The organism is Rhodococcus sp. 06-462-5, assembly GCF_002258315.1.
In the GTDB taxonomy this organism is placed as follows: Bacteria; Actinomycetota; Actinomycetes; order Mycobacteriales; family Mycobacteriaceae; genus Rhodococcoides.
In genome coordinates this window covers 57,672-173,014 of sequence record NZ_NOYD01000050.1, presented here as the reverse complement: position 1 = coordinate 173,014, position 115,343 = coordinate 57,672, and the positions used below count along the sequence as shown (strand labels likewise).

Annotated in this window: 79 protein-coding genes and 1 tRNA gene (2 of these 80 cut by a window edge); 44 read left to right on the top strand and 36 right to left on the bottom strand. The window is 65.5% G+C overall.

Annotation, left to right across the window (positions count from 1 at the left end):
- Both CH251_RS22465 and CH251_RS22460 read right to left on the bottom strand, forming a co-directional pair.
- Positions 1–259, bottom strand: partial view of a nucleoside hydrolase gene (locus tag CH251_RS22465; RefSeq protein ID WP_094615142.1) — the 5' end (the start) only. It extends 818 nt beyond the left edge of the window; the window shows 259 of its 1,077 coding nt (coding positions 1–259); the start codon lies at positions 257–259; its stop codon lies off the left edge, out of view.
- Positions 256–726, bottom strand: coding sequence for an OsmC family protein (locus CH251_RS22460; RefSeq protein ID WP_094615141.1), 471 nt, complete (start codon positions 724–726; stop codon positions 256–258). Before CH251_RS22460 ends, CH251_RS22465 begins: the two co-directional genes overlap by 4 nt.
- Positions 727–930: 204 nt before the next feature.
- On the opposite strand from CH251_RS22460, the gene proP reads away from it, so the two are divergent.
- Complete coding sequence (gene proP / locus CH251_RS22455; RefSeq protein ID WP_094615140.1) at positions 931–2,436, top strand: glycine betaine/L-proline transporter ProP; 1,506 nt, start codon at positions 931–933, stop codon at positions 2,434–2,436.
- Positions 2,437–2,446: 10 nt separating this feature from the next.
- Here the strand turns inward: proP and CH251_RS22450 are convergent, their stop codons facing one another.
- The 4 genes from CH251_RS22450 to CH251_RS22435 form a co-directional block, all read right to left on the bottom strand.
- A complete protein-coding gene (locus CH251_RS22450; protein ID WP_094615139.1) occupies positions 2,447–3,712 on the bottom strand; it encodes a trans-acting enoyl reductase family protein in 1,266 nt (421 codons plus the stop codon).
- 44 nt (positions 3,713–3,756) lie between these two features.
- Positions 3,757–5,253 carry a glutamate-cysteine ligase family protein gene (locus CH251_RS22445; protein ID WP_094615138.1) on the bottom strand — a complete coding sequence of 499 codons (1,497 nt, stop codon included), beginning with the start codon at positions 5,251–5,253 and terminating at the stop codon, positions 3,757–3,759.
- A gap of 105 nt (positions 5,254–5,358) precedes the next feature.
- Positions 5,359–6,819 carry an SDR family NAD(P)-dependent oxidoreductase gene (locus CH251_RS22440; RefSeq protein ID WP_094615137.1) on the bottom strand — a complete coding sequence of 487 codons (1,461 nt, stop codon included), beginning with the start codon at positions 6,817–6,819 and terminating at the stop codon, positions 5,359–5,361.
- A gap of 145 nt (positions 6,820–6,964) precedes the next feature.
- Positions 6,965–7,050: transfer RNA gene (locus CH251_RS22435), tRNA-Leu, on the bottom strand.
- Positions 7,051–7,254: 204 nt separating this feature from the next.
- On the opposite strand from CH251_RS22435, the gene CH251_RS22430 reads away from it, so the two are divergent.
- Complete coding sequence (locus CH251_RS22430) at positions 7,255–8,586, top strand: M20/M25/M40 family metallo-hydrolase (RefSeq protein WP_094615320.1); 1,332 nt, start codon at positions 7,255–7,257, stop codon at positions 8,584–8,586.
- Between the two features lie 16 nt (positions 8,587–8,602).
- Positions 8,603–9,130 carry a YbhB/YbcL family Raf kinase inhibitor-like protein gene (locus CH251_RS22425; RefSeq protein ID WP_032398050.1) on the top strand — a complete coding sequence of 176 codons (528 nt, stop codon included), beginning with the start codon at positions 8,603–8,605 and terminating at the stop codon, positions 9,128–9,130.
- Positions 9,131–9,176: 46 nt separating this feature from the next.
- Here the strand turns inward: CH251_RS22425 and CH251_RS22420 are convergent, their stop codons facing one another.
- The 3 genes from CH251_RS22420 to CH251_RS22405 all read right to left on the bottom strand — a co-directional run bounded on the left by CH251_RS22420 (position 9,177) and on the right by CH251_RS22405 (position 11,749).
- Positions 9,177–10,247: a quinone-dependent dihydroorotate dehydrogenase gene (locus CH251_RS22420; RefSeq protein ID WP_094615319.1), complete on the bottom strand. Its 1,071-nt coding sequence runs from the start codon at positions 10,245–10,247 to the stop codon at positions 9,177–9,179.
- 95 nt (positions 10,248–10,342) lie between these two features.
- A complete protein-coding gene (locus tag CH251_RS22415; protein ID WP_032377864.1) occupies positions 10,343–10,564 on the bottom strand; it encodes a DUF5703 family protein in 222 nt (73 codons plus the stop codon).
- 159 nt (positions 10,565–10,723) lie between these two features.
- The gene (locus tag CH251_RS22405) at positions 10,724–11,749 is read right to left on the bottom strand and encodes a YncE family protein (protein ID WP_094615135.1); all 1,026 of its coding nucleotides are present in this window, start codon (positions 11,747–11,749) and stop codon (positions 10,724–10,726) included.
- 160 nt (positions 11,750–11,909) lie between these two features.
- Here CH251_RS22405 and CH251_RS22400 point away from each other — a divergent pair, with 160 nt between their 5' ends.
- Positions 11,910–12,275: a hypothetical protein gene (locus CH251_RS22400; protein WP_094615318.1), complete on the top strand. Its 366-nt coding sequence runs from the start codon at positions 11,910–11,912 to the stop codon at positions 12,273–12,275.
- Here CH251_RS22400 and CH251_RS22395 read toward each other — a convergent pair.
- From CH251_RS22395 to CH251_RS22380, 4 genes are all read right to left on the bottom strand, one after another.
- A complete protein-coding gene (locus CH251_RS22395) occupies positions 12,250–13,092 on the bottom strand; it encodes a heme ABC transporter ATP-binding protein (RefSeq protein WP_094615134.1) in 843 nt (280 codons plus the stop codon). The genes CH251_RS22400 and CH251_RS22395 overlap by 26 nt on opposite strands.
- Complete coding sequence (locus CH251_RS22390) at positions 13,089–14,156, bottom strand: iron ABC transporter permease (protein WP_094615133.1); 1,068 nt, start codon at positions 14,154–14,156, stop codon at positions 13,089–13,091. The genes CH251_RS22395 and CH251_RS22390 overlap by 4 nt, the downstream gene beginning before the upstream one ends.
- A complete protein-coding gene (locus CH251_RS22385; protein ID WP_373454984.1) occupies positions 14,153–15,115 on the bottom strand; it encodes a hemin ABC transporter substrate-binding protein in 963 nt (320 codons plus the stop codon). Before CH251_RS22385 ends, CH251_RS22390 begins: the two co-directional genes overlap by 4 nt.
- A gap of 79 nt (positions 15,116–15,194) precedes the next feature.
- Positions 15,195–16,127 (bottom strand): aldo/keto reductase, encoded by a 933-nt coding sequence (locus CH251_RS22380; protein ID WP_094615131.1) that lies wholly within the window; start codon positions 16,125–16,127, stop codon positions 15,195–15,197.
- A gap of 211 nt (positions 16,128–16,338) precedes the next feature.
- On the opposite strand from CH251_RS22380, the gene CH251_RS22370 reads away from it, so the two are divergent.
- From CH251_RS22370 to mshC, 5 genes are all read left to right on the top strand, one after another.
- Positions 16,339–17,169, top strand: coding sequence for an undecaprenyl-diphosphate phosphatase (locus CH251_RS22370; protein ID WP_373454983.1), 831 nt, complete (start codon positions 16,339–16,341; stop codon positions 17,167–17,169).
- Between the two features lie 25 nt (positions 17,170–17,194).
- Positions 17,195–17,902, top strand: a complete 708-nt coding sequence (locus tag CH251_RS22365) for a histidine phosphatase family protein (RefSeq protein WP_094615128.1) — start codon at positions 17,195–17,197, stop codon at positions 17,900–17,902.
- A 135-nt stretch (positions 17,903–18,037) separates the two neighbouring features.
- A complete protein-coding gene (locus CH251_RS22360) occupies positions 18,038–18,628 on the top strand; it encodes a DUF3090 domain-containing protein (RefSeq protein WP_037189325.1) in 591 nt (196 codons plus the stop codon).
- Positions 18,629–18,663: 35 nt separating this feature from the next.
- A complete protein-coding gene (locus CH251_RS22355) occupies positions 18,664–19,437 on the top strand; it encodes an SCO1664 family protein (RefSeq protein ID WP_179273401.1) in 774 nt (257 codons plus the stop codon).
- Positions 19,438–19,461: 24 nt separating this feature from the next.
- A complete protein-coding gene (gene mshC, locus CH251_RS22350) occupies positions 19,462–20,703 on the top strand; it encodes a cysteine--1-D-myo-inosityl 2-amino-2-deoxy-alpha-D-glucopyranoside ligase (protein WP_094615126.1) in 1,242 nt (413 codons plus the stop codon).
- Between the two features lie 12 nt (positions 20,704–20,715).
- Here mshC and CH251_RS22345 read toward each other — a convergent pair whose 3' ends face one another.
- The 8 genes from CH251_RS22345 to CH251_RS22310 all read right to left on the bottom strand — a co-directional run bounded on the left by CH251_RS22345 (position 20,716) and on the right by CH251_RS22310 (position 33,269).
- On the bottom strand, positions 20,716–21,954 hold the full coding sequence (locus tag CH251_RS22345) for a DUF2399 domain-containing protein (protein WP_256979241.1): 1,239 nt from the start codon (positions 21,952–21,954) through the stop codon (positions 20,716–20,718).
- On the bottom strand, positions 21,944–26,128 hold the full coding sequence (locus CH251_RS22340) for a TIGR02680 family protein (RefSeq protein WP_094615125.1): 4,185 nt from the start codon (positions 26,126–26,128) through the stop codon (positions 21,944–21,946). The genes CH251_RS22345 and CH251_RS22340 overlap by 11 nt, the downstream gene beginning before the upstream one ends.
- Before the next feature lie 5 nt (positions 26,129–26,133).
- On the bottom strand, positions 26,134–27,567 hold the full coding sequence (locus CH251_RS22335; RefSeq protein ID WP_094615124.1) for a DUF2398 family protein: 1,434 nt from the start codon (positions 27,565–27,567) through the stop codon (positions 26,134–26,136).
- Positions 27,564–29,051 carry a TIGR02677 family protein gene (locus CH251_RS22330; RefSeq protein WP_373454982.1) on the bottom strand — a complete coding sequence of 496 codons (1,488 nt, stop codon included), beginning with the start codon at positions 29,049–29,051 and terminating at the stop codon, positions 27,564–27,566. The genes CH251_RS22335 and CH251_RS22330 overlap by 4 nt, the downstream gene beginning before the upstream one ends.
- Before the next feature lie 82 nt (positions 29,052–29,133).
- On the bottom strand, positions 29,134–29,433 hold the full coding sequence (locus CH251_RS22325; protein ID WP_094615122.1) for a Rieske 2Fe-2S domain-containing protein: 300 nt from the start codon (positions 29,431–29,433) through the stop codon (positions 29,134–29,136).
- On the bottom strand, positions 29,430–31,919 hold the full coding sequence (nirB, locus tag CH251_RS22320; RefSeq protein WP_094615121.1) for a nitrite reductase large subunit NirB: 2,490 nt from the start codon (positions 31,917–31,919) through the stop codon (positions 29,430–29,432). The genes CH251_RS22325 and nirB overlap by 4 nt, the downstream gene beginning before the upstream one ends.
- Positions 31,919–32,266 (bottom strand): molybdopterin oxidoreductase, encoded by a 348-nt coding sequence (locus CH251_RS22315; protein WP_094615120.1) that lies wholly within the window; start codon positions 32,264–32,266, stop codon positions 31,919–31,921. The genes nirB and CH251_RS22315 overlap by 1 nt, the downstream gene beginning before the upstream one ends.
- Positions 32,267–32,366: 100 nt before the next feature.
- A complete protein-coding gene (locus CH251_RS22310) occupies positions 32,367–33,269 on the bottom strand; it encodes a PAC2 family protein (RefSeq protein WP_094615316.1) in 903 nt (300 codons plus the stop codon).
- Between the two features lie 173 nt (positions 33,270–33,442).
- Here CH251_RS22310 and metH point away from each other — a divergent pair, with 173 nt between their 5' ends.
- From metH to hisG, 4 genes are read left to right on the top strand one after another with little or no spacing between them, the layout of a single operon-like run.
- Positions 33,443–37,012: a methionine synthase gene (gene metH / locus CH251_RS22305; protein WP_094615119.1), complete on the top strand. Its 3,570-nt coding sequence runs from the start codon at positions 33,443–33,445 to the stop codon at positions 37,010–37,012.
- Complete coding sequence (locus CH251_RS22300) at positions 37,005–37,682, top strand: HAD family phosphatase (RefSeq protein WP_094615118.1); 678 nt, start codon at positions 37,005–37,007, stop codon at positions 37,680–37,682. Before metH ends, CH251_RS22300 begins: the two co-directional genes overlap by 8 nt.
- Before the next feature lie 50 nt (positions 37,683–37,732).
- A complete protein-coding gene (locus CH251_RS22295; protein WP_032398466.1) occupies positions 37,733–37,996 on the top strand; it encodes a phosphoribosyl-ATP diphosphatase in 264 nt (87 codons plus the stop codon).
- A 47-nt stretch (positions 37,997–38,043) separates the two neighbouring features.
- The gene (gene hisG, locus CH251_RS22290; protein ID WP_094615315.1) at positions 38,044–38,895 is read left to right on the top strand and encodes an ATP phosphoribosyltransferase; all 852 of its coding nucleotides are present in this window, start codon (positions 38,044–38,046) and stop codon (positions 38,893–38,895) included.
- 69 nt (positions 38,896–38,964) lie between these two features.
- Here the strand turns inward: hisG and CH251_RS22285 are convergent, their stop codons facing one another.
- Positions 38,965–39,777, bottom strand: coding sequence for a thioesterase family protein (locus CH251_RS22285; protein ID WP_094615117.1), 813 nt, complete (start codon positions 39,775–39,777; stop codon positions 38,965–38,967).
- Complete coding sequence (locus CH251_RS22280) at positions 39,774–40,670, bottom strand: RecB family exonuclease (protein ID WP_373454981.1); 897 nt, start codon at positions 40,668–40,670, stop codon at positions 39,774–39,776. Before CH251_RS22280 ends, CH251_RS22285 begins: the two co-directional genes overlap by 4 nt.
- 296 nt (positions 40,671–40,966) lie before the next feature.
- Here CH251_RS22280 and CH251_RS22275 point away from each other — a divergent pair, with 296 nt between their 5' ends.
- The gene (locus CH251_RS22275; protein WP_094615313.1) at positions 40,967–41,833 is read left to right on the top strand and encodes a tRNA (adenine-N1)-methyltransferase; all 867 of its coding nucleotides are present in this window, start codon (positions 40,967–40,969) and stop codon (positions 41,831–41,833) included.
- 35 nt (positions 41,834–41,868) lie between these two features.
- On the opposite strand, the gene CH251_RS22270 is transcribed toward CH251_RS22275, so the two are convergent.
- Complete coding sequence (locus CH251_RS22270; protein WP_094615312.1) at positions 41,869–42,354, bottom strand: hypothetical protein; 486 nt, start codon at positions 42,352–42,354, stop codon at positions 41,869–41,871.
- Positions 42,355–42,539: 185 nt separating this feature from the next.
- Here CH251_RS22270 and arc point away from each other — a divergent pair, with 185 nt between their 5' ends.
- The 5 genes from arc to prcA all read left to right on the top strand — a co-directional run bounded on the left by arc (position 42,540) and on the right by prcA (position 47,981).
- Entirely contained in the window at positions 42,540–44,303 is a 1,764-nt protein-coding gene (gene arc, locus CH251_RS22265; RefSeq protein ID WP_094615311.1) for a proteasome ATPase, read from the top strand.
- A gap of 81 nt (positions 44,304–44,384) precedes the next feature.
- The gene (gene dop, locus CH251_RS22260) at positions 44,385–45,884 is read left to right on the top strand and encodes a depupylase/deamidase Dop (RefSeq protein WP_032398070.1); all 1,500 of its coding nucleotides are present in this window, start codon (positions 44,385–44,387) and stop codon (positions 45,882–45,884) included.
- A 194-nt stretch (positions 45,885–46,078) separates the two neighbouring features.
- A complete protein-coding gene (locus CH251_RS22255) occupies positions 46,079–46,273 on the top strand; it encodes a ubiquitin-like protein Pup (RefSeq protein ID WP_008716348.1) in 195 nt (64 codons plus the stop codon).
- Complete coding sequence (prcB, locus tag CH251_RS22250) at positions 46,270–47,211, top strand: proteasome subunit beta (RefSeq protein ID WP_094615116.1); 942 nt, start codon at positions 46,270–46,272, stop codon at positions 47,209–47,211. Before CH251_RS22255 ends, prcB begins: the two co-directional genes overlap by 4 nt.
- Positions 47,208–47,981, top strand: coding sequence for a proteasome subunit alpha (prcA, locus tag CH251_RS22245; RefSeq protein WP_094615115.1), 774 nt, complete (start codon positions 47,208–47,210; stop codon positions 47,979–47,981). The genes prcB and prcA overlap by 4 nt, the downstream gene beginning before the upstream one ends.
- Positions 47,982–48,014: 33 nt before the next feature.
- Here prcA and CH251_RS22240 read toward each other — a convergent pair whose 3' ends face one another.
- Positions 48,015–49,484: a bifunctional phosphatase PAP2/diacylglycerol kinase family protein gene (locus CH251_RS22240; RefSeq protein ID WP_094615114.1), complete on the bottom strand. Its 1,470-nt coding sequence runs from the start codon at positions 49,482–49,484 to the stop codon at positions 48,015–48,017.
- Between the two features lie 98 nt (positions 49,485–49,582).
- On the opposite strand from CH251_RS22240, the gene pafA reads away from it, so the two are divergent.
- The 7 genes from pafA to CH251_RS28165 all read left to right on the top strand — a co-directional run bounded on the left by pafA (position 49,583) and on the right by CH251_RS28165 (position 58,287).
- Positions 49,583–50,941: a Pup--protein ligase gene (gene pafA, locus CH251_RS22235; RefSeq protein WP_170944814.1), complete on the top strand. Its 1,359-nt coding sequence runs from the start codon at positions 49,583–49,585 to the stop codon at positions 50,939–50,941.
- A 61-nt stretch (positions 50,942–51,002) separates the two neighbouring features.
- Positions 51,003–51,995, top strand: coding sequence for a YafY family protein (locus CH251_RS22230; protein WP_094615113.1), 993 nt, complete (start codon positions 51,003–51,005; stop codon positions 51,993–51,995).
- Complete coding sequence (locus tag CH251_RS22225) at positions 51,992–52,987, top strand: YafY family protein (protein ID WP_094615112.1); 996 nt, start codon at positions 51,992–51,994, stop codon at positions 52,985–52,987. The genes CH251_RS22230 and CH251_RS22225 overlap by 4 nt, the downstream gene beginning before the upstream one ends.
- Positions 52,988–53,073: 86 nt before the next feature.
- A complete protein-coding gene (gene tatA / locus CH251_RS22220; RefSeq protein WP_094615111.1) occupies positions 53,074–53,340 on the top strand; it encodes a Sec-independent protein translocase subunit TatA in 267 nt (88 codons plus the stop codon).
- A 110-nt stretch (positions 53,341–53,450) separates the two neighbouring features.
- Positions 53,451–54,422, top strand: a complete 972-nt coding sequence (gene tatC / locus CH251_RS22215) for a twin-arginine translocase subunit TatC (protein ID WP_094615110.1) — start codon at positions 53,451–53,453, stop codon at positions 54,420–54,422.
- Positions 54,423–54,449: 27 nt separating this feature from the next.
- Positions 54,450–57,224, top strand: a complete 2,775-nt coding sequence (locus CH251_RS22210) for an RNA helicase (RefSeq protein WP_094615109.1) — start codon at positions 54,450–54,452, stop codon at positions 57,222–57,224.
- 94 nt (positions 57,225–57,318) lie between these two features.
- Complete coding sequence (locus tag CH251_RS28165; protein WP_094615108.1) at positions 57,319–58,287, top strand: DUF4333 domain-containing protein; 969 nt, start codon at positions 57,319–57,321, stop codon at positions 58,285–58,287.
- 19 nt (positions 58,288–58,306) lie between these two features.
- Here CH251_RS28165 and CH251_RS22200 read toward each other — a convergent pair whose 3' ends face one another.
- On the bottom strand, positions 58,307–59,284 hold the full coding sequence (locus tag CH251_RS22200) for a 5'-3' exonuclease (protein WP_094615310.1): 978 nt from the start codon (positions 59,282–59,284) through the stop codon (positions 58,307–58,309).
- Positions 59,285–59,311: 27 nt separating this feature from the next.
- Here CH251_RS22200 and CH251_RS22195 point away from each other — a divergent pair, with 27 nt between their 5' ends.
- On the top strand, positions 59,312–60,454 hold the full coding sequence (locus CH251_RS22195) for a Xaa-Pro peptidase family protein (RefSeq protein ID WP_094615107.1): 1,143 nt from the start codon (positions 59,312–59,314) through the stop codon (positions 60,452–60,454).
- The gene (locus CH251_RS22190) at positions 60,451–61,029 is read left to right on the top strand and encodes a nucleotidyltransferase family protein (protein WP_094615106.1); all 579 of its coding nucleotides are present in this window, start codon (positions 60,451–60,453) and stop codon (positions 61,027–61,029) included. The genes CH251_RS22195 and CH251_RS22190 overlap by 4 nt, the downstream gene beginning before the upstream one ends.
- Positions 61,030–61,048: 19 nt before the next feature.
- Here CH251_RS22190 and CH251_RS22185 read toward each other — a convergent pair whose 3' ends face one another.
- Positions 61,049–61,462, bottom strand: coding sequence for a TIGR03618 family F420-dependent PPOX class oxidoreductase (locus CH251_RS22185; RefSeq protein WP_094615105.1), 414 nt, complete (start codon positions 61,460–61,462; stop codon positions 61,049–61,051).
- A 45-nt stretch (positions 61,463–61,507) separates the two neighbouring features.
- Between CH251_RS22185 and CH251_RS22180 the strand changes: the two genes are divergently transcribed.
- Genes CH251_RS22180 through CH251_RS22170 form a run of 3 tightly spaced genes read left to right on the top strand, consistent with a single transcriptional unit; the run spans position 61,508 to position 64,256 of the window.
- Entirely contained in the window at positions 61,508–62,266 is a 759-nt protein-coding gene (locus CH251_RS22180) for an SDR family NAD(P)-dependent oxidoreductase (protein WP_094615308.1), read from the top strand.
- The gene (cbiE, locus tag CH251_RS22175) at positions 62,239–63,513 is read left to right on the top strand and encodes a precorrin-6y C5,15-methyltransferase (decarboxylating) subunit CbiE (protein WP_256979240.1); all 1,275 of its coding nucleotides are present in this window, start codon (positions 62,239–62,241) and stop codon (positions 63,511–63,513) included. The genes CH251_RS22180 and cbiE overlap by 28 nt, the downstream gene beginning before the upstream one ends.
- Positions 63,474–64,256, top strand: a complete 783-nt coding sequence (locus CH251_RS22170) for a cobalt-precorrin-6A reductase (protein ID WP_094615104.1) — start codon at positions 63,474–63,476, stop codon at positions 64,254–64,256. The genes cbiE and CH251_RS22170 overlap by 40 nt, the downstream gene beginning before the upstream one ends.
- Here CH251_RS22170 and CH251_RS22165 read toward each other — a convergent pair.
- From CH251_RS22165 to cobG, 3 genes are all read right to left on the bottom strand, one after another.
- A complete protein-coding gene (locus tag CH251_RS22165) occupies positions 64,239–65,732 on the bottom strand; it encodes a precorrin-2 C(20)-methyltransferase (RefSeq protein WP_094615103.1) in 1,494 nt (497 codons plus the stop codon). The genes CH251_RS22170 and CH251_RS22165 overlap by 18 nt on opposite strands.
- The gene (locus CH251_RS22160) at positions 65,729–66,355 is read right to left on the bottom strand and encodes a precorrin-8X methylmutase (RefSeq protein WP_094615102.1); all 627 of its coding nucleotides are present in this window, start codon (positions 66,353–66,355) and stop codon (positions 65,729–65,731) included. The genes CH251_RS22165 and CH251_RS22160 overlap by 4 nt, the downstream gene beginning before the upstream one ends.
- Before the next feature lie 68 nt (positions 66,356–66,423).
- Positions 66,424–67,554, bottom strand: coding sequence for a precorrin-3B synthase (cobG, locus tag CH251_RS22155; RefSeq protein WP_256979238.1), 1,131 nt, complete (start codon positions 67,552–67,554; stop codon positions 66,424–66,426).
- Positions 67,555–67,801: 247 nt separating this feature from the next.
- Here cobG and cobN point away from each other — a divergent pair, with 247 nt between their 5' ends.
- From cobN to CH251_RS22140, 3 genes are all read left to right on the top strand, one after another.
- The gene (gene cobN / locus CH251_RS22150) at positions 67,802–71,407 is read left to right on the top strand and encodes a cobaltochelatase subunit CobN (protein ID WP_094615100.1); all 3,606 of its coding nucleotides are present in this window, start codon (positions 67,802–67,804) and stop codon (positions 71,405–71,407) included.
- Between the two features lie 18 nt (positions 71,408–71,425).
- Entirely contained in the window at positions 71,426–71,806 is a 381-nt protein-coding gene (locus tag CH251_RS22145; protein WP_094615099.1) for a PPOX class F420-dependent oxidoreductase, read from the top strand.
- An 83-nt stretch (positions 71,807–71,889) separates the two neighbouring features.
- Positions 71,890–72,315: a VOC family protein gene (locus tag CH251_RS22140; protein WP_094615307.1), complete on the top strand. Its 426-nt coding sequence runs from the start codon at positions 71,890–71,892 to the stop codon at positions 72,313–72,315.
- A gap of 16 nt (positions 72,316–72,331) precedes the next feature.
- On the opposite strand, the gene CH251_RS22135 is transcribed toward CH251_RS22140, so the two are convergent.
- From CH251_RS22135 to CH251_RS22125, 3 genes are read right to left on the bottom strand one after another with little or no spacing between them, the layout of a single operon-like run.
- Entirely contained in the window at positions 72,332–73,708 is a 1,377-nt protein-coding gene (locus CH251_RS22135) for a metallopeptidase TldD-related protein (protein ID WP_094615098.1), read from the bottom strand.
- A complete protein-coding gene (locus tag CH251_RS22130; RefSeq protein ID WP_094615097.1) occupies positions 73,705–75,261 on the bottom strand; it encodes a TldD/PmbA family protein in 1,557 nt (518 codons plus the stop codon). The genes CH251_RS22135 and CH251_RS22130 overlap by 4 nt, the downstream gene beginning before the upstream one ends.
- Positions 75,243–76,010: a TSUP family transporter gene (locus CH251_RS22125; protein WP_094615096.1), complete on the bottom strand. Its 768-nt coding sequence runs from the start codon at positions 76,008–76,010 to the stop codon at positions 75,243–75,245. Before CH251_RS22125 ends, CH251_RS22130 begins: the two co-directional genes overlap by 19 nt.
- 17 nt (positions 76,011–76,027) lie before the next feature.
- On the opposite strand from CH251_RS22125, the gene CH251_RS22120 reads away from it, so the two are divergent.
- The 7 genes from CH251_RS22120 to CH251_RS22090 all read left to right on the top strand — a co-directional run bounded on the left by CH251_RS22120 (position 76,028) and on the right by CH251_RS22090 (position 109,802).
- Positions 76,028–77,191 carry a sensor histidine kinase gene (locus CH251_RS22120; RefSeq protein WP_094615306.1) on the top strand — a complete coding sequence of 388 codons (1,164 nt, stop codon included), beginning with the start codon at positions 76,028–76,030 and terminating at the stop codon, positions 77,189–77,191.
- 16 nt (positions 77,192–77,207) lie between these two features.
- On the top strand, positions 77,208–77,864 hold the full coding sequence (locus CH251_RS22115) for a response regulator transcription factor (protein WP_094615095.1): 657 nt from the start codon (positions 77,208–77,210) through the stop codon (positions 77,862–77,864).
- An 81-nt stretch (positions 77,865–77,945) separates the two neighbouring features.
- Complete coding sequence (locus CH251_RS22110; RefSeq protein ID WP_094615094.1) at positions 77,946–78,473, top strand: FxsA family protein; 528 nt, start codon at positions 77,946–77,948, stop codon at positions 78,471–78,473.
- Positions 78,474–78,532: 59 nt separating this feature from the next.
- Positions 78,533–80,086, top strand: a complete 1,554-nt coding sequence (locus CH251_RS22105; RefSeq protein ID WP_094615305.1) for an amidohydrolase — start codon at positions 78,533–78,535, stop codon at positions 80,084–80,086.
- Between the two features lie 58 nt (positions 80,087–80,144).
- Positions 80,145–81,668 carry an apolipoprotein N-acyltransferase gene (lnt, locus tag CH251_RS22100; protein WP_094615093.1) on the top strand — a complete coding sequence of 508 codons (1,524 nt, stop codon included), beginning with the start codon at positions 80,145–80,147 and terminating at the stop codon, positions 81,666–81,668.
- Between the two features lie 665 nt (positions 81,669–82,333).
- A complete protein-coding gene (locus CH251_RS22095) occupies positions 82,334–109,105 on the top strand; it encodes a non-ribosomal peptide synthetase (RefSeq protein ID WP_094615092.1) in 26,772 nt (8,923 codons plus the stop codon).
- Positions 109,106–109,205: 100 nt separating this feature from the next.
- Positions 109,206–109,802, top strand: a complete 597-nt coding sequence (locus CH251_RS22090; protein WP_094615091.1) for a hypothetical protein — start codon at positions 109,206–109,208, stop codon at positions 109,800–109,802.
- A 53-nt stretch (positions 109,803–109,855) separates the two neighbouring features.
- Here CH251_RS22090 and pabB read toward each other — a convergent pair whose 3' ends face one another.
- From pabB to CH251_RS22075, 3 genes are all read right to left on the bottom strand, one after another.
- Complete coding sequence (gene pabB, locus CH251_RS22085) at positions 109,856–111,928, bottom strand: aminodeoxychorismate synthase component I (protein ID WP_094615090.1); 2,073 nt, start codon at positions 111,926–111,928, stop codon at positions 109,856–109,858.
- A gap of 9 nt (positions 111,929–111,937) precedes the next feature.
- On the bottom strand, positions 111,938–112,333 hold the full coding sequence (locus tag CH251_RS22080; protein WP_256979236.1) for a chorismate mutase family protein: 396 nt from the start codon (positions 112,331–112,333) through the stop codon (positions 111,938–111,940).
- A gap of 281 nt (positions 112,334–112,614) precedes the next feature.
- Positions 112,615–112,953 (bottom strand): RNA polymerase-binding protein RbpA, encoded by a 339-nt coding sequence (locus CH251_RS22075; RefSeq protein ID WP_027497120.1) that lies wholly within the window; start codon positions 112,951–112,953, stop codon positions 112,615–112,617.
- A gap of 192 nt (positions 112,954–113,145) precedes the next feature.
- Between CH251_RS22075 and CH251_RS22070 the strand changes: the two genes are divergently transcribed.
- The 3 genes from CH251_RS22070 to CH251_RS22060 all read left to right on the top strand — a co-directional run.
- Positions 113,146–113,478 carry a hypothetical protein gene (locus CH251_RS22070; RefSeq protein WP_094615089.1) on the top strand — a complete coding sequence of 111 codons (333 nt, stop codon included), beginning with the start codon at positions 113,146–113,148 and terminating at the stop codon, positions 113,476–113,478.
- Between the two features lie 89 nt (positions 113,479–113,567).
- The gene (locus CH251_RS22065; RefSeq protein WP_032398482.1) at positions 113,568–114,023 is read left to right on the top strand and encodes a tellurite resistance TerB family protein; all 456 of its coding nucleotides are present in this window, start codon (positions 113,568–113,570) and stop codon (positions 114,021–114,023) included.
- 195 nt (positions 114,024–114,218) lie between these two features.
- Positions 114,219–115,343, top strand: the 5' portion of a protein-coding gene (locus tag CH251_RS22060; RefSeq protein WP_094615088.1) for a cation:proton antiporter family protein. 549 nt of this gene lie beyond the right edge of the window; only the first 1,125 of its 1,674 coding nucleotides appear in the window; it begins with the start codon at positions 114,219–114,221; its stop codon lies off the right edge, out of view.

The window sequence follows — 115,343 nt, the reverse complement described above, 5'->3', positions numbered from 1 at the left end:
TGCCCTGCGGCCCGTGGGTGTCCTCGGTGGTCATCAGTGGTGCCTCGAGGGGTACCTGCGCGCCGAGCGTGACCTCGATATCGCCCGCGCGGCACAGATCGAGCCAGGCGAGATTGTTCGCGGCAACCTGGTTCACCGGCACGTTGCCTGCGGTGGAGGCGATGCCGAGGATCTCGGCATCCTCGCTGGCCAACAGGTACAGCAGGGCGAGAGAATCGTCGATTCCGGTGTCCACGTCGACGATCAGAGGGACGGTCATGATGCCACCTCGGTCGTCGGGGTGTGGCGCACCGGGAAATTGACCGAACGCGCGATGAAGCACTTCGACGACGCGGACGCGTGCAGCTTCTCGGCGCGCGGCACCATGGACGGATCGACGACGGTCACGACCGGAGCCAGTGTGACCTCGACGAACTGACCCGAACCATCGGATTGCTCGGTCATCACTCCGGTGGGGGAGTCGGTGTAATCGGTGACGACGACGCCCGATGCAGCGGCCAGCCCGAGGTACCACAGCATGTGGCAACTCGACAGCGAGGCGACGAGCATCTCCTCGGGATTCCAGCGTTCGGGATTGCCCCGAAAGCTCGGATCGGAGCTCGCGTGGAGGTCGGGCTTTCCGGGCGCCGAGACGATGTGATCGCGGTCGTAGGCTGCGGCACCGGCGGTACCCGCGCCGCGGTTGCCCGTCCAGTTCACCGTGAGTCCGTAGTTGTGGTTCGGCACGGGTACATCGTGCCAGTTCCCGGCCGATCGGTGGCAATCCGCCGCGCAAACACCTGTCCGCATCGACCGGAATGCCTGGATTGTCAAGGCGGTGTGGCACATTCGTCGCTGCGCCTGCCCACCTGGGCATTCGTCGAGGTGTGAGCGTCGATTTCCACCTTTGCCGTTTGAATACGAATCGTTTGTCTGGCTAACGTTGACGGAATGAGATCATTGCCCAGTCTCGAACCGGACCGAGAGCAGACCGCGTGGGGACGCCGTCACGTCCAGCATCTTCGCCGCGTTGCGTTCTCGAAACGGATGCGCACGAAGCCGGCCCTCTCGGAGGAGAGCATCACCGTCGTCGATCAGCCGATGCTCAAGCGTGCCGTGTCGGCAGCTGCGCTCGGTAACACGATGGAGTGGTTCGACTTCGGTGTCTACGGCTACCTGGCGGCAACGTTGGGCAAGGTGTTCTATCCCGATGCCACGCCTGCGGTGCAGCTCATCTCGACGTTCGCCACGTTCGCGGCAGCGTTCGTGGTTCGTCCGCTCGGCGGTCTGTTCTTCGGACCTCTCGGGGACCGGATCGGTCGGCAGAAGGTCCTGGCCGCCACCATGATCATGATGGCGATCGGCACTCTGGCCGTAGGGCTCATCCCCAGCTACGCCACCATCGGGATCTGGGCACCGATTCTTCTGCTCGTTGCGCGCCTGGTCCAAGGCTTCTCCACCGGCGGCGAGTACGGCGGTGCCACGACGTTCATCGCCGAGTACTCCCCGGACAAGCGGCGTGGCTTTCTCGGGAGTTGGCTCGATTTCGGGACCTTCGTCGGGTACGCCATGGGTTCGGGCCTGGTGACGATCCTCAACGCGGTGCTGGGCGACGCCACCATGGTCGAATGGGGCTGGCGCATACCGTTCTTCATCGCCGGTCCGATGGGCCTGATCGGGTTGTATCTTCGGTTGAAACTCGAGGACACTCCGGCGTTTCGCAAGCAACTCGACGAACACGACAACAAGGTCAAGGCGCAGGAGAGCGGTCGCAGCTCGATCGGAAAGATCTTCACCGGTCATTGGCGGGCGTTGCTGATCTGCATGGGAATCGTGTTGTTGTACAACGTGACCAACTACATGGTGACGTCGTATCTACCCACGTACTTCACCGAGGTCGTCGGTCGCAGTCAGCTCAGTGCCGATCTTCTCGTGCTCTCGGCGATGGTGGTCGTCGTGTCGATCATCGTCGCCGTCGGACGACTGACGGACCGGATCGGTCGCAAACCGGTGTTCGTTTTCGGTGCCATCGGCCAGATCGTGCTGGCTGTGCCGTGCTTCCTGTTGATGCAACGCAGCGGGTGGATGGGGCCGCTGATCGCGTGCCTGCTTCTCGGCCTCGTTCTGGCCTGCTTCGCGGCACCGAGTGCATCGACCCTACCGGCCTTGTTTCCCACCCGGATTCGCTACGCGGCGCTCTCGATCGGGTTCAATCTGTCGGTGTCGATCTTCGGAGGTACGACGCCGTTGGTGACCTCGGCCCTGGTCAGCGCAACGGGTAGCCCGATGATTCCCGCGTACTACCTCGTCGTGAGCGGTCTCGTCGGCCTCGTCGCCGTCGGATTTCTGCGCGAGTCCGCGACTCAGCCTCTGGAAGGCTCACCGCCTCAGGTGGATTCGACTAAGGAAGCCGAGGAGCTCTATTCCGAGGTCTCCTCGGCCTCCGCGCGGTCGTAGCGGCCGTCGATCAGTTCCTCTTGGCCCAGATCTCCATTCCGGCGGCATTGAGACGGTCCACGAGGACGTCGCCGATCGCAGTGGCGGGAGTAAGCACTCCGCTGGCCTTGGGCAGGGCGTCGCCACCGTGCACGAGCGCGAGTGCCGACTCGGCCAACATGACCGCGGTGGCCTTGTAGCCGGGGTCTCCCGAGGCCTTGACCCGGGCCCGGTAGCGCGCGCCGGAGGTGGTGAGGGTGTACAGGTCGACCGTGAAATGTCCCTTCTCGCGGGCTTTTTCACTGGGGCCGGTGCCCGGCTTGGGCAGAATGCGGTCGAGGACCTTGGCCGGAAGCACAGTCATCGCCGACACGCCGACGAACAGCCCCGCGGACAGAGCACCGGCGAGGACGGGGCTGGCGAACGACGAGCCGACACTCATGACCTCGCTGTAGCGGAACTGCTTTCCGTAGGCCCAGTCGCGAAGTGCGTTGGTGCGCCGGACGACTCGTGTGTTGTACGAGGCCATCACGAACGGTGCTTTCCAACCGCGCAGGCTCGGGTCGATCTTCTTGCCGTCGATCAGTACGGTGTCGAGTTGGCGACCGAGCTGCGGCTCGAGACCGCGATCGGGACTGAGCGAATACGGCCGCGCGGCGATGCGTCGGGCCCGCTTGTCCTTCTTCATCGCCTCGATCTGCCCACGCAGCGAGTCGATGGTGCCGCCGCTGACCCCACCGGACATCGACGTGACCACCAGGGTCGTGTCGGTCAGCTCACCGGCGTCGTCCGCGGTCACGGCCTCGTACAGGGCGTGTACGCCGATGTCGGACGGGATGGAGTCGAAGCCGCACGAGTGGACGATGCGAGCTCCGGTGCGCTGAGCGATCTCGTGGTTGGTGTCGATGCTCTCTCGAGCGAACAGGACCTCGCCCGTGAGGTCGACGTAGTCCGTCCCGGCCTCGGCACACGCGGTCGCCAATTCCAAGCCGTACTTCGCGTACGGTCCGACGGTCGTGATGACGACCTCGGTCGATCGGGCCATGGCCTCGAGTGATGCGACGTCGGTGGCGTCGGCCTCGAGAACGGACCACTGCTGAGCCCTGGAGCCCAGATCCTTCCTCGCAGCCTCCACCCGCGACCGCGAGCGCCCTGCGAGGGCGATCCGGGTGTCGGCCGGTGCGTGCTCGGCAAGGTACTTGGCCGTCAATTTCCCGACGAAGCCGGTGACGCCGTAGACGACGATGTCGTGAGTGCGATCGGGGCCGATGGTCGAGTCGGATGCAGGCGAGTTCATACCAGCGACACTAACGCGGGTCACCCCGGCGAGTCGACGCGCCGTCAGTTCGTCCAGGTGTGCACGGGTTCTCCGGCATTCATGAGCGTGACGTAGTCACCGAGCATTCCGGCGAGTGCGCGATCGCGCTTCTCACCGGCGCGTTCACGGGCCACGACGGCGTTGCGCTGCCACACCGAGCCGGACTGCTTGGCCAGGCACCGCGCTTCGATCACCCCGAGATATCGGTCGCGGACGGTCGCGTCCACGCCGTAGGCGGCCAACCCGGCGTCGGCCAGTGGCAACAGTCGACGCAGCACCAGTTCCTGCGGACTCACCCAGCCCACCTCCGGCCAGTAGAGCATCGAATCGAACCCGCCGCGGGCGGCGGAGTGCACGTTCTCCTCGGCCGCGTCGAACGACATCTGAGACCACAGCGGGCGGTCGGCGTCGGCCAGCGCGCGGACGGTGCCGTAGTAGAACGCCGCGTCGGCGAGAGTGTCGACCACCGACGGTCCCGCCGGGAGAACGCGGTTCTCGAGCCGGATGTGGTGGCCGTCGCCGGACCGATCGTAGATCGGCCGGTTCCAGCGGTAGACGGTTCCGTTGTGCATGCGCAGTTCGGACAGCGACGGTGTCTTGCCCTCGGCCAGCGCTGCCTTGGGGTCCTCCTCGCTGCAGACGGGCAGCAACGCAGGGAAGTAGCGCGAATTCTCCTCGAACAGATCGAAGATCGAGGTGATCCACCGTTCGCCGAACCACACCCGCGGCCGGACTCCCTGATTCTTGAGCTCCTGCGGTCTGGTGTCGGTGGCCTGCTCGAACAACGGAATGCGAGTCTCGTGCCACAGCGCGCGACCGGCGAAGAACGGCGAGTTGGCGGCGAGTGCCACCTGTACGCCCGAAAGAGCCTGCGCGGCATTCCAATACGACGCGAACTCGTCCGGAGCAACTTGCAGGTGCAGCTGAACCGACGTGCAGGCTGCCTCGGGGAGAATCGTGTCGGTCACGATGTCGAGGTCCTCGGCGGCCGCGGCACCGGGCAGCCGGACTCCGCCGATCCTGAGTTCGATGTCTTCGCCGCGCGCGGCGAAGATCTGTTGGTTGAGCAGGTCGTAGCGCGGATTCGCCGAGAGCCACCGGTGCTCGAAGTGCTCCTCGTCCAGAGTCGGGAGCATGCCGATCATGGCGAGACGACTACCCGAGGTGCGGGCGCGTTCGTCCGCTGCATTGAGCGATCTGCGCAGGTCCGTCTCCAACTCGGCGATCGAGGCACCGCGCAGTGGTCGAGGGTCGACGTTGATCTCGATGTTGAACTGGCCGAGCTCGGTCTGATAGTCGGGGTCGGCGATGGCGTCGAGCACCGCCGCGTTGGCCATCGACGGCTCCATGTCGTCGTCGACGAGATTGAGCTCGATCTCCATGCCGATCTGCGGTTCGCCGACGTGGAAGGTCTCGTCGGCGAGCATGATCGCCAGCGCGTCGAGACAGTCCTGGACCTTCTGGCGAAACTCGTGCCGGTCCTGCCGGGTGAACTTACGGCGCTCGACGTCCTCGCCCATGGTGACCGCCTATCGGTGCGTGAAGAAGGGCCGTTCGCTCGCGCGCAACGACTTCGGCCTACGAGTATCGCAGTCGGCGTTCGCCGAGGGGGACGCACGCGAAAATCACCAGGGTGACGGCTGGTAATCCTTGAGGAAGGAGCCGTACAGATCCACTCCGAGTTCTCCTTGCACGATCGGGTCGTACACTCGAGCAGCACCGTCCACCAGGTCGAGTGGAGCATGGAAACCCTCGTCGGCGAGCCGCATCTTGGTGGGGTGTGGTCGTTCGTCGGTGATCCAACCGGTGTCGACGGCGGTCATCAGGATTCCGCTCTCGAGCATCTCCTTCGCGCTGGTGCGCGTGAGCATGTTCAGTGCGGCCTTGGCCATGTTGGTGTGGGGATGACCCGGTCCCTTGTAGGCGCGGCCGAACTGGCCCTCCATGGCCGAGACGTTCACGACGTACTTGCGTCGCGCGTCCGAGGCTTCCATCGCGGTGCGGAGCCGCGAGACCAGGATGAAGGGTGCAACGGAATTACAGAGCTGCACCTCGAGCAGTTCGACCGGGTCCACCTGTTCGACGGTGTGGATCCAGCTGTTGGTCTCGGCGAGATCGGGTACCAGTCCGCCGGCATCGATGGCGAGCCCGCTCTCGATCCTCTCGGCCGTCACGGAACCGGCCACCATGGCCAACGAGGCCACGTCGTCGGCACTGAGTGCAGCGGCCGGCCTGCCGCCGATCGCGGTGGCAGGCAACGAACTCGCGAGCGACGCAGGATGCGCATCGCTGGTCTTGCCGAACGTGATCCGCTGCGGTCCTGCGCCCTCGGTCAGCGCCGCAGGCAGAGGTTCGGCTTCGGCATCGGCCAGAGCACTGTAGGAACCGGGGGAGCGCTTGACGGTCTGTGCGGCGTTGTTGATCAGGATGTCCAGCGGACCCTCGGCCGCGACCGAATCGGCAAGTGCCACAACTTGAGCCGGGTCGCGAAGATCGATACCGACGACGCACAGGCGGTGCAGCCACTGGTCGCTGTCGTCCATCGCGGCGAAGCGCCGTACGGCATCGTTGGGAAAACGAGTGGTGATCGTGGTGTGCGCACCGTCGCGGAGCAGGCGAAGCGCGATGTACATGCCGATCTTGGCCCGACCACCGGTCAGCAACGCCCGCCGGCCGGACAGGTCGGTTCGAGCGTTGCGCTTGCCGCGATTGAGCGTCGCGCACTCCGGGCACAGCTGGTGATAGAACGAGTCGACGTGGGTGTATCGCTGCTTGCAGATGTAGCAGGGACGGGCCTTGATCAGCGTGCCTGCGATGTCTCCCTCGGCACGAGAGGTGAGGGACAGCCCTGCTGTCTCGTCGTCGATCCGGTCAGGCGATCCTGTTGCGGTGGCGGCGACGACGGCACGGTCGGCCGCGTTGACGGCATTGCGCGCGGCGACGCGTCGAGCACGCTTGAGGTCCTTGAACATGGCACCGGACGCGCGCTGCACAGCGATCGAATCGGGATGGTTCTTGTCCAGCTCTGCGGCCTGCTTCAGCACGCGCAGGCACGTCTCGAGATCGGTCGGGTCGATCGCGTTCATCGTCGGTCTCCTAGCATCGGCCCCTTCGAGCCGAACGAAGCGAGTGCAGAACGAAAAAGACCCCGATTCCGAAGAATCAGGGTCCGTTTCGTCTGTCTCAACTCAGATCTGTGAAAATCTCTGTCTGGCTACATCTTTCAGACGGTGTCCGAGGGGGGACTTGAACCCCCACGTCCGTTAATAGGACACTAGCACCTCAAGCTAGCGCGTCTGCCATTCCGCCACTCGGACAAGTGCGACCTCTGCCGCATATTCTTTTGTTGCTTTCACAGCCGGCCGCTGTGTGCTGCGTAAGATTATCCGACGGGTTCCCGATAACCCAAATCCCCACGTCAGTTCGTGCTCGAGGCCGTTTCTCATGGTGCCCGGAGCGGATTCTGGTGGTAGGAACGACGTGTGCCCAACGATGTGAGCAACCCCGGAAACACAACCGATATCGACGCCACCGTTGCCCTCGACGAAGTCGTGGATCTCGTCAGTTCCCTGATCCGTTTCGACACCTCGAACACGGGAGAGCTCGAGACCACGGTCCGCGAGAAGGAATGCGCCGAGTGGGTGGCGAGCAAGCTGGAGGAGGTGGGCTACGAGACGGAGTACGTCGAATCCGGTGCCCCCGGTCGAGGGAACGTGTTCGCGTGGCTGCGCGGAGCGGACTCCTCTCGCGGCGCGCTGTTGGTTCACGGACACCTGGACGTCGTGCCCGCCGAACCCGCCGACTGGAGCGTGCATCCGTTCTCCGGGGCCGTCGAGGACGGGTACGTGTGGGGCCGGGGAGCAGTGGACATGAAGGACATGGTCGGCATGGCCCTCGCGCTGGCCCGCCAGTTCAAGTCCAACGGAACCGTCCCACCCCGCGACATCCTGTTCGCGTTCCTGGCGGACGAGGAGGCGGGCGGCAAGTACGGATCGCACTGGTTGGTCGACAACCGACCGGATCTGTTCGAGGGCGTCACCGAGGCAGTAGGCGAGGTCGGCGGGTTCTCACTGACCGTCGCCCGCCCGGACGGCACCGAGAAGCGGCTCTACATGGTCGAGACGGCGGAGAAGAGCCTGGCGTGGATGCGGCTGACGGCAAAGGCGCGAGCCGGGCACGGATCGTTCCTGCACGACGACAACGCCGTGACTTACCTCGCCGAGGCAGTGGCCAAACTGGGCAATCACACGTTCCCGCTGGTGCTCACCGAATCGGTCTCGCAGTTTCTGCAGGCGGTCTCGGAGGAATCGGGGCTCGATTTCGACCCGACGTCACCGGACATCGACGGCACCCTGCTCAAGCTCGGCAGCATCGCCCGCATCGTCGGAGCGACGCTGCGTGACACCGCGAACCCGACGATGCTCTCGGCCGGCTACAAGGCCAACGTGATTCCGCAGACGGCGACGGCAGTGGTGGACTGCCGAGTGTTGCCGGGGCGGCAGGTTGCCTTCGAGAAGGAGGTCGACGAGTTGATCGGCCCGAACGTCGAACGCGAGTGGATCACGAAACTGGAACCGTACGAGACCACTTTCGACGGTGATCTCGTCGATGCGATGAACGACGCAGTGTTGGCTCACGATCCGAACGGTCGAACCGTTCCCTACATGCTCTCCGGTGGCACCGACGCAAAAGCATTCGCGCGCATCGGTATTCGCTGTTTCGGCTTCGCTCCGCTGAAGTTGCCGCCGGAACTGGATTTCGCGGCGTTGTTTCACGGCATCGACGAACGAGTACCCGTGGAATCGTTGGAGTTCGGTACACAGGTACTCGAACACTTCTTGCTGCACAGCTGATACGAAAGGAACCATCGTGGCGTACAACCCATACGACTCGCTTCCGGACCTACCGTCCTTCGAGTTGACGTCCGAGGACGTCGAGGACGGCAAGACACTGGCCGCTCAGCAGGTCAGTGGGATCATGGGAGCCGGTGGACACGACAACTCCCCGCAGCTGTCCTGGTCCGGATTCCCCGAGGGCACCAAGAGCTTCGCCGTCACCGTCTACGACCCCGACGCGCCGACGGCATCCGGCTTCTGGCACTGGGCAGTGGCGAACATCCCCGTCGAGACGACATCGCTGGTGTCCGGCGCGGGCGACGACGGCGGGACCGGGGTACCCAGCACCGCGGTGACGCTGAAGAACGATGCAGGACTGTTCCGCTACATCGGTGCTGCACCGCCCGCAGGCCACGGCCCGCACCGGTACTTCATCGTGGTTCACGCGGTGGACGTCGAACGGCTCGAAGTGGACGAGACGGCCACCCCGGCCTACCTCGGCTTCAATCTGTTCTCGCACGCCATCGGTCGTGCGGTCCTCACCGGCATCTACGAGGCCTGAGCTCGGTCGTCGGGTGTCGGAAACCCATTTCCCGACACCCGACGCTTCAGGGCTTGTTCGCCGAGCCCACCGCGTCGGCGATCGTGGCGAACCCGTGTTGCTCGAGCCGAGCGGCCAGTCCGCGGTGAATGTTCTTGATCCACAACGGGCCGCCGTAGATGAACCCGGTGTAGCCCTGCACCAGCGACGCCCCCGCGGTGATGCGTTCCCATGCCTGCGCCTCGGTCTCGATTCCGCCGACGGAGACCAGCGTCAGACGCGTACCCACTCGGCGGTAGAGGCGTCGCAGTACCTCGAGCGAGCGGTCGGCCAGCGGAGCACCGGACAGGCCGCCTGCTCCTGCTGCGGTGACCACGTCGGCGGCAGTGCGCAGACCGGTGCGAGAGATCGTGGTGTTGGTGGCCACGATCCCGTCGAGACCGAGTTCGACGGCCAGATCGGCCACGGCGTCGATGTCCTCGTCGGACAGGTCGGGGGCGATCTTGACCAGTACCGGAACCGTCACCACGGACTGCACCGCCACCAGGATCGGCCGCAGCGATTCCACGGCCTGGAGGTCACGCAGGCCAGGGGTGTTGGGGGAGCTGACGTTGACGACCACGAAGTCCGCCAACGGGCCCAGAAGCCGGGCGCTGGCCGTGTAGTCCGCGGCAGCACCGGCCGGCTCGACGATCTTGGTCTTGCCGATGTTGGCACCGATCGGGATACCGGTGCGCCTGGCACGGACACGCTGCGCGGCGTGGTCGGCACCGTGGTTGTTGAAGCCCATGCGGTTGACGATGGCGCGGTCCGCGGGCAACCGGAACAGTCGCGGAGTCGGATTGCCCGGCTGGCTCTGCGCGGTCACTGTGCCGATCTCGGCGAAACCGAATCCGATCGGCCCCCACGCATCGATTCCGTCGGCATTCTTGTCGAAGCCGGCCGCGAGACCGAGCGGGGCCGGGAAGTCGACGCCGAACACCGTCGAGCGCAGCCGGGGATCGTCGACCACGAACATCTTCTGTGCCAGGTAGCGGAGCGGAGGCACGACGGCGACCGCGCGAAGCACACCGAACGCCAGGTGGTGAATCCTCTCCGGTGGCACGAGGAACATAAGGCGCAACAGGACGCGGTACAGACGGTCTCCCACGGTCTTCTCTCCGGTCGATCTGGCTCGGTCGAACTCATGCTGTGATTCGACGATCGTGCGGTCAGAACAGTACTGCGAGACGCTCAGATTCCCGGCTCAGGGATGTGATGCGCGGTCTTCTTGCGTTTGAGCAGCACTCGCCTGCTGCCATCGGTGTAGAGGCGAACCCGCGACAGTTCCCAGCCGCCGAACTCCGCCTGAATCGCCAGACGCATCGAGGCCGTCACACGGGTCACATCCGGCGGCAACCGCAACGGCACGTACTCCCAATCATCGGACGGCGACACTTCCCATCCGACGGGCATCTTCGCGCGGCCAGGTGCCGAACCCTCGTGTGCGTTCACATGCCTCCTCAGTCCCTATCGGTCGTTCCTGCAGGCTCCGCTCCTGCCCTGACGGTCGTTCCTGCAGGCTTCACTCCTGCCCTATCGGTCGTTCCTGCAGGCTCCACTCCTGCTTCGAGCTCAGCGACCCGCAGCGGGGATGCGCTGCAGACCGTCGCCGGTTGCCGATCCCACGTACAGGTCGCCGGTGTCGGCGTCGACGGCAACCGAATTCGGCTGCCGCACAGTGGCCAACCGCCTGGCCTCGACCGGAATTCCGGTGTCGAGTGTGTACCCGACCACCTCGTTGAGAGCGGGCAGCGTCACCCATGCGACACCGGACTGCTCATCGTAGGCGATCGCCCACGGCTGCGACCCGACCGGAAACCGTTGTCGCATCAGCAGATCGTGCGAGGTGAAGACGAGCAACTCGGTCCCGGTCGAATCGGTGACCAGTAGACGGCCGAACTCGTCGCTGGTCATCTCCGCAGCACCTTCGCCTGCGCGCAGGGCCACTCCGAGGGTGCCGTCGTCCAGATCCAGGTCGGTCACCGACGTCTGACGACGATCGAGAACCGAGACCCCGTTCGGTGTGCTGGCCAGAGAATCTGCCGAGGTCACGCTGCCGCCGGAGACCGTGGCGGTGATCTGACCGCTCGCGTCGAGCACGCGGACCGCTCCGGTGCCGTCCCCGACGGCCGTCGTGCCGTCGGGCAGGTCGGCTGCGGACAGGGCGTCGGCGTCGACCGTGAGGTCGGTGCGCTGTCCATCCGCCACGGCGATTCTCGCGACGGCACCGTCCATCGGGACGAGCACGGTCGAGTCGCGTCCGGCGACGAGTTCTGCTCCCGTAGAGCCCAGGTCGACCACCTGGGTCTCGGCCGTGGCTCCGTCGCGGACCAGAGTCACCGTCGTCGATGCGTCGGTGAGCGCCACCAGGGTGCGGGTGACGGGGTCGAAGGTGAGGGCGTCCACGGGCGCGAACGGACCGACGGTTCCGGCGGGGGTGACCGTCGCCTCGGGGGACTCCGCCGGCGGTCGGGGTTCGACGGAGATGTCGTCGGCGTTCTCGTCGTCGCTGGAACACCCGCCGACCGACAGGACCGTGACGACGGCGAGCGCGGACGCGACTGCCCCTCGAATCGAACGAGCCGACGGTGTTCGCATGAGGCCGAACCTACTTCCTCGAGAAGATGCTGCCGGTGTAGGCGCTGCCACATCTGTACCAGCGTGCGGCGATCTCGGCGAAATCGACCGCGCCGGATCTGCTGCCGTCCGGTCGAGTCCGAGGACGCGGTAGCGTGATCGTCCGAGGTGAGTGCACGACATGGGAGTGGACGTGGGAACCGAGGAAACACACTTCGTCATCGAGGAAGTGAACGCGGGAACGCATCCGAACGGCTTCGGGCGCACCGACGACGGCCGGGCGTTCGCGTTTCGGGTGCACAGAAGCACCCTCTACGTGGAGATATACCGCGCCGATGTGCAATCTCCTGTACCGGACCGGTCCGAGGTCGAAGCGGTTGCCGAGCATTCGGTCACCGAGGTAGATCTGACGGACGAGCGCAGCATCGTCGGGGTGGTGCGTGATGCGGTCGCCCACGCGCAGCAGCTGTCCGATGCGTCACAGCGGGACACCACGGCAGTGCGGTCCTTCTTCAACCGGGTCAATTCCGTGCTGGAGGGTTTCTGACACGGTGGGGAACCACCAGCTGTTCGCCCGTGTCGGGATGATCGAACACGTCGACGGGGTGTCGATAGACCCGGGCCAGCCTTTCGGCGGTGAGCACTTCGCGCGGCGGACCGGTTGCGATCAGTTCACCCGAGTCCAGGATCGCGACGCGATCGGCGTACGCCGCCGCGAGGCCGAGATCGTGCAGCACGACGACCACGGCGCGGCCCGCGGCGGCGAGTGAACGCACCACGGCCATCACCGACTCCTGATGTCCCAGGTCGAGTGCTGCGGTGGGCTCGTCCAGCATGATCGTCGCGGTGTCCTGGGCGATGACGCGAGCCAGCGCGACCCGGGCCTGCTCGCCGCCGGAGAGAGATGCGAACGGTCGATGCGAGAACTCCGCTACGTCGCACGCGGCCATGGCTGCGGCGACGCGGTCGTCGTCGGTGCGTGCCGCCGGCGTACCGACCCAGGGGGCTCGGCCCATCCGGACGATCTGGCCGGCCGTGAACGCGAATCCGACGCTGTGTTGCTGGGGCAGCACAGCGCGTCGCCTGGCCACGTCCACCGTGCGGATGCGGGACAGCGGTTCGTCGCCCAGCAGCACCGATCCGGCGCTGGGCTCGGTGTCTCCCGCCAGGACCGACAGCAGCGTCGATTTGCCTGCGCCGTTGGGTCCCACCAGCGCCAGTATCTCGCCGGCCACCACGTCGAGGTGGACGTCGGACAACACCGTCGCGTCTCCACGCCGTGCGGAGACTCCGCAGGCGACGAGGGTGTTCGAACCCGGTTCAGGGATGACCGGGATGTCGCGGCGGGCTGTGCGCCCCATCATGCCCAACCGCCCTGGCGAGCACGGGTACGGCGAAGCAGCCAGAAGAAGAACGGGGCACCCGCCAGCGAGGTCACCATGCCGAGTGGCAGGTCGACGTTCGCGACGAGAGTCCGCGTCACGAGGTCGGCAGCAAGCAGCACGACCGCCCCGGCGAGGGCGCTGGCCGGAATGAGGAGTCGATGCGCGGGGCCGAGCACCATCCGCATGGCGTGCGGAACCACCAGACCCACGAACAGGATGATTCCGGTGAACGCGACCCCGGACGCAACCAGCAGGGCGACGACGACGATCGCGAACTGTCTGAGTCGTTCGACGTTCACTCCCAGATGGCGTGCCACGTTCTCACCGAGCGCAAGCAGGTCGAGTCGGCGGGCGATCGCCAGGGAGGCTCCGATTCCGAGCAGCGCGAGCGGGCCGACCACCGCCACCGACTGCCAGGTTGCGCCCGCGAGCGACCCCAGTTGCCAGAACACGATCTGATCGCGGGCGGCGGGACTGGCGACGAAGGTGAAGAACGCGATGACACCGCCGGCGAAGGCGTTGACTGCAACGCCGGTGAGGATGAGCGTCACCACTTCGGTGCGGCCTGCGTTGCGAGCGAGGAAATACACGGCGACCGTGGTGACGAGCCCGCCGACGAATGCGGCGAAAGCCACGCTCCACACTCCCGCGAAGCTGCCGCCGAGCACGATGACCGAGCTGGCCCCGACGGCAGCGCCCGAGGAGACCCCGACGACACCCGGCTCGGCCAGTGGATTGGCGAACACCCCCTGGAGCAGCGCACCCGCGCAGCCCAGACACGCGCCGACAAAAATTGCCAGCGTCAGCCGTGGGAACCGGACCTGCCACAGCGTCACCTCGCCGCTGGGATGTGAGGGCATCGGGCCGATGTCGAGTCCCACCCGATTCGCGAGGCTGCCCAGCACTTCCAGCGGAGTCGTCGGCACCTGCCCCACGACGGCCGAGATCAATGCCAGGCCCACCAGTGCAACGACCAGGGCTCCGAAGGTGGCAAGAACCCGTCCTCTGCCCGTGGCTGGTTCGGCGCGTGTGCGGTTCGTCATGACGCCGGGTCGTACACGGCCTTCGACAGTGCGCCCAACACCTTTCCCGTGTTCGGGCCGAAACTGAGGATGGTCCCGTCGTCCATGTCAACCACCCGGCGTTCTCGGCCCGCGGGTGTCTGGGCGATACCGGGGATCTGCTCGAGACCCTCGATTCCGCCGATCGATTCCAGGCCCTTGGTCATCATCAGAATGACGTCGGGTTCTGCGGCGATCAGGGCTTCGCTGGTGACCGGCACGAATTGCTCGGTCAGACCCGATTCGACACCGGCGTCCTCGGCTCCGAGAGCCTCGATCAGTGCATCCGCTCCCGAACCGGGCCCGGCGAGCATCTTGATGGCAGGCCCGCGCATGTACAGAAACGCGATCTTCAGCGGTTCGGTGGACTCGGGTGTCTCGTTCGCCGCTGCCGAAATCTCGGCGTTCGTTCGTTCGGCGAGGGCGGCACCGGCATCGGGGACACCGAGGGCGGCCGCCACGGCCTCGATCTGGGTCGCGACGCCGGCGAGAGTGCGGGTGGGATCGAAGAACACGACGGGAATGCCCGCGGCTCGGATCTGATCCTGCACAGCGCGCGGACCGATACTGGTATCGGTCAGGACGACGGTCGGCGACAGCGCCAGAATTCCTTCGGCGCTCAGAGAATGGCCGGTCGGGGTGACATCGGGCACGTTCTCGGCCGCGGGAAATGCGGCAGAGGTGTCACGCCCGACGAGGTTGTCACCGAGTCCGAGCGCGAAGACGGTCTCGGCCAGCGTGCCGTACTGATCGGCAGCGACGATGCGGCTGTTGTCGGTGACCGTGACGGCGACGCCGTCGAATCCGGTCACGGTGACGGGCAGTACCTCGGCCGGATCGTCGGCGATCGGTTCCGGATTCGGATCGTCGACGACAGCGGTGCGGGGGCCGATCGAGTCCGCGGGTCCTGCGCCGGGGGTGTTCGCCGAGCAGGCCACCAGAAGTCCGGCGACGAGGAGCACGGCGGCGAGACGGTTGACGGTCACAACGGAAGGTTAGCCTGTCCGATGTTCGTGGGGGTCAGGCGCTGACGTCGTCCAGGGCCGACGCGATCGCGGACGGCAGCTCGAGTTCCTCGGCCATCAGTGCGCCCATCAACTGAGCCAGATCGCGAGCTCCCACGATCGCGCTGCTCACGCCCGGCCTGTCCCGAGCCCATGCGAGTGCGACGACCAGGGGAGAGGTGGCCAGCCCGTCGGCGGCGGTGACCGCGGCGTCGACGATGCTGACCGCAGCATCGGTCAGGTACGTGAGCACGGACTCCGCGTGCACCTCGTCGGCACCGCGGGAGTCGGCCGGGATTCCGTTGCGGTACTTGCCTGTCAGCACGCCGCCCGCGAGGGGAATCGCGGCGAGGACACCGATGCCGTGGTGGTCTGCGGCGGGAATCAGCTCGTCCTCGATTCCGCGCGCGAGCAGTGAGTACTCCGCCTGAGTGGCCACGATGTGTCCGGTACCGGCTGCACCTGCCGCCGTCGCCAGTTGCCAGCCGAGGTATCCGCGGGCTCCGGTGTAGCGGACCCGTCCGCTGGTCACGGCATAGTCGAGCGTGGCGGCGACCTCGTCGACCGGAGTCATCGGATCCCAGGTCGCCACCTGCCACAGGTCGAGGTAGTCGGTTCCCAGTTCGCGCAGCGTGGCGTCGAGTTGGCCGAGCAGCCCGCGCCTCGAGCAGTCCACGTGATAGCGACCGTAGCGCGAACTCAGCCCCGCTGCGCTGCTGATCACCAATTCGTGCCGGGGGACCACGTCGTCGAGCAATTCGGCGAGCACTCGTTGCGCGCGTCCGTCCCCGTACGCCGGAGACGTGTCGACGAGCGTGCCGCCGGCCTCGGCGAACGCCGACAACTGTGCCGCGGCGTCGTCACCGTCGGTTCCGCTACCCCATCCGAGGGTGCCGAGGCCGAGTCTGGAGACTCGAAGTCCGCTGGTGCCGACCGATCTCTGCTTCATATGTGCCGAATGTCCTTTTACGTGTGATCGTCGGTGTCGAACTGCACTGCCGCCAGTGCACAGTAGTGCGCCGCGCCGCTCGGTGCGCACGTGCCGCGCCGGGTACGGTCGTGCCCGTGAATCGCGAATTCAGGGGGCAGGCCGGCGGCCGCGCATCGACAGTGAACAGTTCATCCACACCGATCTCGGAGGGTGACGCCGCATGATCGACATGACGTGGCTGCAGGCGATCATCCTCGGCGCGGTGCAGGGCCTGACCGAATTCCTGCCGATCTCCTCGTCCGGGCACCTGCGCATCGTGTCCAGCGTGTTCTGGAACGAGGATGCCGGTGCCTCCTTCACCGCGGTGACGCAGCTCGGCACAGAAGCCGCTGTGCTGCTGTTCTTCTGGCGAGACATCGTCAGAATCGTCAAGGCCTGGTTCGTCGGCCTCAAGCAGAAGGACGAACGCGGACTCGACTACCGCATGGGGTGGTACGTGATCATCGCCACCATTCCCATCGGCGTTCTCGGCCTGCTGTTCAAGGACCAGATCCGAACCGGTGCCCGAAACCTGTACCTCATCGCGTTCATGTTGATCGCGTTCGCCGTCGTCATCGCGATCGCGGAGAAGGTGGGTAGGAAGGAGCGTCCGATCGAGAAGTTGACCACTCGCGACGGCATCGTGATGGGTCTGGCGCAGTGTCTCGCCCTGATTCCCGGAGTGTCCCGTTCCGGTGCGACGACCAGCGCAGGCCTGTTCCTCGGGCTCGAACGCGAGGCAGCAGTGCGATTCTCGTTCCTGCTCGCCATCCCGGCGGTCACGGCCTCCGGTCTCTTCTCGCTGCCCGACGCCTTCGAGCCGGTCGGCTCGGGACTGGCGGCGTCGGGTCCGCAGCTGCTGGTGGCCACGATCGTCGCCTTCGGGCTCGGGTATGCCTCGATTGCCTGGCTGCTGAAGTTCGTCGCGAACCACTCGCTGTACTGGTTCGTGGGGTACCGCATCGTGCTGGGTGTCGTGGTGCTCGGTCTCCTGGCAGGCGGGGTCGTATCTGCAACGTAGGGACACCCTCACTAGGCTCGATGCAATGACAGTCATCTTGCTTCGACACGGCCGCTCGACGTCGAATACCGCAGGCACGCTCGCGGGTCGAAGCGCCGGCGTCGAGCTCGACGATCGCGGGCGTGAGCAGGCACAGGCGGTCGCGGATCGTCTCGGTGATCTGCCGGTCGCGGAGATCGTACGCTCGCCGCTGCTGCGGTGCGAGCAGACGGTCGAGCCGTTGGCTGCCAAGCTCGGGCTCGCGCCGGTGGTCGAGGATCGATTGGTGGAGGTCGACTACGGGCAGTGGACCGGCCGGACGATCAAGGAATTGCTGGCCGAGCCACTGTGGAAGGTGGTGCAGCAGCATCCGTCGGCCGCGGTGTTCCCGGAGGGCGAGGGCCTGGCGACGGTGCAGCAACGCGCCGTGCAGGCCGTGCGCGAGCACGACGCGCGGTTGGCCGCGCAGCACGGTCGCGACGTGTTGTGGGTGGCGTGCTCGCACGGTGACGTGATCAAGTCGGTGCTCTCGGACGCGATGGGTGCCCACCTCGATTCCTTTCAGCGCATCGTCGCCGATCCAGCATCGATCAGTGTCGTTCGCTACACCTCGACGCGTCCTTTCGTACTGCGGACCAACGACACCGGGTCCGATCTGAGCGCGTTCGTGCCGAAGGCCGAGGAGCCCACCACTTCGGAATCGGGCAACGCGGACTCTTCCGACGCGGTCGTCGGTGGTGGGGCAGGCAGCTAGAGCGCCGATTCGGCGCTACCGCCCCGATCGGTGGCAGGCTGAAGGGCAAGCAATACCGTCCATGGTCGATCTGTGGCCGATAATGAAAGTTCCGCGAATTGCTTCGCGGAGCTGTTCGAGTCGTTAGGAGGTGCAATGCCGCGCGCCATACACGTTTTTCGCACCCCTGATCGTTTCGTTGCCGGGACCGTTGGGGAACCGGGCGACCGAACGTTCTTCCTCCAGGCGGTGCACGACGCCCGCGTGGTGTCGGTAGCGCTGGAGAAGCAGCAGGTCCAGGTACTCGCCGACAGAATGGGTCTGCTGCTCGAAGAGGTGCACCGTCGCTTCGGAGCCGATGTTCCGGCGGAGGAGACCGATCCGGTCGACACCAGTCCGTTGCTGACTCCGATCGACACCGAGTTCCGCGTGGGAACGATGGGGCTCGGCTGGGATGCCGACGCCAACGCCGTCGTGGTGGAACTTCTCGCCGTCAGCGAGGTCGAGGTGGACGAATCGGTCGTTCTCGACGACACCGACGAGGGTCCCGATGCCGTTCGGGTGTTCCTCACTCCGGTGCAGGCCCGCGAGTTCGCGGTGCGGTCCGAGCGCGTCATCGCAGCGGGCCGCGCGCCGTGCCCGCTGTGCGGACAGCCACTGGCTCCCGAGGGACACGTCTGCATCAGGACCAACGGCTACCGCCGCGGTGCGACGTTCGGACCGGTGACCGAGGTCGACGAGTCTTGACCGTCGAACTGCCGCCGTTCGAGGGCCGCGAAACCATGGAGACCGGCGACCTGACCGTCGTCGGTCGGGTGGTGTCGGCCAGCAACGCCACGCTGGTGTGCGAGGCGGGCGAGGGCGAGACGGCCGTGCGGTGCGTGTACAAACCCGTTCGCGGGGAAGTGCCGCTCTGGGATTTTCCGGACGGCACTCTCGCGGGCCGCGAGGTGGCGTCGTACGAAATCTCCGAGGCCCTCGGTTGGGGAGTCATTCCGCCGACGGTGCTGCGCGACGGGCCGTTCGGTCCGGGCATGGTGCAGAAATGGATCGACACGCCGGAAGAGCGCACGGAGGGACGCGTCGACCTCGTCGACATCTGTCGTCCCGATCTCGTGCCGGCGGGATGGATTCCGGTGCTGCAGGCCTACGACGGCGAGGGCGAGGAGATCGCGCTGATCCACGCCGACGATCCGCGGCTGCAACGGATGGCAGTTCTCGACGTGATCCTCAACAATGCCGACCGCAAGGGCGGGCACGCGCTCGAAGGTCTCGACGGCTACGTGTACGGAGTCGATCACGGCATCTGTCTGCATTCCGAGAACAAGTTGCGGACGGTGCTGTGGGGGTGGGCTGGCCAGGCCGTGGACGACGCATTGATGACCGACGTGGTGCGGTTCGTCGAGACGTTCGACGCGGTCACCGCTCCACGATTGGTCGACAAGATCACCCTGGCCGAAACGGTCGCGGTTCTCGACCGGGCGCAGGAGCTGATCGCCCGTCCCGTCATGCCGGAACCTCGCTCGAGCAGACCCATACCCTGGCCCGCCTTCTGATCGGGCTCGGATAGGCTCGGCTGCATGCATTCTTGGTCGAGCCCGGAGATCCCGACAATCCCAGGACAGGGTCCAGCGCTTCGATTGTTCGACACCGCCGACCGCCAGGTCCGTCCCGTCACCCCCGGTTCGACGGCGCGGATGTACGTCTGCGGAATCACCCCGTACGACGCCACCCACCTGGGGCACGCAGCGACGTACCTGACGTTCGACCTGATCTACCGGCTGTGGTTGGACGCGGGCACGGACGTGCACTACGTGCAGAACGTCACCGATGTCGACGATCCACTGTTCGAGCGCGCCGACCGCGACGGCGAGGACTGGCGCGATCTGGGAGCACGTGAGATCGAACTCTTCCGCGCAGACATGGAAGCGCTCCGGGTGCTCCCTCCGCGCGACTACATCGGCGCCGTCGAGTCCGTCGACGAGGTCGTCGAACTGGTGGAGAAGCTGGTCGCGTCCGGTGCCGCGTACGTCGTCGACGATGCCGAATACCCGGATGTGTACTTCCGTGCCGATGCCACCGAGCAGTTCGGCTACGAGTCCGGTTACGACCGCGCCACGATGGACACGTTCTTCGCCGAACGCGGTGGCGACCCCGATCGCGTCGGTAAGCGGGATCCACTCGATGCGTTGCTCTGGCGCGCAGTGCGGCCGGGCGAGCCGTCGTGGCCGTCGCCGTGGGGTCCTGGCCGGCCCGGGTGGCACATCGAATGCGCGGCCATCGCGCTCAACCGCATCGGTACCGCCTTCGACATTCAGGGCGGCGGAAGCGATCTCATCTTTCCGCACCACGAATTCTCGGCCGCCCACGCCGAGGCCGCGACCGGTGACCCGCGCTTCGCGCGCCACTACGTGCACACCGGGATGATCGGGCTCGACGGCGAGAAGATGTCCAAGAGCCGCGGCAACCTGGTGTTCGTCTCCAAGCTCCGCGCCGAGGACGTCGATCCGGCCGCCGTGCGACTCGGTTTGCTCTCCGGCCACTACCGGCAGGATCGGCCGTGGTCCGACGAGGTTCTCGAACGGGCTCACACCCGGCTCGCACTGTGGCGCCGGGCGGCAGCGCTCGAGAGCGCCGCGTCGGCCGACGATGTGATCAATCGGTTGCGGCAGCATCTGGCCGACGATCTGGACACCCCCAAGGCCCTCGATGCTCTCGACGCGTGGGCGAGTTTCGCGGTCGAACGCGGCGGGTCGGATGCGGGCGCACCCGGTGCCTTCGCCGATGCGGTCGACGCGCTGCTCGGCGTTCCGCTGCGCTGATCGTTCCCCGAACTAGATCGAATCCCCGGTCCGCAGATCGGCCAGCAGATCCGGGATCAGTCGTTCTTCCATGACTGCTCGACCCGAGTCGCGAAGGGCCTCAGCCAGTTCCGGGTCCCATGGACTGGCCGTCGGATGGCCCTTCAGCGGCTCGGAGTTCCGCGCATCGAGCGCATGCCGGTACGAGTCGACGTCCATGCGCCACGGCAAGGCGTCGTATCGGGAGAGCGCTCGGGTCACCATGTGCACTCCGGCCCAGTCGAAGTCGGCTCGCCAGTGGATCGTGGTGCCGGGCGCGCGGGAGGCCAGCAGCCGGTGCACAGCCGCGGAGGGCTGACCGTCGGTGCAGATCAGGCTCGCGCAGTTCGAGCCGATGGTGCGGGCTGCGGCGGCGAGCACGGCCACGTTCTCGCAGACGAACACCGTGGACGAGCTGTTGGTGAGTGGCCCGCGCGAGAGCATGTCCACGGTGACGGGGAAGGGGATGCCCTCGTCTGCTGCGTCGTTGAGCCAACGAGCCACCGTGTGGGTCTCGTCGACGCGATAGCCGAGCACCAGCACCCGGCTGGACACTGCGTCGACCGACACGCCCGCGGTCTCCCACAACGCCCTGATGCCGACCGGATCGACGGGCCGAGGCACGTTCTCGCGCAACGACAACGCGTCGAGGACGAGTTTCGGGGCACCGCCGCCAGAGAGCGCCTTCGTATCACCGCAGGCCAGTTCCGCGAGTTCGGTCAGCGACATTCCGTCCACCGGAAGCAGCGCCAGGACCTGTGTCGCCACCGCGAGCGCGTCGACGGCGACGCGGCCCCCGAGTGTGCCGTCCTGATTGAGCAGCGACGCGATCCAGTGCTCGATCCACTCGCGATCGGTACCACCGCCGAGAACCTCTCTGGCCCGATCGAGTGCATCCGCGCGGACCTGTGCCTTGTCGGCAGCGATCTTCTTCTTGTCCTGCAGCGGGGCCTGCAGAGTGAGGGTGTCGATCAGTCCGAGGCCACCGTTGAGCGGATGGCTCAGCCACGCGTCGAACCGCTCGAGGTCGAGCCTGGTGCTGCGCGCCCGGGAATGCAGACTGGAGTTGGACCGAGAGATGGCGCTGCACAGACGCCACAGCTCCGGGGCGTCGCTCAAGTCGACGGTGATGTTGCCGCCGACGCGAAGCCAGTTGGACTCCAACTTCTTTCGTGCCGCATCGAGCAGTGCAGCCAATTCGACGCTGCCGCGCCATTCGCTGTTACCGGTCAAACTCCAGCCCACCTTCGGTTCGGGTCGGCACCCGGCGGGTCAAAGGTGACCCGAGTGCAGCAGCGAGGTCGGTACCGTCGTGCTCGGCGAACAGTTCGCCGTTCTCCCACACCAGAAGAGCTGCGCTGACGGTGTTCTCGGCTGTCGAATGCGCCAGGTCGTAGTGCGCGCAGCCGGGAACGTCCCTGTAGGTGATCCACAGGTCGTATCCGGTCATGAACAGATCGAGATCGAATTGCACACTCAGCCCGAGCAATTCGCTGCGGCCGTTGTCGTCGACGCCGGCGAATGCCTCGTCCAGCGCCAGTAGTCGAGGTGAATGTGGATCGGCGGACGAGAGCATCACGTGCGCAGCGGCGAACAGGGGCAGGTGCAGCGACACCGACTGCTCACCGCCCGAGAGCGCACTGTGGCGTGCGACGGTGAGACGATCCTCGTTGCCGTCGCCGCTGATGAGAGTGAAGGCGAACACGCGCCAGCGGCGATAGTCCAGTGTCGTGGAGAGGATCTCGGGGTAGGACCGTTCCGGATGCGCCGCCCGAGCGATCCTGATCTCCGACGCGAAGTGGGCTCGCATCGCGGCCAGATCGTCCTGGTTCAAGGCCGAGGCGTCGCGGTCGAGCAGTTTGGACACCGCCCGGGCACCGTCGTCGAGGTTGTCCGCGAGCACCCAGTGCACACCGATCGTGTTGCCCGAGGACATGCGGCGCTGCTTCATCTCGGCGGACATCTGCGCGATCAACTCGCGTGCGTCGACAGTGCGCTCGTGAATCTGCTGCGCCAGGCCGGTCAGCAGTGCATCCTCGAGAATTCGGCGCTCCTGCTCGGTCAGCAGCAACTCCTGATCGGCTCTCGCCGCACCGATTCGGTCGGCGAAATCTCCGACCGACGAGTACCCCTGCTCGTCCTGAACTCGGACCACGGTCAAACCGTCCGGCGCATCCCACTGCAGGCGGTAGTCCTGACCCGATGCGGCGAGCTGCGAGTCGAACTCCTGCAGCGCACTCGTCAGCGCTGTCCGGGTCGACTTTCGGCTCGAGTCACTGACTTTCACCGACGCCGTCGCTGCGTCGAGCGCCGAATGCAGAGCGCGCACGACGGGCGGAAGTACCGGAACCTCGTCGTCGGGACCCTCGGCCTGCTGCACTCGATACAGAATCTGCTCCACGCTCAACCACGCCGAGTCGCTCGCCGGCCAGGTGTACGCCTCGTGGACGCCGAGGATGCCGAGCAGGTCCTTGCGAGCGTAGGGCGCGAGCCGCACGGCGTCGCCCAGGGTTTCGGTGACGGCACCGCGCAGGCTCTCGAGCGCTGTGTTGCACGCCCCCTCGGCCTTGCCGATCGCTTCGCCCGCTTCCTTGTCCGCCTTGCGCGCGGCCCGCTGCTCGGCGCGGCACTTCTCGATGCGTTCGCGCGCGTTCTCGAGATCGGTGTCGATCTGTTCTGCGGTGGCACCGAGCTTCTCGCTCAGGAGCTCGAGGCGTTGGACCTGCTGTCGGTAGTTCTCGTCGGCTATGGCGGCTTCCTCGGCGAGCTCCTCGGCCAGGCCACTCGCTTCTTCGAGTCGGTTGGTTGCTTCGCGGGCGCGTTCTGCTTCGCGCGTGTGATCGCCGCGCTTGCGGATCACCACCGAGCCCTGGTGTTCGAAATGCCGGATCGCCGCGGCGAGGGCATCGATGTCTCGACCGATGTGTGGGGTGTGGTGCGCCACCGCGACGGTGCGTAGCTGCTTCTCCTTCGCGGACAGGTCTGCGATCGCCTGGTCGAACTCGCGGTCGGCCGCAGCAGAAGTCTCCTTCGAGGTACGCAGCGCTCCGGCGGCGGCGGTGACGGTGCGTTGCGCTTTCACGATGGCCGAGACCCGGGGGAGTTGCTTGGCGGCCGCAGCCAGTGCCTGTACCGATTCGCGGGCAGATCGCTCGTCGACCGTCGCGGCCTCCAGTGCGGCTGTTGCGGTGTCGATCGCAGCGCCGAGTTCGGCGATCCGCTGCTCTCGGCGCCGCGCACGGGCCGTCGCGCCGATGTACTCGGCATCGGTCTTGGTGTGTCGGCCCTGCTGCACCCCCTGCCAGTACCGACCGTCGATACCCACCGAGACGGCACTACCCGAGGCAGTGTGTTGATCCTGTTGCAGTGCAATCGATTTCAGCACGTCGAGGATGCGCGATTCGGATACGGCGGTACCGGGCTCGGGTTCGAGGACGGACGCCAACGTGGTCCCGGTCGGCCTCGAGGTTTCCGGCAGCGGCGACAGATACTGCTCCGAGTTCGAGTCGACGGGGAAGTCCGCGGTCGGGTGAATCCAGCCGTCGAGCAGATTCGCTGCCTGCAGTGCGGCTTCGATCCCTGCCGCGTCGGTAGAGGAGACCGAGTCGGCAAACCGAACCAGCTGCCACAGTGGCGCACCCGAGAGTTCGACGCGAGAGTCGGTTCGTGCCGCGAACGGCGGCGGCGCGTCATCGTGTTCGGCGCGCACCAGGGACAGCTCGTCACGCAGCGCGTTCAGCTCGGCCGTGCGGGTCGTCACGTCGACGCGTGCCTGGGCCTGGCGGGCACGAAGTGCGTCGACCGCGTCTGCGGTTTGGTCGGCCAGCACCGATTCCAGGCTCGGGGCATCGTCGTCGCCGATGCCCGCCAACGCGGCGTCGAGGGCCTCGAAGGCTGCGGAGGTGATGCCCGCCGCGGAGTACGACGCCGAATTGGCCGACCACCAGGCCCGCAGACCCGACGCGAACTGCGCCTTCTCCAGATCGACGGTGGCCTCGGCCTCGGTGACCGCCGCCGACGCTGCCTCGAGCATCTCGCGAGCCTTCGAAGCGGCCCTCTCCGCGCGAGCGCGCTCGGTCGATGCCTTCTCGACGGTTCCCAGCGCCTCGCGAACCGCCCGCACGTCGCCGTCGCGCTCCTCGGCATGGCCACGCAGAGCGGTGCTGATCTGATCGCTGCGCGCTGTTCCGGGCAGTGGTGTCCAGACGATTCCCGCGTCCTCGGCTGCAGTCTGCAGTTCTTCCTCGGCGCGGGTCACCCCGGCAACGGAGTCTCGGAGTGCGGAGTCGGCGCGCGCCGACTCGGTGGTGCGCTGTTCCAGTTCGGCGTGCGCCTTGCGTGCGCGGTCGGCTTGCTGGGCGGTCGAGATCTCCAGCTTCGCGGCGGATTCGGCCAAGTCGTCCAGTTGCTGCTTGCCCTCGTAGGCGCTCGAGCGCTGCAGAGTTTCGCGGTCTGCAACGGCCTGATCCAGTGCGCGTTCGGCCTCGTCGAATCGGGTTTCCGCAGCCGCTCGTTCCAGCAGACGCCGGTCCTTCAGGGCGGCGGCGGCGAAGTGCGCCGTGGTCGCGTGAGTCACCGCCTCGAGCCGGCGCGAGACCTGCTCGACGTCCGAACGGGTCTGTACTCGAAGGTATTTGGAGTACACCGAGACGAAGTTCTTGGCGGCGTGATCGGCCTGTGCCAGTCCTTCGAGTGCACGGCCTACTTCTTCCATGTCGCTGAACGAGCGCGCCGCCTCGAGCACCAGCTGCTCGTCCAACGGACGCAGACCGTCGGTCAGCGCCTGCGAGAGCCCCTTGGGGTCGAGGTTCTTGGCCAATTGCGGGCGACGAAGCGTCAGAATGAGATTGATCAGCTGGTCGTAGCGTTGCGCGCCCAGACCGAACATGCGGGCATCGATCGCGGCGCGGTAGTCCACCGGGCGATCGGTCAACGCGTCGGTACCCAGCTGCTCACCGAGCTGCTTCTTCGTCAACGGCCGGTCGTCGGAACCCAACAACGAGAAGTCCACGCCCACTCGACCGTCGGCCACGAAGTACCAGCGGGTCACCTTGTCGTTGTGTCGACTGGCCCGCATTCCGATTCCGACCGTCACCGATTCGGGGTCCTCGCGTGAACCGCGGCCGAACTCCATCCACACGTACGAATGCGCGCTTTCCTGCCCTCGGTAGAGCAGGTTGGACTTCATCGTCCGCTCTTCTCCGGCGAAGGGATTGAGTCGGCGGGGTTCGATGCGTCCGTCCAGGACGAAGGGAAACAGCACTTCCAGTGCCTTGGTCTTGCCGGATCCGTTGGGACCACGCAGCACCAGGCGACCGTCGGCGAAGGAGAACTCCTGATCGCGGTAGTCCCACAGGTTGACGATCCCTGCTCGCGTCGGCCGAAAGCGTGTCGAGTGTGCGGTCATCTACCTCAGGCCTCTACTTCGGACGATTCGTTACTGACGGACTGTGCGGTTCTGGGGGCTTGTTCGGTGCCGAACAGTGAGTCCTGCGGGGTCCGATCACGCACGCTGACCATCACGTCGCGGTAGCGCGCGATCACCGGCAGCACCAGTACGCCGCCGGACACGCTGTGTATCAGTCGAAGTCGGTGCAACAGCGCGATCGCCCGCACTCGCAGTCCGTCCCGATCGGTCTGCCACTGAGCTGCGAAGGTGCGGCCGAAGCGTTCGACGAGATCGTCGACGACCGTTGTCAGCCAACTGTCCTCGATCAACGGATACAGTTTCTTCTCGCCCGCATCGCCGAATGCCGTTGCATCGGAACCGAACCCGAACTCGGCGAGATCGCCGAAGATCCCGCCGTCGGGAATGGCGCTGTCCAACTGATCCACCAGGGCGTCACCGTCGGGAAGGGGGTAGGTCGCCAGCGCGGGTGCATCCGGATCGATCACTCGGTCCGAGATTTCGCCCGCAATCAGCAATGCGACCTGGGCGATGGTTCCGGTGCTGGGGAACCGGTAGTCCGAGAGCCGACCCGAGGTGTCGATGAGGGCGACTCCTTCGGAGCGACGCTCGGCAACGAGGCCGGTCAACAACTCGACGTCGGCAACGGTGCGCGACGCGGCCAGCGCGGTGCGGCCGTCCAGGTCGAGATCGTCGAGGTAGACGACCGGTTGCTCGACCAACGCTCGGCGTACCGCACGCAGCGTTTCCTTCGGGTCTGCCTCACGCCCGGAATCGGGCTGTCCCGGTTCGGAATCCTCGGGATCGATCGGCGCGACCGAGCCTGCCAGCAGACCGCGGATCGATCGCAGGTGCTGCACGGCGCGGGGCGGCCGGAACATGGCGACGACGACGGGACGGTCGATGTCGTAGAGCGCCTCGCCTGCGGACGGGTTGTTCGCCCAGCCGGTCGCATCACCGTCGGCCAACGCGATGGCGCCGCGGGTCGCGAGCCAGCCGATCGCGTCGACGAACGCGTCTCGGTCGCTTGCCCGGTCGGTCGTCAGCTCGACACCGTCGACCTGACTCGCCTCGGCCGCAACGTGATCGGCAAGTTCGGACAGAGTGATCTGGTTGCCCGCCCGGCCGAGAGCCGCAAGCGCCAAAGCCAGGTACGCGTATCTGCGGCGATCGAAGATTCGGTCGGTGGACGTGCGCGCCGGTTGGCTGTCGTCGAGGGCGTCGATCACCGGGAACAGACGTGCGGTGGTCTCGGTGACCTCGAGGCGATACCCGAACAGTTCGAGCAGGTCCTCGCGCAGCTCGGTCGCCCATCGACGCAGCAGTGGTAGCGCGATCCGATCGGGGTACGTCGTGGTCACCAGGTGATTCGACAGCGCGACCCGGGCGGCCCGCTGGTAGGAATCCAGTGCGAGGGTGGAGATCTCGCGAGCTCTCATCGGCGTGCTACCTCGCTGACCTCGAGCGCGAGGCGGTCCAGATGCAATCGGCCCCTGCTGGTCCGCACGATCGTCGAACGCTCGCTGTCGGTCAGTGTCAGGCGCACGCCGCTGTCCGACCCGGAAGAGTCGGAAGTGCGCCCGCTCACGCGCACCCGCGCGGTCAACGCAGCATTCAGCAAGCTCAACAGCACCTCGGTTTCCTGCTCGTCGAGAATGCGGTCGTGGATCCCGGCCGAGGCGAGCGACTGCGCTGCGGCGCTGCGTGATCGCTGCGACTCGAGTTGCTGCTCCCTCAGCCGTCGAATGCCACCGTCGTTGCGCTGCACCCGCCCCGGAACACCGGGCGTAGGGGTGCGCCCGGTCTCGGCCAAGGTGCGCGAGATCTCGACCGGCGGTGCCTCCCACCACGATCGGGACGTCGAGATGATGTCGGCGTCGGGATGCACCATCGACAGGTGCCGTGGTCTGCCGAGGCCGAACACGGCATGGAACAGGGCATGCGCGCTGTCCTCGGTGGGCGCGGCAGCGAACCAACCGGCCAGGTGGCGTAATTGGCTCTCGCGGCTGACTCCGCCCTTGCGGGTTTCCGTGACGCGGCGCAGCAGCGACAGCACGGCGGCGATCGCACTCATCGTACCCTCGCGGAGTCGCTCGGACTCGCTGAGCTCGGACTCGGCCGAGACGAACCAGTGCGAGAGGCCGGCCCATCGATCGGTCCAGTCGGCGCGGCGTTCGTCCACGGTGAGGAAGACTCGTTCGTCGCTGATCGCGGCTCGCTCGACGAGTTCCTCGATCCCGGTGCTCTCGACGAGTGCTATCGCCTCGGCGAGCTTCGGTGCGTAGCGAGTCAGATCGGAGCTGAATTCACGCATGTGTGTCAGCAGGGCGTCCTTGTGGACCAGAAACGACTCCGGCGTGATCTCGGTGGTGCGCACGAGGTCACCGAGCACCAGATAGAAGTGGGCGGCGCGGGTCGCCATTTCCGACAGCGTCGAATCGAGTCGGCTGAGCTTGCGGTAGATACGATCGCCGTCGGCCTGACGGTTCGCCTCGGCCAGCTCGTGCATATCCGCCAACAGCTCGGGCAGCACCAGCCTCGACAGCGCCGCGTCGTCCAGGCGGGCCCCGAGCACGTCCTCGACCGCGCGGTAGACCTTGTAGCCGGCTTGGCCGAACTGGTAGACGAAGTGACGGTTGCGGTACTCGGCGAGGGTTGCGGCGCGGGTGCCGTCGTAACTGCGTTCGAGCAGATTCCAGGCGTGGAGCTGATCGAGCAGAGGTGCGATGTCGAGGGTGGTCAGGGCGGCGTGCCGACCTGGGCTGCGTGCGATGAGGTCGGCCACGTCTCCGGAGTGCAGCAGGACGACGTAGTTGGCTCGTGCGGTGTCGAAGGCCCGGAGAACGGCCAGGTACTCGGACCGCTTCTCGGCAACGGCGAACGAGAACAGACCGAGACGATCTTCCTCCACGAACGCGTTCACGACTCCCTGCCGCGCGTCCTCGCCTGATTCGCTCACTGGAACAGGGTAGGGGGTAGGAGTGCCAGTCGTTCAACCGTGCCGGTCAGAGTTCGACGGTTACTTTTCCGTCCACTACTGCGGCGGGGTAGGTGCGCACCGAGTCGATGCCGCTGGGGCAGGTGCCGTCGTCGAGCGAGAACGTGTACTGGTGCAGTGGGCAGACGACGATGGACCCGTCGATCTGACCGTCGGCCAGGGGCCCGCCCTTGTGGGGGCACACGGCGTCCATCGCTCGCACCGAGCCGTCGCTGAGCAGGAACACCGCAACCTGCTTGCCGTCCACCACGTAGGCGCGTCCCTCGCCGGGTGTCAGGTCCTCCACGGCCCCGACCGGCACGCTCATCGGACCGGCACCTGCGGGAGCGGAAGCAGGGGCAGCGACGGGGTGAACTGGGCGGGTGACTTCGGTGCCGCGCGGTCCTGCCAGGGGTCGATGTACCCGTCCACCGATGCCTGCACTCGCTCGTCGAGTCCGGCGACGATGCCGTCCCGGTCGTCGATCAGCACGCTCTGCAGTTCTTCCAGGCCGACACGCGGGACCCATGCGTACGTCCGCTCGAGCCACTGAGCGTTCTCGCGGTAGTGCTGAATGAACCTGCCTGCCACGGTCAGAACCTCCTCGGCCCCCGTCACGGTGGCCAGTAGATCGCCCTTGCGGATGTGCGCGCCTGCTGCACCGCCGACGTAGATCTCCCACTTGTCTTCGCCGACCGAGACGACGCCGAAGTCCTTGCACAGTGCCTCCGAGCAGTTGCGTGGGCAGCCCGCGACCGCGAGCTTCAACTTCGCCGGAGTCTCCAGGCCCTGGAACCGTTCTTCGAGGGCGATGCCAAGAGCTGTCGAATCACCGAGGCCGAAGCGACAGAAGTCGCTGCCGACACAGGTCTTCACCGTGCGCATGCTCTTGCCGTAGGCGAAGCCGGAGGGCATGTCCAGATCGCCCCACACCTTCGGCAGATCCTCCTTCTTGATGCCGAGAAGGTCGATCCGCTGTCCGCCGGTGACCTTGACCAGCGGAACGTGGTACTTGTCCGCGACGTCGGCGATCTTGCGCAACTGATCCGGGGTGGTGACGCCACCCTTCATCTGCGGCACCACCGAGAACGTGCCGTCGCGCTGGATGTTGGCGTGGACGCGGTCGTTGATGAACAGTGCGCCGCGCTCGTCCACCCAGTCGGGGCCCCACACCGTCCGCAGCAACGATGCCAACGGCATCTTGGCGGCGGCATCCTCTGCTCCGCCGGTCGCCAGCGCCGCGAACACCGCAGACACCGCCCGAAGATCCTGCGCTCGAACGGCGTCGATCAGTTCCGGCTTGGTCATGGGAATGCAGGGGACGTACCAGTCGGCTGTGGGATCGGCCTCGACGGCACCGCCTGCCGCACACGCGATGATGTCCTTGACCAGGCCCTTACACGATCCGCACCCTTTGCCCGCTCGGGTCTTCGCGGTGACGTCACCGAGGTTCTTGGCACCCGCGTGCACGCAGGCCACGATGGCACCCTTGGTGACACCGTTGCAGTTGCACACCTGAACGTCGTCGGCCAGCTCGGCGGCTCCTGTTGCCGCAGAGGGAGTTCCCATGTCGAAGAGCATGCTGATGCGCTCCTCGGGCAACGGCACCTTTTCGTCGAACGCCTGCGTCAGGAAGTTGGCCTTGGAGATGTCGCCCAGCAAGGTGGCACCGACCAGCTTGTTGTTCCGCACGATCACCGACTTGTACGTACCACTGCGCGGTTCGTAGAACTGGACGAACTCGTCGTCGTCGCGTTCGGGAGAGGTGATCCCCATCGAGGCGACGTCGACACCGGCCACCTTGAGCTTGGTGGTCAGACGCGAACCGTGGTACGCCGCAGTGGGATCGGCTCCGGTGAGCACGTCGGCCAACACGACGGCCTGTTCCCACAGCGGCGCGACCAGGCCGTAGACCTCGCCGCGATGCTGGCAGCATTCGCCGACGGCATAGATCGAACCCTCGTCCTCGCAACGCAATTGGTCGTCGACGACAATTCCTCGTTCGATCACCAGTCCGCCGGCGCGAGCGAAATCGACACTGGGACGAATGCCCGCGGTGACCACGACCATGTCCGCGTCGAGCGAGGTGCCGTCGTTGAACCCGACGCCCGTGACGACGCCGTCCTCGGAGCGCAACACCGAGGTGGTCCGCTTGGAGGTGTGCACGCCGACGCCGAGTGACTCGATCTTGTTGCGCAGCACTCGTCCGCCGCGCTCGTCGAGCTGCTGATTCATCAGGTGTCCGGGGGAGTGCACCACGTTCACCTCCAGGCCCTGCGTGCGCAAGCCGTACGCGGCTTCGAGTCCGAGGAGTCCGCCACCGATGACGACCGCCGAGACGTCGTCACGCGACTGCGCCATCTGCAGCATCCCGTTGGTGTCGGCGATGGTGCGGAAGCCGAACACGCCGCGCGCCAGCCTGCCGTCGGACTCCCGAAGACCGTCCATGTTCGGGAAGAACGTATTGCTGCCGGTGGCGATGACGAGCACGTCGTAGTCGACGGACCGACCGCTCTCGCAGACGACGGTCTTGGAGAACCGGTCGAGCGAGATCGCGCGGTCCCCGGCGTGCAGGGTCACACCGTTCGCGCTGTACCAACTCATCGGGTTGAGAATGAGATCCTCGTCGTCGACGGTGGCCTCGCCGGACAGCACGTGCGAGAGCATGATTCGGTTGTAGTTGCCGTACGGCTCGTCGCCGATCATGGTTATCTCGAATTGCGAACTGCCGTCGCGTTTGATGATCTCCTCGACTGCCCTGGCACCGGCCATCCCGTTACCGACCACCAGCAATCGCTGCTTGCACGCGGTCATCAGATCAGCACCAGACCGAAATCGACGACGACCTCTCCGCTGGTTCCGGCAGGGGCGGCAATCACCAGTTCGAGCACCGTGTCCGGATCCACGTCCTCGACCACCCGCAGCGGAATGTTCACTCCGCTCTTGGCGCCCATCGGGAACATGCGCATCGGGCTGCCGTCGCGGAGCAAGGTCACGACCACCAACTCGTCGCTCGAGTTTCCACCGCGAAAGTACAGCGGCTGAGCCGTCGCACTCTCGGGGACGACGAAGCTCAGGCTGGGATCGATCAATTCGGGCTTGTCGAGACCGTGCCCGGTAAAGGAGAAGATGCCGTGCAGGAATCGCGGTGTGCTGGCCATACCCACGAGGTTGCGGGGTCGGGGTGACGTCACCGCTGCGGTGACGTTACGTCGGGATCAGAAAGACCTCACCGGCTCCCGGTCCCTCGTGTGCGGTCGGTCAGAGCCCGAAGTTGCCCGGACCGCGTCGACGCAGGTACTTCTCGAACTCGGCCGCGATGGCGTCGCCGTCGATCTTGGCGATCGCGTCGGACATGTCCACCTCGGCATCACCGCGTTCCTCGAGGCTGCGGACGTACTCGCTGATCTCCTCGTCTTCCTTCGTCATCTCGGTCACCGCCTCTTCCCATTCCTCGGCCTGGGTGGGCAGTTCGCCGAGCGGTACCTCGATGTCGAGCACGTCCTCGACCCGCTGCAGCAGCGCCACGGTGGCCTTGGGGTTGGGCGGCTGGGAGACGTAGTGAGGAACAGCAGCCCAGAAGGAGACCGCGGGCACCCCCGCCTTGACGCACTCGTCCTGCAGTACACCGGTGATTCCGGTCGGTCCCTCGTAGCGGGTCTGTTCGAGATTGAACTGTTCGGCCGATTCGGTGCTGTAGGCGGTGCCGGTCACCGGAACGGGCCTGGTGTGCGGGGTGTCGGCCAGCAACGCTCCCAGGATCACCACGGTCTCGACGCCGAGCTGTTCGACGAATTCGAGGAGATCGTCGCAGAAGCTGCGCCAGCGCATGTTGGGCTCGATGCCGCGCAGCAACACCACATCGCGTGAGCTGCCGGGAGGCGAACACACCGACAGCCGTGTGGACGGCCACTCGATCTCGCGAGTGACACCATCCACCTGGCGGACGGTCGGGCGGTTGACCTGGTAGTCGTAGTAGTCCTCGGAGTCCAGTTCGGCCAGCGGGCTGGCGTCCCAGATCAGCTCCAGATGTTCTATCGCGCCGCTGGCCGCATCACCTGCGTCGTTCCAGCCCTCGAAGGCAGCCACCAGGATCGGGGAGCGCAGCTCGGGAATGTCGTCGTCGAGATCGTCGAGATCGTCGAGGTCTGTGGCGTTGGCCACAGCATCGTGGACTGCCTCGATCAATGCAGCATCGAGAGGCACATCCGATCCGGATCCCGAAATGTCCGTATTTTCGTTACCGTTGTCGATCGGGGACTGGCCATCGAGGTTTCGGGGACTCACCACGACAGCCTACGACCCGACGTAACTTCGGTGCCCACTACTCTGTAGTGATGCCCGCTGAACACAAGCCCAGTCTGCTCGATGCGATTTCACGTCGCGTTGTCATCGGCGACGGCGCGATGGGCACGATGCTCCAGGACGCCGAGCTGACTCTCGACGACTTCATCGGCCTCGAAGGCTGCAACGAAATCCTCAACGACACCCGGCCGGATGTACTGCGGGAGATCCACCGCGAGTACTTCGCGGCAGGCGCGGACGCCGTCGAGACCAACACCTTCGGGTGCAACCTGCCGAACCTCGCCGACTACGACATCGAGGACCGCATCCGCGAACTTGCGGAGAAGGGCACCCGTCTCGCGCGCGAGACCGCCGACGAGATGGGTCCCGGCCGCGATGGAATGGGCCGCTACGTGCTGGGCTCGATGGGCCCGGGCACCAAGCTCCCCACTCTCGGACACGCTCCCTTCGCCCGACTGCGCGACGCGTACACCGAGGCCGCCCTCGGCATGATCGACGGCGGTGCCGACGCCATCCTGGTCGAGACCTGCCAGGATCTGCTGCAGGTCAAGGCCGCGATCATCGGTAGCCAGCACGCGATGGACAGGCTCGGCGTCCGAATCCCGATCATCACCCACGTCACCGTCGAAACCACCGGTGCGATGCTCGTCGGAAGCGAGATCGGTGCCGCACTGACCGCACTCGAACCCCTCGGTATCGACATGATCGGGCTCAACTGCGCGACCGGTCCGGCCGAGATGAGCGAGCACCTGCGCCATCTGTCCAAGCATTCGCGTCTACCGGTGTCGGTGATGCCCAACGCCGGCCTGCCGACGCTGGGTGCGAAGGGTGCCGAGTACCCACTGACCGCCCCCGAACTGGCCGAGGCTCTGAGCGGCTTCGTCAACGAGTACGGGTTGGCTCTGGTCGGCGGTTGCTGCGGCACCACGCCCGAGCACATCCGCCAGGTTGCCGACATGGTCCACGGGGCAACGAAACTCGAACGTCGGCCTGCGCCGGAGCCGGGCGTGTCCTCGCTCTACACCGCCGTTCCGTTCGAGCAGGATGCCAGCATCCTGATGATCGGTGAGCGCACCAACTCCAACGGGTCCAAGGCATTTCGCGACGCGATGCTCGCCGAGGACTACGAGAAGTGCCTCGACATCGCCAAGGATCAGACGCGCGACGGTGCGCACATGCTCGACCTCAACGTCGACTACGTCGGCCGCGACGGTGCCGCCGACATGGCCGCGTTGGCCAGCCGCCTGGCGACCGCGTCGACCCTGCCGATCATGCTCGACTCCACCGAACCTGCCGTTCTCGAAGCAGGGTTGGAGCACCTCGGTGGCCGCAGCGCGGTCAACTCGGTCAACTACGAGGACGGCGACGGGCCCGACTCGCGGTTCCAGAAGATCATGCGTCTGGTCAAGGAGCACGGCGCCGCTGTCGTCGCTCTGACCATCGACGAAGAGGGACAGGCACGTACGGCCGAGTGGAAGGTGCGAGTCGCAGACCGGTTGATAACCGACATCACCGAGAACTGGGGCTTACGCCACGAGGACATCATCGTCGACACCCTCACCTTCCCGATCTCGACGGGCCAGGAAGAGGTGCGACGCGACGGCATCGAGACCATCGAGGCGATCCGGCAGCTCAAGGAGAAGTACCCGAAGGTGCACACCACCCTCGGGCTGTCGAACATCTCGTTCGGCCTCAATCCCGCTGCACGCCAGGTACTGAACTCGGTGTTCCTGCACGAGTGCACGCAGGCCGGTCTCGATACCGCCATCGTGCACGCGTCGAAGATCCTGCCGATGAACAAGATTCCCGACGAGCAGCGCGAGACGGCTCTCGATCTGGTGTACGACCGTCGGAGCGAGGGCTACGACCCGCTGCAGAAGCTCATGCAGCTCTTCGAGGGTGTCTCCGCGGCCTCGGCGCGCGAATCCCGCGCCGAGGAACTCGGCCGATTGCCACTGTTCGAGCGACTCGAACGACGCATCGTCGACGGTGAACGCAACGGCCTCGACGCCGATCTCGACACCGCGATGACCGAGAAGCCGCCGCTCGAGATCATCAACGAGACCTTGCTCTCGGGGATGAAGACCGTGGGTGAGCTGTTCGGCTCCGGCCAGATGCAGCTGCCGTTCGTGCTCGCCTCCGCTGAGGTGATGAAAGCTGCTGTGGCGTACCTCGAGCCGCACATGGAGGCGACCGACGACGACGGCAAGGGCCGCATCGTGCTCGGTACCGTCAAGGGCGATGTGCACGACATCGGCAAGAACCTCGTCGACATCATTCTGAGCAACAACGGCTACGAGGTGGTCAATCTCGGTATCAAGCAACCGATTTCGACCATTCTGGAAGCTGCGATCGACAAGCGCGCGGATGTGATCGGCATGTCCGGGCTGTTGGTGAAATCCACCGTCGTCATGAAGGACAACCTGATCGAGCTCAACTCGCGGGGTGTCGCCGAGCAATTCCCGGTTCTGCTCGGTGGTGCGGCGCTGACGCGGTCGTATGTCGAGAACGATCTGCAGGACGTCTACGAGGGCGACGTGCACTATGCGCGTGACGCATTCGAGGGCCTTCGGTTGATGGACACCATCATGACCACCAAGCGTGGCGGCGGTCCGGCTCCGGACAGCCCCGAGGCGCTCGCCGCAAAGGCGAAGACGGCCGAGCGCAAGGAACGTCACGAGCGCTCCAAGCGAATCGCCGAGAAGCGCAAGGCCGCCGAGGCACCGGTGGTCGTGCCCGAGCGATCCGATGTCGCTGCCGATATCGACATTCCGGTGCCGCCCTTCTGGGGCACGCGCATCGTCAAGGGTGTGTCGCTGTCGGAGTACTCGGGGCTGCTCGACGAGCGGGCTCTGTTCCTGGGGCAGTGGGGTCTGCGCGGTGCTCGAAAGGGCGAAGGCGCGACGTACGAGGATCTGGTGGAATCGGAAGGCAAACCGCGCCTGCGTTATTGGCTCGATCGTTTGAGCACCGACGGCATCCTCGCGCATGCGGCGTTGGTGTACGGATACTTCCCGGCGGTCTCCGAGGGCGACGACGTGATCGTGCTCACCGAACCCGAACCCGATGCGCCCGAACGCTTTCGGTTCACGTTCCCGCGGCAGCACCGCGACCGCTTCCTCTGCATATCGGACTTCGTTCGATCGCGTACGGCTGCACGGGAATCGGGCCAGGTCGACGTTCTGCCGATGAACTTGGTGACCATGGGCCAGCCCATCGCGGACTTCGCGAACGAGCTTTTCGCCGCCGACTCGTACCGCGACTACCTCGAGGTCCACGGAATCGGCGTTCAGCTCACCGAAGCCTTGGCCGAGTACTGGCATCGCCGGGTACGCGAGGAGCTGAAGCTGTCCGACGGCAATTCCGTTGCCTCGGAGGATCCCACCGAGGCCGAGGGCTTCTTCAAACTCGAATATCGCGGTGCGCGTTACTCGTTCGGCTACGGAGCATGCCCGGATCTCGAAGACCGCATCAAGCTCGCCGCGCTCCTCGAACCCGAGCGAATCGGCGTGAAGCTCTCCGAGGAACTGCAGCTACACCCCGAACAGTCGACCGATGCATTCGTACTTCATCACCCGGAGGCCAAGTACTTCAATGTCTAGAACCCACCTGCGAGGTGTCCTGTGGGACATGGACGGCACGCTGCTCGACTCGGAGAAGATCTGGGACGTCGCCATCGGTGAGTACTCCCGCACGCTGGGAACGGAACTCAGCGCGGAGGTGCGCGAGAGCACCCTCGGCAACTCGATGTGGGATGCACTGCGCAAGGTTCTGGCGAACGCGTCGGTCGAGGTCACCGACGAGCACCTGGTTCAGGGCCGCGAATGGCTTACGGCCCGCGTCGGAGACCTGTTCGCCGAGGGCATTCCGTGGCGACCCGGTGCAAAGGACGCTCTTGCGCTCGTGCGCGAGATGGGCCTGTCCACCGGGCTGGTCACCAACACCGAGCGGGGTCTGGTCGAGCGGGCACTCGACACCCTGGGGCGCGAGTACTTCGACATCACGGTCACCGGCGACGAGGTCGAGGCAGGCAAGCCGCACCCGGCACCGTACCTGCGCGGTGCTGCGTTGCTCGGTTTCGACGCTGCCTCCTGCCTCGCGGTCGAGGATTCGCCCACCGGCTCGCTCTCTGCCCACACGGCGGGCTGTCCGGTGCTGGTGGTTCCCTCCGAGATCGCAGTGCCGGCCGCACCCGGGTACACGATTCGCGACGGTCTGCTCGGCCTGACTGCCGACGACGTCCGGCGGGCTTGGTCGGGCCTGACAGCCTGATCTCGACCGTGTTCGTGTACCCGAGTGTCGACGTGAAAGAATATCCAGTCGTGAAGACTTTCGATTCGCTGTTCGCCGAGCTCACCGATCGCTCGAAGACCCGTCCCGAGGGTTCGGGCACCGTCGCAGCGTTGGACGCGGGAGTTCATTTCCAGGGCAAGAAGGTCCTCGAAGAAGCCGGTGAAGTGTGGATCGCTGCCGAGCACGAGAGCGACGAGGCGCTCGCCGAGGAGATCTCTCAGCTCCTCTACTGGGTCCAGGTGATGATGGTGGGCAGAGGCCTCGAACTCGAGGACGTCTACAAACATCTGTGAGTTCGATCCGCATGTCGCTCACGAACTCGTCGAACAAGGAAAACTCCATGCTGCGCGTAGCCGTACCCAACAAGGGCGCTCTCTCCGAGTCCGCCGCCGAAATTCTCAGTGAAGCCGGTTACCGACGTCGAAGCGACTCGAAGGACCTGACGGTTCTCGACCCGGCGAACGGCGTCGAGTTCTTCTTTCTGCGCCCCAAGGACATCGCGATCTACGTCGGATCCGGGCAGTTGGATCTGGGTATCACCGGACGCGACCTGGCTCTCGATTCGGGTGCTGCGGTCGAGGAACGGCTGGCACTCGGATTCGGTCGTTCGACGTTCCGATACGCCGCACCTGCGGGCAAGGAATGGGCACCCGAGGACCTGGGCGGACTGCGCATCGCCACGTCCTATCCCAATCTGGTGCGTAAGGATCTGGCCTCCAGAGGACTCGAGGCCACGGTCATCCGTCTCGACGGTGCAGTCGAGATCTCCATCCAGCTCGGGGTCGCCGACGCGATCGCCGACGTCGTGGAGTCGGGACGCTCGCTGCGTCAGAACAACCTCGTGGCCTTCGGTGAATCCCTCTGCGATTCGGAGGGTGTATTGATCGAACGGGCAGGCACCCCTGGCACCGACTCCGCACGCAAGCAGCTCATCGCGCGCGTGCAGGGCGTCGTGTTCGCGCAGCAGTACCTGATGCTCGATTACGACTGCCCCAAGTCGATCCTCGACGAGGCCGTCAAGATCACCCCCGGAATCGAATCGCCGACCCTCGCCCCGATGGTCGACGACAATTGGGTTGCCGTGCGCGCCATGGTTTCTCGCAAGGTGCACAACAACGTCATGGATCAGCTCGCCGAGCTGGGTGCCAAGGCGATCCTCGCCTCCGACATCAGGTCCTGCCGAGCATTCTGAATCCGGGCAGCCGACGGGTCGCTTCGCGCGTTGCGTCCTCGCAGCGGGTGCCGCGATCGTTGTCGCTCGTCAGGTGCGACGGCGAACCAGCACCGTCTGAGCGATGCGGCCGACCGGTCCCAGTTCGTCGCTGAGTGTGCCCGCACACATGGCGATACCGTCGGGCCCGGTGGAGGTCTCGGCCGACACCCCGATCCATTCGCCCTGCGGCACTCGGAACACGTGCACGGTCAGGTCGGTGTTCAAGAACGTCCATTCGTCGATCGGGAGTTTCGCTCCGATTCCGTTCGCGATGTCCGCGATCGAGAACAGTCTTTCCAGTGATGTCATCGATTCACCCTGCACGAGAACAGGTTTGGGCCTTGCCCACACCTGGCCCGGCCCCGGCTCGCCGAGTCCGGTGAGAGTCTTGAACTCGACGGCGTCGAGATAGCCCGACGACCAGGTGCCACCGAACGTGTAGTCGACACCGTCGCTCACCGGTTGCATCACCGGATCGCCCGAGTGTGCAACGTCGTCGGTCGGCGTGGTGCGCATACGCCATGCGCTGCCGCGAGCCACCGCCCGCGCAGTTCCCGAGGTGCCGTCCGCCCAGAGTTCCGCCACGACGAGCTCGATGTTGGCACCGGGACGCTCCGTCCAGGCTCGGATCTCGATGTCCCCGACCGGAACCGGCCCGAGGATGTCGACGGCCACGCGACTGATACGGGTGTCCTCCCGAGCGTCGACGCGCTCGAGCGCACGGACCAACAGGGCGGACGGCGGTGCCCCGTGCTGCATCGTCGGTGCCCACAGGCTGACGGTGTGCTCGGTCGCGGTGACCCTCTCGTGGCCTTCACTACCGACTCCGGCTGGAACGAAGAAGGCGTTCGGAATCGTCACTGCTCGGCCACCGCCTGAGCCTGGACCGCCTGCGGCCAACCCGGATACGGCGGGGGAGTACCACCGAACTCCGGACACAGTGCCTGGTGATCGCACCACTTGCACAACGCACCCCGTTTGGCGCGGAAGTCGCCGGTCTCGCCTGCGGCCAGAATCGCTTTCCAGATGGCCGAGAGCATGCGCTCGAACCTGCGAAGTTCGCCCTCGTCGGGGGTGTAGGTCAGCTCCTGCTTGTCGGAGAGATACATCAACTTCAGTTGCGCCGGAACGACTCCACGCACCCGCATGATCATCAGGGCGTAGAACTTCATCTGGAACAGCGCCTTGGACTCGGTGAACTCCCGCGGAGCCCGGCCCGTCTTGTAATCGACGACACGGATCATCCCGTTCGGTGCCACATCGATCCGATCGATGAACCCGCGCAGCGGCGTACCGTCCTCCAGCACCACCTCCACTCGCTGTTCGCAGGATTCGGGCTCGAACCGAGTGGGGTCTTCGAGTTCGTAGTAACCGGCGACCAGCGCGCGAGCCCGATCGAGAAACGCCGGTCGTTCGTCCACCGGAACCAGAGTCTCGATGTCGGGCGACCGCGCGAGAACTCGCTCCCACGCCGGATCCACGAGCTCTCGCGCAGTGGTCGGCACACGATCCTGTGCGGGCAACGCATACAGGGCCTCCAATGCGGCGTGCACCACAGTTCCCTTCACCTGAGCTTCGGTGGAGACCTCGGGAATTCGGTCGACGGCGCGAAGGCGATAGAGCAGTGGGCACTGCTTGAAATCACCTGCGCGCGAGGGTGACAACGCCGGTGTACTACGGGAGCCGGACGTCGACGGCGACTGCTGCTCACCGTCACCGAGATCGAGTAGAGGCAAGTCGATGGGCGTCGACACGGAAATACTCACGACTGCGACACTATGCCGTTGGTCCGACATCTTCGGTCAAGGCCGTAGTCTGGCACGTCGAGTCGTCCCAGGTGTCGGACCGAACAGGTCGGGCGTCGAACAGAGCAACGAAAGCAGGTTCCGCTGTGCCGTCCGGTGATGCTGTGTCCTTCGGTGATTCCGCGTCGAGCGACGGGTCCGGGGTCGACGCGATCGCGGGTGCCCCGGTTCCGAACGCGGACGAGGTCGTCACCGCGACCGTCGACGAGATCGAACTCGACGAAGCTCCGACGACCGACGACGGCATACCGTCCGAGCCGGTACCGACCGGACCGGCCCGCAGCGGACCGTTCCGCGTCGGAGATCGGGTCCAGCTCACCGACGGGAAGGGCCGCCACTACACGGTGGTGCTCGAGGCGGGCAAGGAGTTCCACACCCACCGTGGCGGAATCACCCACGACAAACTGCTCGGGGCAGACGAGGGCAGCGTCGTCACGTCCGTCAACGGCACCCCGTACCTCGCGCTTCGGCCGCTGCTGACCGACTACGTGCTGTCGATGCCGCGTGGCGCACAGGTCATCTATCCCAAGGACGCCGCCCAGATCGTGCACGAGGGCGACATGTTCCCCGGGGCCCGAGTACTCGAAGCCGGTGCCGGATCGGGCGCTCTGACGTGCTCGTTGCTGCGGGCGGTCGGTTCCGCAGGAACGGTCATCTCCTACGAGATCCGCCAGGACCATGCCGACTACGCGATCAAGAACGTCGAAACGTTCTTCGGAGAGCGCCCGTCCAACTGGCACCTGACGGTGGCCGATGTCGATCAGTTCGGTGTCGATCGCCCCGGTGAGCAGGTCGATCGGGTCGTCCTCGACATGCTCGCGCCGTGGGACGCACTGCCTGCGGTATCGAAGGCTCTCGTTCCCGGCGGCGTGCTGCTGGTCTACGTCGCTACGGTGACGCAGTTGTCCAAGGTCGTCGAAGCCCTTCGCGCGCAGGAGTGCTGGACCGAACCCCGTTCCTGGGAGTCGATGGTGCGCGGGTGGCACGTCGTCGGATTGGCGGTTCGTCCCGAGCATCGGATGCAGGGGCACACGGCATTCCTCGTCAGTGTCCGACGCCTCGCCGAGGGCACCGTCACGCCCAAGCCACAGCGTCGATCCGGCAAGGGCTGACGATCGGCGTCGCCGAAGATTCCTGACCTGTCGGTCTAGGCGCAGGGAGCCTGTCCCATGGCGAGAATCTGGCAGGTACTGGCATCGGAGAGCTTCCAGTCGCCGTCGATCAGCACCCAGGTCTGAGGGGACGGAGCTGCCGTTCCCCTCGGGGTGGCTATCGCGACGTCGGCGGTGGATGTCTCGCCCTCGACCGTCGGTTCGGCAACCTCGAACGTGATCGCGCCGTAGTTGGCCAGGGCCGCGGTCATCGTTTCGAGGTTGGTCAGGCGTGCCTGCCCGTTCTCGACCGCCGCCGCCTTCGTCGTTGCGTCGACGTTCGGGGCCACCAACTGCAGCAGAGATGCTTCGAGTTCACCGGATGTCGGCGGTGCGACGGCGGGCGCTTCGGCTGCCGGGGCGCTGCTCTCGGCGGCCGACGTCGAATTGTGATCGGTCTGATCGGATTCATCGGCCGAGCTGCATCCGGCTACCGAAATCACCGCCGCCGCGAGCGCGACAACTACCGAGAATTTACGCATCGTCACTGGTGAGGCCCCTGATTCCATGGTCGGTCCGCTGTTTGGTCAGGTGAGGCTAACATGAATTCGACCGACGCTCGGGTGTGGTCGAGACACAGTGCTTCTCCGTCCCGATCGTGGTGTCGGTCCGCACATTCGGGCCGGTGCCGGTAGCGTTGAAAGATCGTCACTGGGAGGAGTCGCTCATGAGCTCAACAGACAATCCGGATGTGGCCGCGGCCAGAGCCGAACTGGACGCCGTGCGAGCCGAAGCTGCTTCACTGCGCCGCCAACTGGGGGAGTCCCCCGAGCAGGTACGCGAACTCGAAGGTCGCGTCGATTCGCTGGCGCTCCGCAACGCCAAGTTGATGGATACGCTCAAAGAGGCCAGGCAACAGCTCATCGCGCTCCGCGAGGAAGTGGACCGCCTCGGTCAACCACCGAGCGGTTACGGCGTTCTGCTGAGCGTGTTCGACGACGGAACGGTCGACGTGTTCACCTCCGGGCGCAAGATGAGGCTGACGTGTTCACCCAACATCGAGGCCGACTCACTGGCACCGGGACAGACGGTGCGACTGAACGAAGCGTTGACCATCGTCGAGGCCTGCACTTTCGACCAGGTCGGCGAAATCAGCACTCTGCGTGAGCTTCTGGGCGACGGATCGAGGGCACTCGTCGTCGGTCACGCCGACGAGGAGCGAGTCGTGTGGCTGGCCAAGCCGTTGATCGACATGGTCAACGACGAGGGCCCTGTCGACCCCGACGAACCGTCCCGCAAACTCCGCCCCGGCGATTCCTTGCTCGTCGACACCAAGGCCGGCTACGCCTTCGAGCGCGTCCCCAAGGCCGAGGTGGAGGACCTGGTTCTCGAAGAGGTGCCGGACGTCGGATACGAGGACATCGGTGGTCTCGGGCGACAGATCGAACAGATTCGGGACGCCGTCGAACTGCCGTTCCTGCACAAGGATCTGTTCCGCGAATACTCCCTGCGCCCGCCCAAAGGTGTGCTGCTCTACGGCCCTCCCGGTTGCGGAAAGACGTTGATCGCCAAGGCCGTTGCCAACTCGTTGGCCAAGAAGATCGCCGAGGCCCGCGGTCAGGACGCCAAGGAAGCGAAGTCGTTCTTCCTCAACATCAAGGGCCCCGAACTGCTCAACAAGTTCGTCGGCGAGACCGAGCGGCACATCCGCATGATCTTCCAGCGCGCGCGGGAGAAGGCGTCCGAGGGCACCCCGGTCATCGTGTTCTTCGACGAGATGGATTCGATCTTCCGCACCCGTGGTTCGGGCGTCTCGTCCGACGTCGAGACGACGGTCGTTCCGCAGTTGCTCGCCGAGATCGACGGCGTGGAGGGGCTGGAGAACGTCATCGTGATCGGTGCCTCCAACCGTGAGGACATGATCGACCCCGCGATCCTGCGGCCCGGTCGCCTGGACGTGAAGATCAAGATCGAGCGGCCCGACGCCGAATCGGCACAGGACATCTTCTCGAAGTACCTGACCGACTCGTTGCCGGTCAACGCCGACGACGTCGCAGAGTTCGGTGGAGACCGCGCGGCCTGCATCCGAGGGATGATCGACCGCGTCGTCGAGCGCATGTACGCCGAAAGCGACGACAACCGTTTCCTCGAGGTGACGTATGCCAACGGAGACAAGGAAGTTCTGTACTTCAAGGACTTCAACTCCGGTGCCATGATCCAGAACATCGTCGACCGCGCGAAGAAGTACGCCATCAAATCGGTACTCGAAACCGGCAACGGCGGTCTGCGAATTCAACATCTCTTCGACTCCATCGTCGACGAGTTCGCCGAGAACGAAGACCTGCCGAACACCACGAACCCGGACGACTGGGCTCGAATCTCCGGCAAGAAGGGCGAGCGGATCGTCTACATCCGCACGCTGGTCACCGGCAAGAACGCCAGCGCGAGCCGGGCGATCGACACCGAGGCCAATACCGGCCAGTACCTGTAGATCCTTCGTCGAGCAGTTTTCGGGGCGCGTCCGCACAGGGCGCGCCCCGAACTGCATCTGCCGGCCGTCTAGGCTCGACTTATGCAGCGCATCATCGGTATCGAGGTCGAGTACGGCATCTCTTCGCCCACCGAACCCACCGCCAACCCGATCCTGACCTCCACCCAGGCGGTGTTGGCGTACGCGGCAGCCGCCGGAGTGCCCCGGGCCAAGCGCACGCGCTGGGACTACGAGGTCGAGTCGCCGCTACGCGATGCCCGCGGCTTCGACCTCGGACGCTTCAGCGGCCCCGCACCGGTGATCGATGCCGACGAGATCGGCGCAGCCAACATGATTCTCACCAACGGTGCTCGCCTGTACGTCGATCACGCACACCCCGAGTACTCGGCTCCCGAGGTACGTGATCCGCTGGACGCAGTCATCTGGGACAAGGCAGGCGAGCGGGTGATGGAAGCCGCCGCCCGCCACGCATCGAGCGTCCCGGGTGCGCCGCGCCTTCAGCTGTACAAGAACAACGTCGACGGCAAGGGCGCGTCGTACGGCACCCACGAGAACTACCTGATGTCACGCGAGACGCCGTTCTCGGCGGTCATCGCCGGTCTGTCGCCGTTCTTCGCTTCGAGGCAGGTCATCACCGGGTCGGGACGCGTCGGAATCGGCCAGTCCGGTGACGAAGCGGGCTTTCAGCTGTCGCAGCGGGCCGACTACATCGAGGTGGAAGTGGGCCTCGAGACCACCCTCAAGCGCGGCATCATCAACACGCGCGACGAACCGCACGCGGACGCGGACAAGTATCGCCGCCTGCACTGCATCATCGGCGACGCCAATCTCGCCGAGATGTCGACCTATCTCAAGGTCGGCACCACTGCGCTCGTGCTCGACATCATCGAAGCGGGGGTCGACCTGTCCGATCTGCAGCTGGCCAGGCCGGTGACCGCAGTCCATCAGATCAGCCACGATCCGACGCTGCGCAAGGCCGTCGCTCTCGCCGACGGCCGCGAACTGACCGGGCTTGCGCTGCAGCGGATCTACCATCAGCGTGTTGCCAAGTTCGTGGCTGCCGAGGGCAGTGACGATGCGCGTGCACTGGACGTGCTCGACAAGTGGGCCATGGTCCTCGACCTGCTCGAGCGGGATCCGATGGAATGTGCCCACCTGCTGGACTGGCCCGCGAAACTGCGCCTGCTCGAAGGCTTCCGTCAGCGGGAGGGGCTCGGGTGGTCGGCTCCGCGGCTGCATCTGGTCGACCTGCAGTACTCCGATGTGCGACTGGACAAAGGCCTGTACAACCGGCTGGTCGCTCGTGGGTCGATGGATCGACTGGTCACCGAGCAGCAGGTGCTCGATGCCGTCGGCACGCCACCCGAGGACACGAGGGCCTACTTCCGCGGCGAGTGCCTGCGCAAGTTCGGGGCCGATATCGCCGCGGCGAGCTGGGACTCGGTCATCTTCGATCTCGGTGGCGATTCCCTCGTTCGGATCCCGACCCTCGAGCCGCTACGAGGCACCAAATCGCACGTCGGTGCACTGCTCGAGTCGGTCGACAGCGCCGCAGAGCTCGTCGATCAGCTCACCAACTGACGCACCCACAGACCGGTGGTGACCAATCGCGGTGTCTTGCCAACCGGCGGAGTCGGTCTGTCGGTAGGGTAAAGGTCCGTGCACTTTCGGCGGAACGTTCGGTTGCACTTGCACATCCACGACGGTGCACCGCGGATCGACCGAAGAGAGTGCAGTAGATCTGTTTTCTCGATACACGGAGGAGGTCGGCGACTATGGCACAGGAGCAGACACGGCGCTCTGGCGGCGGCGACGACGATGAGGTTCCCGGCGACACCGGAGCCGGTGGTCAGGAACGACGCGAGAAGCTGGCCGAGGAGACCGACGACCTTCTCGACGAGATAGACGACGTGCTCGAGGAAAACGCCGAGGACTTCGTCCGCGCCTACGTTCAGAAGGGCGGCCAGTGACGGTGGATCGTTCGGACCCACGGTCGGCCGGCGACGGAGCGGCGATCCCATTCGGGTCGAGCAGCTCGTCGTTCTCCGATTATCTTCGTCGGCACGCCCCTCATCTGTTGCCCGAGAGCGGTATCGCGGCGGATCTGGCGTCCCACACCGCGAACGGCGGTTCGGACAAGTCCGGTATCGCTCCGCACGGGACGACGATCGTTGCACTGACCTACGCGGGCGGCGTTCTGATCGCGGGTGACCGGCGAGCAACGCAGGGCAATCTGATCGCCAATCGCGACATGCAGAAGGTCTACGTCACCGACGACTACTCCGCCGCCGGTATCGCCGGAACTGCGGGTATCGCGATCGAGCTGGTACGGCTCTTCGCCGTCGAACTCGAGCACTACGAGAAGATCGAGGGCGTGCCGCTCACGTTCAACGGCAAGGCCAACAAGCTGTCGTCGATGGTGCGAAGCAATCTCGGTGCCGCGATGCAAGGGCTCGCCGCCGTCCCGTTGCTGGTCGGATTCGACATCGACATCTCGGATCCGGATCGAGCCGGACGCATCGTGTCCTACGACGTGGTCGGCGGGCGATACGAGGAGCGTTCGGGCTATCACGCGGTGGGATCGGGATCGTTGTTCGCCAAGTCCGCGCTCAAGAAGCTCTATCGCCCCGCAATGACCGAGGAGGAGGCGATCCGTGCAGCGGTGGAATCGCTGTACGACGCCGCCGACGACGACTCGGCCACCGGTGGTCCGGACGTCACCCGCGGGATCTACCCGACGGCTGTCGCCATCACCAGCGTCGGGGCGGACGACGTTGCGCACGAGAGGATTTCGGCTGCAGCGCGGTCCGTCCTCGCGGAGCGGACCGAGAGTGCGGCGCATTCCGGCGGTGCCGAGCACCACACCCGGGCCGGCCAGCAAGTGAGCGAAGGGGGTAGCGCACCATGACGATGCCGTACTACGCATCCGCCGAACAGATCATGCGCGATCGTTCGGAGTTGGCGCGCAAGGGAATCGGCCGCGGCCGCAGCGTCATCGTGCTGACGTACGCGGACGGGGTCCTCTTCGTGGCCGAGAACCGTTCGACCGCGTTGCACAAGGTGAGCGAACTCTACGACCGGATCGGCTTCGCGGCCGTTGGCAAGTACAACGAGTTCGAGAACCTGCGCAAGGCCGGCATCCAGCACGCCGATATCAAGGGATACACCTACGATCGGCGCGACGTGACCGGTCGATCGCTCGCCAAGACGTACGCGCAAGCGCTCGGCACGATCTTCACCGAGCAGCTCAAGCCGTACGAGGTCGAGATCTGTGTCGCGGAGGTGTCGCACCAGGACGAGCCGGTCGCGACGCAGCTCTACCGCATCACTTACGACGGATCCATCGTCGACGAGCAGGATTTCGTCGTCATGGGCGGGACGACCGAGCCGATCGTGGCTGCGCTGAAGGACACCTACCGCTCCGGGCTGGATCTGGCCGACGCAGTGCGGGTCGCCGTCGACGCACTCACGGCAGGTCCGACTACACCGCCTGCGGCCGGCACCGAGCCGGAGAAGAAGATTCTCGAGGTGTCGGCGCTCGAGGTCGCGGTGCTGGACCAGGCGCGGCCGCGACGAGCGTTCAGACGCATCGCCGGAGCTGCACTGGAGGACATGTTGCCGACGCCGACCGCTGCGGTCGAGGCGGCAACCGACACCGAAGGCGCACCGCCTTCCTGACCGGTTGTCCCGGCACTCGTTCGGCCTCGTGCGCTATCGCTTCCGGTAGAGCACGAGGCCGTTCTTGTCGCTGGTGAACTCGAACCACGTTCCGTCGCCCACCACTTCGCCGTCGGCCGCAAGCGCGACGGGGGCACCCTCCACCTCGACGGTCAGTTCCTTCACCGCTCGACGAACGTAGGCGGGCGACGAGCCGAGGGTGCCGGTCAACGTTGCCCACAGCAGCCTGGTTCTGGATGCCTTCGGCTCGGACGGAAGAAACCGGACATCGAGGGTTCCGGTGTGAATACTGCTGCGAGACATGGGCACTTGGTCGGTCGGTACGTAATTGCCGTTGCCGACGAACAGCATCCAGACCGAGTGCCTGGTGCCGTCGAGCCCGATGTTCAGTGGTTCTGCTGCTGCCAGGACCCTCGTCATCGCGATGGCGGCGGCCGGCCATTTGCCGATCCGGCGTTGCAACTTCTGACGCAGCCGCACCGAGTCGGGGTAGCCACCGAACGTGGCGGTGTTGACGAAGGACACGCTGCGGCCGTCGACGGACACCTCGGCGATGTCGACCAGTTCGGCAGTGCCCGCTTCCACGGCGGCAGCGGTGTCCTCCACGACGGTCAATCCGGTGTCGCGCGCGAAGTGGTTGAGGGTGCCGCCCGGAAAGGCTGCGAGGGGTAATCCGTTGCGCACCGCAGATGCGGCAACGCTGACCACGGTTCCGTCGCCACCGCACACACCGAGGGCACGCGGGGACGTGCTCCGAATCCGCTGTTCCAGTTGCTCGTTGAAGTCCTGATCGGGATTCGGCACGAACAGATCGGCATCGGGAAGTGCTCGACGAATCGCGTCGGGCACCGCGTCTGAATCGGTGCCCGAACCCGGATTGACGAGTACCAGCAGCCCTCGGCCACCCTGCAGCGGCTCGACCTCGACCGGGGAACCCAGATCGGCAGGCTTCTCCGACCGCACGGCCCACCAGCGACGGGTGGACAACGCGATGGCCGAGCCGAGAGCGGCACCTGCGATGACGTCCGTCGGCCAATGCACCCCGACGTGGACCCTCGAGTAGCACACCGCGGCTGCAACGGGTGCCAGCAGCGCGCCTGCCACCGGGGATTCGATCGCCACCGCTGTGACGAACGCAGCCGCCGACGCCGAATGACCGGAGGGGAACGACGACGACACCGGCGGCGCCAGTACCTGACGCAGGACGGGAACCGACTCGGAATCGGGACGAGTCCGCGGGAACAGTGGTTTGAGCAGCCCGTTCGCCACAGAGCTCGCACCGGCCAGTGCCACGAGCCCCCGAACGCCACCGCGTCGGGCCGGGCCACCTGCGGCCACGAGAAGCGCAGCCGCGCCGAGCCACAGACGACCGTGATCGGCGGCATTGCTCAAGGCGCGCAGGCCACCGTCCGCTCTGCTCTGCCGTAGAGCAGCACTTCGTGCCACCAGGGACAGATCCCACGCGTGGACGGTCGTCGAGATCGGGGTGCGCGTGGATGTCATGACGCCCAGCCTAGGCACGTGCGACGGCATCCTCACGGACGGACGACATCGGGGCGCTCCGACACATCGATTCCAGGGTTGCGTTGTAGTGTCGAAGTGTGCAGCGACGAATTATGGGCATCGAGACAGAGTTCGGTGTCACATGTACTTTCCACGGACATCGACGGCTGAGTCCGGACGAAGTGGCTCGCTATCTGTTTCGCCGAGTCGTCTCGTGGGGTCGCAGCTCGAATGTGTTTCTTCGCAACGGTGCCCGCCTGTACCTCGACGTGGGCTCGCACCCCGAGTACGCCACCGCCGAGTGCGACAGTCTGTTGCAGTTGGTCACCCATGACCGCGCCGGCGAGCGTGTACTGGAAGACCTGCTGATCGACGCCGAGCAACGCCTGGCCGAAGAGGGCATCGGGGGCGATATCTATCTGTTCAAGAACAACACCGACTCGGCGGGAAACTCCTACGGCTGCCACGAGAACTTTCTCGTGCAACGTGCAGGCGAGTTCTCCCGAATCTCGGACGTGTTGCTGCCGTTCCTGGTCACGCGTCAGTTGATCTGTGGCGCAGGCAAGGTACTGCAGACACCCAAGGCTGCGACGTTCTGCCTGTCGCAGCGCGCCGAGCACATCTGGGAAGGCGTCTCCTCGGCCACCACTCGTTCGCGGCCGATCATCAACACTCGTGACGAGCCGCACGCCGATGCCGAGAAGTACCGCCGGCTGCACGTCATCGTGGGCGACTCGAACATGGCCGAGACCTCGACGATGCTCAAGGTCGGAACGGCAGCCCTCGTTCTCGAAATGATCGAGGCGGGTGTGTCCTTCCGAGATTTCGCACTGGACAATCCGATTCGCGCCATCCGCGAGGTCAGTCACGATCTCACCGGACGACGTCCCGTTCGACTCGCCGGGGGACGACAGGCCAGCGCCCTCGACATTCAGCGCGAGTACTACGCGCGAGCCGTCGAGCACCTCAAGACGCGCGAGCCGAACACTCAGGTGGAACAGGTCGTCGACCTGTGGGGACGAACGCTCGACGCCATCGAGACACAGGATTTCGCGAAGGTGGACACCGAGATCGACTGGGTCATCAAGCGCAAACTGTTCCAGCGCTACCAAGACCGGTACTCGATGGAGCTGTCCGATCCCAAGATCGCTCAGTTGGACCTGGCCTACCACGACATCAAACGCGGCCGGGGAGTGTTCGACCTGTTGCAGCGCAAGGGTCTGGCCAAGCGAGTCACCGAGGACGAACAGATCGACGAGGCCGTCGATCTGCCGCCGCAGACCACCCGCGCCAAGCTGCGCGGAGAATTCATCACGGCCGCCCAGGAGGCAGGTCGCGACTTCACGGTCGACTGGGTGCACCTCAAGCTCAACGACCAGGCTCAGCGAACCGTGCTCTGCAAGGACCCCTTCCGATCGGTGGACGAGCGAGTGGAACGACTGATCGCATCGATGTAGTCCCGCACGCAGTCGGGTCGTTACCGCTGCGACCACCGGTGAGCAACTAGGCTCGACTGTCGTGGCCACCACCAAAGTCGAACGCCTGATGAATCTGGTCATCTGTCTGCTGTCGACACGTCAGTTCCTGACCGCGGAGTGGATCCGCGAGAGCGTTGCCGGATACGACGACTCCACCAGCCACGAAGCGTTCAGCAGAATGTTCGAGCGAGACAAGAACGAGCTGCGAGACCTCGGTGTCCCGTTGGAGACCGGTACCGCCACCAGATTCGGTGGCGTCGAGGGCTATCGCATCAACCGCGATGCCTACGAACTACCCGATATCGACCTCACCAGCGAGGAATCGGCCGCCGTTGCAGTCGCCGTCAAACTGTGGGAATCGCCGGAGCTGACCTCCGCGGCACAGAGTGCGTTGCTCAAACTCCGCGCCGCAGGAATTCAGGTCGACCAGAACGATTCCGCCGCGGCGGTGACCGCGGTTCCCGCGCGCACCCGAGGCTCCGAACCTGCGCTGGGTGCCCTGCTGGCCGCGATCGACGACGGAAAGTCGGTGCGGTTCCAGCACCGCCCGTCGTTGACCGAGCCGTTCACCACCAGAACCGTCCAGCCGTGGGGTGTCGTGACCTTTCGCGGCCGCTGGTATCTGGTGGGGCACGACGTGGACCGCGACGACACCCGCACGTTCCGTCTGTCCCGAATCGGCGACGAGGTCAAGTCGTTCGGCACCGCGCAGAGCGTCCGCAAGCCCGACGGCGTCGATCTGCAGGACATCGTCCGCCGAGTGGCGGGCACGTCCTCGGTGTCGGGCACGGCCCGGGTGTGGCTGCAGGACGGCAAGGCGCTGGAACTGCGCAGAATGGGAACGGTGGTGGGCGTGCAGAGTCTCGGCACCCGCAACGGCACCGTCGTCGAGGTGCCCGTGCGGTCCTGGGATTGGGTCTCGCGGTTGATCGCCGGTCACGGCGCGGATGCGGTGGTGCTCGAACCCGCGGAGCTGCGCGCCGACGTGATCTCGACCCTGCAGACGGCGGCCGACGTGGAGAACGAACGATGAGCGCACGACTGTCGGTTCGGCTGGCCAGGTTGCTCAACATGGTGCCGTTCTTCATGGCCAATCCCGGCATGAGTGCCGAGGAGGCCGCGCGCGAGCTGGGGGTGTCGACGGCAACCCTGATGGCCGATCTCAATCAGCTCTGGATGTGCGGTCTGCCCGGCTACGGCCCGGGTGATCTCATCGATCTGTCGTTCTCCGAGGAGAGCATCGACGTGACGTTCTCGGCCGGGATAGACCGACCGCTGCGTCTGACATCGACCGAGGCGACGGCCCTGTTGGTTGCGCTTCGCTCTCTGACGTCGATGCCCGGCATGGTCGACCCGTCCGCCGCTCAGCGCGCGATCGCGAAGATCGAGACCGCAGCCGGCTCGGCTGCGGCCAACGTGCCGCTCTCGTCGGATCACGACGGCGTGGGTGCCGAAGAGGGCCCGGTCTCTGCCACCGTTCGGTCCGCGCTGCGTCACCGGCACGCCCTGGAGCTGACCTACTACTCCGCATCGCGAGACGTCCTCACCGAGCGGACCGTCGACCCGATCAGGACGGTCGTCGTCGACGACCACAGCTATGTCCAGGCGTGGTGTCGAAGCGCCGAGGGAGTTCGGCTCTTCCGGTTCGACCGCATCGACTCGGCCATCGAACTCGACGAACCCGCCGCGCCGCCGGAATCGGTGCAGGACGAGGACGCCTTCGAGATCTTCAACGACGATCCCTCGCTGTCGCAGGCGCGGCTGAAGGTGTCGCCTGCCTTCACCTGGATCCTGGATTACTACCCGATGACGCAGGTCGCTGCGGATGCGGACGGGTCGATCGTGGTCACGATGCGGTTCGCGACGCTGCAGTGGATGACTCGATTGACCCTGGGCTTCGGCGGCGGCGTCACGGTACTGGCACCTGAATCCTTGGTGAACTCCGTCCGCGATCGAGCCCGCTCGGCCCTGGATGCGTACGCCGAGCTCGACGCCACCAGCGCGGACGGCACCGTCGCCACATGAACACGGGGCAAACCGGCACCCGCCGCTGCCGGAGGCGACACCCGCGGTCGGGTACGCTCGATTCATCTGATCTGTAGGAGGTTCGCATGGGATTCACCAGTCCCTGGCACTGGGCCATCGTTGCGGTGGTCGTCATCATTCTGTTCGGTTCCAAGAAGCTGCCCGAGGCCGCTCGCGGACTCGGCCGGTCGCTGCGCATCTTCAAGAGCGAGGTGAAGGAGATGCAGAACGACGGCAAGTCCGACACCGACACTGCGACGGCGCAGCAGCCGGCAGCTCCCGCTCAGCTGCCTTCGCCTGCGCCGGTCGTGCAGCCGAACACCGAGACCCAGCACGACGCGAAGTCTGCCTGAGCGCACGGCCGCTCAGCACACCTTCGGTGCCAAGTGGCACCGAAGGTTCACTGCTGTCGGTGACGGCTCCTCGCCGTCGTCCGACCGAAGAAGGCTGACCGTAGAACACCATGCGCATTCCGTTCGATCCGCGGCGTAGCAAGCGCCGAATCAATCCCGACGGCACGATGTCGTTGGTCGATCACCTGTACGAGCTGCGAACCCGGCTCCTGTGGTCGTTGGTAGCCGTTGCGCTGACGACTGCCTTCGGGTTCTTCTGGTATTCGCACACCATCTTCGGCGTCGAGAGCCTCGGCGACCTTCTGCGGGGTCCCTACTGCACGCTCGATCCCAGTCTCCGTGCGAATCTGAGCAACGACGACCAGTGTCGTTTGCTGGCGACCGGACCGTTCGATCAGTTCCTGTTGCGATTCAAGGTCGCGTTCACCGCCGGCGTCGTGCTGGCCTGCCCCATCTGGCTGTATCAGATCTGGGCCTTCATCACCCCGGGCCTGTACGCCAACGAACGTCGCCATGCAGTCTCGTTCGTCTCCGCAGCGGCAGCGCTGTTCGTCGCCGGAGCCGTCCTGGCCTACTTCGTGGTCGCCAAGGGCCTGCACTTTCTGCTCTCCATCGGCGACAACGTGCAGATCACTGCCCTGAGCGGCGATCAGTACTTCGGATTCCTGATCAACCTCCTCATCATCTTCGGTGTCAGCTTCGAGATTCCGTTGCTGGTCGTCGCCCTGAATTTCGTCGGCGTACTGACCTACGAGCGACTCAAGGCGTGGCGTCGAGGTCTCATCTTCGGGCTGTTCGTCTTCGCGGCCATCGCAACTCCGGGGCAGGACCCTTTCTCGATGCTGGCCTTGGCCCTGGCGTTGACGGTGCTCTTCGAAATGGCAGTGCAGATTGCGCGAATTCACGACAAGCGTAAGTTGCGCAAGAGAAGAGACGAATGGGGTGATGTGTCAGATGACGAAGCAACGCGCATCGACGGCGCAGGTTCGATCGAGTCACCGGATGCCGTCGCTCCGGCACCGCCGTCCAGCGGCTTCAGTACCGCGACCCGAGTACAGGCACAGTACGACGACACGATCTGACCTCGGTCGAACCGTCGGGTCGATCGCATGACCGAGACGGTTGTCGGCACGGGGACGAGCCCCCGACCCACCCAGCTGCAACGTTTCTCGGCCGAACTCGGCTTCCCACTCGACCGATTCCAGGTGGACGCGTGTACGGCGCTCGAGAACGGTCACGGCGTTCTGGTCTGTGCCCCCACCGGTGCGGGCAAGACCGTCATCGGCGAGTTCGCGGTGCACCTGGCGCTCGCCGCAGGACGCAAGTGCTTCTACACCACCCCGATCAAGGCACTGAGCAACCAGAAGTTCGCCGAGCTCACCGCACGGTACGGGCGAGACACGGTCGGGCTGCTGACCGGAGATTCGTCGATCAACCCCGATGCCCCCATCGTCATCATGACGACCGAAGTGCTGCGCAACATGCTCTACGCATCCTCGGACGCATTGCGGGGGCTCTCGCACGTCGTGATGGACGAAGTGCACTACCTCGCCGACCGTTTCCGAGGCGCGGTGTGGGAAGAGGTCATCCTGCACCTGTCCGACGACGTTCGACTGGTCAGCCTGTCGGCAACGGTGAGCAACGCCGAGGAGTTCGGTGCCTGGATGAGCACTGTTCGCGGTGACACCTCCGTCGTGGTCGACGAGAACCGCCCGGTACCCCTGTCGCAGCACATCATGGTGGGCCGGCGATTGTTCGATCTGTTCGACACGCGCGCCCAGTCGGCCGACGGCAGTCAGAAGATCGTCGTCGATCGGGAACTCGTACGACACGTCAAACAACGTCAGTCCCTCGACTCGATGGACCGCTGGCACGCTCCACACAGCCGAGGCCGCGGCGGTCGGGCAGGCGGCGGAGGTCGCGGTGGCGGTCAGGGCAGTGGTGCGAACAATCGCCCACTGGCCCGACCCGATGTGATCGCCAAGCTCGACGAAGAGGGTCTGCTCCCCGCGATCACGTTCATCTTCAGCCGCGCCGGCTGCGACGGTGCCCTGACCCAGTGCATGCGTTCGCGGCTGGTGCTGACCACGCCCGAGCAGGCCGAGGAGATTCGGTACATCGTCGAGAAGCACACCTCGGAGCTGCCGCGTGAGGACCTCGAGGTTCTGGGCTTCTGGGAGTGGCGCGACGCGCTCGAGCGTGGATTCGCCGCCCACCACGCCGGGATGTTGCCGGTCTTTCGGCACACCGTCGAGGAGTTGTTCGTCAAGGGCCTGGTCCGGGCGGTGTTCGCCACCGAGACGTTGGCTCTCGGGATCAACATGCCTGCCCGAACCGTCGTGCTCGAGAAGCTGGTCAAGTTCAACGGTGAGACACACGCCGAGTTGACGCCGGGGGAGTACACCCAGCTGACCGGCCGGGCCGGACGCCGCGGCATCGACGTCGAAGGACATGCCGTCGTGCTGTGGCAGCCGGGCACGGAGCCGACCGAGGTCGCGGGTCTGGCGTCGACCCGCACGTTCCCGCTGCGCAGTTCGTTCGCGCCGGCCTACAACATGTCCATCAACCTGATCGAACAGTTCGGTGCGGCCGATTCGCGTCTGCTGCTCGAACGGTCTTTCGCACAGTTCCAGGCCGACCGCTCCGTCGTCGGGATGGTGCGCGGTATCGAGAAGAACGTGCAGACATTGGAGGCGCTCGGTGCTCGTCTCGGCGGCCCAGACGGTGAATACTTCGAGTACGCGCGATTGCGCGAGCGACTGAAGGATCGCGAGAAGACCCTCGAACGCCAGAGCAGGTCCGATCGACGGGACAAGGCAGTCGATTCGCTGCGTGCCCTACGCCGCGGCGATGTGATCTCGGTGCCGACCGGTCGCCGCAGCGGCCTTGCCGTGGTCCTCGAGGCGGACGACGACCGCGCGGATCCGCGTCCGCTCGTGTTGACCGAGGACAAGTGGGCCGGCCGACTGTCTGCGGCGGACTTCCCCTCACCTGCAACACCTCTGGGCACGATGCGGCTTCCTCGTTTCGTCGACCATCGCACCGCCAAGACCAGGCGAGACCTGGCAACCGCCCTCGTGACACGCGGAATCTCGCAGCCGTCGGACCGCATCCGACGCAAATCGACGGCAGCGGACGACAAGGAACTGGCCACCCTTCGACGAGCCATCCGATCGCATCCGGTGCACGCGCGCTCCGACCGCGACGAGCTCGGCCGCACCGGTGAGCGCTACAACCGGTTGGCGCGCGAGACCGAAACGATGCGCCAGAAGGTGTCGGCCACGACGAACTCCCTCGCCCGGACGTTCGACCGCATCCTGGCGTTGCTCGCCGACCGCGGTTACGTGACGGCCGGCAAGGATCCGAAGGTCACCGACGACGGCGCGAGGCTGAGTCGGATTTATTCCGAGTCCGATCTACTGGTCGCCGAGTGCTTGCGCGGCGGCCTGTGGCAGGGCCTTTCTCCAGCCGAGTTGGCGGCGGTGGTCTCGGCAGTGGTCTACGAGTCCAGGTCGGAGGGTGACATCACTCCGCACGGTCCGACGGGTCCGATTCGACACGCGCTGACCGAGACGGTGCGAGTCTGGCACGAGCTGCGGTCCGACGAAGTTCGACACAAGCTTCCGCCGACGAGAGAACCTGACATGGGTTTCGTGAAGGCGATCTACAAGTGGGCGTCGAACCATTCGTTGGTCGATGCCCTCGTGACCGCGGGCGACAACGGCAAAGCACTGTCCGGCGGAGACTTCGTTCGCTGGTGTCGGCAGGTGATCGACCTGCTGGATCAGGTTCGGCTCGCGGCCCCGGAGCCGGAACTGTCGCGAACTGCAGCGCGGGCGATCGCGGCTCTGCGCCGTGGCGTGGTCGCCGTCGACGCCGCATGACGGGAGCGAATCGGACTGCCGGGTCGGTACAGCGGAGAGTCGCACGGGCGGGATACTGTACCCCCGACGAATCCGAATTTTCAGTGGAGGCGAGATGAGCGGCCCATACGGTCCGACCGATCCGGACAACAGCTGGTCGCGCAAGCCCGATCAGCAGGACGGCGCCGCGAACGACACGCCGGAGACGCAGCCTGGTGGTTCTTCGGCCGAGTCACAGACTCCGACGCCATCGGCGTGGGGTCAGTACGGACAGCCGCCGGCCGCGCCCTACGGCGAACCCGGCCAGAGTGCGTACGGGCAGAGCCCACAGCAGCCCGGAGGTCAGTACCCGCAGGGGCAGTACCCGCAGGGGCAGTACCCGCAGGGGCAATACCCACAGGGTCAATACCCACAGGGTCAATATCCACAGGGGGGATACCCTCAGGGTCAGTACCCCCAAGGCCAATACCCGCCTACCGGCTATCCACAGGGGCAGTACTCCCAGGCCCCGAACACACAGGGTGGCTACCCCCAGGGACAGAACCCCACCGCGCAATACCCCGCCGGTCAGCAGTACGGCGCGCCCTATCCCGGTGCCGGCGCGCCTGCATCGGGTGATGCGGCATACCAGAACCCCTACGCACCACAGCAATTCGGTGGTGGACAATACGGCCCAGGGCAATACGGTCAGCAACCACAGCAGCCCTGGAATCCCAACCAGCAATATCCCAACCAGCAGTACCCGAATCAGCAGGGGCCCGGGCAGCCCGGGGCCAAGTCGAAGAAGCCCCTGATCATCGCAGGTGCCGTCATCGCAGTGTTCGCGGTGATCGCCGTGGTGTCGTTCTTCGCGTTCGGTCGCACAACCACCCTCGATACTGCGGCGGCCGAGGAGGGTATTCGCACGGTCGTCACCGAGTCCTACGGTGCGTCCGACGTCTCCGGTGTGTCCTGTCCCCAGGACATCGAGGTCGAGGCCGGGACCAGTGTCGACTGCACCCTGACGGTCGACGGTGCGTTCAAGACGGTGACGTTGACCTTCCTCGACGACGACGCCAACTACGAGGTCTCCCTGCCCAAGTAGACCGGCCCGACCGCTTGGGTCAGTTCTTCGACGCCGTGGCCGCCATCGCAGCGACGAGGCGGTTCACGGCGTTCTCGATACCGAGGGTTTCGGCGAGCGTGTTCAGCGCGTCGAGATCGGCGGGCTCGGCCGGAATCTCGTCGGACTTCGACAGGACGACATCGGCGTCGGTGACAACTCGGACGACGGGAAGTGCGGCGTCCAGGTACTCGCTCGCGTTTGCCAGCTTCGCCCGGATGCCCTTGGCCATGTCCGATGCCGGGTCGAGGGCCGCAGCGCGCAACGCAGCGACGGATTCGTAGTTCAGCATCAACGTCGATGCCGTCTTCTCCCCGATGCCTTTGACGCCGGGTAGGCCGTCGGAGGCATCGCCGCGCAGCAGTGCAAGCTCCGCGTATGCCGCGCCGGCACGGTGCAGGGGCACTCCGTAGCGCTCGGAAACCAGTGCGGGATCGAACAATTCGGCTTTGGCCAACCCACGGCCGACGTACAGGACGCGCACCTCGTTCGGCTCGTCGGCGGCAACCTGCAACAGATCCCTGTCTCCACTGACCACGACCACGGGGTCCTGGCGCTCGCGCGCTGCGAGGGTTCCCAGCACGTCGTCGGCTTCGAGACCTTCTGCGCCTGCGGTCGCGATCCCCAATGCGGCGAGCACATCCATGATCATGTCCACCTGCGGTGTCAGTGTCTCCGGAACTTCTTCGCTCTCGGCGACCTCCGGGGCAGCGTCGGCCACACGGTGCGCCTTGTAGGACGGCACGAGGTCGACGCGGAACTGTGGGCGCCAGTCGAGATCGAGGCACACTGCGAGTCGGCCGGGTTCGGTGCGCGCGATCAACGCCGAGATCATGTCGAGGAAGCCGCGAACGGCATTGACGGGTCGCCCGTCGGGGGCCGTAATCGACTCGGGCAGTGCGTAGTAGGCCCTGAACCACAGGCTCGCACCGTCGAGGAGCAGCAACGGAGACTTTCCGGGGGCGGTCATGGGGCTCATCTTGCCGTACGGCATTAGCCTGAAGGTATGAGTGTCGATTCTTCGGTCAGTTCCTCACGTTTCTCCAGCGATGTCTACGCGTCCAGACTCGCCCGCGCGGCTCGCCTGACGTCGGAAGCAGGATTGGATGCCCTGTTGATCACCCCGGGTGCCGATCTGCAGTACCTGATCGGGTCGAAGGCCAGCTCGTTCGAGAGGCTCATCGCTCTGGTCGTTCCGGCAGACGGCAGCACCCCCACGGTCGTGGTTCCGCGGCTCGAGCTCGCCGCACTGGGTGATTCCGCGGCGCAGGAGCTGTCTCTGACGCTCGTCGACTGGGTCGACGGTGTGGATCCGTACGCCCTGGTGGCAGCTGCAGTTCCGGGCGGAACGAGAACAGCCGTCGCCGACGCCATGCCCGCCCTGCATTTCGTACCGTTGGCCGGCGTCTTCGGTACGGTCCCGGTACTGGCCACCGACGTCCTTCGCGAACTTCGAATGGTCAAGGATGCAGCCGAGATCGACGCGCTGCGGCGCGCCGGGTACGCCATCGACCGCGTGCACGCCCGGATGGGAGAGTGGCTTCGAGTGGGCCGCACGGAAGCGCAGATCGCGTCGGACATCGCGGCCGCGATCGTCGAAGAAGGCCATACAGCACCGGAATTCATCATCGTCGGGTCCGGGCCTCACGGTGCCGATCCGCACCACGAGGTCTCCGATCGAGTCGTCGAGGCGGGCGACATCGTGGTGATCGACATCGGAGGACCCGTTGCACCGGGGTACAACTCCGACTCGACCCGCACCTACAGTCTCGGCGAGCCCTCGGCGGAGATCGCCGAGCAGTACGCGGTACTCGAGCGGGCCCAACAGGCAGCCGTCGATGCGGTGGTACCCGGCGTCACGGCGCAGTCCATCGATGCGGCAGCCCGCGACGTCCTGGTCGACGCCGGTCTGGGCGAGGCGTTCCTACACAGGACCGGGCACGGGATCGGCCTGTCGGTGCACGAGGAGCCGTACATCGTTGCCGGTAACGACATCACGCTGACCGAGGGGATGGCGTTCAGCATCGAGCCGGGAATCTACTTCCGCGGACAGTGGGGTGCGCGCATCGAGGACATCGTCGTCGTCACCGCGGACGGCTGCGAGTCGGTCAACCTCCGGCCGCACGGCCTGGCCGTCCTGCCGGGGTGACGAATCGAGGCGAGTCCGAGTTCGTCTCGATCGTTCGATCCAATCCTGCTGTCGCCGAGATACTTCGACGTGCACCACATTTGAAGCTTCCCGGGTGGTATCTGACGGCAGGTGGACTGTTCCAGACGGTGTGGAACCACCTGGCCGGCCGGGACCTGCGTGCAGGAATCCGGGACTACGACTTCTTCTACTTCGACGACTCCGATCTGTCCTACGAAGCGGAGAACGAGGTGATCCAGCGCGCGGCCTCGGTGTTCGCCGACCTCGGTGTGGACGTCGAAGTACGCAACGAGGCGCGCGTACACCTGTGGTACGAGCAGCATTTCGGCACTGCGATCGCACCGTACCGAAGTACCGAGGATGCGATCGATCACTTCGTCTCCACCACGTGCTGCTTCGGCATCACCGTCGACCACGGCGGAACGGATGAGGTGTATGCACCGCACGGATTCGACGATCTCTTCGCGGGAATCGTGCGGCCGAACCCGCGGTTGCCGATGCGGCACGTGTACGAGGCCAAGGCGGAGCGATGGACGACCGAGTGGCCTGACCTGACCGTTCTACCGTGGCCGTGAGGGCCGTGGTGACGGCTCGCTACCGGTTGAGCAGCGAACGGCTACCCAGTACCCGCTGCACCTGAATCTCGATGACGACCCGGGTGGGGTTCTCCCTCGGTACGCGGTAGCGCTGCGCATAGCGGTTCTCGGCATCGACGACCGATTCGCGATCGTTTCGGACCGACGCGGGCCCCTCCAACGTGAGCCAGCGGGCACCGTCGATCTGAGTGACGGCGGCGTAGGCACCGCGGCCGGCGTTGATGGCTTTCTGCGACACGTCGTTGGTGATGACTCGGGCAATCTGCGCGTCGCCGTCGTAGGTGAAGCCGACCGCTACGACGTGCGGGGTTCCGTCCGGGCGCAGTGTCGTCAGCGTCGCAAGGTGCCTCTCGGTGAGGAAGTCGATCGCGTCGTCGGTGAGGGCAGTCGCGTCAGCGGGTTGTGCGGCCATAACCCGACTGTAGTGAACGGTGTTCGATCGGCCAGACTGGACGGCGTGAGCAGACGAGCAGAACCCGCGGCCGGAACGCTGTTGCTGTTGGGCGGGCGCAGCGAGATCGGACTCGAGGTCGCCACCCGACTCGCCTCGGGGCGAACCGTCGTACTGGCAGCTCGGCGCAGCACCGACCTCGATGACGAGCAACGACGAGTGCAGCAGGCGGGCGCGGACGCCGTTCACACCGTCGAATTCGACGCGAACGCGATGGACAGTCACGCCGAGTTCCTGAGCGGGGTTGCCGAGCGATACGGTCCGATCGGGACAGTGGTGCTGGCGTTCGGAATCCTCGGGGATCAAGCCCGCGCCGAGGACGACGCTCAGCACGCTCTCGACGTCATCACCACCGACTTCCTGGCTCAGGTTTCGGTGCTGACGCACGCGTCGAAGTTGCTCCGAGCCCAGGGGAGCGGCGACCTGGTCGTGTTCTCGTCGGTTGCGGGTGTTCGAGTGCGACGCGCCAACTACGTGTACGGGTCGGCGAAGGCCGGTCTCGACGGGTTCGCCAGCGGACTGAGCGATTCCCTGCACGGCAGCGGGGTGCATCTGCTCCTCGTTCGTCCGGGATTCGTCATCGGTTCCATGACCGAGGGGATGACGCCCGCGCCTATGTCCAGTACACCGGATCAGGTCGCCGACAGCGTAGTTACAGCGCTCGGCAAGCGTCGGGCCACCGTGTGGATCCCCGTCACTCTGCGACCGGTGTTCTTCGCCATGCGTCTACTGCCACAATGGCTCTGGCGCAGGATGCCGCGCTGATGACGGCACCCGTGCCCCCTCCGATCGTGGTCGTGGGAATCGGTGCGGACGGCTGGGACGGGCTCCCTCTCGGTTCGCGCACGGCCGTCGAGCAGGCAGATGTGGTGTTCGGTTCCGCCCGCCAGGTCGCGGGGGTGCGCGAGCACTGCACCGAGACCAGGACGTGGCCCAGTCCGTTGGTACCGAATCTGCGGCCGATGATCGACGCCTGTGCAGGTGCTCGCGTGTGCGTGCTGGCCAGCGGGGATCCGATGTTCCATGGCATCGGGGTGACGCTGGTGCGGGAGTTCGGTGCCGATCGCGTGCGGGTCCAGCCGGCACCGTCCTCGGTGTCGTTGGCATGCGCGCGACTGGGTTGGGCACTTCAGGACACCCCGACGGTGTCCCTGGTGAACACCCCGACCGAGACGGTGTTGCCCGAGTTGGCCGACGGTCGTCGGATACTGGTGTTGAGCCGGGGCAGCAGCACGCCGGGAGAGATCGCGGCAGTGTTGTGCGCCAACGGCTTCGGATCGAGCGAGTTGACGGTCCTCGAACAGCTCGGCGGACCGGCCGAGCGAGTCGTCGGCGGAATCGCCCGAGAGTCGACGTTCGAGGGCGTCGACCCGCTCAATGTCGTTGCACTGCGGTGTGTCCGAGATCCCGACGCGTCCCGCCACACCCGCATTCCCGGCCTGGTCGATTCTGCGTACACCGGAGACGGTCAGATGACCAAGCGGGAGGTTCGAGCACTCACGCTCAGCGCGTTGGCACCGGCACCCGGAGAGTTGCTGTGGGACATCGGAGGCGGCTCGGGAACCATTGCCATCGAATGGATGCGGACCGACCGATCCTGTCGCGCAGTGACGTTCGAGAGCTCGCAGGCGCGCCGTGAGCAGATCGAGACCAATGCACTGCACCTCGGAGTTCCGCAACTCGTGGTGCACGGCGGTGCCCCGGAGAGCTTCGCTGCGGTCTCGGATTCGGACGCCGCACCGGATGCGGTGTTCATCGGTGGTGGCTTGACCGGGGCCGACATGCTCGCGGCGTGCTGGGACGCGGTGCGCGCGGGCGGACGAGTGGTGGCGAATTCGGTGACCGCCGAATCGGATTCGTTGTTGCTGACCGCCGCGGCGAAGTACGGCGGAGAGCTCCGCAGGTTCCAGATCTATCGAGGTGAACCGCTGGGCGCGTTCACCGCGTGGAGACCGCAACTGCCGGTCACCCAATGGTGTGCGACCAAACAGTGGAGTGCGACCGAACGGTGAAAGTCCTCGTTCTCGGTGGTACGACGGAGTCGCGGGCACTCGCGGCGGCTCTGGACACGGTGCAGGGGATCGAGACGATCACCTCGCTGGCCGGTCGGGTCGCCGAGCCGATACTGCCCGTCGGACAGACGCGAATCGGTGGCTTCGGGGGTCCGGACGCCCTGGCAGTGTGGCTGCGAGACAACGAGATCGACGCGGTGGTGGATGCGACACACCCGTTCGCCTCCACCATCGGTGCACACGCCGAGCAGGCAACTCGGGCAGCGTCGGTCGCGCTGCTCGTGCTGACGCGGCCACCGTGGACCGCGGGCGAGGGTGATCGATGGACCTCGGTTGCCTCGTTGCCCGACGCGGCGTCGGCAATCACCCCCGGCAGCAGGGTGTTCCTCACGACAGGCAGGCAGGGTGTTCACCATTTCGCGAGTGTCGATCACTCGTGGTTTCTGGTCAGAGTGATCGACCCTCCGACCGGCCCGGTGCCGCCGCACATGACGCTGCACCTGAGCCGTGGGCCCTTCGACGTCGACCACGAGTCGATGATCTTCGCGGACAACCGAATCGACGTGTTGATCACCAAGAACAGCGGCGGCGACATGACGCGAGCCAAGCTCGATGCTGCCCGAGCGGCATCGATTCCGGTGATCGTGGTCGACCGTCCCGCGCGAACCGGCTCGGCACCGACGGTGTTCGACATCGCCGCCGCCGTGGACTGGCTGACGAATCGACTACGCTCCGCCCTCTGACGGGTACCGGCGGGAGGTGAACACTTTCGGTCCGCTTCCCGTGTCGACCACCGTCGTCATCGACGATCCGATGATGAGCAGGCACCGCATGTCGATCGACTCCGGGTCGAGTTCGCCGAGCGTGACGGTGCGAACGGATTCCTGCGCGCTGCCCACTGCGCGTCCGATGACCACGGGGGTCTGCGACGAACGGTGCTCGAGCAGAATCTCTTTCATCGCCGCAACCTGCCAGGTTCGTGATTTCGACGCCGGGTTGTAGATCGCGATCGCCATGTCGGCTCCGGCGACCGCCGAGAGCCGCGCTGCGACGACGTCCCAGGGCTTGAGGCGGTCGGAGAGGGAGACGACGGCGTAGTCGTGTCCCAGCGGTGCGCCCACTCGACTGGCGACGGCGTTGGCGGCCGTCATTCCGGGCACCACCCGTACCGGTACCGAGTTCCACTGCTGCTCGGCTGCCACTTCGATCACGGCGGTGGCCATCGCGAACACCCCCGGATCGCCGGAGGAGACCACGGCCACTCGGCGACCCTGCTTGGCGAGATCGAGCGCGAAGGCGGCACGTTCGGATTCGACCTTGTTGTCACTGGCGTGTCGAATCTGCCCGGGCCTCGGCGGTACCCGATCGATGTAGGTGACGTAGCCCACGAGATCGGTGGCGGCGGCCAGTTCGGCGCGCACCTCGTCGGTCGTCCATGCGTCGTCGCCGGGACCGAGGCCGACGACGACCACTTCTCCGGTATCGGTGCGCGTGTCGGATCGGTTGGACGGGCTCGGCACGACGATCATCGAGAAGTAGGGCACGTTGTCGGCGCCTGCGGCGTCGAGTATTCGCTGCTGGGGCGTGCTGGCGCGTTCGACGTAGCGCGCCTCACCCAACCGGCCGGAACGCTCCAGTGCCTCGAGCACCGTGGGGTAGGTCCGGCCCAGCTTCATGATCACGGCCGCGTCGGTGCCGCGCAGTCGGCGCGTGAGTTCGTCTGCGGGCAGCGTGCCGGGAAGCACGGTGAACACTTCGTCTCGTTCCACGAGCGGAGTTGCCAGCGCGGCCGAGGCCGCACTGACCGACGTCACGCCGGGCACGACCTCGACCTCGAACCGGTCGGCCAACCGTTTGTGCATGTGCATGTAGGAGCTGTAGAACAGCGGATCACCCTCGGCGAGAAGCACTACGGAGCGTCCCGCATCCAGATGGGCCGCCAGCCGTGCGGCAGCGGATTCGTAGAACTCGTCGATCGCACCCTGATATCCACCGGGGTGCGCCGTGGTCTCGGTGGTCACCGGATAGACCAGATGTTCCTCGAGTTGCCCGTCCCGCATGTACCCGGCCGCCAGTCCGCGGGAGATGCTGCGACCGTGCTGTGCACTGTGGAAAGCGACCACATCGGCCTCGGCGATCACACGAGCGGCCTTGACCGTCAACAACTCCGGATCGCCGGGACCGACGCCGACTCCCCACAGTTTTCCGGTAGTGGTCATTCCTGCTCGCTCGCAATGGCATTGACTGCAGCGACGGTGATCGGACTGCCACCACGTCTGCCTCGAACGACCAGATACTCCACGCCGAGGTCGGCTGCGATCAGATCCTCCTTCGACTCGGCCGCCCCGATGAATCCGACCGGGCCGCCGACGATGGCCGCAGGCTTCGGCGCTCCGGCCGCGAGCATCTCCATCAAGTGGAAGAGCGCAGTCGGTGCATTGCCGATCGCTACGACGGCGCCGTCGAGCTTGTCGCCCCACAACTCCAGCGCCGCAGCGGTTCTCGTGGTGTCCATCCGCTTCGCCAACTCCGGCACCCGCGGGTCGGACAGGGTGCACAGCACCTCGTTGTCGGACGGAAGACGACGACGAGTGATGCCGGCGGCCACCATGTTGGCGTCGCACAGAATCGGCGCGCCCGAGTTCAGTGCCGCGCGTCCGGAGGTCACGACCGCGGGGGTGTAGCCGATGGTCTCGGTCAGATCGATCTCTCCGACCGCGTGAATCATGCGCACGACGACCTGTGCCACGTCCGGTGCGAACCGAGACAGATCTGCTTCGGCTCGGATCGTCGCGAACGATTGTCGGTAGATCTCCGCGCCGTCGCGGACGTAGTCGTGCATGCGTTTCACGATAGGGGAGAGGGACCCCTCAGCAGAAAACCGGTCGCACCTGGGGTGAAGGCACCCACTCAGGACACGCGGTAGCCGATTCCCGTCGCGATGACGTCGGTCACCTCGCCCTTGGGCCTTCCGCAACGCCGTTCGCACCCGGACCAGTGTTGCCGCTCGTCGCGCGGAGTCATCCGGGCCTCGACTGCCGCGGAGAGGTCGGCTCGCACGTCGGCCAACGACTTCTCGCACCCCGGAGATCCGGTGCAGGCGCTCACCCGAATCCACGGCGACGCCGCGTCGAAGATCAGTCCCATCGGGGCGAGCACGCGGACGACCTGTTCGGCCGGTTCCTCGTCCAGATCACACACGATCAACGACCGCCACGGGGTCATGATCAGCGGGCGATCGATGGCCGCGAGGAACTCGGCGAGCCGCGCCCCGAGTACACCGTTGGCCAATCCGGCAGCCAGCGCCACCAGGCCGTCGTCCTGGTCGAGCCATCCGATCGGTGGCACCTCCACAGGTGCGGGCAGCGGCAGGACGGGGCCGGCCGAGAGCCCGAGCCGGTCGAGGATCCGCGCCGGTCCATCGTCCAATTCGGCCACCCGCCACTGGGACTGCCGCAGTTCCACGAAGGCGGCCGCGCAGTTCAGCAGCGTCGAGACGACATCGTCGCGGTCCACGCGCACGCCGCTGTGCCGGCCCGCCAGCAACACCGCGTAGGACCCGTCGGCCTGGGCGTAGGCACCGAAGTCCGGTTCGAGTCCGCACAGGTCGCCTCGGCCGTCGTCGAGCGCGAAAAGCGTCCGACCCGGCAGATCGGCCAGATCGGATCGCGCGCACAGGCCCTCGTCGAGCGCACCGACCAGCGCGCGCACATCGGTGAGGCCGCCCACCCGGCCCGACAGGGGCGAGGCGAGGATGTTGCGCACTCGCTCGTGAGTCGGGGACGGAAGCAAGCCTGCGTCGGCCAACCTGCTCGCGAAGCCGTCCGGATCCGACACCGCGCGCACCTGGATATTGCCCCGCGAGGTCAGCTCCAACGTGCCGTCACCCAACTCCGCAGCGGCCTGCGCCAGCACCTGCATCTGCCCCGGCAACACGACGCCGCCCGGCAGCCGAACTCGTGCCAGCGGCCCGTCTGCGGCCAGATGGGTCGTCAGCGCTCCGGGGCAGCCGTCGGGCATCGACCTCTCTGACGAACTCATGGTCACCAGGCTACAAGCGCAACGGGTGGCCCGATTCCACGCTCGCCCCGGTAGCATTCGATGTCCACGGCTCCGGCCGAGAGGAAACCGGCGAGAATCCGGTACGGTCGCGCCACTGTGATGGCCCCTGGTCCTTCGGGACGGGGCAGGAGTCAGACCCTCTCGCCGACGAGTCGAAGACAAGTTTTGACCGATCACTCGAAGTACCGAAGTCAGGGGCGCGAAACCCCCGAGGAGGGCGTTACCCGTGTTCTTGTTGCTGTCCACGTCGGACACCGATCTGCTCAGCGCCCGTGCCAGTGGAGCCGACTTCACCTGGGGCAATCCTTCCCGGCTGCTCGCCGAGGACATCCCGGCGATGGCGCAGTCGGCCGAGCTGATCATCGTGCGCATCCTGGGGTCTCGTCGATCCTGGGAGTCGGGTATCGACGCGGTTCTCGCGACCGGGCTTCCGGTCGTCGTGCTCGGTGGTGAACAGGCGCCCGACGCGGACCTGATGGAGATATCGACCGTGCCCGCCAACGTTGCCGCGCAAGCGCACAACTATTTGGCCGAGGGTGGATCCGACAACCTCCGTCAGCTGTACAACTTTCTCTCCGACACCGTGTTGCTGACCGGTCACGGATTCGACGCACCGCGGCACCTGCCCACCTGGGGCCACCTCGAACGACGCTCCGCTCCGCAGTCCACCGGTCCGACGGTGGCGATCCTGTACTACCGCGCCCAGCACCTGGCCGGAAACACCACGTACATCGATGCCCTCGCCACCGCGGTGGAGAACGCCGGAGCCACCGCGCTCCCGATCTACTGCGCTTCGCTGCGCACCGCGGAAGCCGACCTGCTCGAGACGCTGAAGTCGGCGGATGCCCTGATCGTGACCGTTCTGGCCGCGGGCGGCACCAAACCGGCCGGAGCGTCGGCAGGCGGGGACGACGAGGCCTGGGACGTCGCCGAGCTGGCCGCGCTCGACGTGCCGATACTGCAGGGTCTGTGCCTGACGAGTTCACGTGCGACGTGGGCCGAGAACGACGACGGACTCTCCCCCCTGGACGTGGCCACACAGGTCGCGGTTCCGGAGTTCGACGGCCGTCTCATCACAGTCCCGTTCTCGTTCAAGGAGATCGACGACGACGGCCTGACCACGTACGTCCCTGACCACGAGCGGGCCGCTCGGGTGGCAGGCATCGCCGTACGGCACGCCCGGCTGCGGCACATTCCGGCTGCCGATCGCCGTATCGCCCTGATGTTCTCGGCCTATCCCACCAAGCATGCGCGGATCGGCAACGCCGTCGGCCTCGACACTCCGGCGAGCGCGATCGCGTTGATGTCGGACATGCGCACCGCCGGCTACGACCTCGGACCGCTGGACGGCCCGGATTCGGTGCCGGGCCTGGCTGCTCGCGACGGTGACGCGCTCATCCATGCGCTGATCGCCCGCGGCGGCCAGGATCCCAACTGGCTCACCGACGCCCAGCTCGAGGGCAATCCCATTCGCATCTCGGCCGCGCAGTACGGCCGGTGGTTCGAGCAGCTTCCCGCAGATCTGCGAGATGGCGTCGTCGAGCACTGGGGCCCGGCACCGGGCGATCTCTACGTCGATCGATCTGCCGATCCGAACGGTGAAATCGTCATCGCTGCAATGCAATTCGGCAACGTGGTGATCATGGTGCAACCGCCGCGCGGATTCGGCGAGAAGCCGGTTGCGATCTATCACGACCCGGACCTGCCGCCGAGCCATCATTATCTGGCGGCCTACCGGTGGATCTCGGCCACGAAGGCCGACGGCGGCTTCGGTGCCGACGCCATGGTGCACCTGGGCAAGCACGGCAACCTGGAATGGCTTCCGGGTAAGACACTCGGTATGTCCGCTTCCTGCGGAACCGATGCGGCTCTGGGAGATCTGCCGCTGATCTATCCGTTCCTCGTCAACGATCCGGGGGAGGGCACGCAGGCCAAGCGCCGAGCGCACGCCACCCTCGTCGATCACCTGATTCCGCCGATGGCCCGTGCGGAGAGCTACGGCGACATCTCTCGGCTCGAACAATTGCTGGACGAGCACGCGAACATCTCGGCACTCGACCCGGCCAAGTTGCCCGCCATCCGCCAGCAGATCTGGACCCTGATGACGGCCGCGCAGATGCACAAGGACCTCGGGCTTGAGGAGCGCCCCGACGAGGAAGTTTTCGACGACATGCTGTTGCACGTCGACGGCTGGCTGTGCGAGATCAAGGACGTGCAGATCCGCGACGGACTGCACATCCTGGGCCAGGAACCCGTCGGAGACGCGGAGGTCGAACTGGTGCTCGCGATGCTCCGTGCCCGGCAGATGTGGGGCGGAGAGCAGACTGTTCCCGGTCTGCGAGAAGCACTGGGGCTCAGCGAGGACGGCGACGAGGACCGCACCCGCGTCGACACCATCGAGGCCGTGGCCCACGGATTGGTCGCGGCGATGCAGGCAACGCAGTGGGATCCTGCCGCGGCCGCGCGGGTGGCGGGCGAGCACGGCGGCGTGGTTGCACAGATTCTCGAGTTCGCCGCAGCCGAGGTCGTCCCGCGTCTGCGCGGGACCTCGCGCGAGATCGCCCAGGTACTGCACGCGCTCGACGGCGGTTTCATCGCGGCGGGGCCCAGCGGTTCACCGTTGCGCGGGCTGATCAACGTGCTGCCCACCGGCCGCAACTTCTACTCCGTCGACCCGAAGGCCGTGCCCTCGAAGTTGGCATGGGAGACCGGGCAGGCAATGGCGGAGTCGCTGCTCGCTCGCTACCGCCAGGATCACGGCGAGTGGCCGAAATCGGTCGGGCTGTCGGTGTGGGGCACGTCTGCCATGCGGACCTCCGGCGACGACATCGCCGAGGTGTTCGCGTTGCTGGGAGTCTCGCCGGTGTGGGACGAGGCGTCGCGCAGGGTGACGCGGCTCGAGGTGATCGACCTCGTCGAGCTCGGCCGACCCCGCATCGACGTGACGGTCCGCATCAGCGGATTCTTCCGTGACGCGTTTCCCCACGTGCTGGCATTGCTCGACGATGCGGTCCGGATGGTCGCCGTGTTGGACGAGCCGGCCGATCAGAACTACGTTCGAGCGCACGCGCAGGCCGATCTCGCCGAGCACGGTGACGAACGGCGTTCCACCACACGCATTTTCGGATCGAAGCCGGGCACGTACGGTGCCGGGTTGCTGCAGCTGATCGACAGCAAGACCTGGCGCAGCGACGACGACCTGGCGCAGGTCTACACCACCTGGGGCGGCTTCGCGTACGGGCGCGGTCTCGACGGCGTTCCCGCCTCGGACGACATGCGCACCGCCTACAAGCGCATTGCCGTCGCCGCCAAGAACACCGATACGCGCGAGCACGACATCGCCGATTCCGACGACTACTTCCAGTACCACGGCGGCATGGTCGCAACCGTGCGTGCGTTGACCGGGAAGTCTCCCGAGGCGTACATCGGTGACAGCACGCGGCCGGAATCGGTGCGCACGCGCACGCTCTCGGAAGAGACCGCGAGAGTGTTCCGCGCCCGGGTGGTGAACCCACGGTGGCTCGAGGCGATGCGCAGGCACGGTTACAAGGGCGCGTTCGAGATGGCGGCGACGGTCGACTACCTGTTCGGCTACGACGCGACGACCGACGTGGTGCAGGACTGGATGTACGAGAAGCTGGCCGAGACGTACGTACTCGACGAGCAGAACCAGAAGTTCATGCAACAGTCCAATCCGTGGGCGCTGCACGGTATCGCCGAGCGGCTGCTCGAAGCGGCCGAGCGAAAGATGTGGGCCGAGCCGGACAAGCAGGTTCTCGACGGGTTGCGCCAGGTGTACCTGGAAACCGAGGGCGAGCTCGAAGGGGAGTAGCGACGTACCCTGAGCGGTATGGCTGCGACCTTCGAAGATATTGCCAAAGGCAAGTACGTCCTGCTGACGACGTTCAAGAAAGACGGCACCGGGGTGCCGACTCCGCTGTGGGGTGCCCTCGACGGGAATCGGCTGCTGGTCTGGACGGTGGCCGATTCGTGGAAGGTGAAACGGATACGCCGCAACCCCGCGGTCACGCTGGCACCGTGCGACATGCGCGGTAACCCCCAGGGCGACGCGGTCGACGCACGGGCCGAGATTCTCGACGCGGCCGAGACGGAGAAGGCCCGCGCGGCGATCGCGTCGAAGTACGGAATCGTCGGATGGCTCACGGTCAAGGGAAGTGTGCTGCGTCGGGGCAAGAGCGGTTCCGTCGGATTGGCGATCACCGCCGCCTGAGTAGCGATCGATGCCATCGATCGCATGCGCGGTTCCGAATGCTTCGTGAGGCAGCTTCCCCTGCTGCCGGAATGGAGCACCACGTGCCAATCGCAGTGACCGATTACAACCATGTCCGCCTCACCGTCAGCGACATCGAACGGTCCCGGTCGTTCTACGACTCGGTGTTCGGCTTCGACGTCGCGTACGCCTGGGATCCCGACGCGGACGAAGAGACCAAGAAGGCCCTGTGGTTCCTCTTCGGTGGCGTCATCTACAAATTCGGTGGCGGCCTGCTCGGTCTGCGCCCGGTCGCACCGAGCGACGACACATTCGCCGAGGACCGTTGCGGACTCGATCACCTCAGTTTCACCGTCGATACCCGCGCCGCGCTCGAGGACGCCGTGAAGACACTCGACGAGTTGGGCATCGCGCACGAGGGCATCAAGGACGCCGGGCCCGGACTGTCCATCCTCGAGTTCCGCGACCCCGACAACATCGCGCTCGAGCTCTCCGGCCCCGACAAGTAGGTCGCGCTACCGAGCCCTACTGAGCGGCGCTCACCGAGGACATGTGCAAGTCGGGGATGCGTAGCGGCGGCATCGCCGTGCGAGTGAACCAGTCCTTCCACTCGCGCGGCAGTGTCGCCTCCGTTGCGCCCGCCTCGGTGACGCGTCGCAACAGATCGAGCGGGCTCTCGTTGAAGCGAAAGTTGTTCACTGCGCCGGTTATTCGACCGTTCTCGATGGCGTAGACACCGTCTCTGGTCAGCCCGGTGAGCAGCAGCGAGGTGGGATCGACCTCTCGGATGTACCAGAGCGTGGTCAGCAGCAGGCCGCGCTCGGTTGCGGCAACCATCTCGTCCAGTCGAGTATCGGTGCCGCCGGTCATGACGAGATTGTTGCCCGGGACCGCGACGGGTGCGGCGAATTTCTGTGCTGCTGCGCGCGGGTAGGACAGGGCCGCCACCGAACCGTCGCGCACCCAGTCGACGCGCTCGATGTCCATGCCGTTGTCGAACACCGATACCGAATCACTCGACGATCCGGCGACCACGAACGGCGCATACTCGAGTCCGGATGCGAGTGGATCGGAGTACAGCGTCAATGGCAGGTCGGTGAGTTTCTCGCCGACTCTCGTCCCCCCGGCCCGCGAGAGTGCGGTGCGGCCTTCCTGCGCTCCGCGGCCCTCCATGGTCCACATCAGGTAGATCATCAGATCGGCCACCGCCGACGGTGGCAGCAGAGTCTGGTAGCGACCGGCGGGCAGTTCGACGGTGTTGCGGGCCCAGCCGAGTCGGGTGGACAGCTCGACCAACATGGCTCGAGCCGAGACGTCCTGGAAGTCGGTGGTTCCGGTCCCCACCCAGGCGCTCGCACCGGATCGCTTGCCGTTGATCTCGACCGATCCGGTGGGCTGAGTGAACGTACGGCGCACACCGGTCGAGGTTCCGAGCCAGACGTTGTCGACGGTGTGCTGCGCGAATCCGTACAGCGTGTCTTCGCCGTCGAATCCGACGTTCAATTCCGTTGCCAGCGAGCCGAACACGTCGATCGACGTGTGCGTCGCACTGCGGTCCCAGTTCTCCGAGCCGGAGGCGGCACCGACCGAATCCGAAGGCAGCAGCGGCATCGCGTCTTCCGCGGTCTCTGCCGATCGTGCTGCCGATTCGCTCGCCCGCACCACCGCCTCGATGTCGTCCGGGTCGACACTCGTCGACGACACGGTACCGACTCGAGTGCCGTCCGCCCCACGCACGATCGAGATGACCTCCCAGCGTCGGGAGGTGGCAATTCCGTTGGTGGTCATGGAGTTTCCGGCCCACCGAAGAGTGGCGTCGCTGGAGTCGGTGACGATCACGATGGTGTCGTCGACACTCGCGCAGGCGAGTGCACGTTCGATCACGAGCTGCGGCGCGATCATCGACCTGCCTCCGATCGGGTGTTGAGAACATTGACGCCGCGGAACAACGCGACCGGGCAGCCGTGGCTGACGGCGGCCACCTGCCCGGGTTGGGCCTTGCCGCAGTTGAATGCGCCGCCGAGTCGCCACGTGGACGGTCCGCCGAGCAGTTCCATCGAGCCCCAGAACTCGGTGGTGGTCGCCTGGTACGCCACATCACGCACCTGGCCGTCGAGCACGCCGTTGCGGATTCGGTAGAACCGTTGGCCGGTGAACTGGAAGTTGTAGCGTTGCATGTCGATCGACCAGGATTTGTCGCCGACGACGTAGATGCCGTCCTCCACCTCACCGATGACGTCGGCTGTGGATCGATCGGTGTCGGGGTCGGCCTGCAGCGACACGTTCGCCATCCGCTGGATCGGAACGTGATGCGGGGAATCGGCATACGAGCACCCGTTGGACCGCTCGAGACCGAGCTTCGGGGCGAACACTCGATCGAGTTGATAACCGACGAGTGTTCCGTCGCGCACCAGGTCCCATCTCTGCGACGCCACTCCGTCGTCGTCCCAGCCGATGCTGGCCAGGCCGTTGATCTCGGTTCGGTCGGCGGTGACGTGCATGATGGGCGATCCGTAGCGCAACGTACCCAACTGGTCCGGGGTCGCGAACGAGGTGCCGGCGTAGGCGGCCTCGTAGCCGATGGCCCGATCGTATTCCGTTGCGTGCCCTATCGATTCGTGAATGGTGAGCCACAGGTTGGTCGGATCGATGACGAGATCCGTCGGTCCTGCCACGACGGACGGTGCCTTCACCTTCTCGGCCAACCATTCGGGGATCCGCGCCAGCTCGTCGGCCCAGTCCCAGGTGCTGTGCTCACCCAGGTACTCCCAGCCTCGTCCGACGGGTGGCGCGAGGGTGCGCATGGTCTCGAACGCACCGGCGGATCGATCCACCGTGGTGGCCTCGAACTGAGGATTGAGTCGCACCCGCTGCTGAGTGATGCTGCTGCCGGCCAGATCCGCGTAGAACGACTGCTCCTTGACCTGCAGAACCGAGGCGGTGACGTGGTCGACGCCGTCCGACGCGGCCAGCCGGGACGAATACTCGGCCAGCAGTGCCACCTTTTCGGCGGTGGGTACCTCGAACGGGTCGATGTCGTACTCCGACACCCACGTCGCATTCGAGTACACCGGCTCGGCGGCGAGTTCCACGCGTTCGCGATTGAGTGCGCGCAGCGCGGTGGCCACCTCGACTGCACTGCGTGCGGTGGCTGCGGCCGCGTCGGTGCCGAGTTCGGCGTGCGATGCGAAACCCCAGGTGCCGTCGACCACGACCCGGACGGCGAGACCGATCTCACCGGCGTCGATCGCGGATTGAACGGAGCCGTCGCGCAGCGAGATCGACTGAGTCGTCAAGCGCTGCACGCGAACATCGGCGTGTGTTGCCCCGGCTGACCGTGCCGTGCTCAGGGCGGCGTCCGCGAGGGCCTGCAGGGGCAGAGCCAGGAAGTCGGCGTCGACCGACCGATCCGATTGTCTCGTCACGCCTGAAGACGCTAGCCGAATTGTTGCCATCCGAGTCGGACGACCATCCCCACCACCACGACGAGCAGGACGATTCTCACGAATCCGGCACCGCGGGCGACCGCTGTCCGCGACCCGAGGACGGCACCGAACACGTTGCATACCGCCATGACTGCTCCGAGTTGCCAGTAGACGCTGCCGGTGACGGCGAAGAAGGCGAGGGCACCGACGTTGGACCCGACGTTGATCACCTTGGCCATCGCGGCGCTGCGCACGAACTCGGTTCCGAGCATCGTGGCGAAGACGATGATGAGGAACGTTCCGGTGCCGGGCCCGAGAATGCCGTCGTAGAAGCCGATTCCGGCCGCTGCGCAACCGATGACGATCAGAACTTTGCGATGGGTCGGCGGCGACGGTGCCGCCGTTCGACCGATGGTCGGACGGCACGTGACCAGTACGGCCACACCGACGAGAACGACCATGATGATCGGGATGAACAGCTCGCGATCGATCAACGACACCGCAGCAGCGCCTGCCGCCGAGGCCACACCGGCGAGGACGCCTGCCGGAATCAGCACCGCCCAGTTCAGCGAGACCTTCCGCGCGAAGGTGACGACGGCGGCGACGGTACCGAACACGGCAGTCGCCTTGTTCGTCGCCAGTGCTGCCTGCTGCGTCAGCTGAGGGGCCACGAGAAGAATGGCGGGCAACAGGATGAGGCCACCTCCGCCCACCACGGCGTCGACCCAACCGGCGGCCGTGGCAGCGACCATCAGCAATGCCCAGTCGGCAGCAGTCATACGGCAAACTCAATCACATGCGTCGATTCAGTCTGTGGCTCCGTGGGCAGCCGTTCGTGGCCGATGCCCTGTTGGCGGCCGGGCTGTTCGTCGTCGACATTCTGGTGTTCGTCAGCTCGGTCGACGGTCTCAACGGGCCGTTGTTCGTGGTGTTCTCGGTCGTGCTCACGATGCCCATCGCGTGGCGTCGCCGTCTGCCTCGCTCGATCGCAGCACTCACTCTCGTCACCACGCTCGGCTCCGACATAGCGGGAAGCCTGGTGGGCGATGCGTACAACGGTCACCCGGCCGCTCTGGCCCTGCCGATCATGCTCTACACCCTGGTTGCGTACGTCGGTCGAGTTCAGGGCGGCATCTATGCCGCCGCACTCGCTGCGTACACCGCCGCCAACCTGTACCTGTTCGCCCAACCGGTCTTCACGACACTGTTGTTCAGTGCGCTGATGTATGCGCTGTCGTGGGTTGCGGCAGAGTTTCTCGGGGCCCGCAGGGCATACGACGAAGCGACGCAGGCCCGTCTCGTGGTAGCCGAGTACGACCGGGACCGACGCGCCGAAGAGGCCGTGATCACCGAGCGCACGCGCATCGCACGCGAACTGCACGACGTCATCGCCCACAGCGTCAGTGTCATGGTGGTCCAGGCCGACGGTGCCTCGTATGCCATCAGGCGCAACCCCGATCGCGCGGAGCAGGCCGTGGCCAACATCTCCGCCACGGGCCGGTCGGCGCTCGCCGAGTTGCGTCGAACCGTCGCTCTGTTGCGGACGTCGCCCGACTCGGACGACATGCCCCAGTACGGGACCGCAGGCCTGGCCCGTGTCGTCGAGATGATGGGTCGCACCGGGTTGAACGTCGAGCTCGAACAGACCGGGAACCTGGACGACATCAGCCCGGCGATCAGCCTCGGAGTGCACCGTTTGGTCCAGGAATCGCTGACCAATGTCCTACGGCACGCCGGCCATGCGCCGCGCGCCGTCGTCAAGGTCGTTCGGGAAGAAGAGGCGGTCACCGTCGAGATTTCCGACAACGGCACCGGCGCCGGCGCACCGCCGTCCGCGGACGGCGGTGGACACGGACTGCTCGGAATGCGTGAGCGAGTAGCGGTACTCGGAGGCACCCTGCACGCGGGTCGGACGCCACACGGCAATTGGCTCGTGCGGGCAACGCTGCCGATCGAGTGAGGACTAGGTTGGGTCGGTGCCGATCACCGTTGTCGTCGTGGACGACCAGGAACTCATGCGCATGGGGTTGAACATGGTGCTCGAGGCGCAGGACGACATCGAGGTGGTGGGGGAGGCCGCCGACGGGGCGGGAGCCGTCGAGGCCGTGGCCAGACTTTCTCCGGCAGTGGTGCTCATGGACGTCCGCATGCCCGGCATCGACGGCGTGGCCGCCACCCGCACCATCACCGAATCGGGTTCTGACGCCAAGGTTCTGGTGATGACGACCTTCGATCTCGACGAACACGTGCTCGGAGCGCTCAGGGCGGGGGCCAGTGGATTCCTGCTCAAGGACACTCCACCGGAAGACCTGGTCTCCGCGATTCGCAGCGTGGCCGCAGGCGATGCCGTCGTCTCGCCCAAGGTCACCAAGCGTTTGCTCTCGAGGTTCGTCGCACAGACTCCGTCGACCTCCGACGCCTCCGTGCTCGACGCTCTCACCGGCCGCGAGCGCGAGGTGTTGGTGCACTTGGCGACCGGCTTGTCCAATGCCGAGATTGCGGCCACCCTGCATCTGTCCGAGGCGACGATCAAGACTCACATCGGCCGAATCCTGACGAAGTTGGGCGTCCGCGATCGAGTCCAGGCCGTCGTTCTGGCGTACGAAACGGGTCTGGTCCGGCCGGGTTCCTGAGAATCTCCCGGCAAACCGGGCACTTCGGGAGCGATTTCGATGCCCCGGGCGTTTTACCGGTGAAGCGAAGAAAGGACCGTCATGCTCGCTCTGTTCGTACTCTATGCCGTGGTCGAGGTCGCAGCGCTGGTCGCTGTGGGAAGCGCGCTCGGTGTGCTCTGGACCGTCGTACTGCTGATCGGCGGATCGCTGATCGGGTCACTGTTGGTGCGATCGCAGGGCAGACGCGTGTTGGACGGTCTGCAGAGGGCATCGCGAGGCGAGCGATCGGCCGGTGGGGCCGTGGCCGATGGGGCTCTCTTCGCCGCCGGGTCGGTTGCGATGTTCGTGCCGGGTCTGGTGACCACGGTGATCGGATTGCTGTTGTTGATCCCACCGACCAGGTGGTTGCTGCGCCCAGCGGTGATGTGGGCCGCCGCACGTTGGTTGCCGCAGGTTGCGACCGCAACCCGGCGCATGCGCCCCACCGTCATCGACGGTGAGATCCTCGACGATGACAGCACACGAGAACCGAATGCATCCGGTTCGGCGCCGATTCTCGAAGGACAGGTGATCGAGGCCGACCGGTTCGATCCCGCCGCCGGGGATTTCCGGAAGCCACACCGGTAGGGGCAGACTGGTCGTTCGTGACCACCGAATTGTTCTGCGGCGGACGGATCTACAGTCCGATGGCGTCCGACGCCACCGCCATGGCCGTGACCGATGGAATTGTCAGTTGGATCGGTGAGGATCGCACCGGGCGAGCTCTTCACCCAGGGGTGCCCGTCATCGACCTGGCCGGTTCCTTCGTGGCACCGGCGTTCGTGGACACACACGTGCACGTCACCGATCTGGGACTCTCGTCGATCGGACTCGACCTGTCCGGCTGCACCTCGCTCGAGCACTGTATGCGGGTGCTCGCCGAGCATGCATCGTCGTCCTCGGACGCCCTGGTCTGGGGACACGGCTGGGACGAAACCGACTGGCCCGAACATCGCGCGCCGTCGACAGCCGACCTCGATGCGGCAGCGCCCGGACGCCCCGTGTACCTCACTCGCATCGATTCGCATTCGGCCGCCGTCTCGACGCCGTTGCGCGTCGCCGCGATCGGCATCGAATCCGCCACCGGCTTCTCGGGGCAATCCCCGCTCACCGCTTCCGCGCATCACCTCGCGCGGCTGACGGCACGGTCGATGATCACGGCCGATACCCGGAATCGGGCTCGAACGGCTGCGCTCGACAGTGCCGCGGCGCAAGGAATTGTTGCTGTCCACGAATGTGCCGGTCCGATCGTGTCGGGCATCGACGACTTCCGTGAACTGATGTCCACCCAGCACGGAGTGGAGGTCCGCGGATACTGGGGCGAGCTGGTCGAGACGGCAGAGCAGGCGCGGCAGCTGCTCCAGAGAACCGGTGCCCACGGGCTGGCCGGTGACATCTTCGTCGACGGCTCGCTGGGATCACGGACCGCATGGTTGTCCTCTCCCTATGCCGACGGCTCCGGATCGGGCGTGCCGTACGAAGACGTCGACGCGATCGCCGGACACATCTCGGCATGCACGACGGCCGGAGTGCAGGCGGGTTTCCACGTCATCGGTGACGCGGCGGTCTCGGCTGCCGTCACCGCATTCGAGCGGGTGGTGGCCGAGCTCGGAACTCCCGCCGTCGCCGCGTGCGGGCACCGGCTCGAACATCTGGCAATGGTCGCACCCGAGCAGGCCGAAAAATTGGCTTCGTGGGGCGTGATCGCCAGCATGCAACCGATGTTCGACGCACTGTGGGGCGGTACGGAAGGGTTGTACTCGGCACGGCTCGGCGCAGATCGGGCGTCGGCGCTCCATCCGTTCGCGCGCTTGGCATCGGCGGGGGTGTCGCTCGCATTCGGTTCGGATGCGCCGGTCACTCGACTCGATCCGTGGGCGGCGGTCAGGGCCGCGGTCAATCACCGCACGCCGGGCAGTGCCATCTCGCCTCGGGCTGCATTCTCGGCGTCTACCCGCGGAGCATGGCGCGCGGGCGGAGTCCGAGACGGATTGGCAGGAACATTGGTGCCGGGGGCACCCGCATCCTTTGCGGTGTGGGAGGTCGACGAACTGGTCGTCCGAGCACCCAAGGACAGCGTGCAACGATGGTCGACGGACCCACGCGCGGGGGTATCTCCATTGCCCGGTCTCGATCCGTCGTCCGACAGTCCACGGTGCTCGATGACCGTGCATCGCGGACAGGTCATCCATGAGATCTGAGTCCGCCTCGGGTGTCGGAACAGTGACCTCGTCAGCGGAGCGGCTACGCCGGGGCGCGATGTCCACTGCGCTGTCCGTTGCCGGTGGTGCACTGATATTCGCGAGCTTTCCGCCGCGAACACTGTGGTTCCTGGCACCGCTGGGTATCGCGCTGCTCGCCCTCGTCCTGACCGGCTTCGGTGGCCGTAGGTCGGTACCGCTGAAAGCGGGATTCGGCTACGGCTGTGCCGCCGGACTCGGATTCTTCGTTCCACTGCTCCCATGGATCGGTGTGTACGTAGGACCGATGCCCTGGCTGGCGCTCGCCGTCGCCGAGTCCGTCTTCGTCGGCTTGTTCGGAGTGCTCGGGGTGTTGGCGGCACGGAGTGCAGGGTGGCCGTTGTCGATGGCATTGGCCTGGAGCCTGACCGAATGGCTCAGATCCAGCGTTCCCTTCGGTGGCTTTCCGTGGGGCCGACTGGCATTCGGACAACCCGAGGGCTGGCTGCTTCCCTTGGCGAGCATCGGGGGTGCACCGTTGCTCAGTTTCGGGGTGGCGCTGACCGGAACCGGAACGGCGGCGCTGCTGGTCGCGGTCGGTCGACGAGGAGGAGTGCGTTCGTACCTCGGCCCGGTCGCCGCAACGACGGTGGCGTCCATCGTGGCGCTGATGCTGCTACCGACGCTGCACAGCAACGTTGCACCGGAGGGCGACGAACGGACGGTGACGATCGCGGCGGTCCAGGGAAGCGTCCCGCGTCTTGGTCTGGATTTCAACGCACAGCGGCGCGCGGTGCTGGACAATCACGTCCGAGAGACGATGACGTTGGCCGACGACGTCGAGGCCGGCAGGCAGCCTGCTCCGGATCTCGTCGTATGGCCCGAGAATGCGTCCGATATCGATCCGTTGAGAAATGCCGACGCTGCGACTCTCATCACACAGGCGTCGGTGGCTGTGGGGGCTCCGATTCTCGTCGGCACCGTACTCGTCAATGCCGATGGCACGAACACGAATTCGGTTATTGCGTGGAACGGTACCGCTGGGCCCGGTGAGCGGCACGACAAGAAGATAATTCAACCGTTCGGCGAATACTTGCCATTCCGAAGTTTCTTCCGCCTGTTCTCGGAATATGCCGACCGAGCGGGTTATTTCGTGCCCGGCAACGGAAATGGAGTGGTACGTGCCGGGGGAATAGCGGCCGGAATAGCGACGTGCTACGAAGTCGCATTCGATCGCGCCCTCGAGGAATCGGTCCGGTCGGGCGCAGAGTTCATCGCCATACCCACCAACAACGCGACCTTCGGCGACACCGAAATGACCTACCAACAACTGGCGATGTCCAGAGTGCGAGCCGTCGAGCACGGAAGGACAGTCGTGGTAGCGGCCACGAGTGGCGTCAGCGCGATCGTGTCGCCGGACGGACACGTTCTGCAACAGACGCCGCTCTTCACCCCGGACGTGCTGGTGTCCAGCGTCGTACTGCGACAATCCCTCACCGTCGCGACACGAATCGGCTTCGGATCGGAACTGGTGCTGTGTCTGGCAGCAGTCGGGGCCCTCGGCGCGACGCTGTTGGCCGGGCGCCGCCGCTCCGTCCTCTGAAACAATCGCCAAGTCGGCAAAAGGCAGGTTTATCGCATCGTCGAGTCGGATACGCGTCCGGCAATGCCGGTCGATGCGGCGTGCGGAGTCATTCGTTCGACCGAATAGCATCTGTTCGAGTGGCACTCGAGGTCACTTCTGTAACAGGCTGGAGACGGCGGTCGATGGTTCTTATGATTACTGTCCAAAAGAACCTTGCCGATGTTGTATCTTTGTAAGCCGCTGGGGTGCTCGACGCGGAATTTTCGGGTCGTCTTTCAGCGGATGACCGACGGTCTCGCGTTGGTATGTGAGCGCAGTATCGACGCCGAGATTGTCGAGCGTGTCGTACGCCTGGCGGGGAGGGGAGTTCATGTCGTACAGGACGATGGATTCGAGAGTCACCACACACTCGTTCACTGAACTCACGGTTCGTTCGATTCGGTAGAACCGGGCTCTCTCCCTGTTTCAATCCGGTCGGCTGTGCGCGACGAATTGATACACAGCCAAATCACCACCGAACGTGCGTGAATCGACACGAACGCAGACCAGAACGGAAGCCAGAATTGCTCAATCGCGCGCACAGGCCGCCGCGGCTCGACACTCCGAATCGAACCGAGGGCTCCGAGTCGAACGACTCGACGTCGGCCTTCGTCGCCGTGACCGTGCCGCCGAAGGGCAAGTGAATGCGCGCAGCAACTACCGGTGGATCTCAGACACCCCCGACCGGTCCAGGCTTCGAGAACGGCTTTCCGCTGTCGTCCGCTCAGCGAGGCATGTGGTTCGCTCAACAACTCGCTCCTGATGTTCCGGTCTGCATCGCCCAGTACGTGGATCTGCGAGGCAGCCTCGACATAGCCGTGCTGCAGGAAGCGTCGGCGCAGGCCGGACACGAGTTCCAGTCTGCCTACCTCAGGCTGGCAGAGGTCAACGGCGAAGCCGTTCAGATCGTCGACCACTCGATCGACCAGTCGGTGCACTATCTGGATCTGCGCGGTGAAGACGACGCAATGACGTCGGCCCTGCAGTGGATCGACGAGAACTACGTTCAACCGGTCGACATGGAGAACGATCCGCTCGTCGAGAGTTGGATCATTCAGGTCGAGGACGAGCGCAACCTCTGGTACAGCAAGATCCACCACGTCGCACTCGACGGCTACGGTGCCATGACTCTCGTCAATCGAACCGCAGCCCTGTACACAGCGGCCGTCGAACACGTCGAGCCTGCCCCCAACAAGGCGGCCGAGCTCCGCCGACTCTACGAGCTCGATCAGGAATACCGGACGTCGTCCCGCTTCGAGTCCGACAAGGAGTACTGGACGGCTCGTGCCGCGGACATCCACGACGGAGCTTCCCTGTCCAACACTGCCGGTCGTACGATCGCCGCCAGCAAACTCCGCAGCGTGGCTCTGCCCGAGGATGTCGTCACCGAGCTCGAGGCGTCCGACGCGACCAAGGGGGGAACCGCAGCAGCGGTGTTCATCGCCGCCTTCGGCTGCTACCTCTCGCGCATGACCGGGCGCGAGGATGTCTCGGTCAACATCCCGGTGTCCGCGCGCACCACCGCACTGCTTCGCCGATCCGGTGGAATGCTCGTCAACGTCGCACCCATTCCGATCCACGTGCCCCAGGACGCGACCGTAGGCGAGCTGGTGCAGCAGGTGCAGCTCGAATTGATGGGAGCCCTGCGCCACCAGCGCTTCAGCATCGAGGACATTCGGCGCGAGCTGGCTGCTTCGGGTAGCGACAAGCAGCTTTCCGGCCCGATGGTCAACATGATGCTGTTCCATCAGCAGATCAACCTCGGTTCGATCGTCGGCGAGTTCAACATCGTGACTTCGGGCCCCGTCGAAGACCTCCTGGTCAACGTGTATCAGAGCGGTTCTCCGGCCAGGACGTACGTCGATTTCAGGGCCAACCCCAACCGGTACGACGACGACGATCTCACCGCACACCACTCGAGCTTCGTCGACATGGTGGAATCCTTCATCGCGGCCGGACCCGATGTCGCCGTTGTCGACGTACATCCGGACAGCGCGCGCGAAGGCCAACGCCGGCGTCGCGCCGCAGCCCAGCTCGCCTACTGGACCGATCGGCTCGCCGATGCCCCCGATCTCCTCGACCTTCCGACCGACCGATCGCGCCCCTCGCGCATCGGTCACGTTCGCGCATCCCATGAAGTGACCATCGGATCCCAATCGTGGTCCGGGGTGGCTCGATTGGCGGCCGAACGTTCCACGACTCCGTTCGTGGTCTTCGAATCCGCTCTCGCCGCGTTGCTTTCGCGACTCGCGAACACCGACGACGTGTCGATCGCCGTGCCGGCGGGTGACGGCAACACCGTGGTGCTCCGGACCCGACCCGACGTTCGGCACTCGTTCGCCGAGTTCGTCGATGCATCCGGAGCCGACTTCGATGCTGCGATGGCGCACGGTGACACGTCGTTCGAAGACATCGTCGCGGCCCTCGGTCTGCCGAGCTCGGAATCGCACAGCCCGCTTGCTCAGGTAGCGCTCCGGTTCGGTCCGTCCGCACTGCCGCGTGCCGGGATCGGCATGGATCTGGTCGTCACCGTCGACGAGTCCGACACTCTCTCGGTCGTTTTCGACTACGCCACAGAACTGTTCGATGCCGCGAGCATGGCTCAGCTCGCCCGTCGCCTCGTACGCATGCTCGACACTCTCACCAGCGAACCGGATCTGCTGATCGGCGATGTGGACCTGCTGTCCACCGCCGAGCGCGCTCGCCTGGCTCCGGTTCGTGGTCCGCGGTCTGTGGTGGGTGTGGTGTTGCCGGAGTTGTTGGCTGGTGCTGTGGGTGTTGCTGGTGTCGGTGGTGTTGCGGTGGTGTCGGGGTCGCGGTCTGTTTCGTATGGTGAGTTGGATGCGGCGTCGTCGCGGTTGGCGCGGATGTTGATGTCGTGTGGGGTGGGTCCGGGGTCGTTCGTGGCGTTGGCGTTGTCGCGGTCGGTGGAGTCTGTGGTGGCGGTGTGGGCGGTGGCGAAGGCCGGTGGTGCGTTCTTGCCGGTGGATCCGAATTATCCGGTGGATCGGATCGAGCACATGTTGGTCGATTCGGGTGCTGTGGTGGGTGTGACGTTGGGTGCCGATGTGGGTGTGTTGTCGGGTGTGGGTGGGGTTTCGTGGGTGGTGCTCGATGATGCCGATGTGGTGGCGGATCTGGCGTTTCGGTCGTCTGCTCCGGTGTTGGATGCCGAGCGTTCGGGTGTGTTGCGGCTCGATGATGCGGCGTATCTGATTTACACGTCGGGTTCGACGGGTGTGCCCAAGGGTGTGGTGGTCACTCATCGTGGTGTGGGGAACTTGGCTGCCGAGGAGCGGGTTCGGTTCGGTGTGGGGCCGTCGTCGCGGGTGTTGGCGTTTGCGTCGCCGAGTTTCGATGCCTCGATTCTCGAGTTCGTGTTGGCGTTCTCGGGTGGGGCGACGATGGTGATTGCGCCGCCGTTGGTGTTCGGTGGGGTGGAGTTGGCGTCGTTGTTGGCCGCCGAGCGGGTCTCTCATGCGTTCGTCACGCCTGCGGCGTTGGCGTCGGTGGATCCGGTGGGGTTGGATTCGGTCGAGGTGGTGGTGACCGGTGGTGATGTGTGTGCGCCGGAGTTGGTGGCGCGGTGGGCGCCGGGTCGGCGGATGTTCAATGCGTACGGTCCGACGGAGGCGACGATTTTCTCGTCGATTTCGTCGGCGTTGGTGGTGGGGGAGTCGGTCGATATCGGTTCGCCGACGATCGGTTTCGCGGAGGTGGTGTTGGATTCGCGGTTGAATCCGGTGCCGGTGGGTGTGGTGGGTGAGTTGTATCTGGCGGGTCCGGCGTTGGCTCGTGGGTATCACGCGCGGTTGGGTTTGACGGCGGAGCGGTTCGTGGCCAATCCGTTCGGTGGTGCGGGTTCGCGGATGTATCGCACCGGTGATGTGGTGCGGTGGAATGCGTCGGGTGCGTTGGAGTATGTGGGGCGTAGCGATTTTCAGGTGAAGGTGCGTGGTTTCCGGATCGAGTTGGGTGAGATCGATTCGGTGTTGGCGGCGGTGCCGGGTGTCGATTTCGTGGTCACCATCGGACGCGAGTCTGCTGCCGGGGCAACGGTGTTGGTGTCGTATGTGTTGCCGGTGGCCGGTGCCGAGGTCGGGGCGGATGTGTTGCGTGAGCATGCCGGTTCTGTGTTGCCTGCGCATATGGTGCCGTCGGCGTTCGTGATGTTGGAGTCCATTCCTCTGACTCCGGCAGGCAAACTCGACCGAAACGCACTCCCAGAACCCGAACTCGGTTCGCAGGGTGCATTCGCAGCCGCGGAAACGGAATACGAGGCCGCAGTGGCGACCGTGTTCTGTGACGTGTTGGAGATCGATCGTGTCGGCGTCACCGACAGCTTCTTCGATCTCGGCGGAAACTCCCTCGTGGCAACGCGTTTGGTCGCGCGGGTCAATTCGGCTCTCGGCACCGATCTGAAGGTGCTGGATCTGTTCGAGGCGTCGACGGTCCGGACTCTGGCCGAACGCGCCGAAGCCAAGGGCGCGTCGTTGCATCGCCGTCCGGCACTCGTCCCCGTCGATCGGCCCGATTCGATCCCGCTGTCTCTCGCGCAGCAGCGGATGTGGTTCATCAACCAGTTCGATGTGTCCTCGCCCGCGTACAACATCCCGCTCACCGTGCACCTGACCGGTCGCCTGGACGTCGGTGCGATGGCTGCTGCCGTCGGCGACGTTCTGTCCCGGCACGAGTCGCTCCGCACGGTGTTCCCGACCGTGGGTGATCTTCCGAACCAGGTCATTGCACCGGTCGAGGACGTCACCGGATCGAAGCTGCCCTTCGGCGTGGTAGACGTCGACGCCGGTTCGGTCGATGCGCTCGTCCGTGATGCTGCGACAACAGGATTCGACGTCACGGTCGATCTTCCCTTCCGCGCGGTGCTGTACCGGACCGGCTCGGAGAGCTACGTGCTCTCCATCGTCGTCCACCACATTGCCGCGGACGGTGCGTCGATGGCACCGCTGGCCCGAGACGTGATGGTCGCCTACGGCGCCCGATCCGCCGGTTCGGCTCCGACGTGGGAGCCACTCGCCGTCCAGTACGCGGACTTCGCGCTGTGGCAGCACGCTGTTCTCGGCGACGAGAGCGACTCCACCTCGGTGGCGGCGCGGCAGATCGAATTCTGGCAGTCTGCCTTGGCAGACCTGCCGGACGTCTTGCCGATGCCGCTCGACCGCCCGCGTCCCACCCGGCAGTCGATGCGCGGCAGTGTCACCCCGTTCACGATCCCCGCCGATGTCGCCGCTCGGTTGAGTTCGGTTGCCGCCGAACAGGACTCGACGCTGTTCATGGTCGTTCATTCAGCGCTGGCATTACTGCTCGCGCGTCTGAGCGGCACCGAGGACATCGCTATCGGTACGCCGATCGCCGGTCGAGGAGACGCGGCCCTCGACGACCTCGTGGGCATGTTCGTCGGGACACTCGTCCTGCGAACACAGGTCGAGCCTCGAGCGAGCTTCACCGAACTGCTCGCCGATACGCGCAGATCCGACCTCGCCGCCTTCGACAACACCGACATCCCGTTCGAGCGCCTGGTCGATGTACTCGATCCGGTGCGGTCGACCGACCACTCGCCGCTGTTCCAGGTTCTCCTCGAGTTCCAGAACAATGCAGCCGTCACGTTGGAGCTGCCCGATCTCACCGTTCGATTCGAGGAGATCAGCACCGACACAGCCAAATTCGATCTACAGCTGCGCGTGGATCAGGAGCCCGTCGACCCGTCCGGTGCACTGTCGGCTTCGTTCACCTACGCCACAGATCTGTTCGATCCCGAAACCATCGACCGGTTCGTCGATCGCTTCCTGCGGATCGTGTCGACCATCGGAACGTCGACCGATGTACGCACCGGCGACATCGACATCCTGTCCGCCGCGGAGCGCGAACTCGTCCTGTTCGAGTGGAACGACACCGCACGTCTGATCGAACCTCCGGTCCACCAACAGATTCCGGTCGGCGGCGTCGAGATGACGCTCAGCAGCCTCTTCGATCGACAGGTGCAGCGCAGTCCGTACTCGACCGCGCTCGTGTTCGAGGACGAGCACATCACCTATCTCGAACTGGACGAACGTGCGAATCAGCTCGCGCGGCACCTCATCTCGCTCGGTGTGACACCCGAATCCCATGTCGGCCTGGCGATCCGACGGTCGATCGACCTTCTCGTCGGTATGTACGCGATCGTCAAGGCCGGTGGTGCCTACGTGCCGATCGACCCGGATCATCCCGTCGAGCGCTCGTCCTACGTCCTCTCCAGCGCCCAGCCCGTGTGCATCCTCACCACGAGCCGCGACTGGATCAACATCCCGGTCGCAACTCCGGTGCTCGCCGTCGATCTTCTCGACGTGTCCGATCGCGACCACTCCTCGATCACCGATTCGGACCGACTCGGACGACTGCACGGCTCGAACACCGCATACGTGATCTACACCTCCGGTTCGACCGGTCGGCCCAAGGGTGTCGCAGTCACGCACTCGGCCATCGTCAACCGGTTGCTGTGGATGCAGCACGAGTACCACCTCGAGCCTGCGGACACCGTTCTGCAGAAGACTCCGGCCACGTTCGATGTCTCGGTGTGGGAGTTCTTCTGGCCCCTGCAGGTCGGTGCCAAGCTCGTCGTGGCCGAACCCGACGGACACCGCGATCCCGTGTACCTGTCCCGCATCATCGCGGACGAGCACATCACCACGGCGCACTTCGTACCGTCGATGCTCGCGGTGTTCGCAGCAGGAGCACGGGCTGCGGAATGTGTCTCCCTTCGACTGGTCTTCTGCAGCGGCGAGGCGCTTCCGCCTGCCACCGCGGCGCAGTTCGCGCAGTTCTCACTGGCTGAACTGCACAACCTCTACGGTCCGACCGAAGCGGCCGTCGACGTCAGCTACTACCACGTGACCGGGCGCGAGGCCGTCTCGATCCCCATCGGCGCACCGGTGTGGAACACGCGTCTGTACGTGCTCGACGCCTCGTTGCGACCGGCTCCGATCGGTGCACCCGGCGAGCTGTATCTCGCCGGGGTCCAACTCGCTCGCGGGTACGTAGGTCGTGGCGACCTCACCTCGGATCGCTTCGTCGCGGATCCGTTCGGTGAGCCGGGCGAGAGGCTTTATCGCACAGGCGATCTGGTGCGCTGGCGCGCCGACGGCGAGCTCGAGTACATCGGCCGCACGGACTTCCAGGTCAAGCTGCGCGGCCTGCGCATCGAACTGCCCGAGATCGAGGCGGTTCTCCTTCGGTCCGAGTCCGTCGCACAGGCGATCGCACTGGTGCACAAGGACCCGAACACCGGTGAGACCCTCGTGGCCTACGTGGTCGGTGTGCCCGGCCGCGCCGTCGACCCCGCACATCTGACGGCCGAGGCCGCGCGCCGCCTCCCGGGGTACATGGTGCCCTCACACGTGGTGGTACTCGACTCGCTCCCGGTCAACGCCAGCGGCAAGCTCGACCGCAAGGCATTGCCTGCGCCCGAGTTCACCGTCGCTGCGTCGGAGTTCTTCGGGCCCGAGAACCCGGTCGAAGAGATCGTCGCCGGTGTCTTCGGTGATCTGCTCGGTATCGCTCAGGTCAGCGTCACATCGAGCTTCTTCGAGATCGGCGGAAACTCGCTGATCGCGATGCGGTTGGTCGCGCGAATCAATGCGGCACTCGGAACCGACATCGGGATCAGGGATCTGTTCGACGCCCCCACCGTGCGAGCTCTGTCGGCGGGAATCGAACTCGGCGAGCACGACACTGCAGCCGCTCCTCGACTGGTCCCGCAGGAGCGACCGGATGTGGTGCCGCTGTCGCTGGCGCAGCAACGCATGTGGTTCATCAATCAGTACGACACCGAGTCGGCTGCCTACAACGTCGCGTTCGCCATGCGGCTGAGCGGCGTGCTCGATGTCGACGCGATGCACTCGGCCATCGGTGACGTGTTGAGCCGGCACGAGTCGCTGCGCACGATGTTCCCGCTGACCGACGACGCTCCGGTGCAGTCGATCCTCGACGTTGCATCGGCACTGCCGGATCTGACTCCGATTCTCGCGAACGACGAGCGTCACGTCCTCGATCTGATCGCCGACGTCGCAGGCTCGGGCTTCGACGTGGTGGCCGATGTTCCGCTTCGAGTCCGACTGGTTCGGGTGCGCGAGAACGAGCACGTGCTCGTGATGGTGGTGCACCACATCTCCTCCGACGGGTTCTCGAGCGCCCCTCTGGCCCGCGACTTGATGGTGTCCTACAGTGCCCGCGCCGCAGGGCACGCACCGAGCCAGGAACCGTTGCCGGTGCAGTACGCCGACTACGCGCTGTGGCAGCGCCGGTACCTCGGCGCGGAGTCCGATCCCGACTCGTTGATGGCCAAGCAGCTCACCTACTGGGTCGACACACTGTCCGGCAGCCCCGAGGTGCTGACGTTGCCGACCGATCGCCCACGTCCCGCGGTGGCATCCCTGCGTGGCGACAGCGTCACGTTCGAGATCGACGCCGCAGTTCATGCTCGCCTCGCTACTGTTGCCGCCGAGCACAATTCGAGCTCGTTCATGATCGTGCACGCGGCTCTGGCCGTCCTTCTGGCCCGACTCTCGGGTACCGAGGACATCTCGGTCGGAACGCCGATCTCGGGCCGAGGCGACGCTGCACTCGACGAACTCGTCGGCATGTTCGTCAACACCCTCGTTCTGCGCACCCAGGTTCCCGGTTCGATGCGGTTCGAGGACCTGCTCTCGGACGTTCGCTCCGTCGACCTGACCGCGTTCACGCATTCGGATGTTCCGTTCGAGCGGGTGGTCGACGCGGTCGATCCCGCTAGGTCGACTGCCCATGCACCGTTGTTCCAGGTGATGCTCGAGTTCCAGCAGACCGACCGACCGACGGTGACCTTGCCCGGTCTGTCGATCGAGAGCATCGAGCTACCCAACGACATTTCCAACTTCGACCTGCAGTTGACCATCTCGGAGGAATTCGACAGGTCCGGCTCACCTGCCGGAATAGAAGCCGGATTCCGTTACGCCACAGAACTGTTCGATGCCGACACCGTCCGAGTTCTCGCCGATCGCCTGGTACGAATCCTCGACGCCGTGACGGCCATGCCGTCCATCCGAGTCGGTGACATCGAGATTCTGTCTGCCAACGAGTACGACTCGCTGGCTCCGGTTCGTGGTCCGCGGTCTGTGGTGGGTGTGGTGTTGCCGGAGTTGTTGGCTGGTGCTGTGGGTGTTGCTGGTGTCGGTGGTGTTGCGGTGGTGTCGGGGTCGCGGTCTGTTTCGTATGGTGAGTTGGATGCGGCGTCGTCGCGGTTGGCGCGGATGTTGATGTCGTGTGGGGTGGGTCCGGGGTCGTTCGTGGCGTTGGCGTTGTCGCGGTCGGTGGAGTCTGTGGTGGCGGTGTGGGCGGTGGCGAAGGCCGGTGGTGCGTTCTTGCCGGTGGATCCGAATTATCCGGTGGATCGGATCGAGCACATGTTGGTCGATTCGGGTGCTGTGGTGGGTGTGACGTTGGGTGCCGATGTGGGTGTGTTGTCGGGTGTGGGTGGGGTTTCGTGGGTGGTGCTCGATGATGCCGATGTGGTGGCGGATCTGGCGTTTCGGTCGTCTGCTCCGGTGTTGGATGCCGAGCGTTCGGGTGTGTTGCGGCTCGATGATGCGGCGTATCTGATTTACACGTCGGGTTCGACGGGTGTGCCCAAGGGTGTGGTGGTCACTCATCGTGGTGTGGGGAACTTGGCTGCCGAGGAGCGGGTTCGGTTCGGTGTGGGGCCGTCGTCGCGGGTGTTGGCGTTTGCGTCGCCGAGTTTCGATGCCTCGATTCTCGAGTTCGTGTTGGCGTTCTCGGGTGGGGCGACGATGGTGATTGCGCCGCCGTTGGTGTTCGGTGGGGTGGAGTTGGCGTCGTTGTTGGCCGCCGAGCGGGTCTCTCATGCGTTCGTCACGCCTGCGGCGTTGGCGTCGGTGGATCCGGTGGGGTTGGATTCGGTCGAGGTGGTGGTGACCGGTGGTGATGTGTGTGCGCCGGAGTTGGTGGCGCGGTGGGCGCCGGGTCGGCGGATGTTCAATGCGTACGGTCCGACGGAGGCGACGATTTTCTCGTCGATTTCGTCGGCGTTGGTGGTGGGGGAGTCGGTCGATATCGGTTCGCCGACGATCGGTTTCGCGGAGGTGGTGTTGGATTCGCGGTTGAATCCGGTGCCGGTGGGTGTGGTGGGTGAGTTGTATCTGGCGGGTCCGGCGTTGGCTCGTGGGTATCACGCGCGGTTGGGTTTGACGGCGGAGCGGTTCGTGGCCAATCCGTTCGGTGGTGCGGGTTCGCGGATGTATCGCACCGGTGATGTGGTGCGGTGGAATGCGTCGGGTGCGTTGGAGTATGTGGGGCGTAGCGATTTTCAGGTGAAGGTGCGTGGTTTCCGGATCGAGTTGGGTGAGATCGATTCGGTGTTGGCGGCGGTGCCGGGTGTCGATTTCGTGGTCACCATCGGACGCGAGTCTGCCGCCGGGGCAACGGTGTTGGTGTCGTATGTGTTGCCGGTGGCCGGTGCCGAGGTCGGGGCGGATGTGTTGCGTGAGCATGCCGGTTCGGTGTTGCCTGCGCATATGGTGCCGTCGGCGTTCGTGATGTTGGAGTCGATTCCTCTGACTCCGGCAGGCAAACTCGACCGAAACGCACTCCCAGAACCGGATTGGTCCGCTCAGGTCACGGCCGGTCGCGATGCGGACAACGCGGTCGAGAAGACGTTGGCGGGATTGTTCGCCGAGGTTCTTCGACTGGACCGCGTCGGCGTCGACGATTCGTTCTTCGCTCTCGGCGGCGACAGCATCATGTCGATCCAGCTGGTCTCGCGCGCCAAGGCGGCCGGACTCTCTCTGTCGCCGCGAGATGTGTTCGAGCACAAGACCGTTGCAGCGCTCGCCGAGGTGGTCGCGTCCGGAGACGGCAGTGCACCTCTCGTGCTCGAGGAGTTGCCCGGTGGCGGTGTCGGTGACGTACCGCTGACTCCGATCGTGGCCTGGATGCTCGATCGGACGGCAGTCCTCGACAAGCACACGCAGACGGCGGTTCTCACCCTTCCGGTCGATATCGAGCTCGATGTGCTCGAGGCCACCGTCGAAACGGTCCTCGATCACCACGACATGCTCCGCGGCGTACTGCACCGGGGTGAGCACCCCACGATGGAGGTCCTTCCCGCCGGATCGATCGCGGCGAACTCGGTCGTGCACCGCGTGGCATCGACGACCGTTCGGGGAGAAGGGTTCTCGAAGCAGGCCACGGCCGAGGCAGAAGCAGCAGTCGGCCGGTTGGCACCGGATTCCGGTGTGATGATCCAGATGGTGTGGTTCGACGCCGGCTCCGAGGGGAGTCGTCTGCTCGTCGTCGCGCACCACCTGGTCATCGACGGTGTGTCCTGGCGAATCCTGGTTCCGGACCTCGCGTCCGCCTGGGCCCAGATCATCGGCGGAAACACTCCCGAGCTGGCTCCGGTCGGCACCTCCGTGCGTCGTTGGTCGCACGGGTTGCGTGAAGTCACCGCCACCCGCGGCGACGAACTGGCGATCTGGCGCGACGTTCTCGCACAACCGGATCCACTCATCGGATCACGCGCACTCGATCGCGAGATCGACGTGTACCGCACGGTGGACAAGGTCGAGATGACGCTCTCCACCGACGTCACCGAGGGCCTACTGACCGCACTGCCCGACGCATTCCACGGCAGCGTCAACGACGGCCTGCTCGCCGCCCTCGCGCTCGCCACGGCAGTATGGCGACGTGGTCGGGGAGTGACCGTGGACGACGCGCTGATCTCGCTGGAGGGTCACGGCCGCGAGGACCACGTGGTACCCGGTGCCGATCTCGGCAGGACCATCGGTTGGTTCACCACGATCTACCCGCTCAGGCTGACCCTCGCCGATCTGGACCTGGACGACGCACTCGCAGGCGGTCCCGACGCAGCGCGATTGATCAAGTCGGTCAAGGAGCAGTTGCTGGCCGTCCCCGATCACGGCATCGGTTACGGCATGCTCCGTTACCTGGACGATGACGGTGCCGCAGCTCTGCGCGACTTCCCGGCTCCCCAGGTCAGTTTCAACTACCTCGGGCGCTACAGCACCGATGTTCCGGACGAGCTTCGCGGACACGGCTGGCTGCCGGTCGACGACTCCGGTGTCGGCGATTCGCAGGACCAGGATCTTCCGGTCGCAGCCGTGCTCGACATCAATGCCGTCACCACCGCGACGCCGACCGGCCCGCGGCTCGAGGCAACGTTCGCTTTCCCCACCGGAGTGCTCGACGCCGACGAGGTCACCGAACTGGCGGAGCTGTGGCGTCAGGCCCTCACCGCACTGACACAGCTCGCCCAGCGACCGGGGGCCGGTGGCTTCACGCCGTCAGACCTCGATCTGGTGCGCCTCGATCAGAGTTCCATCGACGACCTCGAGCGGGTCTATCCCACGCTGGACGACATCTGGTCCATGACGCCCCTGCAGGCCGGATTGCTGTTCCACGCCGAGCTGTCGGATCAGTCCGTCGATGCCTACATCGTCCAACTCGTGTTGGAGCTGCGCGGAAGCGTCGACGAGGCGCGGTTCCGGCGTGCTGCTCGGGCGCTCCTGCGTAGACACGCGAACCTGCGGACTGCTTTCGTGCACAACAACGACGGCGAGTCCATCCAGATCGTCCACCACGATGTGGACGCTCCCTGGTCGACGATCGACCTGACCGGACTGGACGCCGACGCTCGAGCTGTCGAGCTCGATCGCATCGAACACGACGACCGGGCCACCCGGTTCAACATGGCGCAGGCACCTCTGTTGCGCTTCATGCTGATCACGGTGGCACCGGGCGAGTGGCGTCTGGTGATGACCAACCATCACATCCTGCTCGACGGTTGGTCCACGCCTCTGCTGCTCAAGGACCTGCTGACGCTCTACGTGGTCGACGGCGACGAAACTGTGCTCCCGCGGGTTCCCGCCTACCGCGACTACCTGTCGTGGCTGGCCAAGCGCGATCGCTCGTCGGCACTGGATGCGTGGACCAACGCGCTCGCAGGCTTGTCCGAGCCGACCCTGTTGACGCCGGTGGAGAGCCGACGCCAGGAATCGACGTTGGCCGGCCGCTCGCTGGTCTCGCTCGATGTGGAGCAGACGGACCGCCTGCGCAGCGTCGCTCGTGCGCGTGGCGTGACGATGAACTCCATGGTGCAGGCGTCGTGGGCCCTGGTACTCGGCACCCTGACCGGACGCTCCGACGTCGTGTTCGGCGCCACCGTGTCCGGACGCCCGCCGGAGGTCTCCGACATCGAGTCGATGATCGGTCTGTTCATCAACACTCTGCCGGTGCGGATCGTGCTCGATCCGTCGGAGACTCTCGGTGAGTACCTCGAGCGGGTGCAGGCCGAACAGGCCGCTCTGCTCGATCACCACTACCTGGGCCTCACCGACATTCAGCGAGCAGTGGGACCGGCCGTCGCCTTCGACACCCTGACGGTGTTCGAGTCGTACCCGATGGACCGCGCGGGATTGTCGGCGGAAACCGACCTCGCCGGAATGCAGGTGCACGACGTGCACGACGGCAGCGACACAGCGCAGTATCCGCTGACCTTGGTCGCCATGGTCGACGACCGGCTGCACATCGAGGCGAAGTACTTGCCGGAGCTGTTCGAGCACAGCGTCGTTGCGGCGACGGTCGACAGGATCGTGCGGGTTCTCGACGCCATCGCCACCGACACCGGTCGCCGTGTCGGAGCACTGTCGTTGCTGTCGGAGGAAGAACTGCGCCGTCTGGCACCGATTCGGGGACAGGCATCGTCGGATTCTCGACTGCTTCCCGATATCCTCACCGACGCCGCTGCATCGAACCTGCACGGCACCGCTCTGTGGAGCGACGGTCGCACCGTCGACTATGCCGAACTCGACGCGCAATCGTCGGCTCTTGCAAGAACATTGATCGCGCGCGGTGCCGGCCCGGAAACCGTCGTTGCTCTGGCTCTGCCGCGGTCCGTCGAATCGGTACTCGGTATCTGGGCAGTCGCCAAGACCGGGGCGGCATTCCTGCCGATCGATCCGAGCTACCCGCGCGATCGCGTCGAACACATGCTCGTCGACTCGAATGCGTCGATCGGCCTGACCCTGTCCGAGCACGTGGCCGCGGTCGCGGACCTCGGCTCTGCTCGGTGGACCGTGCTCGACCACGACGACACGCGCGCCGAACTCGCCGATCACTCGACCGCGCCGATTCTCGACGGCGACCGTATTCGCCCGATACACATCGATCAGGTCGCGTACCTGATCTACACCTCGGGCTCGACGGGTGTGCCCAAGGGCGTCACCGTCACCCACCGCGGGCTGGCGAATCTGGCCGAGGAGGAGCGGACTCGTTTCGAGGTGACCCCGAACGCCAGGGTTCTCGCATTCGCGTCCCCGAGCTTCGATGCCTCGATCCTCGAACTGCTCATGGTGTTCTCCGGTGCCGGGACCATGGTCATCGCGCCGACCTCGGTCTACGGCGGCATCGAGTTGGCCGAACTGCTCGCGGCACAGCGCGTCACGCATGCGTTCGTCACGCCCGCCGCACTGGCATCGGTGGATCCGGACGGCCTGACCGAGTTGGCCGTGGTCGCCACCGGTGGCGATGTGTGCCCGCCCGAGCTCGTGGCCCGCTGGGCACCGGGCCGTCGAATGTTCAACGCGTACGGTCCGACCGAGGCGACGATCTTCTCGTCCATCAGCGATCGACTGCAGGTCGATTCCGCCATCGACATCGGTGCGCCGACAATCGGTTTCAGCGAGGTCGTTCTCGACGCGCGGCTGCATCCCGTCCCGGTCGGGGTTGTAGGCGAGCTCTATCTCGCCGGGCCGGCACTGGCACGTGGCTACCACGACCGATCCGGTCTGACCGCAGACCGTTTCGTCGCGAATCCGTTCGGGGAGAACGGTGCCAGGATGTACCGCACCGGCGACGTGGTGCGTTGGACCGAGTCCGGAACGCTCGAATACGTCGGGCGCAGCGACTTCCAGGTCAAGGTGCGTGGTTTCCGCATCGAATTGGGCGAGATCGACGCTGTACTGACCGACGATCCGACGGTCGAGTTCGCGACCACTGTGGGTGTCGACGGCCCGACGGGCAACACGATTCTGGTCGCCTACGTTCTGCCGAGGCCCGGTGAACAGGTCGATGCGGCAGCTCTGCGCACTCATGTGTCGAATTCGCTACCGACACATATGATCCCGACGGCCTTCGTGGCGCTCGAATCGATTCCGTTGACACCGGCAGGCAAGCTGGACCGCAACGCCCTGCCTGCGCCCGATCTTCATCTCGGGGGCGACTCGCGCGCACCGCGCAACGATACCGAGCAGGTCATTGCCGACATCTTCGGCGAGGTACTGGGGATCGACAGCGTCGGAATCGATTCGAGCTTCTTCGACCTGGGTGGGGACTCGCTCAGTGCCACCAGACTCACCGCGCGAGTCAATTCCGCCCTGGACACCACGATCAGCGTGCGCGCATTGTTCGAGGCCCCCACCGTCGAGTCGCTAGCGGTGCGGGTGCACAGCAATCCGGCCGGCAATCTGCGCCGTCCCGCACTCGTGGCGAAGCCGCGACCGGATTCGATTCCGTTGTCGCTCGCACAGCAACGGATGTGGTTCATCAATCAGTTCGACGTCGATTCTGCGGCCTACAACATCCCGCTTGCGGTGAGGCTCACGGGTCGACTCGACATCGCCGCGATGAGTGCGGCAGTCGAGGACGTCCTCGAACGTCACGAGTCACTGCGCACGGTGTTCCCCACCCACGGGGAACGCCCCGAGCAGAAGATCCTCGACGTGCAGACGGTGAGAACCGACCTCGCCGTCGTCGATCTGGACGCCGACGAGATCGTGTCGGCCATCTCCGCCGCTGCCGCAACAGGATTCGACGTCTCGACCGATCTACCGTTCCGCGCGGTGCTGTACCGGCTGGCAGCGGACGAGTTCGTACTCTCGATCGTCGTGCACCACATCGCCGCCGACGGCGCGTCCATGGCACCCTTGGCGCGAGATGTCATGGTCGCCTACGGTTCTCGCGTAGCGACCGGTGCCCCGATGTGGGCACCGCTCGACGTTCAGTACGCGGACTTCGCGATCTGGCAACGCACCGTCCTCGGCGACGAGTCCGATCCCGCGTCCCTTGCCGCGCAGCAGTTGGATTTCTGGAAGACCGCCCTGGCGGATCTTCCCGACGTGCTGCCGTTGCCGCTCGATCACCCGCGGCCCACTCGGCAGTCCATGCGCGGCAACAGCGTTCGATTCGAGATCGAACGAGCAACCCATGCCGGACTGGTCGAGATCGCACGCGCCAACGAGGCGACCGTCTTCATGGCCGTGCACGCGGCATGGTCGATTCTGATGGCACGCATCAGCGGCACCGAGGACATCGCTGTCGGAACGCCGATCGCCGGTCGAGGCGACGCCGCGCTCGACGACCTGATCGGCATGTTCGTCGGCACCCTGGTTCTGCGCACTCAGGTGGCACCGGGTCTCTCGTTCACCGATCTGCTCCAGGCCACACGCACAGCAGATCTGGCTGCGTTCGAGAACACCGATGTTCCGTTCGAGCGACTTGTCGACGTTCTCGACCCCGCACGTTCGACCGATCGTTCGCCGCTGTTCCAGGTACTCGTCGAATTCCAGAACAACACCTCGGCCGCACTCGAACTGCCGGAGCTCACGGTCGAGGCCGTCGACATCGACGCGCACGTCGCGAAATTCGACCTGCAGCTGACCGTCGCCGAACAGTTCGACGAATCCGGTGCGCCGGCCGGGATGACCGCCGCGATCACGTACGCGACAGACCTGTTCGAGGAATCGTCGGTCGAGGAGTTCTCGGCACGATTCGGCGCTGTGCTCTCCGCCGTGACAACCGATCCCGAGCGCGCCGTCGGCGACATCGACCTCCTGCTCCCGGGCGAGCTCGACGCCATGACGGGTGAGTGGAACCACGCGGGTCTCGTGGCATCCGACGCGACGTTGGCCGATCGATTCGCCACCGCTGCAGCGCGATTCCCCGACTCGCGTGCGGTCGTCTTCGGCGATCACTCGCTGACCTACGCCGAATTGGACGACCGGTCGAGCCGACTCGCACGGCTTCTCGTCCAGCGCGGTGTGACCTCGGAATCGCTCGTGGCGGTCGCGATGCCGCGCAACGAGGAGCTGATCGTCGCTCTGCTCGCGGTGATCAAGTCCGGCGGCGGCTACCTTCCCATCGACGTGTCCTATCCAGCGGATCGGCTTGCGTTCATGCTCGAGGACGCTTCGCCCATCTGTGTGATTTCCACGGTTGCCGACAGTGCGGCAGTGCCTGCCTCGGATCTCGACGTCCTCGAGATCGATTCGCCCGAGCTCATCGGCGAACTCGACGCCATGTCGGGTGCCCCGCTGACCGATGCGGACCGTTCGGGTGGCACCAGTGCCGATTCGATCGCGTACGTCATCTACACCTCGGGCAGTACCGGTCGCCCCAAGGGCGTGCAGATCGCGCACCGCAACGTGGCGACGCTCTTCGCGAACACCGCTGATCTCTTCGATTTCGACGATCACGACGTCTGGACGATGTTCCACTCGTATGCGTTCGACTTCTCGGTGTGGGAGCTGTGGGGACCGCTGCTGCACGGCGGAACGCTCGTCGTCGTCGACTACTACACCGCACGCTCGCCGGAGCTGTTCCGCGAGTTGCTGGTACGCGAGAAGGTCACGGTGCTCAACCAGACACCGACGGCGTTCTACCAGTTCGCGGAAGCGGATCGAGTTGCCACCGGAAACCTCGCCGGAACCGCGGACGCCGATCTCTCGCTGCGCTACGTGATCTTCGGCGGCGAGGCACTCGACCTCGGTCAGTTGGCTCGCTGGTACGCCCGACACGACGAAGCTGCTCCGACCCTGGTCAACATGTACGGCATCACCGAGACGACCGTCCACGTGAGCCACCTGGCCCTGACCGAAGAGTTCGCCGCCTCTGCCTCGGCCAGCGTCATCGGCCAGGCAATTCCGGCGCTGCACGTCGCTGTTCTCGACACCCGTCTCAATCCGGTTCCGCCGGGCGTGACCGGTGAAATGTACGTCTCGGGGGCACAGCTCTCTCGCGGCTATCTCGGCCGGGCCGGGCTGTCGGCCACCCGATTCGTCGCCGATCCGTCCGGAGACCCCGGTGCCCGGATGTACCGCACCGGCGACACTGCGCGGTGGAATCGTGACGGAGCGCTGGAATACCTGGGCCGCAGTGACATGCAGGTGCAGTTGCACGGCTTCCGTATCGAGCTCGGCGAGATCGAGAGTGCTCTGCTGGCCTACGACGGTGTCGCGGCCTCCGTGGTCTCGGTCCGCGACGACGGGTCAGGAGATCGCCTGATCGGATATGTCGTCGCCGAGGCGGGTCGAACCCTCGACCACTCCGCCGTTCTGGATTTCGTCGGGCACTCGCTGACGTCCTACATGGTTCCGGCTGCGCTGATCGTGCTGGACGAGCTGCCGCTCACTGCCAACGGAAAGCTCGATCGCCGTGCACTGCCGGCTCCGGACTTCTCGGCCAACGTAACCGAAAGCCGTTTGCCGGCAACCGAAGTCGAGTCGATCCTCGCCGGATTGTTCGCCGACGTGCTCGGCCTCGACACCGTCGGCGTCGACGACTCGTTCTTCGCACTCGGCGGCGACAGCATCATGTCCATCCAGCTGGTCTCACGGGCCAAGGCGGCCGGTCTGGTCCTGGCTCCGCGCGACATCTTCGAGCGCAAGACCGTCGCGGCGCTGGCCGAGGTCGTCGTTCTCGGGGGCGACGCAGTCGTACTGGAAGAGCTCGACGGTGGGGGAGTCGGCTCGCTGCCTCTGACACCCGTCGTTCGCTGGATGTTGGACCGCAGCACCGACTTCGGTCGCTACACCCAGACTGCCCTCCTTCAGCTTCCGGTCGGCATCGAGAGCGAGACGCTCGAGCGCACCGTCCAGGCCGTGCTCGATCGTCACGACATGCTCCGGTCGAGGCTGTTCCAGGATGCCGACGGCATCTGGCACGAGGAAGTATCGCCGATCGGCACGGTGTCCGCCGCGTCGGTCGTTCACGCGGTCTCGGTCGACTCCGTGGACGGTGCAGCATTCTCTTCCTGCGCCGCAACAGAACTCGACGCTGCAGCAGATCGATTGGTTCCCGCCGACGGGGTCATGGTGCAGATGGTGTGGTTCCAGGGCCCGAACGGGTCCGGCCGACTGCTCGTCGTCGCGCATCACCTCGTGATCGACGGCGTGTCGTGGCGCATCCTCGTCCCGGATCTCGCGACGGCGTGGAGCCAGATCATCGCGGGCGACGAGCCTGCGCTCGCACCGATCGGCACATCGATGCGGCGGTGGTCCACCGGGTTGACCGAGGTCACCGCGAGCCGCGCCGACGAGGTCGAGCTGTGGCAGCGCATTCTGAGCGGTGCCGATCCGACGATCGGTTCGCGACCACTGGACAAGCGCATCGACGTCGACGCCACCGTGCAGCGCATCCGCACATCACTGCCCGTCGAGGTGACCGAGCGCCTGCTGACAACGGTGCCGAACGTCTTCCGCGGCAGCGTCAACGACGGCCTCCTGGCCGGGTTGGCGCTGGCACTGACGGCGTGGCGTCGCGAACGGGGAGCCGCTGTCCGCAGCGCGCTGATCACGCTCGAAGGCCACGGCCGTGAAGACGCCGTTGTTCCCGGAGCCGATCTCGGCAGAACCGTCGGCTGGTTCACCACGATCTTCCCGGTGCGACTCGACCTCGGTTCGGTCGATATCGCCGACGCATTGTCGGGTGGACACTCCGCCGGTGCACTGATCAAGGCGGTCAAGGAACAGCTGCTCGAGATCCCGGACCACGGAATCGGCTACGGCATGTTGCGGTACCTCGATTCCGCTGGAACCGAGGCGCTTTCGGGCTTCGCCGCGCCGCAGGTCAGCTTCAACTACCTCGGGCGATTCTCGACCGGATCCACCGAAGGCATGGCCGACGTGGGCTGGATTCCGGTCGCCGATGCCGAACTGGGCGACGCACAGAATCCGGACATGCCCGTGCCGGCTGCGCTGGACATCAACGCCGTCACCACCTCGACACCCGACGGTCCGCAGCTCGACGCCACCTTCGCGTTCCCGGCAGGCATCCTCGATGCCCACGAGGTCGGTCGGTTGATCGAACTGTGGACGCAGGCACTGACCGCCATCACCGAGCACGCCTCGGTCGAGGGTGCAGGCGGCTTGACCCCGTCCGACCTGGAGCTGGTGGACATCGATCAGCGATCCATCGAGGTGCTCGAGAAGCAGTTCCCCGACCTCGACGACGTGTGGTCGATGTCGCCGCTGCAGGCCGGGTTGCTCTTCCATGCGCGCCTCGCCGGCGAGGTGGGCAGCGACAGTGCAGGCATCGACGCCTACATGGTGCAGCTCGGTCTCGAGCTACGCGGCGTCGTCGATGCCGAGCGGATGCACTCTGCCGTGAACAAACTCGTCTCTCGCCATCCGAACTTGCGAGCAGCGTTCGTGCACAACAGCACCGGCGAATCTCTGCAGATCGTTCAGAGCTCGGTGACGGTTCCCTGGTCCGAGGTCGATCTGCGCGGTGAGGCCGACGTCGACGCTGCACTCGAGGCCGTCCTCGCAGCCGATCGCAGTGTGCGGTTCGAGATGGACTCTGCGCCGCTGCTTCGATTCACGCTGATCACCCTCGCCGACGATCACTGGCGACTGCTGCTGACCAACCACCACATCCTGCTCGACGGCTGGTCGACGCCGCTGGTCGTCAAGGAACTGATCACGCTCTACGTCACCGAGTCCGACGATTCGATGCTGCCGCGGGTGCCCGCGTACCGGGACTACCTCGCGTGGATGCGGCAACGCGACGTCGCCATCTCCACTGCGCAGTGGGTCAGCGCGATGGCGGGTGTCGAGGAGCCGACACTGCTGGTCACCGGTGATCGGGGTCGACAGCTGTCCACCGTGTCGAGCGAGACAGAGCGGTCGTTGTCGATCGAGACCACAGCGGCACTGCGCGATTTCGCGGCGCGCCGCGGTTCCACTCTGAACACCCTCGTTCAGACCGCGTGGGGCATCGTGCTCGCCACTCTGACCGGACGCGAGGACGTCGTCTTCGGTGCCACAGTGTCGGGTCGGCCGCCCGAGGTCCCTGGTATCGAAGGCATGATCGGGCTCTTCATCAACACGCTGCCCGTTCGGGTCACGCTCGATCGGGCCGAGACTCTGGGCGCTCTGGTCGATCGCGTGCAGGCCGAACAGGCGGCCCTGCTGGATCACCATTACCTCGGTCTGACCGACATCCAGCGCGCAGCCGGTGCCGGCGTCGCATTCGACACACTCACTGTGTTCGAGTCGTACCCGGTCGATCGCGCCGGAGCCTCTGCGGCAACGGATTTCGCAGGTATGCAGGTGACGGACATCCTCGGAACCGACGCCGCGCACTACCCGCTCACCCTGGTGTCGTCGGTCGACGAGCGCTTGAACCTCAAGGCCAAGTACCTGCCCGAACTGTTCGAGATCGAGGACGTACACGCGATCGTCGATCGAGTCGAGCGCGTACTCGATGCGGTGCTGACCGACGAGCAGCAGCCGCTGGCTCGGCTCAGCCTGCTCGCCGAGACCGAATTCGGTTCGCTGGCTCCAGTATTCGGACTCGAAGGCCGATCGACTCGGTTGCTGCCGGAGATCTTCTCCGACGCAGCTGCCGTCGACCCGGATGCCGTCGCGGTGCGCAGCGTCGACGGCGAGTTGACCTACCGTGACCTGGATCGACAGTCGAACCGGCTCGCGCGCATTCTGCTCGGTCACGGTGTGCGAACCGAGACGTTCGTCGCTCTCGGGATCGCACGATCCATCGAGTCGGTGCTGACCGTCTGGGCCGTCGCCAAGTCCGGTGCCGCGTTCGTACCGGTCGATCCGAACTACCCGGCCGATCGCATCGAGCACATGCTGGCCGACTCCGGCGCAACTTTCGGTGTCACCACCCGCACTCACCTCGACGATCTGCCGTCGACCGTGCCGTGGATCGTCCTGGACGACCTCGCCACCGACGGTCCGAACGCGGTGAGCGACGAGCCGATCGCCGACGACGAACGCCACGGGCGCGTCACCCTGTCGAGTGCCGCGTACACGATCTACACGTCGGGTTCGACGGGTGTTCCGAAGGGGGTCGTGGTCACCCACTCCGGCCTCGACAACTTCGCGACCGAGCAGCGCGAGCGCTACCGGGTCACGAAGGACTCACGCACACTTCATGTTTCGTCGCCCAGCTTCGACGCGTCCGTGCTCGAGTACCTGCTCGCGTTCGGCGTCGGAGCCACGATGGTGATCGTTCCGCCCACGGTGTACGGCGGAGCCGAGCTGGCGTCGTTGTTGGCCGAGGAATCGGTCACGCACGGCTTCATCACCCCGTCCGCCCTCGCCTCGGTCGATCCTGCCGGGCTCGACACGTTCGCCGACGTCGTCGTCGGCGGCGAGGCCGTCCCCGCCGAGTTGGTCACCAAGTGGGCTCCGGGCCGCAACCTGTTCAACGGGTACGGACCGACCGAGGCCACCATCATGTCCAACATCAGTGCACCGATGGTTGCCGGCGAGCCGGTGTCGATCGGTGGACCGGTGCGGGGTGTGTACGAGGTGGTTCTGGACTCGCGACTGCAGCCGGTTCCCGTCGGGGTGGCGGGGGAGCTGTATCTCGCAGGCGTCGGATTGGCCCGCGGCTACCACGATCGCATGGGGTTGACGGCCGAACGATTCGTCGCCGATCCGTTCGGCGTTCCCGGTGACCGCATGTACCGCACCGGAGATGTGGTGCGCTGGTCGCCGGATCTGACCATCGAGTACGTCGGTCGCAGCGACTCTCAGGTGAAGGTCCGCGGCTTCCGCATCGAACTCGGTGAGATCGACGCCGCGCTGTCCACACATCCGTCGGTCGACTTCGCGGCGACATTCGGAACTCCCGGGCCCACAGGTGCCACTGTTCTCGTGGCGTACGTTCGCCTGACGGGGGACAACCCGGCGGAGACGGTCGATACCTTCGACACGGCGGTTCTGCGCGATCATCTCGCCGCCTTGCTGCCGTCGCATATGGTGCCCAGCGCCATCGTCGTGCTCGAGTCGATCCCGCTCACTCCGGTGGGCAAGCTCGACCGTGCTGCACTTCCGATACCGGAGTTCGGCACGGCCACGTCGTACCGCGAGCCGAGCACGCCTGCCGAGCTGACGGTCGCGTCGGTCTTCGCCGAGATCCTCGAGGTGGATCGAGTAGGTGCCGACGACGGCTTCTTCGAGCTCGGTGGCGACTCGCTCAGCGCAACTCGAGTGATCGCTCGCGTCAACGCCGAATTCGGTACTTCGATCGGTGTGCGGACCATCTTCGAGACCCCGACGGTGTCGGGATTGGCACACGCAGTCGGCTCTGCCGACACTCGCACGCAGCGGCCCGCTCTCGTTGCGACGGCGCGCCCGGAGCACATTCCGCTCTCGCTCGCTCAGCAGCGGATGTGGTTCATCAACCAGTTCGACACCACGTCGGCGGCGTACAACGTGCCGTTGGTCGTCAAACTGACCGGACGGCTCGACACCGCTGCGCTGGCCGACGCGGTCGTCGATGTTCTGGGGCGCCACGAGTCTCTGCGCACGACCTTCCCCGACGGCCCGGAGTTCCCGGTGCAGCTCGTGCACCCGGCTGCCGAGGTGGCGCCTGCGATCGAATCCGAACGGATCGATGCCGCTGTTCTGACCGATCGCGTGGCTCAGTTGGCCGGTCGAGGATTCGACGTCACCAACGAGATCCCGGTGCACGTCGAGCTGTTCGAGGTGCTCGACGCCGGCGTCGACGCGTCGGAGGATCCCGTCTTCGTACTCGCCATGGTCGTGCACCACATCGCCGCCGACGGCGCGTCGATGGCACCTCTCGCTCGCGATGTCGTGCTCGCGTACTCGGCGCGTAGTGCAGGCACGGCACCGAACTGGCAGCCGCTGCCCGTCCAGTACGCCGACTACACGATCTGGCAGCGTTCGCTGCTCGGAGACGAGCAGGACGCGTCGAGTGTGGCAGCGGCTCAGCTCGAGCACTGGTCCACCGCGCTCGCGGGTCTTCCCGATCTGTTGCCGTTGCCGACGGACCGGCCGAGGCCGACCACCCAGGACTTCCGCGGTGGCCGTGTTCGCTTCACGGTCGATGCCGACATCCATCGGGCGCTCGCCGACATCACCCGCGAGCAGAACGTCAGCATGTTCATGGTTCTGCACGCCGCGTTCGCGGTCGTTCTGGCTCGTCTGAGCGGCACCGACGACATCGCGATCACCACCCCGGTGGCCGGGCGCGGTGACGCGGCGCTCGACGACCTCGTGGGTATGTTCGTCAACACGCTCGTGCTGCGCAGCCGAGTGGACGAGTCCGCGACGTTCGACGATCTACTGAACCAGGTCAAGGCACACGATCTCGACGCGTTCGATCACACCGAAATGCCCTTCGAGAGAATCGTCGAGGTTCTCAATCCCACTCGTTCGACGGCATACGCTCCGCTGTCACAGGTCGCGCTGTCGTTCCAGAACAACGAGAAGGCCTCGCTCGAGCTTCCGGAGCTACGCGTCGAGGGCTTCGACTTCGACGTTCCGGTAGCCAAGCAGGATCTTCAGTTGCTGCTGTCCGAGACCTTCGACGAGGAGGGGCGTCCGTCCGGCTTCGAGGCCGCATTCGACTACGCCACATCGCTGTTCGACGCGGCCAGCGTCGAGGCCATCGCGGCGAGACTGATTCGAGTGCTCGATGCCATCGGACGCGACCGACACGCGGTGGTCGGAGACATCGAAATTCTGGGCACCGACGAGCAGCGCGCGTTGGTACCGGCGCGAGGAAACGCGGACGCGGCAATCCGGACATGGCCGGAGTTGCTCGCGGCGGCGGTCGCGCTCGACCCGTACGCCGTCGCCGTCACCTACCGAGGCATCAGCCTGTCCTACGCCGATCTCGACAGCTGGTCGAACCGGATCGCTCGGATGCTGATCGATTACGGCGTCGGTCCCGAGACGTTCGTCGCGTTGGCGCTGCCTCGATCGATCGAGTCGGTGCTGTCGGTGTGGGCCGTGGCCAAGACCGGTGCCGCATTCCTACCCGTCGATCCGAGCTACCCGGCGGACCGAATCGCGCACATGCTCGAAGATTCCCATGCCGCAATGGGTCTGACCGACATCGACAGCAGGGAATCGCTGCCCGACACCGTCCCGTGGCTGGTTCTGGACGATCCAGAAACGTCTGCGGAGTTGTCTCGCTACCCGGCAGACGCGGTGACCGATGTAGAGCGCACGGCGACCCTGCACATCGACCACCCCGCGTACCTGATCTACACCTCGGGTTCGACGGGGCGCCCCAAGGGCGTTGCAGTGCGGCACCGTGGCTTGGCCAACCTCCAGGCCGAGGTGCTCGAGCGGTTCCGTCCCACTCGGGATTCGCGTGTTTCGCACATCGCGTCGCCGAGTTTCGACGCATCGATCTACGAGCTGACGATGGCGTTCGGCGTCGCTGCCACGGTCGTGATCGTGCCGCCGGGAGTCTTCGGCGGCGGCGACTTGGCCGACCTGCTCGAATCCGAACACGTCACGCATGCGTTCCTGACGCCCGCGGCGCTGTCGTCGATCGACGAGACACGTCTTGGCAGTGTTCGGGTCCTCGCCGTCGGAGGTGAGGCCTGCACTCCGGAGTTGGTGGCGAAGTGGGCACCGGGCCGCAAGATGTTCAACGGCTACGGTCCGACCGAAACCACCATCCAGGCAAGTGTCGGTGGACCGTTGGTGCCCGGTGGCACAGTGGACGTCGGCAGGCCTGGAACCGGATTCCGGTTCGTGGTGCTCGACGCACGACTGCGGCCGGTTCCGGCCGGAGTGTCGGGCGAGCTCTACATCGCCGGTCCCGGCACCGCCCGCGGATACCTCGGTCGTTTCGGTCTGACATCCGAGCGCTTCGTCGCCGATCCCTTCGGCACTCCGGGCGATCGGATGTACCGAACCGGCGACGTCGTGCGCTGGGGAAGTGCTGGGGCCGTCGAGTTCGTCGGACGCAGCGACTTCCAGGTCAAGGTGCGCGGTTTCCGCATCGAACTCGGCGAGATCGACTCCGCTCTCACCGAGCACGACCAGGTCGGGTTCGCCGCCACGATCGGTCACACGGCGGCGTCCGGTGACACCGTTCTCGTGTCCTACGTTCTTGCGGCCGAGGGCGAATCCGTCGACACCGAGGCACTTCGCGATCGCGTGGCCAAGGTGCTCCCGCGGCATATGGTTCCGTCGGCGATCATCGAGCTCGACGACATCCCGCTCACTCCGGTGGGCAAGCTCGATCGACGGGCACTGCCGGTACCCGAGCTGACCGTGTCGACAACTCCGTACCGGGCACCTACCACCGATGTCGAAGCTGCGATTGCCGATGCGTTCGCTCAGGTTCTCGGGGTCGAACGGGTCGGCATGGACGACAACTTCTTCGAGCTGGGCGGAACGTCGCTGGTGGCCACCAAGATCGTGCCTGCCATCGAGAACGCCATCGGAGTTCGGGTCCCGCTGCAAGCACTGTTCGTCGATCCGACTCCGGCCGGGTTGGCCGCGCGGGTCGCAGCGGATGCCGACGCCGGCGGCGCGGACCTCGATTCGGTGTTCGGAGTCGTGATTCCGCTGCGCGGTAGCGGATCCAGGGCCCCGTTGTTCTGCGTCCACCCGGGAATCGGATTGTCCTGGGGATACGCGGGTCTCGTCTCGCACCTGAGCGACGACCGTCCCGTGTACGGCCTGCAGCTGCCGAGCATCGTGGAAGGGTCGAGCTTCGGATCCATTCGCGATCTCGCACACCGTTACGCCGACGAGATTCGCGCCGTCCAGCCGGTCGGTCCGTACCACCTTCTCGGGTGGTCGCTCGGTGGCTCGCTCGCTCATGCGATAGCGGTGGAACTGCGCAGCACCGGCAGCGACGTCGCCACCCTCGCTCTCCTGGACAGCTACGTCGACGGACACGACGGCGACCCGGCCGAGGGAGCGTTGAGCGTCGAGAATCTGCTCGCAGGATTGGGGCTCGACCTGACGGCTCAGCCGTCGGCGGAGCCGCTGACCTACGAACGGGGCGTCGAACTACTCGACGAGTCGTTGGGGCAGACGACCGGCATCTCTGCCGATCACCTCCGTCGTATCAATGCGGGATTCGAGAACTCGACTCGAATAATGGCCGAGTTCATCCCGGACGTGTTCGACGGAGATGTTTTGTTCTTCTCCGCAACGAAGGGTGCGAGCGATGGAATTGTTCGATCCCCGCAGGAATGGCGGCCGTATGTCACAGGAGATATCGTCATCCACGATGTCGACGTTTTCCACAACGAGATGACCAATGCGGATGCTGCCAGCGTGATCGGGCCGGTCGTCGATTCTCATCTCGGAAATACACCCGAATAACAATTGGTGTGTTCTTCACGTCGAAGAGCGCATCTGCGAATACCATCGGCTTTCGACACGAATGCCGTCGAATACGAATCACTACCACCAGGGGACAGAAGTGAAACTGATCAGAACAGCAACGGTAGCGGTGGCGTTGACCGCTGCGGTGGCCACCGGAGCGGGCCATGCTGTGGCAGACCCGTCGTCGGACCCGGTGAACTACGAGACGTCGGTCAACCCCGACGGAACGGTCACCACCATCCTCGATGCCGGACTGTTCCGGGTCGACGCCACGAGCGAAACCGTGTCCGTCATCGACCAGTCCGGTGCCACGCTTGCATCTGTTCCGCTGGAGTACACCATCAACGGCACCGTCTACTCGATCGCACCGCTGATCGGTGCCGAGGGTCGCGAACTGACGTTGACTCCGCAGACGGTTCCCGTCGCCGAGGTCGCGGGTCCGCGGACCAAGCAGCAGGCATTCGACAACATGGTCAACCAGCTCGCGATCGGCTGGAACAACGGTGGCGGTGTCGGCACGGCGATCGGCGCAGGCCTCGGTTTCGCCATCGGTTGTGTGTCGATCTTCCCGAACTTCATCTCCGGGTGCATCATCGGGACCGTCATCGGTACGGTCGCCGGCGCAGTCATCGGTACCAGCAACGGAAACCCGCAGGCTCAGCCTGCCGTGTTCGAGTACTTCACCACTCCGTAAGCAGGTCGTCTTCGAGCCGAGGAATGTCGAACAGCGGGTAGGGCGCAGACGCCCTATCCGCTGTTTTCTGTTCGCCCGGTCAGCGCGCGACGCATCGACACAGCCTTGACCATCGTCTCCTCGAACTCCTCGTCAGGATCCGACAGCGCCACGATTGCGCCACCCACCCCGTACGTCACTTCGTGTTCGGTGGCCACGATCGTGCGAATGACGATCGAGAAATCCGCGGTCCCGGTGATCGAGAAGTAACCGATGGCACCCGAGTACACACCCCGTGGTCCGTCTTCGAGCTTGTCGATGATCGCCATCGTGCGGATCTTCGGGGCTCCCGTCATCGATCCACCGGGAAACGCGGCACGGATACAGTCCGCCGCCGACGCGTCGTCGCGCAGGCGCCCGCGAACGGTCGAGACCAATTGATGTACGGGAGCGTAGGTTTCGACATCGAACAGCTTCGGCACGTGCACCGACCCCGGCACGCAGACCTGGGCGAGGTCGTTGCGCACCAGGTCCACGATCATCAGGTTCTCGGCCTTGTCCTTCTCGTTTGCGACGAGATCGGCCTTGAGTGCGTTGTCTTCCTCCGCGGTGGCTCCGCGGGGACGCGTTCCCTTGATCGGCTTGGACTCGACGATGCGGTCGGCGTCGATGCGCAAGAAGCGTTCCGGAGACGCACTCAACACCGACAGCTCGGGGAACTTCAGTAGCGCACTGTACGGAGTGGGGTTGATTTCGCGCATGTACGAGTAGGTGGCGGTTGCGTCGATGGAACCGGACACGGTCGCGGTGTTGGTCAGACACACCTCGTATGTCTCACCGGAGCGAATCTCGGCGAGGCACTGGGAAATCAGATCGAGGTAGTGGGCACGGTCGTGGCGTAACCGGGGCTCGAGCGAACGATCGGCGCCGAGCAGGGGAGTGCCGGTCGCAGGCACACCAGGACGGTTGTCGGGGGTGACCTTTCGGGACAGGCCACGCAGGGTGTCGGTGACCGAGTCGAACCACTGCGCCAACACAGGATCCCCGGGGGTGGTGGCCAACCCCATCAGATAGAGAGTGCCGGCCTCGTGGTCGAACACCAACGCGCGGTCTGCGAAGACCATCGATGCGTCGGGAGTCGCAGAGGTGTGCACCAGTTGCCCACCGGTGTCCGCCTTGAGTTCGTAGCCCAGGTATCCCACGTAGCCGAGACCGAAAGCAAAGGGTAGGTCGTGCCGAGGGGGAGTGGCCCGCTCTCGTAATCGGTCGTCGATGTAATCGAAGAATGTCGAGTGGATGCGCTCGGTCGTACCGTCGGGACCTTGCACGGTCACCGTGGTCTCGGCAACCGAGTAGGTGACGTACTCCGCGTGGGGACCCGAGCAATCACCCATGACGGTGAATCTGCAGTCGGGTTCGAGAGCCGCACTGCCGTCCAGCCAGAAACTCTTCGAGCCGTCCGCGAACAGTGCTTCGAATACTTGCTCGGAGTCGAAAGTCTCGTCGAGCGAACGTGTTTCGATGGTGAACATCGAATCCTGAGTATGCGCAGCACTCGATGCGCTCGATTGCGCCAGTGTGAGATCGCGGAAATTGGCGAGCAGTTCGCGGCCGTAGTCGGTACTGATCGACTCGGGATGGAACTGAACACCCCACATCGGCTTGCTGCGGTGCCGAACGGCCATGACCAGTCCGTCGGGCGTCCACGCGACTTCCTCGAAGTCGGCAGGGGTGCGGGTCACGACGAGTGAGTGATACCGCACCACCGAGTACGGCGACGGAATCCCGGCGAACAGATCCACACCGGTATGGGTGATGTCGGTGATTCTGCCGTGCATCGGCGTGGGCGCGAGATCCACGCTGCCACCGAACAGATGGCACAGACCTTGATGCCCGAGGCACACGCCGAGTATCGGTAGGCCTGATTCGAGTATCACGCGGGCACTGATACCGAAGTCCTGCTCCAGATCCGGACGCCCGGGACCGGGCGAGATCACGACATTGTCGTAGGCGTCGAAGTCCAGCGACGTCCACTCGACGTCGTTCTTGACCACGGTCGGCGGCCGCCCGTTCACCTCGGCCAGAAGGCTGTACAGGTTGTAAGTGAACGAATCGTAATTGTCCACCAGGAGCGTATGGATCGTCATCGGGTGCTTCTACCGTTCACTGTCGAGGCCGGGCCCGGGCGTCGGAGAATCGATGATCGAATCCTCGACGCGACATGCTTCTGCGATCATCGATCGATACAGATCTTCGAGAAAATCGGGAGACAGTCCATTGGCCGACGCGAATTCTCTCGCTCGCTCGGTCACCAGTCCGACGCGGCCCGGTTGCATCATCGGAATGGCGTGTTCACGTTTTACGTGTGCAACACGTACACACACATCGATGCGGTCTCGAATTGCAGCGCGCAGAACTTCGTCGATTCCGTCCAACTCGCGCCTCAACTCCGCAAGTTTCTGCTCGCCGACCGCGCGATGACCTTCCGCTTCAGCATCGGAGGCCGCCGTACGCAAAGCGTCGGTCGAGCGCTGATCAGAATCCTGGCTCACGAGTTAATGCCCCCTGATTTTTCGACTCCGGTGCCTGCTGTTTATCGATATTGTCCGATAATTGTTACGGCGACCGTTCACGAATCGTCCACTTGTGTGACAACCGATACTCGATGATGGCAGCTCGGACTGTCACACCGCCACTCGATCGTATTGGAATCCTCGCTCAGGCGACAAATGATGCAACAAAGGCGCGTCAAAACATTCGACAGGTCCGAATGGCATAAAAAAACTGCACCGCCGGATTGTTTGCAATCAGGCGGTGCAGTGGACGGCGACGGTCATGCGCCGCGGCGCTTCACCTTCAACAGGTCCAATCGCTCCTTGAGAAGTTCTTCGAGCTCGTCGACCGAACGACGCTCGAGCAACATGTCCCAGTGGGTGCGGGGAGGCTTGACCTTCTTGGCCTCCGGCGCAGTGCCCTCGATCAGCGACCCTTCCAGGCCGTTGCGGCATGCCCAGGTTCCCGGAATCTCGGCATCGTCGGCGAACGGTACGTCGAACTCTTCGCCGTTGTCGCATCGGTAGCGCGCAACGCGGCGGGGTGCCAGGTCGTGATCACGGTCGGTCTCGTAGCTGACCGCTCCCAGCCGGCTACCTCGAAGTACACGATCTGCCATGGTGAAGTCCTCTCCATCGATAGTAGGTACGTGCGCCGAAGCCATCCGTCGACATCGAACTGCACCGTCTACCCACTGATCTACAACGTCGCCGCGCGTCGGTTCGTTCCCGGGCCGATGAGTCCAGGTGCGGTCCAGTCGGCGCAGCTTATCGGGCGATCTTACCTCGCGGCCGCAGTAGGCTGAACGACCATGTCCGTCAGAACCCGCCGCGACCAGACGTGCACCTGGTGCGGGCGCCCGGTCGCCGATACCGGAACCGGCCGTAAGCGGCGGTACTGCCGTCAATCGTGCCGTCAACGCGCCTACGAGCAACGCAGCGCGACGAAAGGGACGTCGATTCCCGACGACGCCGTCGTGCTGACCGCGGAGGAGGTGTCGGCGGCGGCCGACAGAGCGTTCGAAGTTCGGTGTGCGGCCGAGGACGTCAGCACCGCGGTGACGGAAGGGGCCGATGCCGCGGAACTGCACCGACTGTGCGTCGAACTGTTGGCCAAAGCGCACGACGCAGAACGGCTGCGCTGAACTGGGGTTCCTCCCCAGTTCACCGACTACGTGGACAATGGTCGAGGCCCGCGCGACTGCGCGGGCGGTACGACCTAGTGAGGAGCTCCATGGCGTTCTGGGATCAACTCAAGTCCAAGGCACAGGAATTGAACGGCCAGCTGCAGACGAAGACCAGCCAATTCAAGAACAAGGAATTCGCCAACGGCAGCATGGCCATGTGTGCCCTGATCGCGGCGGCCGACGGCACCATCGATCCTGCCGAGCGCCAGAAGACGGCATCTCTGATCGCCGGTAACGAGGCGTTACGAGTGTTCGAGCCCGACGAGCTTCGGCAGAAGTTCGACTGGTACTGCGACAAGCTGCAAGGAGATTTCGACTTCGGAAAGGTCGAGGCGACAGCCACGATCGGCAAGCTCAAGTCGAAGCCCGACCAGGCACGAGCCGTCATCCAGATCGGCATCATCATCGGCGGTGCCGACGGCCATTTCGACGACCACGAGAAGGCTGCGGTGCGCAACGCGTGCTTCGCGGTCGGAATCGATCCGGCCGAGTTCGAGCTCTGAGAGTCCCGAGCCGAGGTTTCGGATCCGAACGGCGATCGACGTAGCAACCCGCTTCGTCGATCGCCGTTCGCGTGAGGGCTCGTGCACTGTGAAATACCCGTATTGCCGGGATACTGGGGACACTCCGACGGCATGTGCCGATGTCGAAAGTTCCGTTGGAGATTCGGTTGCAGCCCACCAGCAAAGGGACCGTGCATGACAATTGCCGCGATCTACCTCGTCATCGCCTTCGGTTTGGGCGGACTTGCCATGGTGGTCCGGCTGCCTCCACTGGTCGGATTTCTGGCTGCCGGTTTCGTCATCAATGCACTCGACGTCGGTGAGGTGCCCCAGCTCGAGCTGCTCGCTGATCTGGGTGTGACGCTTCTCCTGTTCGCCATCGGTCTCAAGCTCGACGTTCGTATTCTGCTGCGCCGGGAAGTATGGCTGACCACCTCGGTGCATCTGGTGTTCAGCGTCGTGGTCGGTACCACCGTTCTGTGGCTGGCTGCCGTCGCGGGGTTGGCCATGCTGTCCGGACAGAGCCTGACGACGATCGCATTGCTCGCCTTCGCCATGTCGTTCTCGAGCACCGTCTTCGTGGTCAAGGTACTCGAGGAACGCGGTGAGTCACACGCCCTTTACGGACGCGTGGCGATCGGTGTCCTGGTGATGCAGGACATCGTTGCCGTGGTGTTTCTGACCGTCACCAGCGGCACGCTGCCCAGCCCCTGGGCGCTGACGCTGGTACTGCTGTGGCCCGTCACTCGCGTCCTCCGACGAGTATGGAGCGGACTGGGCCACGGAGAGATGCAGTCTCTGTTCGGCATCGTGATGGCACTGGTGCCCGGTTACGCGCTGTTCTCCGCCCTGGGACTCAAAGGAGACCTGGGTGCATTGATCATCGGTGTGCTGCTGGCGTCACACCCGGCCTCGTCCGAGCTGTCTCGATCGTTGTTCCACATCAAGGAACTGCTGCTGGTGGGCTTTTTCGTCTCGATCGGTCTCTCCGGGTTGCCCGACCTGCCCAGTCTCGGCGTCGCACTGCTCATGGTGCTTCTGCTACCGCTCAAATCCGTCTTGTATCTGGCGCTGTTCGCCCTGATGAAGTTGCGGTATCGAACAGCCCTCCTTGCCGGGCTGAGCCTGATGAACTATTCGGAATTCGGATTGATCGTCGTCTCGGTCGGAGTCACGACCGGCCTTCTGGCACCGGCATGGCTGGTCGAGATGTCGATAGCCGTGGCGCTGAGTTTCGTGGCCTCGGCACTGGTCAACGGCCGGGGGCACCTCATGGTGGAGAAGATCGCAACCCGATTACCGGAGCAGGACGAGAGCAGT

Excerpts from the sequence above, each read along its gene's own strand:
- proP (WP_094615140.1), top strand. The coding sequence starts at position 931 with ATGAGATCATTGCCCAGTCTCGAACCGGACCGAGAGCAGACCGCGTGG.
- CH251_RS22450 (WP_094615139.1), bottom strand. The coding sequence starts at position 3,712 with ATGAACTCGCCTGCATCCGACTCGACCATCGGCCCCGATCGCACTCAC.
- CH251_RS22445 (WP_094615138.1), bottom strand. The coding sequence starts at position 5,253 with ATGGGCGAGGACGTCGAGCGCCGTAAGTTCACCCGGCAGGACCGGCAC.
- CH251_RS22440 (WP_094615137.1), bottom strand. The coding sequence starts at position 6,819 with ATGAACGCGATCGACCCGACCGATCTCGAGACGTGCCTGCGCGTGCTG.
- CH251_RS22415 (WP_032377864.1), bottom strand. The coding sequence starts at position 10,564 with ATGCCCGTCGGATGGGAAGTGTCGCCGTCCGATGATTGGGAGTACGTG.
- CH251_RS22405 (WP_094615135.1), bottom strand. The coding sequence starts at position 11,749 with ATGCGAACACCGTCGGCTCGTTCGATTCGAGGGGCAGTCGCGTCCGCG.
- CH251_RS22400 (WP_094615318.1), top strand. The coding sequence starts at position 11,910 with ATGGGAGTGGACGTGGGAACCGAGGAAACACACTTCGTCATCGAGGAA.
- CH251_RS22395 (WP_094615134.1), bottom strand. The coding sequence starts at position 13,092 with ATGATGGGGCGCACAGCCCGCCGCGACATCCCGGTCATCCCTGAACCG.
- CH251_RS22390 (WP_094615133.1), bottom strand. The coding sequence starts at position 14,156 with ATGACGAACCGCACACGCGCCGAACCAGCCACGGGCAGAGGACGGGTT.
- CH251_RS22380 (WP_094615131.1), bottom strand. The coding sequence starts at position 16,127 with ATGAAGCAGAGATCGGTCGGCACCAGCGGACTTCGAGTCTCCAGACTC.
- CH251_RS22370 (WP_373454983.1), top strand. The coding sequence starts at position 16,339 with ATGACGTGGCTGCAGGCGATCATCCTCGGCGCGGTGCAGGGCCTGACC.
- CH251_RS22365 (WP_094615128.1), top strand. The coding sequence starts at position 17,195 with ATGACAGTCATCTTGCTTCGACACGGCCGCTCGACGTCGAATACCGCA.
- CH251_RS22360 (WP_037189325.1), top strand. The coding sequence starts at position 18,038 with ATGCCGCGCGCCATACACGTTTTTCGCACCCCTGATCGTTTCGTTGCC.
- CH251_RS22355 (WP_179273401.1), top strand. The coding sequence starts at position 18,664 with ATGGAGACCGGCGACCTGACCGTCGTCGGTCGGGTGGTGTCGGCCAGC.
- mshC (WP_094615126.1), top strand. The coding sequence starts at position 19,462 with ATGCATTCTTGGTCGAGCCCGGAGATCCCGACAATCCCAGGACAGGGT.
- CH251_RS22340 (WP_094615125.1), bottom strand. The coding sequence starts at position 26,128 with ATGACCGCACACTCGACACGCTTTCGGCCGACGCGAGCAGGGATCGTC.
- CH251_RS22335 (WP_094615124.1), bottom strand. The coding sequence starts at position 27,567 with ATGAGAGCTCGCGAGATCTCCACCCTCGCACTGGATTCCTACCAGCGG.
- CH251_RS22325 (WP_094615122.1), bottom strand. The coding sequence starts at position 29,433 with ATGAGCGTGCCGGTCGGGGCCGTGGAGGACCTGACACCCGGCGAGGGA.
- nirB (WP_094615121.1), bottom strand. The coding sequence starts at position 31,919 with ATGACCGCGTGCAAGCAGCGATTGCTGGTGGTCGGTAACGGGATGGCC.
- CH251_RS22315 (WP_094615120.1), bottom strand. The coding sequence starts at position 32,266 with ATGGCCAGCACACCGCGATTCCTGCACGGCATCTTCTCCTTTACCGGG.
- metH (WP_094615119.1), top strand. The coding sequence starts at position 33,443 with ATGCCCGCTGAACACAAGCCCAGTCTGCTCGATGCGATTTCACGTCGC.
- CH251_RS22300 (WP_094615118.1), top strand. The coding sequence starts at position 37,005 with ATGTCTAGAACCCACCTGCGAGGTGTCCTGTGGGACATGGACGGCACG.
- hisG (WP_094615315.1), top strand. The coding sequence starts at position 38,044 with ATGCTGCGCGTAGCCGTACCCAACAAGGGCGCTCTCTCCGAGTCCGCC.
- CH251_RS22270 (WP_094615312.1), bottom strand. The coding sequence starts at position 42,354 with ATGCGTAAATTCTCGGTAGTTGTCGCGCTCGCGGCGGCGGTGATTTCG.
- arc (WP_094615311.1), top strand. The coding sequence starts at position 42,540 with ATGAGCTCAACAGACAATCCGGATGTGGCCGCGGCCAGAGCCGAACTG.
- dop (WP_032398070.1), top strand. The coding sequence starts at position 44,385 with ATGCAGCGCATCATCGGTATCGAGGTCGAGTACGGCATCTCTTCGCCC.
- CH251_RS22255 (WP_008716348.1), top strand. The coding sequence starts at position 46,079 with ATGGCACAGGAGCAGACACGGCGCTCTGGCGGCGGCGACGACGATGAG.
- prcA (WP_094615115.1), top strand. The coding sequence starts at position 47,208 with ATGACGATGCCGTACTACGCATCCGCCGAACAGATCATGCGCGATCGT.
- CH251_RS22240 (WP_094615114.1), bottom strand. The coding sequence starts at position 49,484 with ATGACATCCACGCGCACCCCGATCTCGACGACCGTCCACGCGTGGGAT.
- CH251_RS22225 (WP_094615112.1), top strand. The coding sequence starts at position 51,992 with ATGAGCGCACGACTGTCGGTTCGGCTGGCCAGGTTGCTCAACATGGTG.
- tatA (WP_094615111.1), top strand. The coding sequence starts at position 53,074 with ATGGGATTCACCAGTCCCTGGCACTGGGCCATCGTTGCGGTGGTCGTC.
- tatC (WP_094615110.1), top strand. The coding sequence starts at position 53,451 with ATGCGCATTCCGTTCGATCCGCGGCGTAGCAAGCGCCGAATCAATCCC.
- CH251_RS22210 (WP_094615109.1), top strand. The coding sequence starts at position 54,450 with ATGACCGAGACGGTTGTCGGCACGGGGACGAGCCCCCGACCCACCCAG.
- CH251_RS28165 (WP_094615108.1), top strand. The coding sequence starts at position 57,319 with ATGAGCGGCCCATACGGTCCGACCGATCCGGACAACAGCTGGTCGCGC.
- CH251_RS22200 (WP_094615310.1), bottom strand. The coding sequence starts at position 59,284 with ATGAGCCCCATGACCGCCCCCGGAAAGTCTCCGTTGCTGCTCCTCGAC.
- CH251_RS22195 (WP_094615107.1), top strand. The coding sequence starts at position 59,312 with ATGAGTGTCGATTCTTCGGTCAGTTCCTCACGTTTCTCCAGCGATGTC.
- CH251_RS22185 (WP_094615105.1), bottom strand. The coding sequence starts at position 61,462 with ATGGCCGCACAACCCGCTGACGCGACTGCCCTCACCGACGACGCGATC.
- cbiE (WP_256979240.1), top strand. The coding sequence starts at position 62,239 with ATGGCTCTGGCGCAGGATGCCGCGCTGATGACGGCACCCGTGCCCCCT.
- CH251_RS22170 (WP_094615104.1), top strand. The coding sequence starts at position 63,474 with ATGGTGTGCGACCAAACAGTGGAGTGCGACCGAACGGTGAAAGTCCTC.
- CH251_RS22165 (WP_094615103.1), bottom strand. The coding sequence starts at position 65,732 with ATGACCACTACCGGAAAACTGTGGGGAGTCGGCGTCGGTCCCGGCGAT.
- CH251_RS22160 (WP_094615102.1), bottom strand. The coding sequence starts at position 66,355 with ATGCACGACTACGTCCGCGACGGCGCGGAGATCTACCGACAATCGTTC.
- cobG (WP_256979238.1), bottom strand. The coding sequence starts at position 67,554 with ATGAGTTCGTCAGAGAGGTCGATGCCCGACGGCTGCCCCGGAGCGCTG.
- CH251_RS22145 (WP_094615099.1), top strand. The coding sequence starts at position 71,426 with ATGGCTGCGACCTTCGAAGATATTGCCAAAGGCAAGTACGTCCTGCTG.
- CH251_RS22135 (WP_094615098.1), bottom strand. The coding sequence starts at position 73,708 with ATGATCGCGCCGCAGCTCGTGATCGAACGTGCACTCGCCTGCGCGAGT.
- CH251_RS22130 (WP_094615097.1), bottom strand. The coding sequence starts at position 75,261 with ATGGCAACAATTCGGCTAGCGTCTTCAGGCGTGACGAGACAATCGGAT.
- CH251_RS22125 (WP_094615096.1), bottom strand. The coding sequence starts at position 76,010 with ATGACTGCTGCCGACTGGGCATTGCTGATGGTCGCTGCCACGGCCGCC.
- CH251_RS22120 (WP_094615306.1), top strand. The coding sequence starts at position 76,028 with ATGCGTCGATTCAGTCTGTGGCTCCGTGGGCAGCCGTTCGTGGCCGAT.
- CH251_RS22110 (WP_094615094.1), top strand. The coding sequence starts at position 77,946 with ATGCTCGCTCTGTTCGTACTCTATGCCGTGGTCGAGGTCGCAGCGCTG.
- CH251_RS22105 (WP_094615305.1), top strand. The coding sequence starts at position 78,533 with ATGGCGTCCGACGCCACCGCCATGGCCGTGACCGATGGAATTGTCAGT.
- lnt (WP_094615093.1), top strand. The coding sequence starts at position 80,145 with ATGTCCACTGCGCTGTCCGTTGCCGGTGGTGCACTGATATTCGCGAGC.
- CH251_RS22095 (WP_094615092.1), top strand. The coding sequence starts at position 82,334 with ATGCGCGCAGCAACTACCGGTGGATCTCAGACACCCCCGACCGGTCCA.
- pabB (WP_094615090.1), bottom strand. The coding sequence starts at position 111,928 with ATGACGATCCATACGCTCCTGGTGGACAATTACGATTCGTTCACTTAC.
- CH251_RS22075 (WP_027497120.1), bottom strand. The coding sequence starts at position 112,953 with ATGGCAGATCGTGTACTTCGAGGTAGCCGGCTGGGAGCGGTCAGCTAC.
- CH251_RS22070 (WP_094615089.1), top strand. The coding sequence starts at position 113,146 with ATGTCCGTCAGAACCCGCCGCGACCAGACGTGCACCTGGTGCGGGCGC.
- CH251_RS22065 (WP_032398482.1), top strand. The coding sequence starts at position 113,568 with ATGGCGTTCTGGGATCAACTCAAGTCCAAGGCACAGGAATTGAACGGC.